Raw genomic sequence first — 115343 nt, 5'->3', positions numbered from 1 at the left:
CAACCATAACCCTGAGATTCTAACCGGTAACCGTTCCAATTGGTAGCTAGTAAGTTGAGTGAGTAATAAAAATGGTTTGAGCCCCCAGTTTTTCCTAGTCGACTTATACTGGCTGGAAAGATTGGGGGGTAATGGATTATGCGAAAAATTCATTTATGGGGAGCATTACTCGTAAGTCTTATCTGGGGCGTCTCAGCAACGGTGCCGGCCCACGCCATGACCACCGTGGATCAACGCGCGGCAGCGTTGGCGACACCGGCTAAGTTACGTCCACTCGATGACAGTCAGGTTCATTTTGTCCCGGTACCCAGCAGTTATGCGCAGGCCGCCAACCTTCACGGCACCAACACGATTGCCAGTGATCAGGGATCGGCAGTGACTTTTACCACGAAATACCTGCTACCCACGCCAGGCTACCAGGGGGAAGCCTGGGGTGATCCACAGAGTATGGCCGTGGTGGGGCATTATCTTTACGTTGTCTACTGTCCGACGGCTTGGCACAACCGTGGTCGTATCGTTCGGTTTAATATGAGTCGGTTGGCTAGCCTAAAGGCAACACCACAGCAGATTCAGCGGGTCTACACGATTGCGGCTAACCTGTCGGCGAAGGAAAAGCAAATACGTACGGCAATTAAGGTGGGGCCAGCCTTCGTGACCGGTCATGGCCAATCGTTGGCGTATGATTGGAAGACCCATCAGCTTTACATGTGGTGCGACCGTGAATCGGCGCCGCGGGTACCCGTTAGTCAATATGGCTACCTCCAGCAGTTGAGTGCCAGCACGTTGGCGCCAGTCCATCGGATTCGTTTCCGCTTGCGGGCGGGGGACTTCGCGGTTCCCGGCGGCCACGTGTTAGCGTTTGATCATCGAGGACGCGCCTACTTTTGGACTCGGCCAAATCCCACGGACGTCTACATTTACCAGGGGCGCGTCGGGCGGCATCACGTTGATTTCCGATTGACCAGTCAGGTCCTGAAGCATGGACCTGGGACCTGTGTCCAGAGCATGGCATTCAATCCCAACAATGATCGCCTGTATCTGGTGGCCGACGAGTCAATTGCCAGCCTGCCAGTGGCTAAGCTGGCTGGTCGTGGTCACTTGACCGATCAGGATGTGAAGTGGACACATTTTGCCTCTAAGCGCGAATTTGAGGGCTTGAGCTTTGGCGGAAATGGGCAAGCTTACCTGCTGAGCAACCACCAACCGGAAGTTTTGGCGGGGAATGCATTGGATTGGTAAATTTTGAAAAGCTAAAATGAATAGCTAGTAGTGTCCTCCATGAGATTCAGTCGGAAAGACTGGTCTCACGGAGGACGATTTTTTGTGGGCTATTTCTTTCTTCGGGTTAGGCGTAAAATATGACGTAATTAATAGTTAATGAGGCGGTACATATGCAATATTGGAAAATGATGTTGGCGGTAGTGGTGGGTTGCGGAGTATTTAGTGGGGTAGTGACGACTGCACAAGCGACGACGGCCGGTCACGAGCAGGTGGCGATTAAGAAGGTAATCAAACGTGACATGCGACCGGTTCATGGGCGGTGGTCCGTCAAGGTCACGCGGCTCGGACAACGGCCACTAGCGGTGACAACGGGAAATAAAAAGATTCAGGGGCAGCGGTCGGCCAGTACGATTAAAGTTTACGTCATGCTGACGGTGTTTCAGCGGGTGCAGGCCCACCATTTAAAGCTGACGAAGGCGGTCAAGGCGGATCTGGGACGGATGATTCACAACTCAGATAATGCCGCGACCAATCGCTTGATTCATCGACTGGGGGGCTTTAAGTGCGTCAATCAGACAATGAAGACCTATGGCTTTAAGCATTCCCATCTGCGTCGCTATATGATGGATACACGGGCCTTGCAGCGAGGGCATGACAATTACACGTCGGTCAATGATCTTACGCGCTTTTTAACGTTGGTCAGTCAGCATAAATTATTGGGGAAGACCTATGATAATAAGATGATGACCCTACTCCACCATTGCAAGAATCACTCGAAATTGCCAAAATTGGTGAAGCATGCGGCGGTCTACAACAAGACTGGTGAATTTCCGGCCAAAGGGGTGCAGAATGACGCGAGTCTCTTTAGGACGAAACACGGTACCTATACCATTGTTGTCATGGCTCAGCAGGGTAACCAGGCACAACAGTATCGCGCAATGAATCGGTTAGGTCGCGACACTGTGAAGTATCTAGAGAATCATCGTTAATAGCTGTATGAGGGTTCAGGGGCAGTCACCCTGGACCTTTTTGCGTCCAGTTATATATTAATTTATGCAATAGCTTTAATAATTAATTTTATAAAGCATATCAGTGGCTTTTGAGAAAATAATCCGGTAAGCTGGAAATAATCAAAATTCTGAAACGGGGGATGATGGTGACGGCTAGGATTGTTTTCGCGGAACGGCGGGCGCTGGATAAGCTCCCGCAGGAGAATCACTTTGTCTATATCGTCGATTATCCCATTTGTCAGGTCGATCAGTCTGGGCAGTTACTGGTGGCGAAGAATTACGCTAGCTGGGGAGAAATCACGCAGATTACAATCGACGAACACCAGCGGTTTGTGATTGCGTCGACTTCAGGGCATTCACTCACGCTGGGCGCTAAGAAGATTGTCAATTATGATACTGACGCAGAGACTTTGAGTGTGACGGCATTACTAAAGGCGAATGGCTACAGCCTGCCCGTGACGACTGCTCAGCCGATAACTGATGCATTTAAGGCGCAATTGGCGGCAGTCTTTCCGACGATTGAAACGCTCACCGAGATTCCAGAAAAATACGCGGTGATCGACTGTGAATTTGGTGTTCTTTTTGAGACTCAACGGCAGGGAGATAGTATCGTGCAACGTCGGACCACAGTTTATGGTGAAAAAGCGGGGATCTTTCAGTTGGCAGTACTGGGATATGCGGGGAATCAGGCATTAGATCTATTTTTCAATCACTACTTGGACAATCCTAATTTTTCAGCTGAGATTAAACTGCGAGGGCTCAAGGAGACAAAGTTAACCTTGGTTGCGTATGAGTTACAGACGGACCCGGTGACCGTGTTGAAGACCTTTATCCACGAAGTTCTAGCCCGGCGATTACCCCTAGTCTTTTGGGACAAGAGTAATGACCTTCGCTTGCTCCAGCACACACTGGCTGTTAACTTTGACGCGTTCTCCACATCGGAACAGGAACTACTAGGAGCGAAACTAGCGGTGTTTGACGGTAGTATTTACACGAATCAGGTCATTAATCGCAGTAACCATCGGAAGAAGGACACGCATCACTATTTGCCATTGAATGGCGTGGCAGGACTCCTGAATATCTTCAATCCGCACCAGCACAATGCACTCTGGGATGCGCAAACCACGCATTGCGTGGTCAATGCCTTGGCTAAGATTCAACAAACGGAGCCTCTAGTTTTGACACGTCCCCAGGCAGGTATCCGGGTAGAACCGGTAGAGAAGATCACGGGAGAGCAGCCTCAGCTAGACGGTCAGCAGCTGAAACCTTCGCAGCCGCAGATGTTGGTGCCTACGCCCGCAACGTTCTGCCAACTACGAACGAGTGGCAAGACCTATCGGGAGATTGCCCAGCGATTTGGTGTCAGCACCAGTACCGTCTGGCGGGCTGTAAAACGGCAGACAAAAAGCGCCATTACCAATTGAATTGGCAATGACGCTTCATAATTAAAGCTTAAAGTCGATGATTACAGGGTAATCGTTGCTTCGGTACCGTTTAAGGCAGCCTTAGTAACTTTCCCATTCTCGTGGACGTAGATGGTGGCAGAACCAGTCAAACCAGTAGTGGTGACGGTCAATTGGTTACCACTGCGGTCAACTGTGACTTTACCAGCATCCTGACCCTTTTGGTCGACGACGGCAACGGAGGTAGAGCCTTCGTGCATGTCGTACAAGTTGATGTCCAGGTCCTTGGTGAAGTCGTAGTCGGCGTGAACGGCCTTTGGATTCCGTAAGAGGATCGTGTTGTCACGAGCCAATACAGGCAAGTCCAATTCACCGTAATCCTTGCTGATCCACTTGCCATCAGTGATGTCGTACGTTTCGTCATCATTGATGATGCTGGTCCACTTGCCGGCTGGTAGGTAGAAGTTTACGTGACCTTCAGGATTGAAGACGGGGGCTACTAAGAGTTGGGTCCCAAACATGTATTGGTTATCCAGCGTATGTGCTGTCCGGTCTTCCATGAAGTTGAACCACATTGGCCGCATCAGAGGGTTACCGTAAGCCGTGTCATGAGCCGCTTGGGTGTACAAGTATGGCATCAGAGAAAGCTTCAAGTTAACGAACTTCCGTGTGTTGTCCACGGCTTCGTCATCGAAGTTCCATGGGACCCGGTAAACGTTGCTACCGTGGTAACGACTGTGAGAAGATAACAGACCAAATTGCGTCCAACGCTTGTACAGGTCTGGCGTAGGCGTATCGGGACCATCTTCGAACCCACCAATATCGTGACTCCAGAAAGCAAAGCCAGAACTCAAGAAGGACAGTCCACCATGTAAGGTGTCGGCCATGTTCTTGAAGTTAGACAAGGCGTCACCACCCCAGTGTAAGGGGTACTTTTGTGACCCAACGGTAGCGGAGCGGGCAAAGACAACCGCCTCGCCCTTACCCTTGTTTTCTTCGATCGTGTCGAAGACTGCCTTGTTGTATTGCAGGGTGTAGTAATTGTGTTCACGCTTAGGATCCGAACCGTCAAAGAAGACAGCATCTTCAACGGGAATCCGTTCACCGAAGTCGGTCTTGAAGCAGTCAACACCCATGTCGAGCAGGGCCTTTAACTTACTCTTGTACCACTTAACGGCGTCAGGGTTGGTAAAGTCAACGAAGGCGTTACCAGCTTGCCAGAGATCCCATTGCCAGAGGTTACCATTTTCACGCTTGATGAAGTAACCATTCTTCTTGCCTTCCTCAAACATCTTACCCTTTTGGGCGATGTAGGGGTTAATCCAGACACAGACCTTGATACCCCGGTCATGAATCTTCTTGATCAGGCCTTCTGGGTCTGGGAATTCGTCGCGGTCCCATTCCATGTTGGACCATTCGAAGCCTTTTTGCCAGAAGCAGTCAAAGTGGAAGACATCCAATGGAATGTTGTGTTCTTTCATGCCGTCGATAAACTTCAGCACCGTTTCTTCACTGTAATCAGTCGTGAAGGAGGTCGTCAGCCAGAGACCGAATGACCATGCAGGTGGTAATTGCATGCTACCCGTTAATTCGGTGTAACGGTGCAAGATCTCCTGGGGTGTTGGGCCGTAGATGACGTAGTATTGTAAGGATTCACCTTCAGAACTGAATTGAACGCGGTCAACGTTTTCAGAGGTAACTTCGAAATCAACCGTTTGGGGTTCATCAACGAAGACCCCGTAACCGGCATCCGTCAGGTAGAAGGGAATGTTCTTATAAGATTGTTCAGAAGCTGTCCCGCCATCTTGGTTGGTGATCTTGACTTCTTGACCGTTCTTGATGAAGTTCCCGAAGCGTTCACCTAAACCGTAAATCTTATCTTCAACGCCAACGGATAATTGTTCACGCATGTAGTGAACGTTGGTGTCGTGGTTTAAGATCTCACCTTGGGCCTTGTTGCGAGAAGCGGTAATGACTTTGCCATTAGCGGTGAATTCCATATCAAATTGTTGACGAAGTGGGAGAGAAACGGTCAGGTCACCACTAGTCAATGAAGCCTTCTTATCCGTCACGTCGATATTGACGTCAGGGTCTAAGTTGTTGAGCTCATATGAAGGGCCTTTGGTATCTTGATCAAAATGCGTCAGTTTTACACCGATAACATTTTCAACGGGGGAGGTGAGCTTAATCGTGCTCATTCCGAGGTTTAATTCGTCTCCCCGTGTGTTGATTCGCTTGTAAGGGGCATAGACGTTTAAGGCCTTGCCATCTTTTTCGGCTTCGAATGCTTCAGCCGGTGAGTTAACGTCGTACTCTTTACGAGTTAACCAATAACCATTAGTAAACTTCAAAGTAGCCACTTCCTATTCATAATTTTAGTAATCTATTTTCAAAATTGGCACCAAGCCCAAACAAGCCGGATACCAATTTTAAAGTCTAATTTTTAGTCTTCGACAGCCTTTTCAGCAGCGTGACGAGCAGCGATTTCTTCGTTCATCTTTTCAACCTTTTCGTCGGTCAAACGGTAGAAGGCGAAGACAATCATAGCTAAGACAGTCACGATAATTGGAATAATCGTCGTGGTCATCCGAATACCAGCTAAGCTCCGTGCGGTTTGTTGGTGGTTAGCCACGAAACCGTAAGCAGCTAAGACGTAGCCAGGCACAACCCCACCAAGGGCCATCCCAAACTTGAAGAAGAACCCGATAACGGCGTTGATAATCCCGTTTTCACGTTTACCTGACTTCCATTCCCCGTAAGTGATTGCTTGAGGAACTAAAGCCCATTGGAATCCGGTAGAGAGGATGATACCGGCAGCTTCAATCGTCCGGCCAATGAAGGTCCAAGTCAGGTCAGTAGCTGGAACCGCATACATAATCAAGAAACCAATAACAGCTAAACCAAGGCTACCTTGCATCAACCATTGGGTCCCAATCTTCCGGTTCAACCATGGCGTAATTGGTACCACGATGAAGGCTGGTAAGGTTCCCAGTAAGTTGTACCATTGCATCATGCCAGCATTACCGGCGTTGTAAGTCATGTAGTAGGCCCCAACGGAGTTTACAACGGACATCAAACCAAAAGTGATAATGAAGAAGATAGCTAACGTCCGCAGTGGGCCGTTGATTACTAATTGGTGGTACAAGTCAGAAACTTTAACGCTTGATTCTTGTTCTGGCGCCATCTTGATCCGTTCAACGGATTGGCTGAAACAGAAGATTAAGATTGCGGCACCGGCAATCCCGTAGATGACCATCGTCCAGAACCAACCAGATTGTGATTGAACACCGGAGTAGTGGCCACCAGAGATCATCTTAACGAAGATAGGCACACCGAAACTAACGGCCAATGACCCTAAGTTAGCCAAGAGCATCCGTACGGAACTCATGGAAACCAATTCCTTGTTGTTCCGAGTCATAGCAGCGTTTAAGGAACCATAAGGGATGTTGACGGTCGTGTAAATAACGGACAGCCCAACGTAAGTCACGTAGGCGTAAACTAACTTGCCCATAGCGCCAACATTTGGCACGTGGAAACAGAGCATCGCCAGTACGGCTAGTGGAATTGACATGTAGAGTAACCAGCCACGGTACTTCCCCCAACGGGAGGTGTGCTTATCAACAATCGTCCCAACAATTGGGTCGTTGATGGCATCGATCAGCCGAACAACCAGGAACATGGTTGCGGCGTCAGCAGCGGGCAGACCGTAAACGTTCGTGTAGAAAAATAGCAAATACGTAGAAATAGTGGTATAAATCAAGTTTTGCGCGAAATCCCCGGTTGCCCAACCGAATTTCTCACGCCATGGAAGCTTTACGTCGGTTTGTTCCAACGCTTTAGATGCAGAATCCATTTCTCTCACCTCATATGATAGTTTGCCAATCAACTTGAGTTGGTTGGTTGTTTACCACAACATACTAACACCTTTTGAAAACGCATACAAGAATTAATTCCGTTTTGACCAAATTTTTATCCAAATCGACACATGGTAAGCGGATTCATCGGCTGTGTGAAAATGATGTAAACCATTACATTACCATCGTAGCATGCCATGTAAGCATACACAATAGTGAGATAATAATGATTCTAAAATGAATCATTTTCTGAAAACAAATTGGCTTGTTAAATATAAATAAATTTGTAAGACGTTAAAAGGTCGCTTTCAAAGGAATTTCGTATAATGAAAGTAATGAGGTCATAAGTAGGGGGAGTTAGGATGGTTAGATTATTTCGGGGGCTGTGGCGCGTTAATCAACGCGTCGACCAATGGCGGGCGATGCGGGCGGTTCATGAAGCGCTACGAGTCGCCTATCCGTTTATTTTGGTGATGGCCTTAGTAGACGTTGTTGGGCAGGGATGTTTGTCCAAGAGCGGCTTCTTTTTTCAGGTTTATCATATTGGGAGTTGGCTACCCGGGTTGGACTTTTGGCGGGAAGTCTTACAGGGGGTCAGTGTGGTTGTCAACGGCTTGGTGGCCGTCATGATCGCCTTCACCACGGGACACTACATGGCACGTACCTATCACGCAGATGCGTTAGTTGTCGGGCTTATGAGTGCTCTGGCTTTTCTCACGCTGAATGTGAACTATGACGCCTTTGGTCAGACCAGTCATGGCGACGAGCTCGCACAATTTTGGATGCCCAACTTGGGACCACAAGGGATCTTCCTAGCAATTCTGGTGGGGTTAGGCGTGGGCTGGTTGGCCAGCCATCTGATGCGTGGCTTGGCAACGTGGTGGCGTCATCACCGACACACCTCGCTATCGTGGACGGGGCGGGTGGCGTGGTCACTCGTCGTTGTCTTAGGTGTAACGGCTGGCATTGGCTATGGGTTGAGCTGGCTAACCGACGGCGGTATCAACGATCTCGTGTACTACGCATTGGAGGCGTTGAATACGAACCCTGGCCACAATGGTCTGCGGATTCTGGCTGTTACGGCAGTCAGCAATGGCCTGTGGTGGCTAGGGTTGATTGGTCCCGTTGATGTGGCGGGCAATAGTTCGGTCTCCTCTTTGCAGAATCTGGCCTACGCGGTTCAACACGGTTCCGGCTGGGGCGCCCCACATGCGATTACATTACATACGCTGGGGGATGCCTACGCCAACTTTGGGGGTGCGGGGATGACACTGGCACTTCTGATTGCGATTTGGATTGGTTCTCGGCAGGCGAGTTACCGGCGGGTTGCCACACAAACAGTCTTGCCCAACCTCGTAAATTTAAATGAATCGACACTACTGGGACTGCCCGTGTTGTTCAATCCCATCCTATTGTTACCATTCGTCTTGGCACCGGCCGTGAACATGGTTCTGGCGTGGGTGGCGATCACTTTAAAATTAGTGCCGCCAATCGTGTATCCCGTGCCGCGCACTACGCCAGGGCCGCTTGTGTCCTATCTGGGAACGGGCGGTGATTGGCGAGCCCTGTTGCTGAGCGCGCTGTGTCTGACAGTGTCCGTCTTGATTTATTTGCCGTTTGTACGGTTGCTCAATGCGGAAGGAGGGGCGGACCATGCGGCGTAGTTGGTGGCGGTGGGCGTTGCTGATTGTGGTCATTCTGGCGGTGTTTTTACCCAGTCAGATATGGTTGAAGCAGCGGGTCACTAAATATAAATCAAGTTATAAGACGCCATTGGCTCCCACGATTATGGTGCCGGGGTCCAGTGCCAGTCAGAATCGCTTTGACACATTGATTACGCAGCTGCGCAAGGAAACGAAGAAGCCTCACAGTGTCCTGAAAATTAAGGTCGCAGAGAGTGGGGCAATCAGCTACACAGGTAATATTCGTCAGGGGGATAATCATCCGTTCATTGTGATTGCTTTTGAAAATAATCGTGACGGTTATGCCAACATCAATAAGCAGGCGAAGTGGCTGAATCTGGCCTTTAAAGACCTGGTCAAAACGTACCACTTTAATCACTTTTCCATGCTGGGACATTCGAATGGGGGCTTGATCTTGACCCTCTTTACGGAGAAATATCTAGCCCAGACCAAGCATGTGAAACCGGACCGGTTGATGACGATTGCCACGCCGTACAACATGGAGTCCGATAGCACGACCAAACAAACGGCCATTCTACGCGAGCTCATCAAGGGGCGGTCCAAGCTACCAAAGAAGCTGACGGTGTATTCTGTGGCCGGAACTGAGAATTATTCCAGTGATGGGACGGTGCCCGCCAACAGCGTGAACCAGGGGAAGTACGTCTTCCAGAATCAGGTGGCCCATTACACGCAAATTACGGTGACCGGGGATGACACGACACACTCGGACTTGCCGCAGAATAAGCAGATTGTCTTGCTGATTCGGCAATATCTCCTAAAAGAGGTCTTACCTAGCAAGGATCGCGTGCCAACAACTAAGCGGTCCTCAAGTAAAGCGGCGGATGAAGCGGGACTTCCCTAATCTCTGATATAATGAAAGAAACGCGTTGCGGGAGGCCCTAAACATGAATTTTCGCCAATTGGAATATTTCTTAGCAGTGGCCGATGCTGGGCAAATTACGGCAGCCGCCCATCATTTACACATGGCGCAACCGCCGCTAAGCTATCAGATCAAGCAACTAGAAAGTGACTTGGGGGTGCCTCTGCTCAACCGTTCGGCGAATGGGGTCACCCTCACACCGGCGGGCCGTCTACTCCAAGACTACGCCCGGCAATTGGTCGATCTACGCGAGCGAGCCGACAGCCAGGTGCGCTCATTGGGACAGGGACTTGCCGGTGTTCTGTCGGTTGGCGTGGTGTCCTCCTCGATTGGCGCCACGCCCAATGCCAAACTTCGGACATTGACGCGGCACTATCCCAAGGTACAAATTCGTTTGTTCGAGGATAATACCTATGGCTTGATTGATCGCCTAGAGAAGCATCTGATCGATGTGGCCATTGTGCGGACGCCATTCACGGCTCCGGGATTGGCCAGCAAGGAACTCGCCACGGAGAGTATGGTTGCGGTGGTGCCTCACAAGTATGACCATTTTACCGGGGCCACGTTGCGTGTCGAAGACCTAGCTGATGTGCCGTTGATTATTTACCGCCGGTTCGAGCAGATCTTTCAGACGACCTTTGACGAAAAGGGGATGCAGCCCTTCATCGCTTGTACCTGTGATGACGCCCGAACCGCCGTGCAGTGGGCTGATGCCCGGATGGGTGTGGCCGTGGTCCCACAAACGGTGGCGGAGGCAACGAGTGGCGTGGCGACCAATATCAGACCGATTCGTTACCAACCGTGGCGGACGACATTGAAGATGGTCTGGCCCGCGATGATTACACCCAGCCCACTTTTACAGCGATTCATCGATAGCTATTAAATATATGTGAAATACAAATTTGAGGGCTCTGCCATATTTTAAAAGTATGGTAGAGCCTTTTGATGTTGTAATCGGTTCCTAGGGCGATAGACTGGTCTTTTTCGGGGGGCCACGATGAAGTAATTGTCGGAGGCCGAAAATCAAGGCTTTGTGCAAGTGAACACGAATAATATGTAAACAGACGGCTTAAGGAATCCCAATCATTTGCTAAGACGCTTAATCACGCAGATAGTCGTGCATCAGCCTGACTTGTGAGTAAAAGAACGTTTTCAGATGGAGTTTCGTTCGATTCAGCTTGCCCTGCGTTAGCGAAAAGCTGATAATCAATGACGTAGATTGATTCGTGAGGAGGAAACATAAGATGATTCAAACAGCCTTAATCATGATTGGGGTGGGCATCTTCGCCGGAATTGCCGGAGCTATTCTGGGTATCGGTGGCGGGATGATCATTACGCCAATCTTGACCCTGGGAATGGGGTTAAATATCAAATACGCGATTGGTGCCAGTATCATTGCCGTGATCGCCACGAGTTCGGGATCGACCATCGCTTATTTGCGCGATAACGTCCTGAACTTACGGGTCGCCATGTTCCTGGAAATCGCAACTACCATCGGCGCGATTGTCGGGGCCCTGTTAACGGGCGTCCTCGATCCGAAGTACCTGTACTTGTTGTTCGGTTGCCTATTGGTGTTCTCCGGATGGAACATGTATCGCAAGCTGCGTCGGGGACAGGAAGTTCTGCAACGCGTCGAACCAGACAAGATTGCCAGCAAGCTCAAGCTCAACGGAAGCTACTACGACAAGGCCGAGATGAAGACCATCGACTACCAAGTCGAAAATGTCCCAGCTGGATTCTCCGTGATGTTTGGTGCCGGCGTGGCCAGTGGTCTGTTGGGTATCGGTTCCGGGGCCTTCAAAGTCATGGCGATGGATACCTTCATGAAGATGCCCCTCAAGCCGTCCAGCTCCACGTCAAATCTGATGATGGGGGTCACGGCGGCGGCTAGTGCCACGGTGTACTTCTTCAATGGGTCCATCCTCCCCGGTATCGCCGTGCCCATGGCGCTCGGTATCCTGGGCGGTGCCGTGATTGGATCACGGATCATGCAGGTTCTGCCTGCCCGGTGGATTCGGATTGTCTTCATCCCCATCATTTTGTACATTGGAATTCAGATGTTGGGTAAAGGATTGGGGGTTCATTTCTAATGCAAGAAAAACAGAGCGCAACCGCAACGGAAATGGCGCAGGTCGAGACGATTATTGGTCGGATTCTGCAAATTGGGGTCGTCTTCTCCGCCATCGTTATGGGGATTGGCTTAGTCATTCTCCTGGCGACCGGTGATTCCGGTTATGCGGGGCACGCGGTACCGTTAACGATGGCCGCTATTTTGGTCGGCAGTTGGCAGCTAAAGTCGTATGCCATCATGATGTTGGGAATGTACTGCCTGATTCTGACGCCGGTCTTACGGGTCGTGGTATCCATTTATGCCTTCTACAAGGAACGTGACCACCTCTACGTGGCAATTACGACGGCAGTTCTGATTATCCTGATGATTGCGTTGGCTATTGGGCTGACCGGAAAATAGGCCCTATACTTATTACTAATGTAAATTTCATGGAATTGGTCTCATCTTTTCGCAAAATGACAGAATCTTTCGTTTTAACCACGAATAAGTTGGAGGACGCAAGCACGAAAAAGGGACGGGGACGTAACTCGGACTCTATAGAAAAACAGGGAGGAAATTTTCGATTCTTGAGAATTTCCTCCCTGTTTTTGTCCATTCAAGCTCCTGGTTGTATCTAGCCTCAAATGATGTTGAAGCGGTATTTCCTCAAATCTCATGTACCAATGACTTGCAGAAAAATACAATTGAAGCCGCTAATACTGATTTAGGATATTACCATGATAACTTAGCACTTTTTGAAAGCGGTTTCAGAATTTCAAGTTTCAACAACTGCTACAACGTGTACCTTTGAATCACCTGCTGCTGATGTCACCTGGAAATTAGCAGTTGGTACCTCGATTTCTGTGTCTTCAAGTGATAGGATTAGGGTGTATACGGTTAAAGATGGTAAGATAAGCAATAATTCGGATGACATTAAAAAACTTTTGGCAAAAAATAAGGGTCTTCTCATTTAATGGATTAGACCAAATATTAGGTAGAATTGCTGTAAAGATTAAGAATAGGTCTATCTGGATTGATACTGTTGGTGGTTCTGGATTTACGTTGCATATTGAACGTGAGCACACTGAAGTCAATAAGTTTCAAGTAACTGAAAGCTTTGAGATTGTCACTACTATTTAAAATAGAGAGGTAAGTGTTTGTAATTGTACGATCTTAAATTTCGAATTCTAGCTAGTTGTATGGCGGTCGTGCCTACAGCAATCATCGGTGCAGAATGGTATATTAACTTATCAATGAATGAAACGCCCTTAGAGTTTGCAGTTGCAATCTTATTGCTAGCTTGGGTTTGGCTAGCATCATTGGTTAGTAGCATAGTCCTTTTAAGACTGATTTCGATTTGCTTATATCAAAAATCAGTTCAACAGATTTTGAAAACACCTCATGTTAATCACATGCTAGAATCCAAAGATTTGCAAGATCTGTATAAAATTTTTCAAACACTAGATTTCAGCTATTCTAGAAAACTCAGAAAAGTTGCAAAAAAAGAGAGTATGGATCAAAAGCGTAAACGCTTAATCGAAGCCATTATCCATCGCAAAAGTTTACTGGAAATGGATGAAAATAAGTTGTAAATGCTAGAATTTATTTTATCGTGAGCGGAATGTGGGAAAATGGCAGTCAGATAGAAACAACGAAAAAATTGATCCTAGAAATCACAAAACGATTTCTAGGATCAATTTTTAATTACTGGAATGCAGGGATTTTGACCCAATTTTTTCCATTTTTAATAAGATTAATCTTTATTGAGCGGTGTAACCACCATCAACAACGAATTCTGCACCAGTAGCGAACTTAGATTCGTTAGAAGCTAAGTAAACACAGATCCAGGCGATATCGTTAGGTTCACCGATGTGGCCCATTGGGGTCTTCGTACGTTCTGACATAGCTGCTTCAGCACCAGGAAGATCGTCAACTAATGGCGTCTTGATGTAACCTGGGTGAACAGTGTTAACACGAACGTCGTAGTCCTTCAAAGCACAGTCAACGGCAGCTGACTTGGACATGATCCGAACGGCACCCTTAGATGCGTTGTAGGCACCTAAGTTAGGGTCACCGACAAGGCCTTCGATAGAAGAAATGTTGATGATTGAAGCGCCGAGGTTCTTGTTCTTCATGCGTTGGATACCTAAACGAGTACCGTAGAAGACACCGTCCAAGTTAACGGCCAATTGCTTCTTCCATTCTTCAGTCGTCGTGTTTTCAACACTCTTGTTAACGGCCATACCGGCGTTGTTAACAATCGTCGTAACTGGGCCAAAGGCTTTTTCAGTAGCATCGAATAATGCTAACCAGCCGGCTTCGTCAGTAGCATCGTGTTGGAAGAATTGGATAACATCTGGGCCACCAATGCTCTTAGCAGCTTTTTCACCAACGTCACTGTGACGTCCAGTGATCATAACCTTACCGCCTTCTTCAACGAACTTGTCGGCAACAGCCAAACCAATTCCGAGAGTACCACCAGTAACGATTGCAACTTTTCCATCTAAACGATGAGCCATGTGTATTACCTCCAAATATTTGTGTGATCTGCGTCATGTATTTCTTGTTGATTCTCAACTGACTAAAATTAATGGCAAGTGAGGTTTGAAAGAACTATCAACAAAATTATAAGTGAACTACGTCACATGCTTGTCACCTATTATGAAACAAAACCATCAAAATTCCAACCTTTTTATTAAAAAAATTTACAAAAATTTTCGGAGGTCAATATAACGGCGGTATAACGGGTTTTATGCTACACTAATAGTTAATGCATTTTTAGATAAGTTAAGAGGCGATGACGTCGTGGACACACGAAAACCTGAACAATGGCGGCGAAACTTAGCCGTTTTATGGTTGGGGACTTTTATTGCGGGCATGGGATTTAGTGAAGTCATGCCATTTTTATCGTTGTATGTCGATGACCTGGGAACCTTTACCAAGGGTCAGTTAACGATGTACAGTGGGGTGACCTACGCCGTGACCTTCTTCGTGATCGCGCTGGTTTCGCCGTTGTGGGGTAAGCTGGCCGATACCAAAGGTCGCAAGATCATGTTGCTCCGTTCATCCTTTGGGATGGCCATTGTGATTGGCTTGATGGGGTTTGTTAGTAATGTGTGGCAACTCATCGGGTTAAGATTCTTGCAAGGCTTCTTTGCCGGATACATTCCCAACGCAACCGCACTGATTGCGGCGGAAACGCCCCGGGAAAAGAGTGGGAGTGCACTAGGCATTCTGACGACTGGATACGTCAGTGGCAACCTGATTGGTCCAGTGCTCGGTGGGATTCTGGCCCAGGTTTTCTCCATTCGCTGGACATTTATCCTGACCGGTATCTTTCTGATCATTGTCTTTATCCTGAGTGCCACGTTGGTTCACGAACACTTTACGCCGATCACCCGCGATCAACAGGAACAATCGGGCAGTTGGTTACATAGGGTCAAACGACCTAAGCTGATCCTCGTGTTATTGGTATCGACGATGATCATTCAAATGGGAAACAACTCAATCACGCCAATTATTAGTCTGTACGTCAAGCAGTTGATGAATAATACTGGGCCAATTACGTTGGTTGCCGGAATCATTGCCGCTTTGCCTGGGATTTCCACGCTACTAGCAGCACCCAAGCTGGGGGATTACGGTGATCGCCGAGGGACTAGCCGGGTGCTGATCTTTGGCTACGTGTTTGCAGTACTGATGTATTTCCCACAAGGATTCGTCACAAGTATCTGGCTTCTGGGAATCTTACGGTTTATGATTGGGGTATCTGACGGGGCATTGTTCCCGGCAGTCCAAACGATGTTGACGAAGAATTCGCCGCAAGAACTGACAGGGACCGTCTTCAGCTGGAATCAGTCTTTCCAGGCGGCGGGGAGTATGTTTGGCTCCCTGTTTGGTGGCCTCGTGGCGAATATCTTCAACTATAATGGCGTGTTTATTTTCACCGCCATCACCTTATTGCTGAATTTCCTACTGTTATGGTGGGTCGTTCCCGAAGTACGGCATTTTCGGCAAAAAAACGCGTAACTAGGAAGGATTAACATGGCTAACGAGAATTTACCTACGCAGTTTCCCAATGATCCGACGTCGCTGGCAGCGGTCGATAACTTTCGGCGGTTGATGCTGGATTACAATAGCGCCGTGAAAGTGGTACGAACAAAGATTGAGTATCTTGACCAGGAGTATCAGATTTTACACGGACACACACTGGTTGATAGCCTGCAGTCGCGAATCAAGTCGCCGGAAAGTATTTTGGAAAAGGTGCAGCGTAAGCATTTTGATTTTGACTTAGAGAAACTCCCAGGTGAGATGCACGATATCGCTGGTATCCGAATCATCGTCCGTTTCGAGGATGATATTCTCGCAATGGAAAGTCGGTTGGAGAAGCAGCCGGACATCCAGATCCTGCGGCGCAAGGATTATATCACGCATCCTAAGGCTAATGGTTATCGTAGCCTGCATTTAATCCTGTCGGTACCCGTATATTTGGATGCCGGGGTCGAACCGGTGAAAGTGGAAGTTCAGATCAGAACGATTGCCATGAACTTCTGGGCGTCCCTAGAACATGAATTGAGTTATAAGAAAAACGTCCAGCACCAGGCGGAGCTTCGTAAAGAGCTGATTGCCAAGGCCAAATTGGTGCATCAACTGGATCAAGATATGAATGAAATTAAGAATGAGATTCGGGCCGAGGACGGACAGTTGTAGGCAGTTCATGATTAGTAAGTAATTGGAAAGGACGCTACCTGGCGGAAAGTGATTTCTGTTAGGTAGCGTCCTGTTTTGTTTTATTTGAATATTGTTTTAAAGAAATAGGTGGTGAGTTGTTAGTGACTTAATTGGCTTAGAGCGTTAGACTTTCTCTCGCCGAAATACTTGGGAAATATGCGGCCTCTGAAACGAGTTCCGCAAGCCAGACTCCTCCGCTTAGCAAAATAAGGAACTCCTGCCCGGCATAGCCGAACAGAAGCTCCTTATTTCCCTAATGCTCAGAGTCTAAGCGGCTTGCTTCACTCTCTGCAAAAGGTTTCGGTCATGCTTATTGTGAACGCTTATTTACCTTCAGAAGACTTGACGTCGCTACGACCGAGTAACATGATCCCATTGACGGCGACGACAGCAACAACTGCCATAGTAATGCCAATAGTCATTGGGTCGTAAGTTACTTGTTTCAAGGCACCAACGATGTAGCCAATGACCTCACCAAAGATAACCGCCCAAAAAATCACGACTAAGTTAGATTCTAACCACTTCACACGCGTCACCTCACAATCGTTATTAGTTTAACACGATTCGGGGGTTGCGGGTAGCTATAAATTTTGTTGGTGTAGACGGAATTTGATGATTTTGGTGTAACGCGTTAGTTGTGGGGCTGAAGTATCCGGCCTGGTGCGGTTGGGTTGCGGTGGACCCCGTTCTTCTGTATAATATAAACTAATTAAATTAAAGATGGTTGAAGCGACTGCTTTCAAGAATAGTGTTCTCCTTGGGTTGGGAGGGCCGTTTTGAAGCGGTCGCTTTTTAGCTGCTTGGGGTAAAATGGTCAGCTATTGGGGGACCAGATCGACAGACAAAACCAACCATATAGGAATTTTAATAGATTTGTCAAACAAAGGAGGCTACTCGTGGAACTCTTAAGAAACTTAACGTTAATTTTATTAGCAACAACGATTGTCGGCCATTACAGTACGCGCATCGGAATCCCAGCCGTCATCGGGCAACTCTTGGTGGGGGTCATCATTGGCCCGGCCATGTTAGGTTGGATCAGTTTGACGCACGTTCTGGAGAGCTACGCCGAACTGGGTGTCATTATTCTGATGTTTATTGCGGGATTGGAGAGTGATCTAAAGCTCCTGAAACGTTACCTGAAGCCCAGTGTGCTCGTGGCGTTGATGGGGGTCCTGATTCCAGTAATTGGGACGTATCTAGTGGGGATACTGTACCACCTCGGTACCACGGAGAGCCTTTTCATCAGTGTGATCTTCGCGGCTACCTCCGTGTCAATTTCCGTAGAAGTTTTGAAGGAAATGAACGCGCTGAATAGCCGGGAAGGCACCACAATCCTGGGGGCCGCTGTCGTCGATGATGTGCTGGCCGTCATCATTTTGAGTGTGCTGGTCTCTACCACCGGGACTGCCGTGGGCGATACCGCTGCGGCTTCCGGGAGTTTACTGCTGACGACGATTGAGGAGGTCGTTTACTTTGCTGCCATCTACTTCGTAGTCCGTTGGGTCGCACCGTACATGGCAAAAATCGGTGACCGCCTGATGATTCCGATGGGGCAGACGCTGATGGCCATCATCCTGTGTTTCGGGATGGCTTACGTGGCTGAATTAGTTGGCCTGAGCGATGTGGTTGGGGCATTCTTTGCCGGGATCGCGATCTCACAAACCAGTGCGAAATCCACTGTCGATCGGCACATCGAGCCCATCGGTTATGCGTTATTTATCCCCGTATTCTTCGTCAGCATCGGTCTGAACATGGACTTCAACGGCCTGGGCAAGCAGATCGGATTCATCGCGGTGCTGACCGTGGTGGCCGTCCTGACCAAGTTGGTTGGTGCCGGAGCCGGTGCCAAGATGGCCGGCTTTTCGCTAGATAGTTCCACGGCGGTCGGTGCCGGGATGGTCTCGCGGGGTGAAATGGCCTTGATCATTGCTCAGATTGGGTTTACGGCAAAGCTGATGTCACCGGTACGGTACTCGGCTATTGTGGCAGCAATCATCATTGCGACGCTGGTTGCGCCGTTCTTGTTACGGGTCACGATGAACCGAGCCCATCGCGGTGAGGTTGATCGTTCTAAGGTACGACCGTCAGAATAGGGTAGAAAAGTTAGATAGATATCAGGGGCGACCGCATTGTGGTCGTCCTTTTTTTGATGGTTATAGTGAATAATAGATTCATGGTTAAAACGATTTTTTACAAAAAGATGAGACAAATTTCCCGAAAATTACATTAGTAATAATTAGTAATAAGTGGAGGGCAAAAAAGAAGGTCAACTCAATTTGAGCTGACCCTCTGGCAAAATCTAAAGTTAGATGCGGTCTGTTTCACGCTGTGCCCTGCGCCGTCGTAATGGTCGTAACCATTCCCCGGCAATCAGCAGGAAGACGAAGATGGCAGCTCCCAAGGCACTTAGCAGGGTGCCAGCCGTCAGCCCGGGCGTGGTGTACTTCAGAATCACGTGATTCTTACCCACGTGGATCGGAACACCAATCATACCGCGGTAGTTCTTAACCACGGGGATGATTGACTGGGCATGCATGGCTGAACGAATCTTGACCGGTTTGCCATTGACGGTGGCGTGCCACCCCGGCGTATCGGGAATCGACACGTAGAGCAAGCGCCGTTGCGTCGACCCCGTGACGTGTCCCGATAACCAGGTGACACCACTTTTGCGATCCAGCTTGAAGCGTTGTTGCTTCAGACTTTGCGCCAGCTTGACGTACTTAGCCTGGTCTAACGAAACGAATTCGTTATCGTAACCAGCCTGTGGACGCGACGTAATGTAGCTGACCGTCACGATTTCACCTTTCGTATGTTGTCCCAGCTTGAAGACGTAGCGCGTGCCATCGGCATTAATCAGCGGTTTAGCTTTCTTGCCGTTGACCAACAGGCTGGAGTAGATGACGTTGGCCGATGGCGAGTAAGCGTGCAAAAGTCCGGTCGCGTTAACTCGGAGCTTAAACGTCTGCACGTACCGTGGCCCCTGATGACGATTACGTTTTGCCGCGGCTCTGGCTACTTCCTTAGCCGTAGCCTTGTGGGTGGAAATATCCATGACCGTTGTACGAGCGAACGTGTTCGGCTGTGCACCCAAGGCATCGAGAATCATCTGCTGATTGAACAGCGCCGTCTGGTCGCGAAGCTGCACGTCGGCTAGTTTGCTTGGTACGGCAAATCCGAGACCGGCGTATGAATTCAAGCGGGTCACAGGATGCTTGTTATCGGCATTCAACCGGTACTTCACGCTAAACAACGTATCCGTCAGGTGCGTGTAACCCTGCGCACTGATCCGGCGCACATTAGGGCTGAAGTAGCCCAGATCGTGTTGGAAGACCCGCGACTGTTCATCCAGCGTAGACGAGTAGGAACTTAGCCCGGCGTAGTCGAACATCAGTGGATCGTTGTAGTGGTTATATTGTCCAGTGTAGGCATTGCCAATGGTCGAATGCAGGTAGTCGACCCGGTGTAGGTTGAATTTGGTCGAAGAGGCATCGATTTTATTGAGAATGGCAGAATCTTTTTTGAAATATTTCTCGAACTTGGTCTCGGACCCGAAGTCCATCCCGTGTGTGGCAATGAAGAAGTTTCCACCCAGCTCACAGGAGATGATCAGGCCCAGCAGGCCGATTCGAATCGGTCGCCACTCGGTCACAAATATCAGCATGGTGTTGAGTAACAACAGACCTAACGCCAACCACAGTAAGTGGAAATTGGGCTGACTGTTGAGGTAGAGATCGTTGTTGTAGCTTGGCGAAAGTTTCTCCCACAGTTTGGGGAGAAATTGTGCTGAGACGAAACCAATCGTCAACAGTCCGGCACCCCACAACAGGGCGAGAATCTTCTGCGGATCGTTCATGGTTTGGTCGGGATGCGTTTGCCAGGCCCGATATGCCGTGACGATGGCTAAGAAGGTGAAAAAGTAGACGTTTCGGAACGGAAAACCGGCTGGTTGTTGCATCATGTGCCAGATGGTGTTGAACACTGTCAGGAACAGGCTCAAGCCCATCGCAATCAGTAACCACATCGTCCGTGTCTTTTCGACCGCCTTGATCTTCGGTGACACGAAGTAGACAATCAGTAGGAGAAACATCAGTGTCCCCATAAATAGGCTCGGTGCGTGGTAGAGATGTGACGTGAAATCAGTCGTCCCCATCCCGAACTGGGCGAGCACTTCTGGTCCAAACAGCGGTGTAGGTAGGTAGTTATCCACGAAGAAATTGCTCTTCCCCGTTTGTAACATACCCAAGGCCGTTGGAATCAGGACAATCATTGACATCATGCCGGCCAGTAGCGAGCCAAAGATAAACTGTCGAATCGCCGGCCAGTGCATCCGCCACGTTTCCCTGAATGGGGTGGGCACCGGTTGGTGTTCCACCGTCAAGTAGATGAAGTACATCAGTGAAAACAGGCAGGTCATGTAGCCCAGGTAATAATTGGACAGAATGGTCAGCGTTAGGCTCGCAGTATAGAGGCCAAAATGGTGCGAACTGACAATTCGGTGGAGCCCTAAAGCCACAATTGGTAGCCAAATCAGGGCGTCTAACCACATGATGTCGTAGAAATACATGGCCACAAAGCCACACAGGCTAAAGGCGGTTGAGAACAGCAGGAGTGACCAACCACTACGCAGGAATGCGTGGCGCAGGAAAATCGCCATGGTCAAGCCAATCGTACCAATTTTTAAGATGACGATCCAAGCAATCGCAGTCGGTAACTGTGCCGCTGGAAAGAGAAGAATCAAAAGATTAAACGGGCTAATCACGTAGTAGGTCAGTAATGGTACCATGCTACTACCCGTCCCCAAAGCAAATGAAAATAGGTGGAACTGCCCGTGCGTCACGGTCGAGCGCAGATACTCCAGGATTGGAACGTACTGTGCGCCCGTGTCGCTAAACAACAGACTATGCTTGCCAAATGGCGTAATCTTCAGTTGCCAGAAGACCACACACGTGATGACCAGCGGAATTAAAAATGCCCCCAAATACACCCAACGGCTAGCTCTTAACTGCGCCAAGGTGTTGTGATGTTGCTCCATGAAAACCCCTCCGTTGATGACAATCAAAATGTCTGACCCTAATAGGATAACATTCTCTGTGCTTGGAGAAAAGTTTACCTTAAATCCCGGGTATTGCGGCAAAGAACGTGCTAAACTTCGGATAAACTTAGACTTTGGTAAGGAAAATAACTTAAGGTTGCGTTATCGTTAATCTAGTAGACTATGATTTTAGTTAATGTTGGGTGTTACCTGTGGATGTTCAAATAGTGATGTTTATGGTGATGGGACTGGTGTGACTTGCGCCTTGCCGGGCGAGGCAAATAAATCAACCGTGACGCTATGGGCGGACGCCCGGAGCCACAGAGCGGTCTCCAGGCTTGCTTTGAACCTCAAAGTTCGAGTTTCAAAGGCACCAATTCTCTAAGCGGTAAAGAACACCGTTAAGAGAATTCCCATGGCTTGGTTGATTTGCCTCACCCTCACGGCTTACACAGCGTTTCACCATGACTGTGAGTTTAGCAGCCATAGGCAGGTGTTCATTGGTATCTCTGACTAGATTTTTAAGGTTAGGCTAAATAATAGCAGGGTGTGTCTTGGTGACAATAAGTTCGTGGTACGCTTAGACTATGCTAGCGTTGATTGCTGGGATAAGACAGCTTGCTTGTTTCGGGCTGAGATCCACATCTGGCAAGATATTACTAAATTAATTATGTGATTTAATTTTTGAAAAAAACTAAAGGAGGAATGCCCGTTGAGTACTACCGCTAAAGTGTTAGTCGTGGAAGATGAACGTGAACTATCCGCGGACATTGTCGAATTAATTAAACCGATTTGTGAAACTACCACCGCATTTGATGGTGAACAGGGTGAGTTTTTGGCCAGCCAAGGGGTCTTTGATGCGATTATTTTGGACCTGATGCTACCTGGTGAGAGTGGGTTAGATCTTCTGCTGCATATCCGCAACAAGGATATCAAGACGCCGGTGCTTATTCTGACGGCGAAGGATACGATTGCCGATAAGTTGCGGGGCTTTAATGATGGGGCCGATGATTACGTGACCAAGCCGTTCCATCGGGAAGAACTATTGGCCCGGATGAAGGCGTTATTGAAGCGGACAGGCCATTTGAACAGTACCGATGTCATTAGCCTCGGTCAGCTAGAAATCAACACCAGTAAGCACTTAGCCACGTTTAAAGGGGAACCACTGACGCTGAAGGGTCGCGAGTTTGATTTGCTGGCTTATTTGGTAGCCAATCCTGGTACAATCATCACGAAGGAACAGATCTTTAACCGGTTGTGGGGCTTCGATTCCGAGACCAGTCTCTCCGTCGTTGAAGTCTACATGAGTAACCTGCGAAAGGAGCTCAAGAATGCCGGCAGTGACCTGTCGTTGCGGACCATCCGTAATGCGGGATACATTGTGGAGGCTCCAGATGAGCAATAAGGTTAATCGCGCCCAACAGTGGCGATTATTTGTTAATAATTTCATTGGATTCACCATCATCTTCGTTCTCTTGGGGGTCATCGTTTTCGTGTTATTCCGCAACGCGATGCTGACCAGCACCGACCAGGCTTTACGGGTCGAACGGTCTTCTCGGTTGAATGGCGGTATGTTGACGAAAAAACCGATGGTTCAGGGCAAACAGCCCGGCAAACAGGTGCAGGCTGGCAAGGCGATTCATCCGTTCATGACGACCACCCTAATCTTTAACGACGCGGGCAAAATTACCAATCACGCGCAATTGGGGTCACGCTACGATACTTTGAAGAATATCACGTTGGATAAGTCGCAGGTCGGCCAGCTGCACACGATTCAGGTGGGTGGCAAGTATAATTTCCGGACGTTATTGGTTAAAGTCCCCAAGAGCAATTCGGATAAGTTAGTGGCAGGCAAGTACCTGTTGATCATGGAGAACATCGATCCGCAGAAGGCCGCGATGAGTAATTTTACGCGGGTATTGTTGATTACGATGGGCGTCTTCTGGCTATTGTCGATTCTGATGAGTATCTGGATGTCACGCCTGACCATGCGGCCAATCTTGAAGTCGTGGGGCCGCCAGACAGAATTCGTAGGTAATGCGGCGCACGAACTGCGAACCCCGTTGACGATTATTCAGAACAAATTGGAACTCTTACTGACCAAGCCTAACGATAAAATTATCGATCAGGCGGAAAATATTGCAATAGCCAATAGTGAGAGTCAGCGGCTCCAGAAGCTGACACAGGATCTGTTGGCGCTGGCGCGGTCGGATTCCAATACGCTGCAGACGAACTTTGAGAATACACACGTGGCGTCATTCTTGCAACACACGGTGGAACCCTACACGGAAATTGCGGCTAGTCAGGGCAAGCAATTAGTACTAGCACCGGTCGTGGATTTTAGCGCGACGTTAGACCAGAACCTGATCCATCAACTGATGAATATTTTAATCGACAACGCCTTGAAATACTCGCCCAAGGGCAGTACGATCACGCTGTCGGCTAAGGTCGTTGGCCGCAAGTGGCAACTGATTGTTGCCGATCAGGGTATTGGTGTCAGCGAAGATGAACGGAAACGAATCTTCGACCGATTCTACCGCGTCGACAGCTCCCGGAGCCGTCAGACCGGTGGTAACGGGCTAGGCTTATCGATTGCCCACTGGATTGTGAACCTCCATCACGGCAACATTGCTGTGAAAGCTAATTATCCACATGGGAGTCAGTTTGTGACAACATTGCCAATGAACCCGCCAGTCGGGTTGGGTGGGCACCATGAGAAAAAAGCTTAACTGAGTGCGTTTGAATACTTGAAATAGACTATTAAAATACCGTTTACCGATAAGTAAGTGTGATCGTCGGTAAACGGCATTTTTTGAATCTAAGTAAAACGATGATGTACTTTCACTCACGGTTGACTCAATACAAAATATTTCAATCGCTAATATCTCGTTTTGAAATTTCAAAGTTAGTAATCGTCTCCAGGTTAATCTCAGTTATTGGGACAGGTAAGTTAGCCTGTATGAAAGTTAACATTTACTCTAGCCGGAGGCGACAGCAGGTAACCCTCAAACTGGTAAACATAGACCAATTTCAGATGATTGGCGGGTGAACTGTTTTAATCGGTCGGTATCTATGGTAAGATTTGGTTCATTAGGAACTATACAGTCAAGCGCATAAGGAGCTTTTGAAGAGATGTTAACAATCCGTGATATTGCCGCTAAGGCGGGCGTTTCGGTTTCCACAGCCTCCCGGGCATTGAATAATAATCCACGTATCAGCGCCGCTACCCGGAAACGGATTCAGGCGTTGGCCGCAGCCGAGGGCTACCGGCCAAATTATAATGCCAAGAACCTGACGTCTGGCGAGGCCAATGCGGTGGGGGTCGTGTTTCCCACTTCCGACCGTAACTCGACCGACAACCCGTTCTACATCGACATTCTACGGGGTATCAACACCGAACTAATGAAGCGCCAGTACGTGCTGTCCGTAGCCATTAGCAAGACGGCTGATGCGTTGCTAGAGAACGTGAAGTCCATGGTGGCTCAGGGGAAGATCAAACGCTTTGTATTGCTCTACGTAGATCAGAATGATCCTGTCGCAGCCTTCCTGCGCGACAAGCACCTGCACTTTGTGACGATTGGGGAACCGGTCGATGGGGCCCACGATTACTTCGTGGATAACGACAACCTGGAAGCCGGCATCGGTGGGGCAGCCTACCTCCTAGACCAATTGGCCGTAAAGCATCCCGTCTTCGTTGAATCTGGTCATGACTGGGGCTACGAACGGCAGCGGCGCCAAGGCTACGAGCGCGTGGCGGCTCAATTTAACGTGGAGCCACTCACCTGTAAGCTCAGCGACCTTGAGTACGCCCAGTCGTTTATCAAGCATCATCCTGAAATTGACGGGATCATGGCGACCGATGACTTCAACGCCATTGAGTTCTACCGGCTCGTGCGTGAACAGTATGCCGTCAGCCATTTTCCAGTGGTCAGTTACAACCACTCGTTGCCAACCGGCCTGACGGATGCAAATCTGCATTCCATCAATCTATTCCCCGAGAAGATGGGGTCGGCCACGGTTAGCCTGTTGTTTGGCGATCGGCAGACTGAGGATGCAAACGCACCCAAACAAATCAGAATTCCTTACGAAATTAAATAAAAAATCAGGGCCTGGTTTGCGGGAGAGAAATCCCACAACCGGGCCTTTTTAAACTGTCAGGTGTGAAAAGGTGCACGAAGAAACTTTTGCGCAAACGGTTGCATTTGGATGTAAGCGGTGCCATAATGAATTTACGCGATGAGTAATTACTTAGCAATTATTAAATTTGAAATTAACCTGAGGAGGTTTTTGGATCATGGCAGACGAATCATTATCGGCCGAAGAAGCCAAGAAACATAACGGTTTACCGACATTATCAGCCAGCACCATTTGGATGATCAACTTTGGTTACTTGGGGGTGCAAACCGCCTTCACTCTGCAAAGTTCTCAAATGAGTCGGATTTTCCAAACGATTGGGGCCGACCCAAACAGTTTGGGGTGGTTCTTCATTTTGCCACCATTAGCTGGGATGATTGTGCAACCGATTGTCGGGTATTATTCTGACAGAACCTGGGCTCCTAAATTAGGGGGTCGGCGATTACCTTATCTCTTGTTAGGGACTATCGTGGCCGTTATCGTCATGTGTTTGTTGCCGAACTCCGGGAGCATGGGCTTTGGTTATGCGTCACTTGCCGCCTTACTCTTCGGGGCCATCACCGTGGCCTTCCTGGACTTGTCTTCTAACGTTGCCATGCAACCGTTCAAGATGATGGTTGGGGACATGGTCAACGATGACCAGAAGAGTTACGCTTACGGGATTCAAAGTTTCTTATCCAACACAGGTGCCGTTTTAGCTGCCATCTTGCCCTTCCTGTTCGCTGCGATTGGCTTAGCCAACACCGCTGCTAAAGGGGTTGTACCTGCGACGGTTACGGTTGCCTTCTACGTTGGTGCCGTGCTGTTAGTTATCACGAGTTTATTTACGATTTTCCGGGTCAAGGAATACGATCCAGATACTTATGCCAAGTACCATGGGATTTCCAAAGAAGATAACAAAACTGGTGGGAACTGGTGGACGCTATTGAAGTCAGCACCTAAGATTTTCTGGACGGTTACCTTAGTTCAATTCTTCTGCTGGGTTGCCTTCCAATACCTCTGGACTTACTCCGCTGGGGCCATTGCTTCTAACGTTTGGCACACGACCAACGCTGCATCTGCTGGTTACCAAGCTGCCGGAAACTGGTACGGGGTCTTAGCCGCCGTGCAATCCATTGCTGCTGTTATCTGGTCATATGTCTTAGCTAAGTTACCAAACAGTGTCCACAAGTTAGGTTATGCCGGAAGCTTGGGCTTAGGGGCCATCGGATTTGTTTCCGTCTTCTTCGTCCACAGCCAATACGCATTGATCATTTCCTTTATCCTCGTTGGGATTGCTTGGGCTGCTATGAACACTTACCCACTGACGATGGTCACCAACGCCTTATCCGGTGCCCACATGGGGACTTACTTGGGCCTGTTCAACGGTTCAATCTGTTTGCCACAAATCGTAGCTTCCTTAGCCAGCTTCGCGTTGTTCCCATTATTTGGACACGCTCAAGCCAACATGTTCCTGTTAGCTGGGATCATCATGGCTATTGGTGCCTTGTCCGTCTTCACCATCAAGGAAACTTACCGTGCTTAGTTTCGCTAGAAAGTCAGCATCAATTTCTGTAAAACTAAAGCTTAATCTGTAAAATAGAACTTAAACAACCTAGAAATAATAAAAAGGAGAAATGACACCATGAAACGAATTTTTGAGGTACAACCGTGGAACGTTATCACCCATACCTTTGACCCCAAAGACAAACGCCTCCAGGAATCCATGACCAGTATCGGGAATGGCTACATGGGGATGCGTGGCGACTTTGAAGAAGGCTACAGTGGTGATTCCCTCCAAGGCATCTACTTGGGTGGCGTCTGGTATCCAGACAAGACGCGGGTCGGCTGGTGGAAGAACGGTTATCCCAAGTACTTTGGGAAAGTGGTCAATGCCGTTAACTTTATTAAGATTCCCGTTGAACTCAATGGAGACGCAGTCGATCTGGCCAAGGATACGATTTCTGATTTTACCCTTGACCTCGATCTGCACCGATCCGTGCTGACCCGTTCCTTTACGGTTGAACGCGGGGATGTCCGCGTCGCTTTGAAATTCGAACGGTTCCTGAGTGTTAGTCAGCAAGAACTTTCCGCCCAAAAGGTGACGGTGAAGAACCTGGGGTCCGCAGCCGTTGACATCACGTTAAAGCCAAGCATCGATGCCGATGTGATGAACGAAGAAGCCAACTATGATGAACGTTTCTGGGATGTTCTGGCTACCGACCAGCAGGCCGACCGGGGCAGCATCGTTGCGAAGACCACGCCGAACCCATTTGGCACGCCACGCTTCACCTCTGGCATGGAGATGCGTGTGGTAACGGCCCTTAACAATGTTGCCGTGACCCAACCGAACGATAAGGAAGTCATGACCGCCTACACGGGCAGCCTTGCTCCCAATGCATCAGCAGAATTAGAGAAGCGCGTGATCGTTGTTACCTCACGGGATTACGATTCGCAAGAAAAATTAACCCAGGCCATGCACGACCTGAGCGACAAGGTCGCCGGCGAAAGTTACGCGGACTTGTTAGCTGCCCACACCAAAATCTGGGCTGACCGTTGGGAAAAATCCGACGTTGAAATTGCTGGAGACGACGCCTCACAGCAGGGGATTCGTTTCAACCTGTTCCAGCTGTTCTCCACTTACTACGGCGAAGATTCCCGCTTGAACATTGGGCCTAAGGGCTTCACCGGTGAGAAATATGGTGGCGCGACTTACTGGGATACCGAAGCCTTCGCCGTTCCCGTCTACTTGGGGATCACGAATCCTGAAGTTACCCGGAACCTCCTGATGTACCGTTACAAGCAACTCGATGGTGCCTACATCAACGCCCAAGAACAGGGGCTCAAGGGTGCCTTGTTCCCAATGGTGACGTTCGACGGGATCGAATGCCATAACGAATGGGAAATCACCTTTGAAGAAATCCATCGGAACGGTGATATTGCCTTTGCCATCTACAACTACACCCGTTACACCGGCGATACCTCCTATGTCTTACACGAAGGGGCCAAGGTGCTTTCCGAAATGTCTCGCTTCTGGGCCGACCGGGTCCACTTCAGCAAGCGTAACGGCCAGTACATGATCCACGGGGTTACCGGTGCCGATGAATACGAGAACAACGTTGACAACAACTGGGATACCAACCTCCTGGCACAGTGGACGTTGAAGTACACCCTGGAAATTCTGGATCAAGTCGATGCCGAAACGGCCAAGAAGCTCAATGTTTCCGATGCCGAAAAGAAGCAGTGGCAAGATATTGTGGATCGGATGTACCTGCCTTACGATAAGGACTTGAACATCTTCGTCCAACACGATGGCTTCCTCGACAAGGATATCGAACCTGCCAGCTCGATTCCAGCCGACCAACGCCCAATCAACCAACACTGGTCTTGGGATAAGATCTTGCGGTCACCTTACATCAAGCAAGGGGATGTGCTGCAAGGGGTCTGGGACTTCATCGATGACTTTACGCCGGAACAGAAGAAGGCTAACTTTGACTTCTACGAACCATTGACGGTTCACGAATCCAGCCTGTCACCAGCCATTCACTCCGTATTAGCGTCCGACTTGGGTTATGAAGATAAAGCGGTTGAACTCTACGAACGGACAGCTCGGTTGGACTTAGACAACTACAACAATGACACCACGGATGGTCTGCACATCACGGCCATGACCGGTGGCTGGATTGCCGTTGTGCAAGGCTTCGCCGGCATGCGTGTTCGTGATGGTCAACTCCACTATGCACCATTCTTACCAAAGAACTGGACGAGCTATTCCTTCCGGCAAGTCTTCCGTGGTCGCTTGGTTGAGGTTACGGTCGATGGTCAAGGGTCTCACTTCAAGTTACTCAGCGGTGACCCGTTGACGATTGATGTGGCCGGCAAGCCAGTGGACGTGAAATAAGTTTGAAAATTAGTTACTGTCGCCGGTTAAAAGTCGGATTCGCTTACGATGTTACCTTTGCATGGCAAGCACGTCGGCAGACGATTTGGCTGACAGACTAATTTTAAAAAATAATTGTTGGTGGATGAAATCACACGAAAGCCGTCCAGCCCACGGATCATTGTGTGGTTCCGAAGCCAGTAGTTACGCGGCCAGATTGCAAGAGCCTCACCTCATGTTATTGAATTAAAATCTGAACCGCAATAAAAAATCACCATCTTTAGTGCTAGAGAGCATTAAGGATGGTAATTTTTTTTTGAGTACTTAGAAATCTTGTGGTAAGTTTTCTTGTTGCTGGGCCTTGGCCTTGACGAGTGGGGCATCATCCTGCCAGTAGGTCAGCCATTCACCGTTCATGGTCAGACTTTCTAGCGCCAACTGGTTGTCGCTGAGCAGGTCCTGTTCCAGACGGGATTTGAAAGTGGCAATCAGGTCCTGAATCGCTTGCAAATTTTGAGCAAGGTCGTTGCCATCCAAAGCAGCCATCTGGTCGTGAAAGTCGTGACGTAGACCGTCCTCAATGTCGCGGAGTTTGCGTTCGTTTGCGCGAGCCAGCTTGGGTTGGTTGTTAGCGTCAAACGCCATGGCTGGACTGACACCAACGAATTGGGCGTTGATTTTGGGTGTATCGATACCGTAGGGGGTCTGGCCGGCGTTGCCGAATACGTCGAATTCCCGGATGACCGTTAAGACTTCTGTCATGGTAAAAACTCCTTTGTTGTGTATGATGATTTTAGTTTAGAGCATACGAAAACCCACGTCAAACGAAGCCGCGGGCAGGGTTGACGTGGGTTGTATTTTTGGTTGGGTTTGGGGAGACTGCTACAGGGTGATTAGGCGTTAGAAAGTTAAATAACTCCTGCCCGGCGAGGCTGCTACTGACTATTTTGGCTTAGAGAGCTAAACTCATTTTCACCAATATATCCGGAAACATGCAGCCTCCGAAACGAGTTGCGCAAGCCAGATCCCTGCGCTTAACCCCATTAAGCACCGGCTCGGTTCCACCGAGCGGGCACTTAATGACGTTAATGCTCAGGATCTAACCGGCTTGCTTCACTCTCTTCTACCAGCTAGCCTTCCTAACGCCCGGAATCTTTCCCTCATGGGCGAGTTGGCGGAAGTTAAGCCGGGACATTCCGAATTTTCGCATGTAGGCGTGTGGCCGGCCATCTAAGTGGTCGCGATGGTGAATCCGGACGGGTGAAGCATTCCGGGGGAGTAAGGCCAGTGCTGCGTAGTCGCCCGCGGCCTTTAATTCTGCACGTTGATCAGCGTACTTTGCGACCGTTGCTTCAATCTTTTTTTCTTTTGCAATCTTTGATTTTTTAGCCATGAATTAAGGAATCTCCTTCTATCTAATTAGTAATGATTACGTTTTGCCAGCATAACATGGTGCCGCGGAGGCTGTCAACGATTTTGCTCATTAACCCATTGGGCGATAAAACGATTGTGCTTCTCGCGTTCGCGGCGGTATGGTACACTACGACTAGCGTAAAAACGCCTCACTACCGATGGGTAGCGGGGCGTTTCTAACACTTCTAGTACTTAACTTCGTATGAAATTTGGTAAGTCTTAGTCTCGCCAGCAGGTACGGACACGTCCCCAAAGTTTGGATGGTGTGGCGTATCAGACAGAGTCTGTGCTTCCAGAGCAACCCCCATGTAAGGTTGACCGGCACCAGTGGCTAGCTTCATGTCAGAGGTGAAAGAGTTGGCCGTGAAGACGACCAGCCCATTCCGGCTAGACTTGATGGTCACGGAACGGTTGGATTGTGGATCGCTCAATTCAGCAATCGTGTTGTCCTCACCGGGTTCAACGTGGAACAAGTCATCGAACCCTTTTTCGTTAGTCCCTTGCATACCGCGGATAGCTTCACCCAAGTTTTGACCATTACTGAAGTCAAATGGGGTACCAGCGTTTTGAATGAAGTTCCCCGTAGGAATCTTTTCGCTAGTAACTTCCAAGTGTTCCTTGGCGTTGATCTGTAACGTTTGACCAGAGATTAATTGGTCGTCACTCAAGTTGAAGTAAACGTGCAACGTTGGATTGAAGAGGGTCAGCGCCGTTGAGTTGGACTCGAACTTCAAGTTAACACGGTCGTTGTTGTCCAGAGAGTAGATCATCTTGGCAGTCATGTCGCCAGGGAAGGAATCGTCGCTGGATTTGAAAGTATGGCTCAAGATAATCTTGGCTTCGTTTTCGTCGGAGTCATCGATTTCGCCATCCCAGTTAACGGTGTTGAAGCCGTGAGGGCCACCGTGAAGGTTCGTGTCTTTACCTTCGTTGGTGTCGACTTTGTAAGTCTTGCCACCCATTTCGAAGGTACCGCCGCCTAAACGGCCACCGATCCGGCCAATTCCCATGCAGACGTAAAACGGATTGGACAGATAATCTTCCATTTTATGGTAAGATAACACCAAGTTCTTGTCACCCTTATCAGTTGGTACGGATAACGTATGTAGCGTTGCCCCCCAGCTTAAAATGCCAAGTTTGACGCCATTTTTATTTTCAATCGTATATTCGGTGACAGCCTGATTCTGGTAAGTATCCCATTTCGTCGTAGCAGTTTTCATGAGCAAGTCCTCGATTTCTATAGATTAAAGCGTTTTCATTTCTGGCTCTATTCTATATTTTTATCCGTACAATTGTCAAATATAGTTGGGACGAAAACCAATAAACGGGTGACCTTTTTAGATTATTATCGCAACGAAACCCTTAACTACAGTAATCTCAACCCAGATAACTTTATGCGGATAATTTTTTTAAATTGCAGTTTATCATAACAAATGTTAAGCAACTCAGATATAACTTGTACGCAATCAAAATAACTGGCATAATGGTTTAGTTTAGGGGGGAACGTATTGACTCTTAAATGGCATTGGTTGCCGACAATCGTTGTTGGCGGCTGGCTCAGTTACCGTTGGGTGAGTCAGTTAGCTATTGCGCCACAACCACTGGCACAACGACGAACTGATGTAACCTATTCAAGCGTCCCAACTCTCCTGATTCCTGGGTGGGGTGGTCACGCGTGGACTTATAACGGCTTGTTACGCTGGTTAGCACAACAGGGATACGGCCACAAGGTTCTAACGGTTCGCGTTGATTGGCGCGGGGACCTCCATTTTGCTGGCGATTGGTCGGTCACGGAGACGAATCCACTGATTCAAGTGTTGTTTGATCACAGTCTGACGCGCGACTATCAGCCACAAGTTAGATGGCTTACGGCGATTTTGGCGGCACTGAAAGCCCGTTATGGCGTGACGGCATACAACGCGGTGGCCCATTCCTGGGGGGGCAGTGCGGCGGTCCACACCTTCGTACTGAACGGGCACCGCTCGGAGTTGCCACAGTTGCGACGGCTGATTCTACTGGGAGCACCAGTTAATGAGGGGAAAGTTGGCGGCCCCGCTGATGCGGCTTATGAGCGGCTGAGAGCTGCGCGACATCATTTGCCAGTAAGTCATCACGGTGCCGTGATTAACGTCTATGGGACGCTCTCAGGTCGCTTAACGGATGGTTCAGTGCCTGTTCATCAGGTGACCGCGCTACGGCCGATCCTGGCAGGCAGCGCCATCACCTATCAGGAGATACACGTCCCGGGGACGAGTCATGGCCAATTGCACGCTTCACCAAAAATGTGGCAATTGATTGCAAATTTAATTTGGGACGAGTTACCAAAATAACCGCCGGCCTGATTTAGGTCAACGGCTAAATGTTTAGCTGACTTTAAACTTTACCTGCTAAAATAAAATCGATGATATCGAGAACGCCATTGTGATCATTGTCGGCAGGGGTGATGAGGTCGGCCACGGCTTTGACGGTGTCCCTTCCATTCTGCATAGCGATCCCCAAACCCACATGGGCCAGCATATCGCGGTCATTATCATTGTCACCAAATGCCGCAATCTCTGCCGGGACAATCCCCCAGGACTTCGCTAGTCGGGTCACCCCAATGGCCTTGTTCATGTGAGCTGCCACGATATCGATACTGCCAAAACCACTAGCCATGGCATTGATTTGACCGGGGAATCGGTGATTTAGCCGGTCCGCTAGGCGCTGAATTGTGTCGTTGGGCCACTCGCCGTTGATTTTATAAATAGTGTCCTCGACTTTGGTGAGGTCATCGACCAGCACAATGTTATTGAAGAAGTAGGCCTGAGACGTGGGATCACTCGGGTGGTCGCGTCGGTTGATGTAGGTTCCATGCGCACCGGACAGGCGTAATACCTGTGGCCGCAACGTATCGTCAGCGAGAATGTCGGCCACGATTTGGTGAACGGTCGGCGTGGGGATGACGTCCTCAAATAGTGTTTGACCGTGATCCACAATCAGACCGCCGTTTTCAGCCACAAAAGTCTGAACGGCAGGCGTTGGTGCGAAGACGCGGTGCAGGTGACCCAAGTGGTTGCCACTAGCCACGACGAAGCGAATACCAGCGGCCTCGAGTGCCATTAATTGATGTGCAAAACGCGTCTGGTTGTAGTGCCGTTTTTGAGTCAAAAAAGTGCCATCAACATTGGTCGCAATCATTTTAATTCTTGTCATACCAAGCTCCTTATTCGTTTAGTTTTTCTTAACTTTAATCATACGGGGTTCTGTTTCTGAATTCAATGTTCTAATCTGGAAGAAATATGACAAAATGATGGCGTATCACTAGTTTTTTCATTCGTAATGCTATAAACTATTAATGAATCGGTAACATAAAGGCTGAAAATGAGGGTTATAATAAATGGTTAGCGGGTAAGAATAGTAACATCTTTTTTATCCGCACACCTGGTAATCCCCAACTGGAAAGGAAGAAAGCAAAAAATGACGCAAACTAACGATTTAAACCAATCCTTGGAATGGTTTTCCCAACTCCAAAAGATTATGCGGCCAGTAACAACGATTAAAACGGAGGAAATCACGATTTCCTTGGAACAATTCAACCTGTTACATGCTATCACGACTCAACGCGAGGAGTTCACGCCAACTAAATTTGCTGGCCAGATCGGTGTTTCTAAGTCAATGATTTCCGGTCAAATCTCGCGGTTATTACGGGCTGGTTTAATTGAAAGTATCGCTTCAACGGTTGATCGTCGGCAACACAATCTGAAGTTAACGCCAGATGGTGTTAAGGTTTACACGTCTGTTCGTGGTCAAGTAGTTGAACGCCTGAACGGGTTGCATGACGATATTTCTAAATTAATGTAATAAATTAAACTTAATTTACAATTGAAAAGAAACCCCCTTTACGACTAGAATCTTTCAATCGTGTGACAATTAGGTTAAGATGACCCAACGCTTTAATGTCTTAGCTATAATGGAACTGTTGGAAGAATTTGGAACTGGAGGGGATTTTTTTGAAATTACGGGTAAAACTCGGGTTGCTGGCCACGGTTGCAATGGGGGCAACTGTTCTAGGACTGAGCGGTGTTCCAGGAACACCACAATTAGGGAACACGGTTGTTGCCCAGGCGGCGACAACGATCAATGCCAAGCATCAAGGGATGACCGGTGATGCCAAGACGGCGAACAACGAGGCATTACAAGATATGCTGGACAAGTGGGACAGCGATGATCTCACGGTTCATGTACCGAAGGGGACCTATGTGTTTGATGCGGGGAACATCAAACTACATTCAAACATTACATTCAAGTTTGATAAAGGTGCCGTTTTCCGGATTACTTCAGGCAACCGAGTGAACTTTGTTTATCCAAGTCCCGAAGCGGGTTACGACGGTGGAATCAGCAACGTCAAATGGGAAGGCGCCACGTTCCAAGGGGACAATACGAAGCTGGGTCAAAGTGTTTTCACCCAGAGTGTCCACCACGCGACGAACATTTCGTTTGACAACTGTGTCTTCGATAATGCAGAATCACCGACTGGCCACTACATTGACCTCGATGGGAGTCATGATATCGATATCACCAACTCCGTCTTCACTGGGTTCAATGGGTCACAAGATTTCAAGGAAGCTATCCAAGTCGACTACTCAAATGCCAAGGCGATGTCTTACAAGAACCCTGGCGATCAGTACGATAACCTCCCAACCTACAATGTCAGAGTCAATAAGAACCAATTCTTACCAGTCTCAAAGAAGTCCGGACAAGTGCAGTCCTATGCACCCAATCCAATTGGTGAACACGCTGTTTACGCCCATGGTAAGGGTGGAATTATCCACAACGTGTACTTTACCAACAACACGGTGGTTGATCCTAAACCACTGATGGATGATGGTGTTGCCACGATTCATTTCAAGGGTATTTCTGACCTTTGGATCACGGGCAATAAGTTTATTAACCAACACGTCTTGGGTTCCGGTAACTACATTTACTTGTACAACGCCGAATCGGATTACAAGATGTCGAATTTAAACATTGAAGATAATACGTTTACCAACGTTAATCCAACCAAGCAATACATCTTCTTGGATAGTGCGGACGCAGACAACCCAATGACGGGTGTCTCAATCACTGGTAACAAGGTCACCACGCAGAAGAAGGGTGCTTCCTTCGTGAAGAGTAACTTCGCACTGACTGGCGATACGATTGCTATCAGTAATAACACGATCAAAAAGGCCAAGAAGCAGACAGTGACAACGAAGCCGACGATTCCGACCACATCAGTTAGCAGCACGACTTCTCAGAAGCTGAAGAAGCGTAAGCAGACCAACAAGTCTGAAAAGTACTACAGTGGTCTGGACACGCAACATGCCCAGTTATCGACTAAGTACAAGACGTATGCTGTGTACAACCACATCAAGGGTCACAAAAACTGGAACATCTTGAAGTTCAACTGGAAGAGCATTAAGAATAAGCGGGTCTACCTTGATATGCGAGCTACTGCCGATACAGGTAAGTGGTACCGGATTCGTTTCAGTAAGAGTGACAATGCCAAAAAGTACTGGATTCGCAAGGGTGCTTTGACGTTTGACACGTTCAAGAGTGAGAGCTACGACCGGTCATTTAACCTAATGAAGGTTTATCCGGTCTACACGAAACCATTCAACGATTCTATGCTGGCCAAGCAAAAGGGTACGACCGCTGATATTTCAGAACGGCGCGTGACGATTACACACCGGGTCAAGCGGACTGATTCCAATGGTAAAGTGTCAACGTACTACCAGATGGACAATGGTTTATGGACGCGGGCATTAGCCTTTGATTTGGATTCATAATTTAATAGGATTATCGTTTTAGGAAGATACAATCTCACTGATTTTAGGGGATTGTGTCTTTTTTATTTTTTTGATTCAAATCAAGGACTTTTATCGATGAAAAATGGTACACTGTTTCCAACCTTTAAGAAATCTGGACCAAAAGGACGCGTGAGGCTTTCATGAGGACTCAAAAAATGTAAGCCCTAACAAATTCATAAAAATTTCATTTTTCTATCCTAGAAAGGTTGGATTATCTTGGTAAGGTTACTGTAAGCCCGTTGTATCGGGATTGCTGATAAATCACCGATTTGCAAGATTCTTGCGAAATTATTAAAAGGTGAGCTTAGCTGAGGGTAATGGGTTTCATCATTTCTCATTGTGGTGTACAATGAAAATATAAATTAGCACTCCAGCAAAAGAGTGCTAAATCTGGTACCTCATCGAAGAGAAGATAATTGGAGGGCGATTCTATGATTAAAATGTACTTTCATGCTAAGACTACTGCGGTAACGAAGGCCATGAAGTGGCTTGCTAACCACGACGCCATCTTTACTGCTCGTGACATTAAAAAACAACCCTTAACACGTGAAGAAATTCTATACATGTTGTCCCTGACTGAAGATGGGACTGACGACCTGATCTCTACCCGTTCTAAGGCCTACAAGGCTTTACCCGATTCTGTGCAAGACATGGGGATGAACGAGCTCGTGGATCTCTTACAAAAGAACCCAGGGATCTTAAAGAATCCGATCGTCGTTGACCGCAACAAGTTAGCGACCGGCTTCGACTTGGAGACCATCCGGGAATTCGTTCCCGCTGCATATCGGAAGAAGGAACTGGCTAGTTTCTTCAAGATTTTAAACGGTGGCAACAAGAACCTGGATGTATCACCAGCATAGTAATGAATATGTAAATAAAGGCTGCTACTCGATGGAGTGGCAGTTTTTTTGTACAGCTTTCAAAGCCCACATTCGGCAATTGATATACTTGTTACAACGTTCTGACAGGGTGATTAAGGCTTACACGTAGTTAGTAAAGAACATGCGTTTACTTTTTGAAAAGTCACATATAGTTGACATATGGATGATATGCTTCTATACTAAAAATGTCATATATATCTAACATTTCAAAAGAGGTGACCTGCGTGAACCGCGTCAAAGAATTTCGGAAAGTGGCAGGCTTAACTCAGTATCAACTTGCCAAACAGGTGGCTGTTGCCCGTCAGACCATTAATTTAGTCGAAAATGATAAATATAATCCGTCACTTGATCTATGTATACGGTTGGCAAAGGCCCTTAATACGGATTTGAACCATTTATTCTGGGAGGAGTAATTATTATGAAAAAAGGGGTAACATTACGTGATCAAGTTGTAAAACACTTTTTCAATATTTCAGGGGATTTTGACGAATATAAACGTCAGGAAGTTAATCGTATTGGGACTAACGCACTAATGATGTGCGTACCTGCACTGTTATTGCCGCCAATCATCGCTATTTTTTGGGCAACTAGTTCGCCTGAATACGCACTTCTCGGTATCGTCTTATTCAATTCGATTTTTTTCGGGGCAGTCATTTGTCCCTATCTCGCAATGGCTAGTCATCGTGCGCACCTTACTGACAATGAAGTTGACGCCAGTGATATGCCAATGGCGTGGGGGCACGTTCTGAAGTCAGCTCTGGGACAAGCTATTTACTTTGCAGTTTTCACGTACCTTTTAAAAGCTTTACTCAACTGGTTCTTCGATGGTGACAATTTTGTCCAGCAATTAGTTTCATTAGGTAACATTAAGGGCTCTGTTCTGGGTGGAATCTTTTTCGGAGTGATAATGGGTATCACAAATTGGGGACGTTTAAAAAAACAACTCTAATCTTTGAAAGACTAACAGAACTTGCGAATGAAGTAGGGATGTCTCCTGAAATCAAAAAAGCCGCGACTCACATCGCGACCTTCAAAATGCTGATTAACTTAAAGTTGCTGGGCGGGCATAACCAACCGTATGCCACCAGGAAACGTTAGTGGCTTCAGTCACAACGCCGCGAAGTTGAGCATCGATCATCTTGTTGTTGCCCAGGTAAATCCCACAGTGCGTGATGTTACCCGTACTGGTTCCAAAGAAGATCAGGTCGCCGGGTTGGGCGTTCTTGGCGCTCACGTGCGTGTAGGCATTGTATTGTTGCTGGGCCGTCCGGGGAAGCGTTTGACCAATGGCCTTGCTGTAGACGTACTTTGTGAAGCCAGAGCAGTCGAATGAGCTAGGACCATTACCACCGTAAACGTAAGGCTTACCCAGAAGTGCTTTAGCTTGGCTGTAAATGGAAGCATAGGTCCCGTTACCAGTCGTTGACGTGCTGGTTGTGGTGGTATGGGCGTAGTTCTTCTTTTGCAGGTAGCCATGCCAGATCCAGCCGGATGCCGTCTTACGGCCATTTGTGACGTAATAGTAGAGGTACTTCACGCCATTCTTCTTGATGATATAGCGTTTCTTGGTGGCGTGCCAAGTCGTGTTGGGGTAGTTCTTTAAGTAGTGGGTCTTCTTGCCAAAGGTCATGCTGCTAGCAGTGCCACCCAAGTTGTAGGTCCAACCGGTCGCGCTCTTACGAATGTAAGAGGTATCGGTCATATTGCTGGTGCTAACAATCGTGTTGGTGCTGTTGGCGTGCGCCGTGGTTGTGCCTAAACTGATTGCGGGAACCAGTGTAGCGGCAAAGGCGATTGCCAAACCAATCTTCTTCATATGCATGATTAATGTCCATCCCTTATGTAAAATTGTCATCGCTTTAGTACAACTTCTAAGATAACCTAGAAGTTTTACAGGATGGTTACGCCCCAATATTATTGGCATTACGCTTTTACCGACTAATGTAATATTACAAGGCTTGGATGATTCTATTGGAATATTAATACCGACTGATAGGCCGTAAAATCAAGCCCCCCTTTGTTTCTGAGTTATGGTAGACTATGAATAGTTTGAAAAATTATTGCGAAATTATAACAAGGTGGGTGTCATTTTATGAATGGATTTATAGGAGAGTTTTTTGGAACCTTGATTCTGATCCTGTTGGGGACTGGGACGGGTGCCGGAATCAACCTCAAAAAGTCTTATGCGACTGGCAGTGACTGGACGTTTGTCAGTATTGCGTGGGGGATGGCGGTGACTATGGGGGTCTATGTGGCTGGGATGCTCGGTTCTGATGGGCATTTGAACCCCGCAGTCACGATTGGTTTTGCGGCATTCGGCTTCTTCCCGTGGTCAGACGTATTGCCATACATAGCTGGGCAGTTCCTGGGTGCTTTTGTAGGCGCTGCCATTGCCATCCTTCAGTTCTATCCGCATTTCAAAGCAACACCGGATGAGGCGGCCGGAAACAGTGTTGGCATCTTCGCGACTCGGCCGGCCATCAAGAACCCCTTGTTTAATTTCATTTCCGAAGTTGTGGCAACGTGGGCGTTCATCTTTATTCTCTTGAATATGGGGGACTTCACGCAAGGGCTCAAGCCATTCATCGTTGGAATCCTGATCATGACCATTGGGATGGGCTTGGGGAGTACCACCGGGTTCGCTATCAATCCCGCACGTGACTGGAGCCCACGGCTGGCTTACACCATCTTACCCGTTCCCAACAAGAGTTCCGCTGAATGGAACTACGCTTGGGTGCCAATGTTTGGGCCACTCCTTGGTGGGCTGTTGGCCGCTGGGTTACAGGCTTGGATCAAGTAGCAGTTTATACAATTCGAATTCTAGGAAATACTACCATAAATGGGTAGTATTTTTTTGTAATTGTTTTCCATATCTCGAATTGTGTAACTTTGACAATATGAGCAGGAATAAAATGCGGTAATGCAGGCGTAAAGTGATTAAATGCTGGTATAAAAGCGGTTTACGTGAAATGGATAATTAACATTAGACAAGTCAAACGATACACATCCCCGTAAACTTTCACACGTATTCACTAGCTATTTCGGATAATTCTGGTTATAATGAGGGTACCAAAGGGGTCGTACTTCTGGGATGTGTAACTTTAAAAAATTGAATACAAATGCGGGATATTTTAGCTGAGCCATCATTAAGGAGGAGCAACAATGACGAACTCACGGCATACCCCCCAACACGGTAAACCTTGGCTATACACTGGCATACTTACGGCCGGTCTGGGACTGGGTTTACTGGGGACGCAATCAGTGTCTGCTCATGCAGATACAACTACCGATACGGACACAAATCGTGCAGCAACGACCGGTGCAACGCCCCAAACGCAAGAAGTAACATTAAGAACTACGGCCAACGACCAGCCGACGACAACCGAAGTAACCCCCGATGTACCAGTGGAGTCGGTCACGGACGTTATGCCTACAGATGCAGAAGATATCACAGTTGAAGTGCCTGAAAATGAAAGCGCTGACACAAATGAATCAATAGAACCGGAAACTGATGAAGCGTTAACGCCACCGACAGCACCAGCAGCAATCACGGAAACACCAGCAATCACGTCACCAACAATGGCTACCGGCCAAGTAGCCTCTAAGACGGCCCGGGCTGCGGCACCTGTGGCGTTGACGGTCAAAGCAACGCCACAGGTTAAGGCAGATATCGACCAGTGGATGCCTAACGAGACACTACAAAATTTAGTGTGGCAACAATTAAAGCGGGACAATAAGGATCGCACCTGGGCTAGTGCGAAGGACGTCACTCAAGAAGACATGTTGCTATTGAAAAAATTAAGTGCGCAGTCATTTGTTGTGTCACTCTACATTGACGGGAAGACCGAGTTCTCACTGGAAGGCTTGCAGTATGCGACGAATTTAGTTGAGTTAGATCTCTATAATAGTCTGAATATTCATAACAACGCTTTCCGTGGCGATATTGTGGATATTAGTCCATTGCGGCATTTGGAAAATCTGGTCTCTATCCAGATGGGGAACAACCGGATTTCGGATATTAGTCCGATTGCTGGGCTGTCTAAAGTTAACCAGTTGCAAATCAGTAATAACTGTATTGCTGATTTGTCTTCGCTGAAGGCGTCGCAGTACACAAAAAGCTTTAACTACGATGCCCAAGTCGTTGAACAATCAGTGGTCTACGTCAATAAGAAGACACGGACCTATACGATGACTAATCCGATGAAGGCACCACAAGGGGTGACCCTGACGGCGAGTGTGGCCGGTGATCGAACGGGGATTCCGATCTTTCCGATTGGCATTCACGACCACCCACAGGCAAAGGTCTACTACAATGGTGGGACTTCAAAATTGGTGGGTGATCAACTCGTTTACACCAATATTGTTGATCAGATAATGCCTGGACCAACGACCAGCCCATTTGCCGGCTACGATGCCTATCCGAATGCCTACACGTATTTCCTGACGTCGACCTATATTGATAGCAACTCGGGCCGAGTGATTAATCTATTTACGCCGTACGTGCTGGCCGATGAAGGCGAGCCGGTCACGGTGAATTACGTGGATGAGAAGGGAACGGCCTTGAAGGACCCCGTGACGTTGACGGGTATGATCGGTGAAAGTTATGCAGCTGAAGTGGAAAGTTTTGAAGGGTACACGCTGACCAAGATACCGGCAAACGCTAGTGGGACATTCGGCGACGCGGCCATTACGGTGAACTTCGTCTACAAGAAAGATGGTGGGACTGTCACGCCGCCAGTTGATCCACAACCGGATACTACGGTGACGATAACGGTTCAGTTCCAAACATCTGATGGTGTCAAAGTAGCTGCCGACCAGCTGCTAAAAGGAAAACCAGGTGAGACCTACACGACTTCACCAGCCACAGTAGATGGGACAAAGTATGTTCTCGTCTCGACACCAGGTAATGCTTCGGGAACGTTTGGGACAAGTGATGATACGGTAACGTATATCTATGCGAAAGTGGAAGATTCAGGTGATGGTGATGGAGTAACGACTGATCCTGACGTAGATGAACCAGATGGTAACGACTCTGATGAAGGCCAAGTAACGATTGATCAGCCAGATGCATCAACAGGTAGTCAAGGCGATCAAGTCACCGGTAATCCAACTGGGACAGCCAGCCAATCGCCACAACAGCTAGCAACGAAGCCAGATAGTCAGGCAGCGACAACTTTACCGCAGACCGACGAAAAGGCAACTTCTCCGGTCTGGGGCGTGGCATTACTGTTGAGCGTCCTTGGGTTCTTTGGTTTTAAGTCTCGACGAAAAGATCAGTAATGAAGGATGATTGAGAGGCCACCAAGAGGGGCCTCTTTTTTTTGGAAAAATTTCAAGCTGTAATTGAGATGAATAGCTGTAGTGGCGCTAAAGATGGCCAGTTTTATAATTAATAACATATATAATAATTAACGTTATAGTATCTTTCTGTGGATAACGTCGGTATAATCAAGAGGGTAACGTACCTGAGATTGTAATTGCTACGGATGAGAGGAAGCAACGTGCTGGAGGAGGATTATCTTTGCAAGAACTAAGTCTATCTAATAGAATGTATATTTCTGCTAAGCTGTGGCTATCAATTGTGGCCTTGATGATAGTTGCCGGCATGTTGGCCGTTGACGAGCATATTGCCTATGCCGACCAGACGCCACCGACAGATCATGCGGCCCTGTTAAAAGGTGGCCCGAAGCTGGTAGCGGGGAAGTTACCGGACAGCAAGCCAGGGAATATTGATCAGTGGATGCCCAATAAACGGTTGCAACAATCGCTGCTCTATCAGTTAAATGCGCAAGTTAAAGAGGATCAAGTGCCGCTACATTGGCAGGATGTCAGTGAAATCAGTCAGCTGGACATGCAATTTTTGGGACGAATCGATGTCGATGGCCGTGACGAATCAAACCATATTTCAACCTATATCGATGGTCAGCAAGAGTTCTCAATTGAGGGGTTGCAGTACGCACAGAATGCGACGTTTGTTAACTTTAGCGGTGGTGATTATAACTACGCGCCTTACGCACTATTCGGTGATCTGGTGGATATTTCGCCGTTAAGTAAGATGCCAGGAATCGAGCGTATGTATTTAGATTTTAATCGCATCGAGGATGTCTCTCCGTTGGCAGGACTAAAAAATCTCACGTACTTGTCGATCGTCAATAATCATGTCAAAGATTTTTCGAGTTTGAAGCCAATTCAATCGGCCGTTAAGGATTATAAGTATCAACACGTGACGTTAGATAAGATTGGCGTCGATCCGCATGATCGCTGGGCACATCTAGAAAATGACTTTCGATTGCCTAATGGCGAGCTTGTTGATATGGTGATCCGCCCCTACTCGAAGATTGCTTATTTTTATGATCTTCCGGGGAGTGGGCATGAGCGGGCCCGGAATCTTATTTACATGAATGTTGATACTGACTATATTTATTATGATGATGCCGGAACAGGTCTGGAGTATTGGTATATTCCAGACCAAGAGCCAGGGTTGACTGAGTTTGAAGGCTTTCATGTGATACCACAAGCAGACAAGAACTTTTTATTAGCTGAAGGTCAAGATGAGACCGGAGTGGATATTTTTGATATTGTTCAGCCCTATCAGATTGGGCAGTTAGTTGCGGGGCAGGTTACCGTGCACTATCGCGATGAGCAGGGAAAATCAATTGCCCCAGATCAAACGTTACCAGTAGGGAAAGTGGGCGAAGCGTACACCACACATCCGGTGGAGGTAGCCGGCTACAAGTTGCTGCATGAAACGGCGAATGCAAAGGGAGCGTACACAACACAGGACATTGACGTGACCTATACTTATGGGAAGCAGTCTGCGATTGTTACGCCGCCAACATTGCCCAAGCCTTCAACGCCACAGCCAGAATTGCCAGGTAAGCCGACGGTGCCGGGAATTGCACACACGGCGAAAGCGACTGTTACTGTCCGCTATGTGGATCAGCAGGGCAAGAAACTCCATGCGGATGTGAGTCTTCATGGGCGGGTCGGTGAACCGTACAAGACCGATGCGGTGGCGGTTAAGGGATATATGCTCTACGACGTTCCCAAGAATATCAAAGGGATGTTCTTGGAGCAGCCACAAACGGTGACGTACGTTTATCAAACGGAGACGGTGCCCAATAATGATGTGGGAACCGTTGTGACTTCAGGTGCAGCTGCAAGTATTAGCGGCCCTTCACCAGCGAAAAAACGGCCCGGGCGTCCTGTTCATGCGGCGTCACGGCACCCTGCCAGACGTGCGGTGGCGAGAAGGCCAGTGCAAGCTAACCGCGAGCGCTCAGTGGCTAGACCGGTCCGGCAAGCAGCATCGCAACAGCCAGATTCTAAACAGAAGCGGTCGGCTGCAGTCCAGCATCACGGTGAGGCAGCAGCTAAAGTAACCGCACCAAAACATACGGCATTTCACAAACATTATTTCTGGCAGTCCTTTTCATTTTGGTGGCTCATCATTGGTATGATTATCGGATTTTGGTTTTTCTTGGTATATCGACGGCGCCGAAAAGAAGAGGAAGACAAGGCATAATTGCATTATAGAGCGAGCCAGAGATGGCTTGCTTTTTTTTTGAATAGTTGTATTGCCCCCAACTGTAATGCACACTAATGAATTCTATAAGAGATGAGTTTGTGAAAATTCACAAGGAGAAGCATCGGGTTTCTTTTTTAAAAAAAGCACCTGTGTGTGGTGGGGATTTACTATACTGATTTGTGTTGGAAACGGTATTTTAAGTAAACAGTTCCATTTCCATAGCAAGTTTTTCAACGAATCGATACTTTACTTATTGGGGGAGAGATGAGTGATGAACCAACACATGCAAACGAAGATACATGATATAACGTATAAAAAAGGTAAGACTTGGATAGCTACCGGAATCGTGAGTGGGGCCATGCTGTTTACACTTGGTAGTGTAACGGCCCAAGCTGATGAACAGGTGATGTCAGAATCAATTGCCAAAATGACAGCGCATACAACGCCGAGTCGGGGAGCCGCTTCAACGACGGCCCCCAAGAATTCGGCGAATCAACAGCATGAACAAGTTCCAGCAGTAATAGAAGAATCGGGTCTACTAACATCGACCGTGAAGGAACCGCAGGCGGAGAGAACAACCAGTGACAACGTTAAGCCCAATAATGGGGAACTAGTGGCTGAGATGTCAGCTGAGAGAGTAGTGCACAAAGGGAAAACGACGAAGGCAGTCAGGACTAAAGTTAAAACCCCAAAAGCAGATAAAGATACGACAACCATCGATCAGTGGATGCCCAACAAGATACTACAGGAGCTAGTCTTGAAGCATTTGCATAAGTTGGATAATGCGGATAAATCCTGGAATAGTGTGGCCGATATTACGCAGGATGATATGCTACTTTTGAAAAGGTTTGAGGCCACCGGTGAAGATAAAATTGATACGTATATCGACGGTAAGACCGAGTTTTCTCTGGAAGGCTTGCAGTATGCAACTAATTTAGAAGTTCTTGAAATGGGAGCGACGCTTAATATGGAACCAGGCGCCTTTTTCGGTGATATCGTGGATATATCGGTATTGCGTAATTTGAAGAAATTAAAGGTTGTCAATCTTAGCCATAATCGAATCGAAGATATCACGCCACTTGCAGATTTGGAGAACGTGACGGATATGCAGTTAGTGTATAATCATATTCGAGATTTTTCACCGTTGAAAGGGAAAAACTATGAGTCATTTGGGAGCAAAGGCCAATTTGTGATGCTCGATCCAATCATGGTTAGCGATAAGGATAGAACTGGTCATCTGAAGGTTCAGTGTCTCGATAGAAATGGCCAAGTGGTTCCCTTAAAAGCGGGGAAACTTATTGCGGAACCCGTCTTCTTTAGTGAAGCAGGCCGATTTACGTATCGTGTTTATCATACCGGTGGGAATCCCGTGCCGGATGGTGAAGGGGGCATTAACTATTCCTACATTCAGGATCAGAAACCGGGGGCAGATTCCCTTCCAGAATTCGCTAATATGAACGTGACGATTGATGTTCAGAAAGATTACTATTATCTGACCGGGAAGTCAGAACCAACAGCAGATATTTCAGACTTTCACGTCGTTCAACCATACACTCTCGCTACGACCGCTGCTAAGGTCACGGTTCATTTCCAAGATGAATCCGGCAAAGCGATTGCTGAAGACGAGGTCTTACCAGAAAAATTGGTTGGAGAAGACTACACCACTACCGCAAAGGCGATTGACGGGTATACTTTACTGAAGACACCGGTGAATGCAACCGGTAAATACGGTGAGAAACCTACCGATGTGATTTACGTCTATGCCAAGAAGAGCGATCCCGTTAAGCCGCCACTGGTGACGCCGCCAACGGAACCTATAAAACAAACGACGGTCACAGTTCATCATCAGACCGCGGATGGGAAGTTAGTCGCGGTGAATCAAGTATTAGCCGGCAAGCCGGGTGAAGCCTATACGACGCAACCAGCTACCCCTGACGGTTATAAGTTGGTGGTAACGCCAGCTAATGCTAACGGTAAATTCGGAGATAGTGACACGACCGTCACCTATATTTATGAAGCCGTTTCATCTGAGTCTGATGGCGATGATGGGGAGGCTACGGGTAACCAGCCCAATCCAGTCACGCCTGGGGATGACGATACGGGAACTGATGAAACGGAAACTGATGATACTGTGACTTCGGATGATGGATCCAGTGATCTGCATCATACGGGAAATGAAGCGATTGGCCAAGGCAGTCTGGACCACTTGGTCGAGGATCAGGCTGATCCGGAAACAACACCGAATCCAATTACCGGTAGCATCAGTCCCTTGAGTTCACCAAGTACACCTAGTAGTGATCAGAGTGCTGCGGCTGAACTTCCGCAGACTGGTGAGCGACAGACTTCAGCTCTCTGGGGAATTGCCTTGCTGGTTACGCTGTATAGCTTACTGGGGATTAAGCGCAAGATGAAATAGCGACGTCAATTTATGGTGAGCCGATACACGACGAAAATATGTGTCGGCTTTTTGTGTACAATACTGACTGCTAAGTCGGGTAAACTTTAACGGTAAATGGGTCAGAAAGTGACCAATTAGGTGAGGGGGTTCGCTAAATCTATGAATAACGATAATAATAAAATGATTTATCCCCTAAAAGTTATTGACGTCAAAAGACTGTAACCGTAAACCTAAATGGCATGGGGGTCGCGAGTGTATCGCTTTACTGAATCTACTATTCGCAGATAGTTAGCACAACTAACATCTATGTGTGAAAAACGGTCAGGAAGCAACCTATTTTAGCTTCGTGAAATCGGTTACAATGTGAGTATAGAGAATTTATCCGTATTAGTTAATCTGTCACAAACACTTGACTGAAAATGAAGATGACGAACGTGCAAACGTTGAGGAGGAAGACCCATGAGTCAATTGCCCCTGAATGAATTCAGAGGCTTGTCGCTCACGTGTCTGATGACACAGTAGTCCAGCATACCCGTTAAGGCACTCCTACTCGTAGTGGCAACATCATCGGGTAATTGACGGTTACCCGTTTAACTGCCAGGTTTACCCAGCAGTTGTTAGCTTCTTAATCTTTGGTCGTTTGACACCGTTCAACCAATATTGGCCAAGCATCTCAATATTCATTGCTCCTAAACGGTCATCGTTACAACGATACTGACATTGTTTGCACCAATATTCATGCGTATCGTGATGCCGATTGATTTTCTCAATTAAGCCACACTTGGGACATCGCTGTGAGGTAAATGCCGGACTCACTTTCACAACAGTACTTTGAATAGCCTGAGCCTTATACATTAGAAAAGATTCTAACTGGAAGAAGGACCAGGAACGATGACTATTACGCAGGGACTTAGGTAGATCATCTGTATTAAATGTCACATTGGTTAAGTCTTCCAGAACGAAGAGTGTATGCGGGCCATACAGTGCAACGAGTGTCTTAGCTAGCCGATGATTCACATCGGTCATCCAGCGGTTCTCTCGTTGAGCTAGTTGCCTCAGCTTTTTCTTGGCAGACTTGGTGCCTTTACTTTGCAAGCGACAACGGATTTCTAAGAACTTCTTCCGTTTACGTAAAATTTTTTGACCATCAAAGAATAGCGTCTTTCCTTCACTATCGAAGGTAGTTGCCAGAAAACGTAATCCACGGTCAATACCCACGATTTTAGGATTGGCCTTAACATCGAAATCGCTAACTTCTTTCGTGATGCCAATGTGCAGAAACCGTTTGTCCCGGTTATGGACCAACTTAGCGGTACCTAGTTTCCAATCGTCAGTAAAGTATTTTTCGAATCCCTTGTTGGTGAAACCTAACTTAGTCCGCTTACCAAGAGTGGTTATTGAAATCTGTTGCATCTTGTCTACAAAAGAATAGTTACTCTGACGAACCAAGTCTGCTTGTGGCCGACGAAATTGGATAGGTTTCACCAACCAGGTCAAGTCTCTAGGAGCTCGAATCCACTTGTGCTCTTCGTTCTTGTAGCGATAAGAATGTTGCCTCATTTGTTCTCGAACGGTCTTATAGCGAGCTGAGACCGTCCGAAAGACAGACTGGATCATCTGGCTATTGAGTTCTGATTCTTGTCTAAATATTTTGTACAACTGGTGGTTAATTTTTAACCAACTTAGCTGAAACCCATTGTCAAAGATCCATTGACTGATAATATTAGCTAATCGTTGATACTCTTGACTCATCGCTAGAAATTGTTCTGCTTGATTAGTGTCTGGATAGAGTCTCAGTTTAATTGTTCGCCCTAATTTAACCAATGGATACCTCCCCTGTAAATTGGATTAAGTATACCATGTTTAGTCTCTTTTAGGGGGAACATATGTTTGGAAGGGATTATTAAATTCTGACATCCATCCCGCGATTAAAATCGCAGGTTTTCTGCTTAGTTTTTAATAAATTGGCTAGCGACACAAAAGTTCATTATAAGAGCTACAAGGCAGGTAAGCACTGGGTAGTCGCCAGTATCACCGCCGTGACGTTAGGATTGGGCCTGATGGGGGCCACCGAAACGGCGCAGGCAGATGATACAGTCGTACCAGATATCGCCGAAAAAACGACGAATGAGCAGACAGAACCCACTAAGGAAGTTACGTTGCAGACAACACCAGCGGTCACGGGTGATAAGCAGAAGACAAACGAGGACATTTCATCAGTAGATGGCCAGAATGTGCCAGAAACATCAGTACCATCAGTGGATGACTCCCAGGAGCCAGAAACACCTGAGGTGACGAGTCCGGAAGAAGTGAGCAATCCAGATGTCCTACCTGAGGCAGATGCTGATCCGCAACCAGATACGGTAGAACCAGATGCGGAGACGCCAGCAGTCGATTCAACGAATGAGAAAACTGACGTGACACCACTTGCGGCACCAGATGAGGTTGTCATTCCCAAGACGCCCGCGCCAAAGCCAGTACTCATGCGGGCACCAGCCGCTGCTGTGTCACCAATTTATGGGGTGAACGCGAGTGAGTGGATTCCGGACGCAACGTTGCGAGCCCTGATCATCAAAGTCATCAATAGGGGAGCGCCAGTTTCACAAATCACGGGAAAGCCCGCTTATGTGGCAACTGAAAGTAATCTGTATCAGTATGTTGCCAAGCTAAATCAGTTAACAGACTATGGAAGTTCTGGCATCATAACAAATTTTGCCGGCCTGGAATACTTCCCGGCGCTGCATACGATATCCTTAACCCATATTAAAAATCCAGTGGCCGCATTAATTGATTTTTCTAACGTGCCATTACTGGCTGGTATTGATTTGACATTAACTAACGATGGTGCGGACCATGATATGGCAACAATTATGAACACTTACTTCGACAATTGCCCTAATTTACGATTTCTGCGAATGGGTGATAGTCAACTGACTGGAAACATTCCGGATCTGAGTAAATACGCTAAGTTGGAAATGATCTATCTCGGAAATAATCAACTGACAGGCGAAATTCCAGATTTGAGTGCTATTCCTAATCTTTGGTCCTTAGATGTCAATCACAATCAGTTAAGCGGTGCATTTCCGGATGTTAAGGGTTGGCCATCACTCTACATGTTGGATGTTTCCTATAACCAGTTTTCTGGAGCGCTACCAGATCTGAGCCACTTTCGCGGACAGATATCCTACATGTTCAATCGACTTAGTAATGGTGTGATTCAAATGATTGGTCAAGACGGCCAGCCAGTTGTGAACTACGGGGTCTACCAACGTCTCATCGGTAATACGCACAAAATCAGTGCCGACAACCGGACGTTTGATCCAGTCACCGGTGTCGTTACCGGTTTTCAAGACATGAGTACGGGACAAATCGATGACAATGAAGGAACCTGGACGGCCGCATTAGCCGGTGGCGTGACTATCGCTTACGGTGACCTTGATCCTAACCTGCCGACCGAAGATATTGCCGCTTGGGCCGCTACCGCGGAGAATGCCACGGATTGGTTCAGCGTGCAACGTGTCTCGGGAAATAAGGTGGCCTTGAAGTTTACCGCGAAGGACGATGTGCCAGATGGCACCTACACCATTCAAGTCGTTAATCAGAGTTACGGCGCATTGTGGGGGTACAGCGCCTATATTACCTTCAAGATTGAAAATGAAAAGCCAGTCGATCCAGGTAATCCAGGCACACCAGATCCGGGCGTTACGACCGGGATTGTCACCATCGTTAACGTTGATCAGGATGGCAAGGTCATCAGTCAGACGCAACAATCTGGAAATGTTGGCGATGCCTTTACTATCAACGCCCAGACGCTACCGGGTTATCAATTAGTCGGCAATGGTGTCGCAAGTGGCACCTACACGGCGGCAGGCCAGACCGTCACCTTTACGTACCAAGCGATCGACACGGACGGCGATGGTGACCTCGTCGATCCTGAGGCACCGATAATTGATGATACAGGAGATGCTGTGAACGGCGGGGATGCCGACCGGGTTGCACCTGGTAAACAACCCCAGAAGTCAACAAACAAACGCACGCAAACTGTGAACCTGAACGCGAAGACTGCGACAGCAACTGCTAAGACACAGCAGGTACCTAAGCAACAGGCAACGAAGGATGCCACTTTGCCGCAGACCGACGAAACTACCATTTCACCGTGGGTCGGTTTGGCCTTACTGCTTGGCGGTGCTTTGACCGGATTTGGTCTAAAACGCAAACGGCAACACTAGTTTTTGAGGGAAACGTGCTGATGGTGCCTATATGGCATGGCTAACTAAACTATGGATAATTAACGGTTCCGACAGGCAACGGTCGGGGCCGTTTTATTTGTTCTGTTACTTAATACTAATGTAAAAAATCCAAATTTAGTCTCACAAGTTTTCAAAATAATCGCTAAATTTTGTGAAAGCACGTGTTTATGCTGGTTAAGCGAACTAACAATCCAACGACAATGTTCTTTGGATAAACTACATAAGAGTTAATTTGTTAAATTAAAAAATAATTTCAAAATAACGTTGAATGTTCATCCGGAGAGGACGAAAATAGGGATGGAGTCTTATAGTGAAAGGTAGGGATTTAGTCGATATGGAAATGAAACGAACGCATTTTAAGATGTATAAAGACGGTCGTAAGTGGGTTTTCGCCTGCGCAGTAATGCTTGCCATTGGGGGTGGCGGCATGGTGACGGCCAACGCTTCGACAACCGAGAGTAGCAATAGCAACACAGTCTCTTCTAGCGTTGTAGGGTCTGCTGAGAGTAGCAGTGGTGGTAGCAGTACTAACAGTAGCAGCACCAACAGCAGTACTAACAGCAGTACTAACAGTAGTACTAACAGTAGTGATAGCGATAATGGTGGGTCGAAGCAGAACCAGCCGGCAAACACGCTTGTCTCTTCGGCCAAGACGACTACTGAGACTGACGGTCAAAATCAGACGACTACTGATGGTTCCAAGATTTCGAAATCAAGCAATAAGGACACCAAAAAAGTAAAAACGTCAAAAAAGAATCTTTATAAGATGGCGCACAAAGCAACGGCCTCAGGTATTAACGCACGCCTGATGACGCCTAAGGAAGGCCTTACGACAGCTTTAGCCAATGTTAAGTTGCGTGAACAGGTCAATGCTTTAGTTGAAAAGGCGCAAGCAAAATATGTGCCAGCTAAAACCACGGCCCTTGAACCTTTATCAGAGGCCGAAATTCAATCTGGTGGGACCGTTTACGATGACTATCCAGATCTGGACAACCTACTAGGTGTCTCCTCAGTCTTCCATATTTTTGCCCGGGAAGCTGAACTGAATGCCCACACCAATGGGAACGTTGCCGTTCAGAATCTGATTGGGAACGTGAACTTTGGGACGAACATTATCGAAGAATTACTCGACAAGGATATCTCTTACATACAGAATCTGACCAACATTGCCGGGAGCTCCTTCGTTTCCGGGGGTGATACCCGTGAAAACAAGGTGGTCTTTGGGGAAGGTATCAACATTGATATCAGTAATCCCAACCGGCCTATGGTCAATGGCGTTTACATCGACCACTTACTGGCCAACGAAGTCTACCAAGACCAGAATGGCCAGACCTACATCGATTTTGATGCGGAGTTTGCCAAATTAAAGACTTTGAACGAATCCCTGGCCAACAAGGCTAGTGAAGCCAGCTATAGCAATAGTGACTTTACGGATGAAAACAACCGGGTTATTGATATCAGCGATATGACGCCTAATGCTAATGGGCAGATTGTAATCAACTTGTCGCCAGATGTTTTGCAAAAAGACCGGCCACTGACCATCAAGGGCTTGTCACCCGACGCTGATGGGGCAACTGTGATTATTAACGTGGATACCGGTGGTCAAGCGGACTACGACATCAACTCGCAAATCAAGATCGTCTACAGCGACGGCAGTGATCGTGATAATCATGAAACGGAAGACTTCGGGGACAACCATTTACTGTGGAACTTCTACGATAGTACCGCTAGTGATAAGCAGTATGGTGGCGAAATTAACGTCAATGCGCCATTCCAAGGCAGTATGCTGGCGCCTTCCGCAACGATTGTCGCGAACCAAAACATTGATGGGAACCTCATCGCTAACAAGGTCATCGTCAAGGCGGAGACCCACCGGTGGGATCTGCAAGGTAATGGCGACGACGAAGAGGAATTTGAAAAGCCCGTTCACCCTGGCATCGATGTTGAATTACCAAATATTGAAGAGCCAGGCGTCGAGGAACCGGGTACCGAGGAACCAGATACTGAAACACCAGGGACTGAGGAACCTAATATTGTGGATCCCGATACTGAGGAACCTGGTGAAGAGGGTGAAGGCGACCTGACCTACGAACACGAGCATCCCAACTATGCCGAGGATGAAGTGGTCGAGGACTACTGGGACGATTTGATTGCTGACGAGACAGAGACGCCGTCCGCAGCCCATGCGAGTGAAGAGACGCTATTGCAACGGGTCGACCAGGCTATTGCAGCGGCTAAAGCTCAGGGCAATGCACAACGGGTTGCCCAGCTTCAAGCACTGAAGAGTCGGATTTTAGCCGACTTGGGTGGTTTGCCACAAACGGGCGAAGCTCAGAATAATTGGGCACCGGCCGTTGGGACAGCCCTCTTGGCTAGTCTATTGGGAACATTAGGCGCTGTCATCATTAAGAAGCGTCGCGACTAAATTCAAGTTATTCAAAAACGTCAATCAGCGTTGAAAGCCGCTGGTTGGCGTTTTTAGTCGTGAATAAATGTCATTTTAGAAGACCATTTTCACTGCCATGAAGATGATCAACACGCCCATAAAGGGCTTGAGATAGGCGTTTAGCTTCTGTGGGTCTGCGTGCATCAGCAGGCGTGGTGCGCAGAAGGCCCCCAGCATCGCGCCAATCATCAGACTGACGCCGATGCTCCAGTTGACGTTGTTGGCCGACATGTGAAAAATTAAACCAACCAGGGTTGTCCCGACCAGTACGTAAGCGGAGGTGGCCGCAGCTGGAATCATGTCGAGGCCGAGAACCAGCAGTCCAGCAATAATCGGCCCACCACCGGACAAGCCAGCGACGCCGACCATCAGACCACTGAGTACACCGTAGCAGGCGGCTTGCAGGCCCTGATGTTGGACCGGCTTGCTCTGACGATGGCTGAAACGTTTGACCAGGATCTGAACACCTAGTAGGAACAAGATAATGGCGACCAGCCAGGTGTACAGCTTGATAGGGATATAAGGTGAAATCAGAGCGCCTATGATGGTTGCTGGAATGGCCGCAATTAGCATCTGATTGCCAACCTTAAAGTGAATCTGGCCGGTGCGGTAGTGGCCGTAAGCGCCGACTAGCAAGGAAGGAAAAGCCGTGAACAACGAGGTTGCCGCTGCCGAGCCGGGGGCCAAATGAAAGACAGTCGTGAGGAGGCCGAGATAGATGGCCGCGCCACCACCACCGGTCGAAATAACCAACAACCCAACTAAAAATCCTGTAACTAGTAAAATTAACCATGTCATTGCATGACACATCTCCTTACCCGCTAAAGCATCTGTTTTCCAGTGTACAAGTCGGGATGGGGGGCGTCAATTTTTTCCGTTATGGGCAAGAGCGTACGGTAGGGAGATAAAATGGACGGTATCTCATATGCGTTTGGTTAGCGAGTAGCTGGATTCAACTGAGGCTTAGATCAAAAGCTGGCGGCTTGGCACAACATTATCTGTTGCGTCACGCCGCCAGTTTGAGTTTAGTTAAGCATTAGAATTTTACCGGAACGATGACCCCATTGACATAGCTGGCGGCATCGGAGCACAGAAACAGTGCGGTTTGGGCAATCTTGTTACCGCTGGGCGTGGTGGGAACGGTGATGCCCAGTGGTGATTCGGCGTCCTTACTACCGGGGGCGATGGCGTTGGTCCGAATACCGGCGTTTTGGTACATAAAGGCCGTATTCTTTGTCAGGCCGACCACGGCGTGTTTGGAGGCAGCGTAGGCTGCACTGGCCCGGTCACTCGTATCGCCTTCGACCGCAGCAATGTTGAGAATAACGCCGGCGTCTTGGGCGGCGAACCGCTTGAGGGCTTCACGTGTGGCCAACATCACGCTGGTCGTGTTGACCGTCATGACTCTGTCCCACAGTTCGTTAGTCAGCGTATCAGCGGGGGCTAGCTTGTCGAGCATCCCGGCATTATTGACTAGGATATCGAGATGACCAAATTGATCAATGGCGCGTTGAACCATGGCGGTGACATCGGCATCTTTAGTGACGTCGGTGACCGCTGCGATGGCCGTTCCACCAGCGGAATTAATCCCGTCGACCACGGCGTTTAGCGCTTCGGCGTTACTGTCGGCTGCCACGACTTGGGCACCCTGATTGGCAAATAATTCGGCAATGGCTTGACCCTTACCAGACCCGGCACCAGTGACGATTGCAACTTTATTAGCTAATTGTTGAACCACGTTACTCACTCCTCATCAAAACTATTTTTGGGTTAATGTATCTTAACTTTATTATAGTCGTTCGCGACGAAGAAGCGGTGCAATTTGTCAAAATATGAGGTGAGTTGATTGACGATCAGTAGATTAGATGTTACCTTTAAAGTAACAACCAATCTAAAGGAGTCCTTCAGAATGAAATATGTCGTTACCGGTGCTGCCGGTCACTTGGGTACCCAAATTGTTAAAGCTCTATCCCAGTTAGTCGCGCCGCAGCAGATCACGCTCGGTGTTCATACGCCAGCAAAAGCCGCAGCGTTTGCGGCACAGGGGATGACGGTTCTGCCGTTGGATTATCGCGAGTCTGATACGGTGGCGACCGTCTTGGATGCTGCCGATGTGGCTATTTACGTTCCCAGCAAGAGTCACGATAGCTTTAGTCGCGTGACGGAATTTGAAAACGTAATTGCTGCGGCAGAAAAGGCGCAGGTGGGGCATTTGATTGTGATGGGTTTCATTGCCGATCAGACAGACAATCCGTTTGACCTTTCTGCATTCTATGGCTATGTTCCACGCAGATTGGCTGGCACGAACTTGAGTTACACTATCTTACGAAACGCGCTGTATGCCGATCCGCTGGTACCTTACTTGCCAGAATTGATCGAACGCCATAATGTCATTTATCCCATGGGGGATGCGTCACTGAGCTTCATCAGTCTGGCTGATAGTGCGGCAGCCTTTGCCAAGGTGGCTGTGACCCCAGCGCTGTGGCGGCAACCAAGCTACACGTTGACCCAGGAACGGTCGTACACGATGCCAGCGCTCGCCAAGGTCCTCAGTACCGTTTCGGGCGAGACGATTGGTTACGCACCGGTGACGCTCAGTGAATTTGCGGCGCTGTATAACGAAGATAACGAGGGCCATATGTTGGCCTCCATGTACGATGCCGGCGGTCGTGGCCTGTTGGCGACGGTGACCGATGACTACCGCAAAATTATGGGCCATCCCGCGCAGAGCCTACCAGATTTCTTAACGACGAGTTTAGCGGTAGCGAAGTAATTAAGGAGGCCGTGAAGGATGCGATATTCCCATAAGCTTAGCGATGCCGTGCATATTTTGGCGTACATTGAGATTTACCACGACGACGATCTGTCTAGTACGGCAATCGCTCGGAGCGTTGAATCCAATCCAGGACTAGTCCGGCGTTTGATGGCCGCATTACGGACGGCGGGCTTACTCGCGACGCAACGCGGGACGGCTACGCCAGAAGTTACGCGTGATCCAACGGATATTTCACTCCTGGATATTTATCGGGCCGTTGAAACGGATGATAATCTCTTACATGTCGATGATAAAACCAATCCACAGTGCATCGTGGGTGGCAATATTCAGGAGACCTTGCGCGAGGCCTATGCAACGGTGCAGGCAGCGGCGGAAGCTCAAATGGCCAGCATTACACTAGCCAGTTTAATTGCGGATATTTGGCAACGAGAACAGCAAAAGACACAAGCTTAGCTTACATTGACAGTAACAGTTTTGCTGGTGGTTAGCGAGACTAATCGTATCTAGCGGATAGGCTGTTTCAACGAGCAACAATTAATGAATTGAATAGATCACAAAAGCTCCCATGCTGGTAACGTCACCGGCATGGGAGCTTTTGAAAGTACTGAAAGTTTATTTTAAGTAGTCTTGATCGAAGAAGGCGTCAACCACACGCTGGGTGGCGTGACCATCTTCCCAGGCGTTGAATCGCTGACTGAAGGTCTTGTAAGCCGCCGCGTAGTCGCGGGTGACCTGCGGCAAATTATGAAGCGCCGCTAAGACGTCATCATTGGTCTTCAACAGAGGGCCCGGTAAATCCTTTTCCATATCGAGGTAGAAGCCACGCAAGACGCTCCCGTACTTTTCGTAATCGTAAACGAAGTAGAGAATTGGGCGCTTCAGAATGGCGTAGTCGAAGAATACACTAGAATAGTCGGTGATCAGAACGTCTGAAATCAGGTAGAGTTCAGCGATGTCATCGTAGCTGGATTCGTTGTACACGAAGTCACCAAAGCCAGTCGTATCCAAGTGTTCCGTAATGAAGTAGTGGGTTCGTAAGACCAACACATACTCATCGCCCAGTTCACGACGCAGACGGTTGATGTCGAGTTTCAAGGTGAACTTGTAATCACCGACACCGTAGTAATCACCGTCACGCCAAGTTGGTGCGTAGAGAATAATCTTCTTGTCTTGCGGAATGCCTAATTGTTCCTTGATCTGACGTGCCCGAGCATCACGGTCGGGTGCACTCAGAATATCGTTGCGTGGATAGCCAGACTTTAGCATCTTTTCAACGGGATACATGAAGGCGTGTTCGAAGACATCCACAGAGAATTGGTTGGCTGTGACCAAATAGTCCCATTGACGAGACTGTTGGAAGAAGATCTGCTTGTAGAGCGGATTGGCACTGGCCACATTATCCATATCGAAGACTAAGTGTTTCAGGGGTGTCCCGTGCCAAGTTGCTAAGAATTTGGTTCCCGGCCGTTTGACGAACCACTTGGGTTGACGCATGTTGATGACTTGGAACTTAGCAGTAGCTAAATAATACATATACCGCCAGCCAAATCGTTTTACCACGATTGTGTTGGGCCGGTTAGCTGGCATGCCAGTTACGCCGGGGTTGGAAATCCAGACGTGTTTGAACTGACCGGGATAGTTAGCCTGCAGGTAGTTGTAGACGGCCTTGGGGCTATCCGAGAAGTTACGACCCAGGAAGGATTCGTAGAGAATCGTCTTGGGCTTGATTCGGAGCTTGGTGAACCACCACATGTAGGAAAGGCGCGTGACACCGCGTCCACGATGCTTGATGACACGGCCAAGTTGACGTAGGCGCACGATTCGATTGATGGCGTGATGTGGATAGACCGGTTGCCGTCGAATCCGATTAAGGATGTGGCGGCTCAACATGGAAATTTCGCCGAGGGCTTCCTCATCGACTAATTGTAAGAAGTTGTGAAGTTGCGTCATTAGTTGGGGCACATTAGTGATTGTTGGGTCATCAGCGGTCGCATCGGTAGCTAAGGCCATGTATAAGAATCGGTGAATTCGATTCAAACAATAGCGACTGAAGGCCAGGTGGAGATCTGCGTTATTGATGGCAACCAAACTAGTGTGCCAAGCGGCAAGCCGTTGATGCCAGCGATCCGCCGCCTCAAGTTGGTGGACGGACGGCTGGTTGATCGGGTCGTTGTGTTTTACCCGGATGTAGGTCGGATCGGCCAAACGAAGGTAGCTGTTAGTCCGTGCCATGACTTGGGTCAAGAAAGTATAGTCCGGATAAAGTGCGTTGGTTGTATCGAATGTCAACTGGTTATCCTGAATCAAGTGCCGGTCGATGACCTTGCCCGTGATCTTTAGTTGCCGGTTGAATTGCGCCCACCGATCTTCTCCGGTGCAGCGAACGTACTTGTGTTGTAGCCAGTTGACGGCGGTCGGTGCTACCTGCATATCCGTCGAGAGCTGGCTGAGCATTGCTTCGCTCAAATTAACGGCGCGGTTCTTGAGTTGGCGCCGCTTCGGACCACCCCATTTAGGGAGGCTGTCCGCAAGGGGCGTCTGTTCTTGACTGGCCATAAAGGACGTATGGGGTTCGTACGTGGGATATTGATAGAGGTCAGCCAGCGTATCAGCTGGAAGTGGTTGGATAGCGGTAATTTCAGCTAAGGCGTTAGTCGTTAGGTAGTCATCACTATCGACAAAGACCAACCAGTCCCCGGTTGCGGTAGCCATGGCGGCATTACGCGCAGCACCGAGGGTCGTGCCTTCAAAGCTAACTTGATGTACGGTGAAAGGTAATTGCCAATCGGGTGCGGTTAAATCGAGCGGAGCGTTTAAGGCAATGACCCATTCAAAGTCATATGTGGTCTGATTGCTTAAATTATCGCGGAGTTCTAGCAGTTGGGATAATTCTGCCGGTTGGCAGGGGGTGATTATGCTAAATTTCATGAGGGCCTCCTAGTAGAACAACTGATGTGCCAGACGAGGCGACACCAATTGTAACAGTCCAAGGCGAGACCAACGATGGGTAGGCCCAGTGATCAGTTGTTTGATACGTATCATTAAGGTTGTGTGTGCCTGCTTGGATAGTTGTTTGCGACCGGCCACTGTCAATAAGAAATTGAGTTGACGTTGTACGTAGGCCATGTAAGCAGGTTGCCACATAACATCTAGTTGCGTGGCATCAATCTGTGTGAGTTCATCGAGCCAAGCGGTGGGTGTTACCTCTGCCCACATGGCTCGTTGAATCGTGGGTACGTGAAGACGAACGATGTCTGTGCCTTGGCGGAGGACAGCAAAGGCCTGTGCTGTCGATGTCAACGGTAAAGCTGGCGTTAACCGTTCAGTTGGCAATAAAATACCAGTTGGCCGGATACGTTGCGTCATCTGCCGGATATTTTGCAGATTTGTTTGGACGCTGTAGCTTTGTAGACTCCACAACGTGAGTAAGCGTTCGTCAGGATCATCAATTGTGGTCGTGGCGAGTTGACGATAGGTCTGTTGCAGACCGGACTCCTGATGATCGGCAACGTATGCCATGATTTGAGTGTCTAAGTCTTCTGACAAGTCAAAGGCCGCCAGACTAATTGGACTGCCGGTATGCTTAGCCATGACTTGCGCCCACTGATGAAGGGCCCCCGGAAGAACATGGTCGGTTTCTCTTAAATTAATGAGATAGTTGTGTGGTACTAATGCGGTCTGTGAGTTATTGACGGTTAGGCCCCAGACAGTAGTTTGGTGCTGTTGTTTGGGCGTGAGAGTCTGGTCCGCTGGTAATTGCAAATTAAAAGAAGCGTCCGCAAAATGTTGACTGGTCAACTCCCCGACGAGTGTGCTTAAGCACGCCCAGTCTAGCTGGTTTTGCGGCACGATATTAACGAATACGTGCATTGTTTTTCCCTTCTCCGATGAAGTATGTAGCTAATTATGAAAATGTGATAGTGCTATGACGTCACTATTATACAGAGTTTGTCAGGTCAAAGCACCAACTATTTTGAAACGGATTAAAATCTTAATAAAGCCATCGGTTTAGGGGGTAACTTTCAGAATTGGAAAATAAGAGAATTGTGACTTTAAGTGAGCTTTTCAGTGAGATAAGTGCGAAAACGGCCCACCGTAACAAGTGTTTTAAGTTATTACGGTAGGCCGCTGGTCTCATAGAAAGTGGCTGATTATTTTTTTGATAAGGGACGGTGGGTGATCAGGTCTGTAATCACACTCGTAAACCCGGGTTGTGACGCACTATCCGACCGTAAAGCCAGCGCCGTGACCGCCGAAATTGGTAAATTTACCATTATGTTCGTGGATGCCCCAGAGAATGTAAGTCCGGTTACCGACTTGTTTAACTTTTTCCTTCATGAATGAGACATAGCTACCGTCAACGTATGAATTGTAAACGATACTTGCAGATTGCTTTTGACCTTTCAGTTTTCTTAACTTAGTTGTGTATTTTTTATGTAGTTTGTTGATTTTACGGGTCAGCGCCTTAGCCTGTTTTGCGGAATAGACGGTGCCTTTTTCTTGAGCAATCGTTTTCTTCAAATGCTTGAGGAGCTTGATTTTATGCTGGAGTACATCCTTCCAGGCAATGGAAAGCCCCTTAGAATTTAGGGTTGCGGCTTTGAGCTCTTTCTGATTCTTCTTCATAAAGACTTTTCTTTCAGTGCGGAGTTCCTGCTTGCTGGGAGCTTTGGAGGCAAAGGTATTGGTCACCGGTAAAATCAATGTGGCGGCCAGGACGATAACCGTCAGGAATAAGCCAATGATGTGTCGGTTGTTGCCAATTCTTCGTTGTTTCATGAAATTCTCCTTTCACTTGTCTGGACGGGAAGGGTATCAGGTAAATAGCAGATTGGCGAAAACGATGATTTTACCCAATCTTTATCAGGATTATAATATGTAGATAAATATACTAATATAAACGGACTGCTAAACTGCACGGACTTTCACTAAGATATCTTGTTAAGGGTGTTGGACTAGCTAAACCATAGCATTCACTGGGCCCCCTGACAAGCATTATCTTCGTGTAAAAAAGTCCGAGACCACAGGATTGGCGAGTGGTCTAATTGGGCTTAGTAGACCCAATATAGGCAATGTGATGGCAATTAAAATTGGTCTGACTTTACATATAATTATCTTTGTTCGCTGACGAGGCTACTTACCATGATTGGCGGTTCACTTTTAGAAAATCTGATCTAAAAAAAGCCGGCACCCCTTGAATATAATTAGGGGGTACTGGCTATTGAGCGATTGCTGATCAAAGGCTAGACGCCATCACGACTGAGGAGGGTAATCTCCTCGCCATTATTTTGCCGGCGGTCGATATTATCCTCGCCCCAGACGCACAACTCGTGAAGAATTCCTGACAATGACTGACCGTAATCAGTTAGGCTGTAGTCGACGCGTGGCGGCACCTGCTGATAGACGTGGCGAGAAACGATATTGGCAGCTTCCAATTCGCGGAGTTGCTGGGTCAGCATCTTCTGAGAAATTTGCGGAATGGCGCGGGCAAGCTCACCGGTCCGCATGGTTTGATGACGGAGATGGCAGAGAATGATTGATTTCCATTTGCCACCGATGATCTCCATTGTGGCTTCGACGCCAATATGATACGTTTTTGTGGGCATGAAATGGCCTCCTGACTGATGGTTACTTTTTGGTGGGTAGGGCACTTTAAAGTGGGTTCTTGTACTTGAGTTCCTAGCCAGTATAATCAATATTTATCGAGTTCGCAATTCAAGGAGGTCATTATGACAAAAAAACTTTCACCAACTTTTACTTTACTCGCACTGGCCGTTAGTGCCTTTGCAATCGGGTCAACTGAATTCATTAGCGTGGGGCTGATTCCCCTTTTGATCCAAAGCTTCCATGTGAGCCTGGCCCAGGCCGGGTTGACGGTCTCGGTCTACGCCTTGGGTATCATGGTCGGTGCGCCCGTCATGACGTTATTGACCGGGCAGATCAACCGGCACACGCTGATGGTGGTCATCATGTTGCTATTTATTTCGGGCAACTTGGTCGCTACCTTCGCCCCGACCTTCGTCATTCTTTTGGCCGGGCGGGTCATTGCCGCTCTAGCCCATGGTATCTTCATGACGGTGGCGTCCGTGATCGCCGCTGATGTGGTGGCCCCTTCCAAACGGGCATCCGCAATTGCCGTTATGTTTACGGGACTGACGGTTGCCACGGTTACCGGAGTACCGCTGGGAACAATGATCGGTCAGTTAGGCGGTTGGCGCTGGTCGTTTATCTTCATTAGTGTCATTGGCGTCATCGGTCTGATTGCCGACTACGTTCTGGTTCCTCGGAATTTACCACTGCCGAGCAAAGCCACGGCTCGTGGAATCTTACGCGTCTTGAGAAATCCCCAACTCTTAGTGGCCTTGCTGGTTACAGCATTGGGTTATGGCGGCACCTTTGTGGCTTACACCTACCTGTCTCCATTATTAGAGCAACAGATGGGCTGGTCTAGTAGTGCTGTCGTGGTTATTCTGGTCGTTTACGGTTTGATGGTTGCCGTTGGGAATACGCTGGGTGGCCGCTGGGCCAACGCCAAGCCACTAGCAGCTTTGTTGAAAATGTTTATCGGTCTCTTTGCGACACTGTTGGTCTTGACGGTGACGGCAAATAGCCAGTGGTTAGGCCTACTGACGGTTTTAGTGATGGGCTTCTTCGCCTTCATGAACGTTCCTGGGCTACAGTTGTACATCGTGCAACTGGCAGAAAAGTATACGCCAGCTGACATTACGATGGCCTCAGCCTTAAATATCTCGGCCTTTAACGTTGGAATTGCGTTAGGTTCAGGCATCGGTGGTCAGGTAACGAGTCGCTTTGGTTTGGGCTGGACGCCGCTGTTTGGCGCGCTGATGGTTGCGCTGAGTATTGCGTTAACGATCGGCTTGATCCGGCTAGCACGGCCATCCAAGGTCCTGATCAATAAATTCAATCATAATTAGACAAATGACACGGCAGGGAAGTAGAACTCGCTGCCGTTTTATTTTGTCGTGTAGCGTAATCGCTAACACAAGGATTGTAATATCTAAATACTGATATCAAGGGATTTCAGCACCATTGACGGTGGATTTCCAGTATACTTTAGACTAATGGAAGAGAGTTGGCATGGTCACGGCGGCCCAAAGCTTAGGCTAGATTAACTGGTATTAGTGCGTATAATCATGCAATTTGACGTGTGGAGCTAGCATGTCGTTAGATTGGTACTGGTACAAGCCGCTAGTCACGCTAGTAAACCATTGTGGGAAAAATGAAAATAGTCAATTTTAACCGGCCATCCTTCGAAAAATAGGCCACCCCAAACAGCAGGGAAAGCCTATCAATTCAGCATTTTAAGTTGCGCACAATTATGTTTCACACAATTCTTTATGAAAACAACTTAATTTTGCGGCCAAATGGCCATTTCTCCTGTATACTCCCTAAGCGAGTGTTAATTCGATAGAGATTACAGGGAGGAATACACATGCGCCGATTATTAATCATTATTATAACATGCCTGGGAGTTGGCTTGCTAAGTGAACGGCAGGCCCAGGCTGCCGGAGTCGCCTTAGATGAGGATATGCAAGCCGCCATCAAGACGGCACCAAACGGCATGACATTGTCGTCACTATTTAGTACCAAGTCAAATGCCCAACTGGTAGATGGGACGTTTACCAAGGAATCAATCGCCCAAATTACCAACGATAATATTGACTCACGAACAAATGAGGTGGGTGCGTTCTGGTCACAGCAATTGGGTAAAACCAAGGCTAAGGTCAATTTGACGCACGATACGAGCTGGTCGTTTTGGCTCTACTTTGGGAATAAGCAGGCCAAGCAGAGTTCTGGGATGGCCTTTGTCTTACAAAACGATATGCATGCCACTGATGCGATTGCCACGGGTGGAAAAGGTCAATCTTTAGGGGTCTGGGCTAGTGATACGAATTCTGGGGCCTCAGCGTCAGGCTTATCCCAAATAGCTATTCAACATAGCTGGGCCCTGGAGTTTGATACCACGGTCAATAAGACACCTAGTCCGGGGGCTGGAAATTACTACGATGCGGATGGTATTCCGAGTCAGGGGCCACACATTGCCAGTGGTTATCCAGCAGATGCGTCCATGTATAAGCAATATGGTCAGCGAAACAAACATTATTTTTCTTTGAAACATCAACAGCCTAAGGTGATGACGAATCCTGCCGATGGTCAATGGCGCCACGTCACGCTTGATTGGAAAGTGCAGAGTAATCAGATGACCTATGCCTTCAATGATCAGGACCCCAAAACACGGCAACCAATGACGCCGGAAGTTCAGGATACCATCACGATTGATCGTAAAAAGCTTTCAGCCGATGGGCGAACACTGGCCAATGAAGTTTCCTGGGGAATTACCGGGTCCACTGGTAAGTTCAACAGTGCCAATCAGCTTGTCGTTCTGGATCAAACGCCCCGTCAGATAAAATTCTCAAAGTTGGCGGAAACAAATATCATGCAAAATATGGCAGTTAAACGCAAGATTAAAGAAGGGGACACGGTCTTCCCTGGTGAAACGTTGCGCTATGTCCTGCACGCAACGGCGGAACATCCGACACAATTAGGAACATTGACGACGGCCACGGCACTATTGCCAGCAATATCCACGGTTAAACGCATTCGAGGACACTTCACGAATGATGGGATGCATGCCCTCTATTCGCTAAATAGTCAAGAGCTAGTAGCCGATCGCGTAGATACGCGGTTTGCAAGTCGTGCATTTTCTGCAGCGACCCCTGCGCTAGCATTTTGGTTGAAGACGGAAATCCAACCGGTGGATCATGACGTTTATGTGCCACCACGTAAAGTTATTTTTTCCGGAGTGGATCATTATGTCGAGGTGGAATCGGCGGGATATACGGTTAAACGGAAGCTCAATTTGAAACTGGAGAGCTTAGATGACGGGGCGCTGAGCGTTGAAAAGGGGGAAGATGCGACAGTCCATGCTCGACTTTCCAACGATGGCAAAGATATCAATGACGACATCATAGCAGATACCAAGGTTCAAATCGACGTCGGTGGCCTGACTTTTAACCTGAATCAGCTCAAGGGATCTTGGGAAGGCACATCCGGAAAATTTCAGTTCAAGGTACCTAGTCGATTATTGAAACCGGGTAAGAACAATGTTTCGATCCAAGCATCGAACCGCAAGGATGAAGCTCAACCCTTAAAAATCGCGGTTAACCAACGTTCAGGGGACTTGGCGTTCGACACCATGCCCTGCAACTGCAATTTTAAGGGTGAGCTGAACGGGAAGCATCAGATGATTGGTCGAGACAAGGACTGGCAGTTACGCGTGCGTGATGGCCGAGGCGCTGGGAGTTCGTGGAAGCTTCAGCTGAATGTTAGTAAGAAGTTCACGACCACGGATGGTCGTGAATTGAGTGGAGACGTGGTCTATCGTAATGGGAAGGCCCGCCAAAAGCTGACTATTGGGGACAAGCCGACAGTGATTGAGGAACAAACGACTAAGGAAGACGATGAATGTACTGACGTCGCCCAAAAATGGAAAGATAACGATGGTGTTTTGATTGAAGTCAATGGAGACGCCGTTGCCGGTGATTACAGCGGTGAACTGCTGTGGCAATTGACGGATGCACCATAACAAAAACAAGTCTAGACAGTGCGTCTAGGCTTGTTCTGGTTGTAAGACCTTTTCGAGTTCGGCTACGAGATACTTGGCTTCGTCGTCGTCATTCCAGTCTCGGTTGGGAAATAACACATAACGATCGAGAATGTAGCCGGCAACGACGGATGCAATGTAGCGAAAAATCATGGTAAATGGCCAGTCGATAATCAAGTTGTGTTTTTGTAACTTGGTCACCGTACCCTCAAAGGACACGATGAATTGCTTACGCGCAACGTCGATGAATTCCTGACGAAGATCCTCGTTGTAGAGCAACTCACTGAAGAAGACCTTGATGGCATCCTGATTGGCCTCGGCGAATTCCATGCGATTCTGGACAAAGATAATCAGAAAGTCGTGAAGGTTCGTGAAGGGTTTGCTCAGTGTATCCTTCTTTAACTCAGCGGCAACGTCCGGAATAATTTGGAAGATGACGGGTTCCAAGGCGACCCGGAGAATGTTAGCCTTGGACTTGAAATGCTTGAACATGGTGCCCTCAGATTGGTGGGCGGCAACTGCAATTTGGTGGGTACTGGTATTGGCGTACCCCTGCTTGGCAAAGAGCTGGATGCTGGCAATCAGCACGTCTTTTTGCTTCTGCGTGAGTTCCTTCGTCGCTTGAATAGTGGCGGGAAACTGATCCAATATTTTATTAACAGACATGGCACGACCACCTTTTTATAGTTGAAATTTACTGATACGCCAGTGCGGCCATCAGTAGGGTTATTTAATTTTGGAAGGTTCTTCTTAATCTTACCAGCTTCCTTAGTAAATACCAATTAAGGTGCTAGAGCAGACTAGGTGGTTTCCACACCAGCCAGAATTTTCAGCAGCTGAAAGTGGAAAACGTTAAAACTTTGAGAGTCAGTAAAAATCGGAGATGCTCGCAGTCATCCCCGATTTTTAAGTAATAGGCTTTGTTTAAATTAATGTGCCTGAGCGGCAGTCTTCTTGTAAGCAAAGTAGAATTGTGTGATTGCCAGGATAACGTTAATCCAGTTAACCGCAGTGAACCAACCTGTCAGACCAGCAACGCCAGCAGCACCGTAGAATACCCAGAAGCCGGCAATAATAGCAACCACGTTGATCCAGCCAAACCACTTCATCAATTCCCGGTTTGTCGTCGCCGTGCAGGTCCAAATTCCGTTGATAACTAACCAAATAGCAAGAATCCAAAATGTTGTGGTAAACATGATAAAATCCCCTTTCTAGTTATCGAGCGAGTAATCACTCGCCCTTGATTACAACTACAGTTTAACACCGTTTAAAAAAAGTACAACCCCTTTAGTAAAAAAGTTTATGGTGAATTTGGAACCGTTTTCCAAACCGCTTGGTGGGCCAGTCTTTGCCGACTTGCGGGTAAATAAAAAAACGTTCAGAAAATTTCCTGAACGTTTCGTGAGCCATTAATTGTTGTGATTTTAAGGTAAATCGTTCCCGGCAGCCAGGTAGATATCGTACCATTCCTGCTTAGTCAGGGTAACGTCGGCACCTGCCGCACTATCCTTGATATGTGTTGGGTTCATCGTCCCTAACAGCACTTGAATGTTAGCCGGGTGACGAAGAATCCAAGCCACGGCAATCCCGTTCTTGGAGACGCCGTACTTGTCGGCCAACTTCTGCAGAACTTTGTTTAATTCAGCATATTTCGGATCGTCGATGAACATCCCCGCAAACAGGCCGTATTGGAATGGCGACCAAGCTTGAATGGTGATGTGATTCCGCCGGGCAAACTCAATCATCCCAAAGTCGTTGAGTGTTGGGACATCGCCCATGTTGACGTGCAGGCCTTCAGTAATCATCCCGGCATGTGCCGCGCTGAATTGAAGTTGGTTGAACATCAGCTTTTGGTCAACGGCGTCTTGAACCAACAAGTATTGTTGCACATTGAAGTTAGAAACGCCAAAGTGGCGAACTTTACCCTCACGTTGTAGCGTATTGAAGGCATCGGCAATTTCGTCCGGTTCCATCAGTGGGTCTGGCCGGTGAAGAAGAAAGGCATCCAAGTAGTCGACCCCCATGCGGGAAAGAATCCCATCAACGGAGTCAATCAGGTGTTGTTTGCCGTAATCGTAGCGTTGGCCAAAGACCAGATCGTCGTGACTCCGGTTAGGGTCGAGCACGATGCCCCCCTTAGATTGGATGTAGAAGTCATCTCGTGAAAGGCCGGAAGCTTTGAGGGCTTCGCCAAAGACTCTTTCGGAATTGCCGTTGACGTAAATATCAGCGGAATCGATGTAATTAATGCCGGCTTCGTGCGCTGCTTGCAGGGATTTGACGGCGTCATCCTTACTCAGAACGCCCATCCGCATAATTCCTAAAGCGACGGCGGAGGCTTGCCAGTTACTGCCACCTAGTTGCAGTTGTTTCATCAGAAAAACTCCTTTGTTTTCAGATTTGGAACTTACATGCTTAATTGTACAACGAAAGTGGGGAAAGGTCGCGTGAGAAGTTTGGTGCGTTAGGCATATTCAGAAAGGTATTACTGACAAAATTTTCTGGGCTTTTCTGTTGCTTGCAATGTCAGGTCTGTCCCAGTCCTACCGGTAAACTAGCGACGTTAACTCTGGGACCGCTCTTCAATCAAATAAAATTAAGGATTGACAATTTTTAACTAACCGTTATAGTTAATTACACAAGTAACTAACCAATAGACTAAAGAGTGGGGGATTTTTAAAATGACAACAAATACTGTGGTTAACGTCCACAATCTAGAAAAGACTTACGGCAAGGCTAACGAACGCCAATACAAGGCATTGAAGGGGCTCGACTTCACGGTGGCAGCCGGTGAATTTGTTGGGATCATGGGGGCTTCTGGTTCGGGGAAGACGACGTTGTTGAACATGCTGTCAACGCTTGACGTGCCAACTAAGGGGGATGTCGTGGTCAACGGCCACGATGTCACGAAGATGCGGGGCAACCAACTCGCTGATTTTCGAGCGCAGGAAGTTGGTTTCATTTTCCAAGACTTCAATCTGTTAGAAAGTCTGACGGCCGAAGAAAATATCGGTCTGCCACTGGCCTTGAAGGGCACGTCATCTCGGGTGATGGATCAAGCGATTCATGAAGTTGCCGAGACCTTGTCGATTGCCGACCTCTTACAAAAATATCCTTCAGAATTATCTGGGGGCCAAAAGCAACGGGTCGCTGCCGCACGGGCCATCGTGCACCATCCATCAATCCTGATGGGGGACGAACCCACTGGGGCGTTGGACTCCACGAGTGCTCGGGAGTTACTCGACTTGTTGACGACGATTAATCAGAAGCAGCACATGTCCGTGTTGCTGGTGACCCACGATCCGTTCTCCGCTAGTTTCTGCCAACGCATCCTATTTATCAAGGATGGGCAGATTGGGTCCGAAATCAAGCGCGGCGAACAAGACCGGAGTGCCTTTTACCAGCAGATCTTAAATGAGCTGGGGACGTTTAACGAGTAGGGGGAAGTCAATAATGTTAGGAAAATTAGCACTGGCCGGAATCAAGAACCGGCGGCGAGACTATCTCGTCTTACTAGCGGGACTGACCATGTCGGCCGCCATCTTCTACATGTTTGCCAACCTGGCGACTAATCGGGCTTTTCTGAAGACCAATGCAGTGGTCAGCCAGGCCAGTCTGATCTTTGGCTTTGGGGCAATCCTGTTGATTCTGATCACCATCGTCTACATCATGTATGCCAATAGTTTCCTATTGAGTATGCGGCAGCACGACTACGGACTCTTCATGATGCTTGGGGCCACGCGGAAGCGTATCGGGGAACTGGTCTTCCTGGAAACGCTGATTCTCGGGGCCATCGCGACCGCCATCGGCATTGTGTTAGGGTTACTGCTGAGCCAGTTTTTAGTTGGCTTCTTGCTGGATATGTTGGGTCTACACCTCGCACATCTATCCGCGTTCTACCTGCCAGCCATTATTGCGACGGCGGTGCTCTACGTGGGCCTCTTCATCCTGGCCTCACTGTTTAATATGGTACGGTTAACGCGGACCACCGTGTTGAAATTACTTCACACTGACGAACAAGCCAACCAACCTAGAGTTCATCTCTTCCGGCAGATGGTCGCTGCAGTCCTGGGCGTGGCCTTCCTGGGGATCGGGTACTGGGCCCTGGCCGCTATCAAAACGTTACAGATGGCGGCAATTCCACTTGCCCTGGTCACCATTACGATTGGGACTTATCTGTTGTTCCGAGCGACCTTACTGGTTATTATTCAGGGATTGCGTCACACCAAGTGGGCTAAGCGCCATTTAAATGGCTTTCTCTTAGGCCAACTGAATTTCCGGGTCTACAACTACACGCGGATGTTAACCATTGTTTCGTTGCTATTTGCGATGGCCTTGGGCGCTATCACGGTAGGGTCCGGCTATCACCGACAGTTGCCACTGATGGCTAATTCTATTGGGACGTATACTGTAGCCATTCACGACAAGAATGCGCAGGAACAAAAGCTGATCGACCAGTTGAACGTTAAGCACCAAGCAACGTATACGCAGAAGCGCCAAGGAAAAGTCGTTTACTACAACGCCGCGGAGTTGCAACAACAACCCTTCGAGCTCAGCAAGAGTGGCCAATTGACCAAGAGTTTGAAACATCCGAAGTTCTACACGGAGTCGCTGGCTAAGTTCAAGAAGAGTGGTGTTCAGGACTTTGATTTCCAAAGTTTAGCTGTCCGTAAAGATATGGGCTTCTATACACCAAAGATTCTCAACGCCAAGCAATTTGCAAAGCAACCCGGGACCACGATGACTGTGACAACGGTGCGGGTCAAGGACCTCGTACAGGATCAAAAGGTTCTGAAGCGACTGAATCGGATGGAAGTGAAACGGTTTGCGCTGCCTGAACAGATCACGGTCGGTAACTATCAGAGCTATGAGATGATGAGCGGTATCTTTGGCGGCCTGGAATTCATGGGTTACTTCCTGGGGATCGCCTTCCTGGCAATGTTGGCTTCCTGCCTGATGTTCAAGATCCTCTCCGGTGCTCCTGGCGATAAGCAACGTTACCGGATGCTGTATAAGGTTGGGGTCCGTCAGAGCCTGATGCGCCGCGGGATTGCGAAAGAAATTGGGATTTTATTCCTGATTCCTGGTATCATGGGAGTAATCGATGTTCTGTTTGGTCTGCAAATGTTTAAGCCAATCATGGCCAGTCCGATGAGTCCTTACCTGGGAATCGGCAGTATCTTTGCCATCTTCATCGGTCTGTACGCCATTTACTATGCGATTACGTTGACCCTTTATTGGCGAATCGTGTTACCGAAGGCACCAACGAACTAGTCGACAGAACGAGTTCACAAAGAATGTGGGAAATGACAATGAAATTTAATTTCGATAGTCCGGAACCAATCTATCTGCAGGTGGCCGAACAGGTTGAAGAAGCCATCTTCACCGGAATCTATCGGGCGGGCGAACAGGTCCCGTCCACGACGGAAATGTCCAAAGAATTTCATATTAATCCAGCAACGGTGCTGAAGGGCATCAATCGGCTAGTTGCCGCGGGAATCATCGAAAAACGCCGGGGCGTGGGGATGTTCGTGACAGCTACGGCCGAGACGACGATTCGGGAGAAACGCCGCGCGGAGTTCTATGACCGCTATGTCAGTCGCTTCACCAGCGAAGCCAAGAAGCTCAATCTGTCAGAGGATGAGCTAATTGCACTGATCAAACGCGGGTATGAGGCTGATCTGAACGACTAGTCTAATTTGCTGAAAGAGCCAGATGACAGGCACATCACGGGTGAGTGGTGGGCTTTTCATCTGGCTTTCGTGTGTCGCTAGACGCTTGAGGATGAATAGCGCCTTCGGCTGTCAGGGATTCCGCCTATTAATGAAACAGGGGGGGCTTAGGGACAGAATATGTGATTATCTGTCTAGGGTTTAGGTTGGTAGGTTCCAGTGGGAAACATTTAAATTGGAATGATCAAGTTTAGCCGAAGGAGGCCAGAGGTGGAGCCAGCCGTGGAGGTGGTGTTAACTGGTGCATTTGCCAGTTTACAGCACGGGCAATCTTGAAGACCCGTGGTTTTCGTGGCTTCAAGTTGAGTCGGAAGCCCGGTTCCCAGGCTGGAGCGTCCCCACAGCAGGCGGAACCTCTGGCAGCCGTAGTGCGGGAATTCTTGCTAGTCATATAACGACTCATGCAGTGGGGTCATCAAAGCCAACCTAAGTCGAATTGATTTACAAATTAACCAAATCAAGTTATAGTTAATTGTGCACAATTGATTGGATGATGGTTCGCAAGAAAGAGGGAAATAATCATGGAAATCACGATTAAAGACGCAGCGAAAGCATACCTAGCCGAGAACGTTCAACTGGGAAGCACCGTGCTGCTGACCACGGATGACGGCTCCAACCGATACTCAACGGTGGGAGGAACCTGTGCTATCGGCGATAAGTTTCAACTGGTTGCCCTGACGACTGACGATCCCGATTATCCCATTACGGTAGCCAACAACGCAGGTTGGACGTTGAAGACGAACGCCGATACCGAATTGTATTTGAGTAACGGCTTGATCTTAGACCGCGTCTTCAACCAACTTTCATTGCGTGACGACAGTGGCATCTTGGACAGCGCGGTTGGGTTAATTACCTACACGGCTGAAGAGAAATCAAAATTAGATTTAAAGAAAGAAATGCAAACGCTGGGCACGCGCATCTGCTAGGCGTTGGTAGGCTACGAGTCGATGAGACTGGTGGCCCTTTTTTATGGCATTTTGAGTTGGCGGTCACAGCAGAGAGGAAATAGAGAAGGCTCAGATGACCGGATTCGGCGGCACTATCATTGACGATTTTCCAAAGACCAGGAAGTTCTCCCCTCAATTTGGGTAACCTGTCCCGCAGCTATTGCCAAGCGGTTGCACGGGCGCGTATACTTTGGTTATCTAAAAGTTTCGGGAGGAGATATTTTTGAAGATAAATAGTAAATCTTGGCGATTGCTGATTGGATTCTTTAGTTTAGTGTTCTTATTAGTTGTCAGCCAAGTGGCGACACCGGCCAAAGCTGCAACCAACCATAATGGTGCAGACTTTACCACCTCAGCCAGTGTCACTAACGGACCGGATTTCAAGCATGCAGATACGATTGATGTGCAATACAATTTGGACTTTGGTGACATGCCGCTTAAGAGTGGCGATACCATCACGCTTGATTTTCCGGAGAACTTGAAGGGGAAGACTCCCGGTGATACTTTCAAAGTGTTCGATGACGATGGTACAGTGATCGGTGAGGCTGTCATATCCGACAAGGGCGTCGTCATCACTATGAACGATGCGTTGGAGGGTAAAACCAACAGCAAGTTGACCTTGAACATGATGACTAAGTACCGCTACGAAGATTCTGGCGAGAAGGATGTTGTTTTCCCACTCGAAAACAATGGCAGTAGCACTTCTCAAATCAACATTGTTGAAAACGACGCCAATCTTTCTAAGAAGGGGACGCTACAGGATGATGGCACAATCAAATGGACGATCTTAGTCGATCGGCGTGAAATTGAGCTGAAAAACTTGGACATTACCGATACAATCGGTGCTAATCAGGAATTGATTCATGGCATGACCGTAAGTAATGGGTACTGGGAAAACACCACGACCTATAAGCGTGAAAAGCCAGCAATGACTGAAGGAACCGACTACAACGTTACATACAACAAAGATGGATTTGACCTATCCTTTAACGACACCGTCAGCAATCTGGTGGTTATCGATTACTACACTAAGGTAACCGACCCATCGTTGATTGATTCTGGGTATAAATTTAGAAACAACGCTGTCATGACTTGGGGTGGGGGCACCTCAGGGGGTAAGAATTCCGAAGAAGCAAATGGGAAAGTTTCATCTTCTAATGGGAACAGTGGTTCCGGTGGTGGTGACACCCACGAGACTGAAGAACCTGGCGTCGATCCTGATGTCGACACCGGTACTGGGACGACCGATACCGATGGTGGCACGGAAACCGATGAAGAAGAAGCTGAACGCGAAGAGAAAGAAAACGAGCAAGCCGCTAAGAAGGAAGCTGCCAAAAAGGCTGCTAAGAAGCGAGCTGCCAAAGCCGCTGCCGCTAAAGCTGCGGCTGCGCGGGCTGCTGTTGCTAAAGCAACCGCAACCGAAAATCCTGGCACCACGAAGACCACAAACACGAAGTTACCTCAGACCGATGATCAAGGAAACTTATCCGGCGTGCTCGGTGGCGTTCTGGTACTGACTACGTTAGGTGCAGGCGTGATTGTTCGCCGTCACTTCTAATTACTCAGTGTAAAAAAATGTCGCCTGCGGTTGCCAGAAACTTCGCCTGCTATGGGGAACGCCTTCAGCCGAAGAACGGGCTTCCAGCTCGGTTTGAAACCTCACCACAAATCAGTGAGTTTCCAAACGCGTCCCACGGTGTAAGACCGGGGAGAACCAATCGCCCGGACTAACACCGTCGTCACAGCTGGCTACATTTCTGGCCTCCTCCGGCTGAACTATCTTTTACTTATGAGTATTTAGTGAGTTCCGTTTTTGCTTTGACCGATGTTAAGATTTATTTTTATAGCTGATTCATTAGAGAGTCCGGCCGTGGTCGGGCTCTCTTTGTTTGGTCAAATTTCAGTCCGTATGTGGTAAAAGTCACAAGCTTTGGTATACTCGAGGTAACAATTACGATTTAAGGGGAGGGACCATGATGCAACAATTACGGCAATATCGCCAATTCTGGTTCGTCATCATCTTAGGAGTCATCGCACTCTGGCTTCAATTTGTTAATCATCAGGCAATGTGGGCGCAGATTCTGGTTACCGGGCTGGGCCTCCTGCTTGCCATCATTATGTTCGTTGAAATGGTGCGGACATTGCGTTCGGGAAAGTTCGGCGTGGACCTGTTGGCTATTACGGCCGTGCTGGCCACGCTGGCAGTGGGTGAGTATTGGGCGGCATTGATCGTCTTGCTGATGCTGACCGGGGGCGATGCGCTGGAAGACTTTGCGGCCAGTCGCGCCAACAGTGAGCTACAAGAGCTGTTAAACAATTCACCACAGACCGCGCACCGAGCCAATGGTGAGCAGTTGACCGATATCGCCGTGAGTCTGGTTGAAGTTGGGGATAAGCTGCTGGTCAAGCCTGGTGAAGTCATGCCCGTCGATGGGACGTTAACGACCGGCCCTACCACGGTCAACGAAGCTTCATTGACTGGTGAAGCACGACCAATTGAAAAACAGGCCGGTGATACCGTCATGTCTGGAAGCATCAACGGTGAGGCGTCGGTCTATCTACAAGCCGACCAGACTGCTGACAACAGTCAGTACCAGAACATTGTTCGCCTGGTCCAACAGGCCGAGGCGCAACCCGCGAAGTTTGTCCGGATGGCCGACCGGTACGCGGTGCCATTTACCCTGTTGGCCTACGTCATCGCTGGGCTAGCTTGGTTCTTCTCCGGCGATCCCGTCAGGTTAGCGGAAGTGCTGGTCGTCGCGTCACCCTGTCCGTTGATCCTGGCGGCACCGATTGCCCTGATTTCGGGGATGAGCCGGGCCAGTCGAAATGGGATCATCGTCAAGACGGGGACGACGCTGGAGAAGCTGGCACAGGTCAAGACGTTTGCGTTTGATAAAACCGGCACGATTACCCAGGGCCGACTGGTCGTGGATCGAGTCGTTCCCGTTACGGCGCTGCCCGCGGAGAAACTGCTCCAGTTGGCAGCCAGTACCGAACAACACTCGGGCCACGTACTAGCCCAATCGCTGGTTGCAGCCACGACAGAAGAGTTGCTACCCGCGACCGAGGTTAACGAGACCACAGCCCAGGGGGTAGCAGCGATAGTGGACGGCCAGGAGGTTCGCGTCGGTAAGAGTCGTTTCGTGACGGACGATACCGTGGAAAGATCCGACCAAACGGCAGTTTACGTCTCAATCGCCGGCATCTACCAAGGGTACGTCAGCTTCAATGACCGCGTGCGGCCGGAAGCCAGTCAAACGATGGCGGCGCTACGGACGGCTGGGGCGGAACACCTCCTGATGATCTCGGGGGACCGCCGGCCAATCGCTGAAACGATTGCCGGCGAGGTCGGCATCGACCAGGTTCATGCGGACTGTTTGCCCGCTGATAAGATTAAAGTTCTGGCGGATCTACCTGCCGAACAGCGGCCAGTGGCCATGGTGGGGGATGGCATCAATGATGCACCCTCACTGGCGACCGCGGATGTCGGGATTGCCATGGGGGCGCACGGTGCCACGGCGGCTAGTGAATCGGCGGATGCAGTGGTCTTGAAGGATGATCTGACCCGGGTCAGCACGGCACGCCAGATTGCCCACGATACCATGCGCGTGGCCAAACAGGCCGTGCTGATCGGAATTTTCATCTGTACCGGCTTGATGTTGATTGCCAGCTTCGGGGTGATTCCAGCCATCATTGGGGCCGTCTTCCAGGAAGTTGTGGACACGGTCACTATCCTCTATGCGCTCCGGGCACGGACAGATCGTTAGCGTTACTGACTTTAAATTTAGTTTTTACAAAGGTTGCCTGCGGGTGGCCTTTTAATTTTGGGGAAGTTTCTATGCGTGTGCGGCAATGGGGCGTTCATTTCCCCAAAAGGGGTGAATGCGTTATCATAGATTTGTACAGTGTTGCCAAATCAAATCGAAGAGGAGCCTGAAAGATGACAAAATCAATCCACACCGATTATTTCTTTGATGAACCGGCTTTTAACACGCATGACGGGGGTTACGTCCCGTTGGAGGAACCCGATACGCCGCAACAACCGCTACGGATTCCCCCACTTTTAAAGCCTGACAAGGAGACCGCCACGGATACCTATTACACGGTCGAGGCTCAAGCCGGGGAGACACAACTGTTGCCCGGTAAGAAGACCAAGACCTGGGGGTACAACGGGAGTCTGCTCGGTCAGACCATCATCTTCGCTAAGGGCAAGACGATGCATGTTGATCTAAAAAATAATTTACCTGAATTAACTACTTTCCACTGGCACGGACTGAACGTTCCCGGGCCATACACGGACGGTGGGTGTCACGCGCCAGTCTATCCTGGCAAGACGCGGCACATTGATTTTAAAGTCGACCAACCAGCTGCAACGTTGTGGTTGCATGCCCATCCGTGCCCATCAACGGCCGAACAAGTCTGGAAGGGCTTGGCCGGTTTGGCACTGGTCACCGATGAGCAAGAAGCCAAGTTGCCATTTCCAAGAAACTACGGGGTCGATGACATTCCGTTAGTCTTGCAAGACCGGCGCTTCCACGAAGATAACCAGTGGGATTACGACGCCGATTACGATCCAGATGGCGTCCAAGGGCCTACGGCGATGATCAACGGGACTATCAATCCTTACTTCGATGTCACCACGCAACGGTTGCGGTTACGTATCTTGGACGGGGCAAACCGGCGCGAGTGGCGGCTGCACTTCAGTAATGACCTGCCATTCACGCAAGTGGCTTCGGACGGTGGTGTGATGCCAGAACCCGTTGCATTTACCCACCTGATGTTAACCTGTGCGGAACGGGCTGAAATCATTGTGGACTTCGGCAAGGTCAAGCCGGGCGAAACGGTCACGTTGTATTCTGACGATGTTCCGTTGGTTCGGTTCCGCATCCACGCGTTCAAGCCAGATACAGCCACGTTACCCGACCACCTCGTCGATATTCCTGACCCAGAAGTCACACCGGACACGCCGATTCGCAAGGTTGTGATGTCCGGGATGGACGAGCAGGTCATGATCGACGGCAAGAAATTCGAAATGCAACGGATCGATGCCAAGCAAAAGGTTGGCAACGTCGAGCTCTGGGACGTGACTAACACTAACGACATGGGCAGCGGCATGGTCCACCCATTCCACATGCACGGGACACAATTCCTAGTGATCTCGCGGAATGGTAAAGCACCATACCCCAACGAACACGGCTTCAAGGACACAGTTGGCGTCAACCCGGGCGAAACGGTCCGCATCAAGGTCTGGTTCGAACACACCGGGGTCTACATGTACCACTGCCACATCATCGAACACGAGGACGGCGGCATGATGGCGCAAATCGAAGTCTACGACCCAGACCATCCACAAACCTATAAGCTAATGGACATGGATACCTTAATGAACGCGGTAGCCAAGGAGCGGGGGATAGATGTTAAAGACCTCCACCTCGCCGGGATGAGTTCGTATGAGAAGATGGGGATGAAGATGTAAGAGCGTGAAGAAGGGCGGTAGGTCCTGAGCATTAACGTCAATAAGTGCCCACTCGGTGGAACCGAGTCGGTGCTTATTGGGGTTAAGCGGAGGGACCTGCCCGACTGAACGCGTTTCAGAAGCCGCAAGTTTCCGAACATCAAGGCGAGAGCCAGACTAGCTCTCTAAACCAGTCCTTAAACCCAATACTAAATACAAAAACCGCAGATACCGTCTGGATAAATCCAAATGGTATCTGCGGTTTTATTATTGAAGAAAATTCCAAAATACTTATCAAGCAAACCCAATCAACCGTCTTCAATCATTCAAGTCCGCCCAAAGCTTCTCAAGGGAATCAAATGTCTCAAGCTGGTCAGTTTCGACCTCTGTTTTAGCAGCTAAAGCTTCATGACTAGACAGAAAGTCATCTACCAAGTTATTTTCAGACTCAGTCAAAGAGAAATCTTCAACTTGTCTACCGCGTCCCTCAATGTCCATGCGTCTTCCCCCGCAACACATGGTCCACGTGAGCCAAGGTTTCATTAACGATATCGAGAATGTGCGGGTCATCCAGGCGATAGAAATTTTGTTTACCTACACGGCGAACGGCTACCAACTGTTCCTTCTTTAACAGTGCCAGCTGGTGGGAGATTACTGATTGTTCCACCGTCAATAGCTCGCTGAGTTGACTAACGTTGAGTTCCTGCTGTTCCAGGAGATAGAGCAGTTGTAAGCGCGTGGGGTTACTGAGTAATTTAAAGATTAATTGTGAGGCTTGGACCATTCGTGGTTCAATCAAAGTGACTTTTTCCTCGGAATCCGGCATAAAAGGGTTGCTCCTTTCATATGTAGATGGTAACATATGTTATAGATAACATGCATAGGGGATGACAACATGTTAAAAACGATTCTAACGGGAGTCACGGCGTATATTTCCACCGGACTCGACTACTTAATTATTCTAATGGTAATCTTCGGCCGCGTAAAGCACCAAGATCGCTGGTTAGTGCTGGCTGGGGACTTTTTGGGAACAATCGTATTGGTCGGAAGCTCACTGATTGTGGCCTTTTTTCTGGGATTCGTGCCAGCACCGTGGTTACTGGGCCTGCTTGGGTTGATTCCGATTTATTTGGGAATTAAGTTGTGGATTAAAGGGGATGACGACGATACCGGGGAGATTGCGGCCAAGGTAGCGAAGCCACAGAGCCTTATTTGGAACGTGGCCTTAATTACGATGGCGACCTGTGGAGCCGATAACATTGGGATTTACGTGCCAATTTTCACCACGGTGGCACCGTCCTCAATTCCGCTGATTCTCCTGACGTTTGCGGTGATGGTCGTCCTGTTTTGGGAGATTGGGTATCGACTGGCCTGCCTCCCAAAAGTGGCGGAAGTTTTGGAGAAACAGGGACGCTACATTACGGTTGCCGTGTACCTATTGATTGGACTGTATATCCTGTGGGATAGCGGAACGATTCAGCATTTGGTGAAAATGATTTAAAAAAATAGTGGATCGTCAATCGCTGACGGTTCACTATTTTTGCTTGAATAGTTTTAGAAGAATAACTTGCTGGCAATCGTCACACAGGTCATCAGGATGACCGATGAAATGGTGGCGGCCAGGAAGACGTTGCCCCCACGCTGGAAGATCACACGGAAGTTAACGCTCATTCCCAGGGCGGCCATAGCCATGCCGAGGAAGATGTAAGCCAATTTAACCAAACCAGCCAGGGCAACGTCACCCAGTGGCAGGAAGGTTCCGATGATGCTGGTCAGGATGAAACCGGCCATGAACCAGGGAATTGGCAGCTTAGCTGGGCCTTCATTGGCGGCCGCTTCAGGATTAGTCTTGCGGGATTGGCGTTGGTACCACCAACCGATGATCAGTGCTGCGGGGGCCAACAGAAGCACCCGGGAGAGCTTGGTAATGATGGCGGTGTCCAGACTGACGGGACCACCGGCACTACCGGCGGCGACGGCGTGGGCAATTTCGTGGAGCGAGCCCCCAGTCAGGACCCCAAATTGCACGGCGGTCAGGTGAAGCAGTGGTTTCAGACCGATTTCAATCAGCGTGAAGACCGTTCCCAGGATGGCAACGATAGCGACAGCTAGCACTTCATTTTCGCGTTGACGTTCGGCCTTGTCGGCGGGCACCTTGATCTGTGGCGACACGCCCATGACGGCGGCGGCTCCGCAGATGCTGGTCCCGGTAGCAGTCAGAATAGCCAATTCCTTTTCCACACCGAGCTTGCGGCTGAGGTTGTAGGTCAGGAGGACCATCCCCGTGACCACGAAGACGGCCAAGGTAATGGTTTTTACACCGGCTTGGGCGAGTTGAATCAAGTTTAATTTGAATCCTAAGAGAATAATACCAAGACGCAAGAATTTATTGCTGATGAAGCCGATACCAGCCCGGTTGGCGTTGATGACCTGGGGCTGAACCTGACAGGCCATGCCCAGTAGTAGCGCGATGACCAGGGCACCGACCAGGTTTAAGTAAGGCAGTTGTGCCAGAAAACTACCGGCAACGGCGCAAGCTAAAGTTAGGAGTGAGGCCAGCCAGAAGCCGCGGCTCACAACAGTTGTGCGAATATCCAAAAGAATTTCCTCCTCAAAAATGTCTAAACCTAGTTTACCGGAAGTTGGTTATAAGATAAAATTGGAATGGATAATAACGATATAAGTTTCACTTATGAAAGGGAGCGATGACTATGCTTGATAACCGGTATCAAACGTTTCTCGTACTGGCCACGACCAAGTCGTATACGCAGACGGCCCATCAGCTATATATCAGTCAGCCAGCCGTATCGCAACAAATCAAGAGTTTGGAGACGGAATTAGGTGTGGAACTCGTCCACTATGAACGACCGAAGCTGACGATCACGCCGGCCGGGGTGGAGCTTGCGGCGTTTGTCCAGCGGGTTCAGGTCCAGGCAGACGCGGTGGTGGCGACTCTCCAACATCCACAGAAGGCCCGGCAAGTTACCTTTAGCACGACACTATCGATCAGTGAATTTTTAGCGCCACGGTTGATTGGCTTGCTACAGGCGCAGCATTATCATGAAATTAATTGTCGGGTGACGAATACCCACGCGGCGTTGGCGGCAATTAAATCCGGTGACAGTGACTTTGCTCTGATTGAAGGGAATTTTGACAAACAGCGTTACGGTTACGAAGTGGTCCGGCAGGAACCCTTCGTTGGGGTCGTGGCTGCCGATCATCCGTTAGCCCAACAGGCGGCCGTGAGCTGGGCAGACCTGACCGCTTATCCCTTAATTGTCCGGGAGGAGGGGTCCGGTAGCCGAGAAATTTTAGAGAATTTGGCACACGCAGCCAACGTGACCTTTGCGGAATTCCCTCAGTTGGTGACGGTAAACAATCCGACTGCCATTCGAGAGATCTTACTGCGGGGGAGTGGCATCAGCTTTGTCTATCGTTCCGTGGTAGCTGAAGCTTTACAGGCGGGAAAGCTTGCCGTCCTACCACTTCAAGCGGGACAATTGCGGCACGATTTGGACCTCGTCTATCCGCGAGATAGCTATTTTGCGGATGATTATCGCCGGTGGGCGGCGGCCCTGAAAAAGGGATAGGTCGGTAAAAACTAAATTTTTCTGAGAAAATGAGCTTATGATTAGACAAACACCCCTAAATATTGATATATTTATCTCAATGCTGTAAAAATTAGCGAGAAGGGGTGAGCCATCGTGACGAAGAAAACGAGACGGGCCATTTTTATCTTAGTGTTTAGTGAATTTTTAGTATGTTTGGGAATTAGTTTAGTGATTCCGGTCATGCCGTTCTTAAAGAATCAATTGCATCTGACCGCAACGGACATGGGAATCATGAGTGCCCTGTTTGCCTTCGCTCAGTTTGTGGCGTCACCCCTGATTGGGCGGTTGTCGGATAAGATTGGTCGGAAGCCAGTTCTGACGGCGGGATTATTCCTGTTCATGGTTTCTGAAGTGCTGTTTGCCTTGACCAACCAGTTGATGGTCTTCAACATTTCGCGGGTTATTGGTGGGCTATCCGCCGCCATGGTCGTGCCAACGGCGATGGCCTTAGCTGCTGATATTACGACGAAACGCCAACGGGCGCGGGTCATTGGCTGGCTGTCGGCCGCCTTCAGTGGAGGCCTGATTCTGGGGCCTGGTATTGGGGGAATCTTAGCCGGAATCAGTTACAAGACGCCGTTCTGGGCCGCCGGTGCATTGGGCCTGATCAGTGCCATTGTCCTGATCAGCCTGTTGCCAAGTGATGCCGAGACCAGTAAGATTCGCGATGCGGAGGCGACAAGCTCTACGGCTGCCAAGCCTTCCGCTCATCCGATGACCAAGGAATTTTGGACGGTGCCGATCATCATCCTATTTACCATGATTCTGGTCTCTTCCTTTGGTCTGCAAGGATTTGAAAGTATCTACAGTATCTATGTCAACGAAGTCTTTCACTTTAGCCTGAGCAACATCGCATTAGTGTTGACGCTTAACGGATTAATCTCATTATTCTTGCAAGTGGCGATGTTTGATACCCTGGTTAGTAAGTGGGGCGAGCGGCGAGTCATCCGGGTCTGCTTCTTCCTGGCCGCAATCTGCGTGGTCTGGATTACCCAGGCTCACGGAAAGATTGCCGTGATGATTGCCACCCTGATCGTCTTCTCTGCCTTCGACCTGTTGCGGCCAGCTATCACGACGCTGCTGACCAAGGCTAGTGAATCTAACCAGGGGCTGATCAACGGGTTAAACATGTCCTTGACTAGCGTCGGGAACATTGTAGGACCAATTATGTCGGGGATGTTACTCGATATGAATCCGCATTACCCATACCTGGTGGTGTCGGTCTTCCTGATTGTTTCTTACCTGATGGCCTTCCTGTTGAAGCGGCCGGACCAATTGCAGTCGGCTACGGAGAAGTAGGGTGCCGGTGACTGCGTGAGTTTATAATTTTTGATATGAATATGAGGAACCTGAGATGGGAATTCTTGGGTTCCTTTTTTTTTGTTTGGGGATAGTTGTTGAGGAGCTTGGTAGGGGGGGATGGCTGGACTGGCTTGGTGCACTGGATTTTTCTCGCCACGCTATCCGGAAATATGTGGCTTTCGAAGCGAGTTTCACAACCCGGACTCCTGCCCGGCAAAGGTTGTTAGTAGCTTTACGTGTTTGGTTCGTTAGACTTTCTCTCGCCAAGATATCCGGAAGTATGCGGTCTCTGAAACGCGTTCAGTCGGGCAGGTCCCTGCGCTTAACCCCAATAAGCACCGACTCGGTTCCACCGAGTGGGCACTTATTGACGTTAATGCTCAGGACCTACCACCCTCCTTCACACTCTGGTCTGAAACGAGTTCCGCAAGCCAGATTCTTCCGCTTAGAAAAATAAGGAACTCCTGTCCGGCGTGAGTTGTTAGTGGTTTTACTGGCTTGGTTCGTTTGACTTTCTCTCGCCAATATATTCGGAAACTTGCAGCCTCTGAAACGAGTTCCACAAACCAGACTCCTGCGCTTAGAAAGCTAAGTGACTCCTGTCCGGCACAGGTTGTTAGTTGTTTTGCTAGTTTGGTTCGTTGGATTTTCTCTCGCCATGATATCCGGAAACTTGCGGCTTTCGAAACGGCTTGCTCCACTCTCTATACAAAAACAACCAGACCACAAATCCGGTCTAGCTGTCCCCCCTAAAGCCTCTAATGGCCATAGCCTATTTTGTTGCTTCACAGTACGGTGAGTGATCTCTTCCCCAAGAGAAACCACCGGTCGTTGGTTGATCGACCTCTCCCCCAAGTGGTCGATGCGATTATCCTGAAAGGTGATGGGCTAGGCGCTTTGTGCGACTAGCTGCTGATTTCGCTGGCACTCCCCAGTAGCGGCGAGAATCGGCGCTGACGGACAAACTTTCGCGAGGTTTTCAATGGCTGTCGTGATAGGAACCTGACTATCGTAAATTTTGTAGCCCCTATCGAATGGTACAACTACATTGTACCGGGGATTTAGTAATTCCATAATCCCATAATTTAATGATTGCGTTACTTATTTTAACCATCTATGTGGTTAACGTGGTATACTACAATATAAAATAACTTGCTGCAATTGGTCTACTTGGGGATAATGAAATTGGAGCCGCTTACTTTGTTGAATGATGTTTTGCAGAAATGGGGGAACAAACATGCCTCAGCCCTATCATGAACGCTTAAACTTTACAATGCAATTGCCGTTGCGTGTCATTAGTCATGGTACGGGTGGGCCAAAATTGGTATTGCCGCATTGGCACCAAGCGGTTGAATTGGCCTACCCGTATTGTGGCCATCCCGGGACCGTGCATATTGGGAGCTCAACCTTCGAAATGGCTGCCGGTCACGTCTACGTGATCAATTCCGAAGTGGTCCACAGTTACGAGACGATGTTGGACGAAGACAATCAAATTATGACGCTACTGATGCCGGCAGCTTGGTTGCGAAATGTGGTCGATAACGAGCAGCTGCCAATCTGGGGGCCAGTCGACTTAGACCTCCACGATGCGGCTTACCGCGGTATTGGTCAGGCAGTTGGGGTGCTGGTGGATAACGCCATTCACGAGCGCGACAGCCAGGCAGATTACCTGGCGAGTCTAGGTGCCGAGTATCAGTTGGTCGGGCAACTCTTAAAGCAATTGAAAATTAACGGACAGGTTGATAATGACCAGTTGCCGTTGCCAGAACCCTTGCGGCAGGCCGTAGGGGAGTTGCAACAGAACTACGGGCAGCCCGTTTCGATTGCCGAGTTGGCGACAAAGTTAAATTACTCCAGCGTTTATTTTTCCCGGTATTTCAAGGAATACATGGGAATCTCACCCAAGGCCTATCTGGGGCAGATTCGGCTGGAACGGGCCACGGAACTCCTGATGACCTCGGACGATTCCATCCAAACGATCGCCACCAAGACGGGCTTCCGGACAGAAAAGAATTTCTTCGTGACCTTTAAGCAACATTTCCTGATGACACCGAAGTCTTACCGCGAGCGGTACGCCGCGCAACGGTCCTGGTCGTAGCATAACCGTTGCTTGTGAACGATATTTATGGTAGACTAGGCCAACATAACACAACGAATATGAGTGGAAACCAACGTTGCCGTTAATTGACACGTTGGTTTTTTACGCAAAAATCTAGGAGGTATCGTTCATTCATGTTAACCGTCAATAATGTCAGTATGCAGTTCTCCGACCGGAAGCTCTACGACGAAGTCAATCTCAAGTTCACCCCGGGGAATTGCTACGGGGTCATTGGCGCTAACGGCGCCGGCAAGTCCACTTTCTTAAAGATTATTGAAAACAAATTAAAGCCGACGACTGGGACCGTCTCCATGGGCCCCAACGAACGGATGTCCAGCCTGAACCAAGATCACTTTGCCTTTGAAGATGAAATCGTCTTGAACACGGTGATCCAGGGTCACAAGAAGCTTTACGATATCATGACTGAAAAGAACGCCATCTACATGAAGGCCGACTTTAGCGATGCAGATGGGATTCGCGCCGCTGAACTCGAAGGTGAATTTGGCGAAATGGGCGGTTGGGAAGCCGAAGCCGAAGCGAGCCAAATGTTGCAGGCCTTGGGGATTGACGAATCGCTCCACCAAGTCCAAATGCGTGAATTAACGGAACCCCAAAAGGTGAAGGTCTTACTGGGCCAAGCCTTATTCGGTCATCCCGACGTATTACTCTTGGACGAACCGACCAACGGGCTGGACGTGCAATCCATCAGTTGGTTGGAAAACTTCCTGGCGGACTACGAAAACACCGTCATTGTTGTTTCCCATGACCGGCATTTCTTGAACCAGGTCTGCACGCACATGTGTGACGTGGACTTTGGGAAGATTACGCTGTTTGTTGGGAACTACGATTTCTGGATGGAATCTAGTGAATTGGCTGCACAGCTGAAAGCTAATGCCAACGCCAAGAAGGCCGACCAGATCAAGCAACTGCAAGAATTCGTGGCGCGGTTCAGTGCCAACGCCTCGAAGTCTAAGCAGGCCACGTCTCGAAAGAAGCAACTGGAAAAAATCACGCTGGATGACATCAAGCCATCCTCACGGAAGTATCCTTTCATCAAGTTCACGCCAGAACGGGAACTTGGAAACGACTTGGTTCGCGTAGAACACCTTTCCAAGGCCATCGACGGCGTGACGATTCTCGATGACGTCAGCTTCACGTTGCGTCCCGATGAGAAGACGGCTTTCATCAGTCGTAATGACTTGACGACCACCATCTTGATGCAGATCATTGCTGGTGAAATGGAACCAGATAGTGGAAACGTTGTCTGGGGTCAAACGACCAGCACAACCTACCTGCCAAAGAACGTCAATGATTACTTTGCCAACAACGAGTTGACGGTCATTGACTGGTTACGGCAGTTTGCATCCAAGGAAGAGAGCGACAACACCTTCTTGCGGGGCTTCCTCGGGAAGATGCTGTTCTCTGGCGACGATGTGAACCGGGAAGTCGATGTGATGTCTGGGGGCGAAAAGGTCCGGGCAATGCTGTCCAAGATGATGTTGAGCAAGGCTAACGTGCTGTTGCTCGATGATCCAACCAATCACTTGGATCTGGAATCTATCACGGCATTAAACGACAGCCTGGTTGGATTTACCGGTAGTATTCTCTTCACATCCCATGACCACGAGTTCATTCAAACAATCGCTAACCGGATCATTGAAGTTAGTCCTAACGGTATCGTGGATCGGGCAGACACGACTTACGACGAGTTCTTAGGTCACAAGCAGGTTCAGGATCAAGTCGCTGCGCTGTACGCTGACAAGTAATTAGAGGCGTTCTTCGGGGCAACAATATGAATTAATTGTAAACAGAGGGAGCCGCAGTAGGGGCTCCCTTTTTGTTGCTCAGATTTAGCAAAAGCAGATTTGGACGAAAACAAAAGCCCAGCAGATACAAGTGCTTAGCTTTTTGGGTAAGCACCTGTATCTGCTGGGTGATTTAGAGTTAGTAAAGAGTATTCGGTGTTAGTCGTCGGACTTTCTTTCCTCATCCAGGTGCCTCTTGTGTTGCCGGATAACGACGACTAACCGCTCGCGGATATCATTTGGGGATTTACGTAATTGTTTCCCAATGCCCAACTGCGTTCGCTGATGTATCAGGACTTGGCCAATGGCATAGAGTTGGGCTAGACTCATCGTTGATAATTGATCTTCCCAGTCGGCATTGGCAAAGAAGCGGTTAACTTTCTTTTGATTGCGCCAGGTAAGCCACTTGGCCCAGAATCGAGCGTTACCAATAAGTAGCGTGAGAAAAGTCCAGATAAGCAAAACAACGACTAGAAGTTGTTCCAGTGTTGTCTCGTTTATAGCCATATTATCATACCAGGTCATTGCAATGAGGCATATTGGGATAACAGTACCCAAATCAGCTAGCAAAAAGAATTTCCATTGTGCCAACAGGAACCGCCACTGGGTTAAAGTAAATCGTAGTAGTCTAAAAAATATTGTTAATTTGTTGATGAACAAAGAACCACTCCTATACCTATAGACTTACTTCTTGTTGTGTAGAGCCAGCTCCTTTTTTGTGACAGCAGTGGCCTGCTTTTTAATAGCTTCGATGCCAGTGAGACGCCGTTGTTCGTCATTCTCTTTATAGTAAATTTGAACATCTAGAATGTTTTCTTTTAAATGTAAAACGCGCGAGATACTGGTGAGCTTCTTCTTACTCATGTTGGGCAGTTGTTCGGCAAAATCAGGAGAATTCACCAGTCTATTAACCTTTTTTCGATTAATATAGTCTAGAAATATATCAAGATTGAGAATGGCGCCGCTGAACACCATTATAAAAATCCATAAAATAAATAATATTGATAGAATCCAACCAAGGATATTGCTATAAACGGCAAGATAGAGAAAAAACATTGCGCCAACGACAAAAGCAGATAATGTGGCGCTAAGCATTACAAATAATCTGTGGAAATAGCTGTCTCTATGCAATTTTAAAAGAACCCCCTTAGTTATTAGACAAGAGCAAATCCTTGGATACCCAAGGATCATGACTTTCTTTTAGAGAATTATTTTTGGGCCGTTTTGTTGTCGTCAAAGAATCTCTTTTGTTCCCTGATAAGGGACATGAGACGCTGGTGAGTTTCAGCAGATGTTTCGTGATGACGTTGACGGACGAATGCTGAAGTTTCTGCAGCACTAAGGCCTTGAGCAATGTTGGAAAGCTGTTGATTATCCATCATTGATAGTTGCTGTTCGAAATCTTCAGCGTGAATAAATGAAAGTGCAGGCTTTCTTTTAAAGCGAGTGATTGCTCTGTAAAAGATAAAGGTACATCCCTTGAAGCCAATCCAACCAATCCATAAGATTAACAAGAATACTAAGGCCCAATCTATTGGGGAGACAATTGCTGATAAATTTATGTACCAAATTAAGGCGACAATAGCAGTTGGAATAATCGATCCAATGCTGGCTATAATTGAAAGTGGTTTAATGACATGCAAATGATTACCTCCTAATCTTTAAACGAAAAAACATGTGGTGTCTTACGTGCTGTCAAGTTTTGTGCGCACAGTTATTTTTATAATCATTCAGAACATCTAAATAAAACTCTTTATTAGCAGAACGAAACGTTTATGATATTTTTTTGTGAGATTATGCGTTGTTTTTTTCATTGTGTTCAAGGTAACTTTTTTTCTTCCTAATTATGTTGGTTAATCGTTGATGGACCTCGTTAGGGGTCTCGTTCCGATACTGACGACTTAATATTTCTGTCTTCTGAATGGTTAGAACTTGAGCAATATTAGATAGTTGCTGATTATTTAAAGTCGATAGTTGTTGTTCAAAGTCACTAGTATGGATAAATGCTTGAGCTGACCGTCGTTTTAAATGAGCGGCAGTCACATAAAAGACAAGCATACATCCCGTAAAGTTTGTCAAACCAATCCATAAGATTAACAAGACTGCTAAAGCCCATTCAAGTGGGGAGGCCGTCGTTGCCAGAGTCACATACCAAATTAAGGCAACGGCCATAGTTGGGATAACGGTTCCAATACTGATTAAAAAGGCAAGCGGTATACTGATGCGCAAATGATTACCTCCTAAAGGTAAAAGTTGAGATTTAAAGAAAACGATGTTACTTTTCTTGGTCGTCTTTTTTTATTATAGTCCGAAATCATTAATAACTTAAATGTAATTTCTACAAAAATAATGTGACCTATTTGGGAGACGTGAATTTTAAAGGGGCCCTTGACTGAAACGTGCTCAATCAAGGACCTCTTTGAGAAGGTAAATTAGAACAGTCGAATCATGACAACCCCAGCAATCAGAGTCGCCAGGCCTAACAGTTGAACCGGAACGACTGGCTTACGGGTTGCGCCCAGCAGGCCAAATTGGTCGACGAGGAGTCCGCCGGCAATTTGACCCAGTAAGGCGAAGACCACCGTTTGGCCGGTGCCAAGAATTGGTGCCAGGTAGGCGTTTCCCAGTACGAAGATGGCGCCCAGAAACCCGCCAATCCACAGCCACCAAGGTCTGCCCGGACCGGTTGCCCGGCGAACTTCCTTTAGCCCGCGATTAGCGATGAGGACGATGACCAGCAGGCCCAGTGTTCCAATCAGAAACGAGATGAAGGCCGCGTGAACCGCCGAGTGCAGGACGAGTCCCAGTCGACCGTTAATCGTCGTTTGTGTCGCACCCAATGCCCCGATAAATATGCCCAGCAAGCGCCAGAGTAGCGGATTGCCAGTGGGTGTTGGCCACTGTAGCTGGTTGCGCCGCTGCAGGATTCCCGGCAGGGCTACTGTGATGATAATGCCAGCCAGTGCAAGTAGGAGGCCGATGACTTTAATGAGGGTCAGGGGTTGCTTGGTCGCGTTGAACCAGCCGAAGTTGTCGATGATTGACCCCATGATGACCTGCCCGAGAATTGGCATGATGGCCGTTTGGACGGCACCAATGTGGGGGAATAGGAGAATATTGGTGGTCAGAAAGATAACCCCAAGTAGTCCGCCAATCCAGATCCACCAGGGCTGAGTCGCCAGTAGGGTGCCAGAGACTAGTAGCGACTGGTGGCCCAGCAGAGTGATGACTGCCAGAAAAAGGGTCCCGATGGCAAATGAAACGAACGAGGCTTGATAGGGCGAGCCAATGAAGCTCCGCAAGCGCGAATTGACGGCGGTCTGGAAGGATACGATGATGCCGATAGCAATGCCGATGGTGATGGGAAGCATAGACGATATCTCCTTGTACAATGTATTTTAGATGCGTAAAGTCATTATTTTATGTAAAATGGGCCGTCTTGACGGCGTTAAAAAAGGAAGCGCCGTTGCAGCCGCTTCCTTTAGTATAGCTTATTTGTCGGCTAAGATGGCCAGTTCATCGATTCGCTGGAAGAAGCCATCGTGATCGACTTGGGTGACCAGGGTCACGGGCCGACCGTTCGGTGTTTCAAAGGTGCGGCCACGACCGGGGCCAGTCGTGAGGACATCGCTAGTCACAGTCTTGGTGGTGACGACAGCCGGGGCCTCAGTGGCTACCGTGGTCAGGACGTCCCAGAGAAAGTAAGTCGAGTTGGTCTCAAAGTGTTGTAGGGCGGGGACCAACGCGTATCCCTGGCCGATGAAGTCCAGCGCCGGGTGTTGACGTAAGGTGGCCCAGTGTTGCCGAATAGTCGGGGTTAGCGGCACCTGGTGCGTGCTTTCCAGACCGACCATTTGGATAGGAATCTGGCTATCCCAGACGGTCTTCACAGCATCCGGATCCCAGAAGGCATTCCATTCCGTCGTCCCATCCTGTTCGGGTTCGGCGACGTTCCCTCGACCGTCGAAGGTGCCGCCCATCCAGTAGAGGCGATCGATCTTGGTGACGATGCTGGGATCAACAGATAGGGCACGAGCGAGGTCGGTCAGGGGACCCGTCATGAGTAGCGTGGTCTGACCAACTGCGGCCTGAATCTTGTCAATCAGGTCGAGGTGGGCTGGCTTGGCGGCGACGGGAGTGGTCACCGTCCCGGCTTCGTTCAAGATGGGCAGGGCGTCGAGGCTAAAGGCATCGAGACGCCACTCCTTAGGAAAAGGGTTGACGCCTCGCGAGTCGGAGGCAGCTACATCGAGTTGGGTATCGTGGCCGAAACGATCGATAATCTTTCGGCTAGCGGCCAGTGCGGGTTCCAGGTAACAATCGGCACCAATGACACTGACCCCGGTCAGGTGCACATCTGGCATTTGTAGTAGGAGCAACAGGGAAACTAAGTCATCGACGCCACCATCGTGGTTAAAGTAGACATTACGCATCTGGTATTTTCTCCATTTCCGAACATTATTTGATTAAAATAAAATTATAGTTCATATACTACCGACTTTTAAAGTGAAAAGCAAGCCGTAGATTCCGAACGATTTAGCCAGGGTTAAGAAAACTCCCGTATACTGCTACTTATGCGATCGCAGATTATTTTTGGAAAGGATGGTTCCGAGATGCAACCAACGCGTAAAGGACCCAAACACTGGCTAGCTCTGGCCGTTGCCGGACTCATTTTATTTGGTGGAGGCGGCGGCACGGGCTACATGCTCGGCCAACAGCAGGCCAAGTCGGCACAAACGACGCAATTGAAGAACGCGCCGAAGGGCATGAAAGGTCGCCCGTCAGGCAAGCCTAGTGGGATGCCAACCCAAAGTAGCTCAAGTAGTAATTGACGAACATTTTAAGCATGTGAAGACGGAGAGGGCCCAGGAAAGTTTCTGGACTCTTTTTGTGCGATTGGCCAAAGCTGTAGAAATCCAGTATTGGTCTGTGCATAGACATCAACCATAGCGTCTAAGCCCCTGTGGCGTTTGTTCACCCGATTCAGCGTTGACAGTGGATGAGTGGAAGCGGATTATAAGATATTAGTTAATGTCATCAGGTGGTTAACCAAATAAGTGTTTTCGGGGAGTGTTTAGGTTGCGGTTAAGAGAGTGTTTGAAGTTGGGATTAACGGTGATGGCGTTTGGCTTGGTCAGTTTGGGTGCGGGGGTTACGGCCCAGGCGAAGACAAAGAACGTCATTGATCACAAGGATTGCGCGGCGACTAACAAAATTTTTAAGGCGCAGGGATTTAAGCTATCCCTGCTGCGGGTTCCCAAGAATGGTGAAATCTATATTGCAGCGTTTTCCAAGAAGCAGGCCGGAAGACGCTATGAATTTATCGCGGGCGAACAGCCGGCTGGCAACGCTGTTAAGGTGAATATGGTTGTCTACCAAGGCAAAAAAGTCGTATCTCAGAAGTCATCACTTTGGGGACATGTCGGCGGCAAGTACGACAAGGACCTGGTCAGCCCAAACAGCCAGAATGAGACCGAAATGATTGCGTCAAAGACGAAGACCTGGTCAATCAAGATTCTGCCGCCACATGACCAGGCGGTGACGTCGACTGCGCAACAGTTAATGGGGAGTGCCGCCATGCGGGCCGATATGGCCTTCAATCGTAATAGCTTGGAATACCACGCCGACCTTGCCGCTAATCAGGGAAAGAGTCTGCTGGTGTTGAATCAGCAAGACGACAAAGCCTATTGGCAAGGCAAAAAAATTCTGAAAAAATATAAGGCGTATGCTAATTATTCGAAGAACATGAAGAAAAAGTATCAGCGTCTCCAAAAGAATGTGGCCTATTTGGAAAATGTTTCTTAGGTGTTTCGAATCAGACAGCTAAATTAAACCGGACTTATTTCAAAAAATCACCCTTCCAATTTTTACTTTGGAAGGGTGATTTTGATGTGGATTCATAGGGATAGTTACGGACGAAGCAGAGTTATCTGTCGCCGTATAACTTATTTAGTCTGAATGTCCTGTAAACTCAGATTAGCCGATCCCGGGTACAGCGTCATCCGTTGGGCCCGGTAGCTCCAGTCCCCGTGACCAAAGCCGGTCCGGTCGACATCGAAGACAATCTGCTTGGTCTTGCGGTTGACTTCCACAAACTCACTGCGTTTGCCGTTGTTCGCGTAGCCGAAGCCAATCAGGGTGTTGCCCTTGCCAACGTCGTAGCTACTGCCGACGATGTTGGTGAAGTTCCGTTTGCCTAGCGTCCGACCGAAACTCCAAGACTTGGTGACGGTCTTCTTCAGCTGATCGATGCTGACGATTTCGCCGGCCGACCACTTCTTAGACTGCTTGGTCTTGCCCCGGGTGACGGGCACGTTGTTGTCGTAGAACTCCAAGTCGATCTTACTGCCGGTATTTTTAGCCGTGTTGATCAACATGACCGCGTGTTGGCCACCGTTGTAGCGGTAGTGCTTGGTCGTTGGTTTCAACAGGTACTTGTGATAACTCTTCGGCAGCTTTTCTGGTGCGGCCAGAATCCATTTGAGCTTGGTGGTCTTGTAGTTAATGGCCAACATCATGTCCTGATTGCGCCCGGAAATGATAAGCTCGCCGTTCTTGTGGTTGTAGTACATGGAATTTTGATGGAACCAGTCGATTTTGCCGTCGGAACGGTGGGTCCCGTTGTAGGCTTCGTAGGCCGACTTGGGCAGAATACGTTTGAGGTCAATGACCTTCTGGATCTTCCCAGTGTTGCGGTCGACTTCGATCATGGTATCCTCGACGAACTTCTTACTTCCATCATCCACCGTCAATAGGAAGTTGTGGTTTGGCAGCTCGATGGCGTCGTGGTGAATCACGGTATTATTGGCCAGCTTGGACGGATCATCCTTGGTCGGGAAGAGGCCGTTCATGTTGTACTGGTGGTAAACCCGCCCGTAGAAGTCGGTCTCCTGAAGCGCGTTCGACTTAGAGTCACTGGCCTTCACCTTGGTGTTGATTAGCAGGTGCTTGTCGGCAAGTTGTTTGAACACGTGGGAAATTGGCTTGGTTGAATACCAACGAATCTGGCCCTTGGCATCCAGCCCATAGGTGTAGCCAAGACTGCTGACGGCAAAAGTCAACTTGGTATTGCCTTGACCGAGCGCCATTTGCTGGGGCTTGCTAGTCTTCAGTGTGTTCTTCCCAATTTCTTTAGGCGCGGCCGCCGTCTTCATGGTGTAGGTCGTGCGCGTGGTGGTCCCGTTCTTGCGGGTGAAGGTCAACGTGACGCGATTGGTCCGGTCGGCATAGAGGCCGAGCACCCCGACCGCGTGTTGGGTCTTGTATCCCCTGAGGTGTTTGGTGATCGTCGTAGCGGGGGTGTCCCCGTGAACGGTCAGCGTGACCTTAGTGGCCGCCTCAGTCTTGACCAGGATCAGGCCGGCGAGTGGGGAGGTCTTGTAGGGGTTCATAATGACCTTGGCATTAGTCGACCCGGTCTTGACCTGTTTCAAATCCTGACGGTAGGTCTTACTGAGTTTATTGGTACTGGTCGTATTCGCTGTGGAGAGGGCTGGGCGAATGTTGAGCTTAATCTGGTTGGTCGTCAGAATATCCTTCTTGGCGTAGCGTTGATGGACTAACAGGTAGCGGCGGATATTGTGGCGTTCATGGTAGGCCGCAGCGCCACCGACCACGATCAGCGCCAGCAGCACACCAATCGTGATTTTCCAAAACTTCTTCATCGTATGTAACTCCTTTTCCTAAAAACTATCGAACGGATAGCAGTATTCCCAACCATTGTAGCAAGCCTTTCCGGTTGCGGGCAAGTTAATATTTAAGACTAGAACTAGTTTATACATCGTGTGAAGCCTGTATCCAAGCCAGTGACCGGTCTCCAAATGGTTCAGTGAACTAAGAAAAAATCGTGCAGATTTCATGACGGAGTCGGTTGGTCGTTAGATAGCTAAGTTGGGCGTCTGTCGGTCAAAGAGCTCAATGAAATAAGAATCACGAATAACTAACCCTAATCGATGGAACGAGTCGCAGAGGGCGAATGGATAGTGTCGACGGCTTGGCGGATAAGATAGTAAAGGGCTAAAGCATTGCGTAATCCCTTGGCTGATACCACAGATGTACAGCAGAAAAGGGGAACGACTGCCAGCAATGAGGCTGATGGTCGTTCCCCGTGAGTCTTGAATTAATGATTTGCCGACTTGAGTGTTCGGCTAATAGAGATGTTAGAAAGTTATTTTAGCCGGAGGAGGCCAGGGATGTAGTCGGCTGTGACGGCGCTGTTAGACTGGGTGGTTTTTCCCGGCCTTACAGCGTGGGACGTGTTTGGAAACTCGCCTGAACTTGGCGAGGTTTCAAACCGAGCCGGAAGCCCGCTCTTTGGCTGGAGGCGGTCCCCACAGCAGACGGAATCCCTGGCAGCCGCAGGCGACAACTTTCACCCTCTATTTAGCCGCTAGCACGAAATGTTAGGTAAATAACTTAATTAAGGTCGAACGTGTAATTGCTTGGGAACAGCGGTTGCCGGTATGCCCGGTAAACGTAGCCCTTGTCCGGAATGTTATCGACATGCAGGTTGAAGACCTGCTGATTTCCGGCGACCTCAATAACGTTACTCCCGGTCCCGTTCTTAGCGTTCAGGTACCCGAAGTCAATCAGGTGGTTACCATTGCTTAAGCGTTGGCTATTCCCGATACGGTCAGTAAAGTTGGCCTTGCCTAAGCTCTTGCCGTACGCCCAATTCTGCTTGATGGTCATGTGTTTTTCATTAATCGTGTACTGAACGGCCTGTGAGTACTTGCCGCTAGTCTTCTTATCTCCGTTGGTGACGGCGTAGTTGTTGTCGTACAGAAGGAGATCCTTGGTGTTGGCGTTACCGTCGTTATCACCCAGCAGGTAGGCGGCGTGTTGGCCTCCGGTAATGGTCGTGCCCTTGGCTGCCTTCAAGACGAATGGCTGATAAGCCTTAGGCCAGTCCGTGGTTTTCTTCCCGGAGAAGAGCCACTTGATATTGCCCGTCTTATAGTCCATCTTCATGACCAGATCCTGATGCCGGCTGGAAATAACCAGACTCTTGTCGGACTTGTCGTAGTACAGGGCGTTGTTGTGGAGCCAGTCGACCTTGCCATCGGTTCGAGTAGAGGAGTCGTACTTCTTCCACATGTTCTTTGGCAGGATGCGTTTCATATCGAGCACCTTCACGACTTTTCCCGTCTTGTGCGACAGCTCAACGATGGTGTCTTCGACATATTTACTCCCATCGGAAACGGTCGCGAGCAGGTTGTGGTTAGGCAGTTCGATAACGTCATGGTGAATCACGGTCGTTTCCTGTTTATTTTCGGATTTGGCCGTGGCCTTGACGTTTTCGGTGCTCTTGGTCTTATTACTAATGTGATATTGCTTGTAAACGCGTCCCAGATAATCGGTCTCAATCAGGTCGTTGTAGACCATGTGGGCGTTATCCTTCTTGTTCATCAGGATAATGTGGCCATTGCTGAGTTGCTTGTAAATGTGTTGTGCGTAGTTGTCGGAGTACCAACGAACGGCACCGTCGGCATCCACGGCAAATGGGCGTTGGGTGGAACGAATCATGAAAGTCATCTGGTTATTGCCGATCTTCATCTTGGCCTTATCATTCTTGGTGACGGTTAGCTTCAGATTGGCCAGGTTCTTTGCCAGGGCTTTAGTCTGAATGTAAATCGTCTTGGTCGTGACTTTCCCGGCCTTAGTCGTCAGGTGAATCTTGACCGTGTTATTGTCATCGGCATACAGGCCGACGATTGGCAAGGTGTGACGGGTTTTATAACCGGCCAACGTGTTGGTCACACTCGTCTTATCAGTCTTGCCGACCACCGTATAGCTCACCTTCACGGCATCGTCCGTCGTAAAGAGGGCAATGGCCGAGAGCGGTGAAGTCCCGTATGGATTGAGTTTCACGTACATGTGGTCTGCGGAATAACCCCCCGAATTCAGTTTATCCCGTAGATCCTGGGTCGTGCTGGCCTGTTGATCCTTTAACGTGGAGACCAGGTCGCTCCCAATATTACTCTTGATCTTGGCCGTGGAAAGCAACGTCGAATCCGTGACCCGTTTCGGTTGCTTGGGCGCATCAGCCTTTGAGGACTGTGCGCACCCGGTCAATGCTAGGACGACGAAGGCTGCCCCAATCAGCCAACCAAAGCGTCTGTGTTTTCTCAAAATGACACCACTTTCTTTATGTATTTGATACGACCTGGTAATATTGCTTCGATGTAACCGGTCGCACCTGTTTATCAATTATAGCGGGCGTTTTTAATGGAACTATAAGAAAGTTGTGAAAATTATGTGAAGTTCAGGCAATTTTTAGAATCGTCCGTTTCTCTAAAACTAATGTGACAATTATGTTACAATAAAACAATCACAGGCAGTGAAAACGAGGAGGAGTTTACATGGATTCACAAGATCGCATTAATTTTAAATTAGGGGCCAAGAGTCAAATCTTGGATCACATCGGTTTTTACATACTACTCTCAATTCTTTGGATTGCATTGAACTGGATCGGTGGCATGGTCTACGAACGGAGTGCCAACGTCTTTACGCAAACCTTATGGAGTAACGGGGGAACGACTGTCAGTGGTTTCTTTTCGTTCGGATGGCTACTGATTATTGCGGGATCAATGATGCGGGCGGGGACCCGTTTGACCATGATCGATATCGACCGGGGAACTGCCAAATTGGACAATCCCATTCAACGGAGTTTCAAACTGTTTGATAACGGCCGTTATTTCTTGGGCTGGATTTTCATCGGTATTCTGATCACCATTTTCACGTTGTTGTGGAGCTTGTTGTTGATTGTGCCGGGCTTTATCAAGTCTTATTCCTACTCACAGGCGTTCTTTTTGTACCGAGACGCGGTCGACAAGGGCGAAGAGCTCTCGCCGCTACAGGCAATTACCAAGTCGCGGCACATGATGGATGGTAACAAGGCATTCCTATTTATCATGGACCTGAGTTTTATTGGCTGGTTCCTGTTGGGAATGATCACGTTTGGTCTGGCGGGGCTGTTCGTCCAACCATACTATGACATGGCCCGGGCGAAGTTCTTCACGCAACTGGTCGTCCGCCACGACGAACCCCAAGCAACAGTTGGTGGGGATGACCACGATGACGACGGGATGGCGTAAACCAGCGCCTTACCGGGTACTGGCAATCGGCCGTGACGCTGTGGATTAGGTTCTTTCGCCTACATCAGTTGGGTACTACGCTGTGGGGCAACCTCTAGAGCCAAATGGCGGTCTCTAGAGGTGATTGGAAGCCTCAAAGGTCGAGTCTACCAATCGTCCCGGGGTCTAAGCTAGCTAGGTACGCTAGCAAAGACCCCCGTCACTGCGTAGAACCCAACTGCCTTCGGCTACAGAACGAGTCTAGACGGTACCTTCAGAATGAAAGCTATGTACAGAAGATCTATCGTTGTTGCCATGGTCAGGAGCACTGCTGTTGGCGTCATTGATTTATAGCAATATCATCACTAGTTACCTGTGAGGCTCGGTGGTGATATGGCCAACGGAATAGCGGGGACTATTGCGTTATTGATTTCGGGGACTTTAAACATAACTTGTATTGGGACCAGCGAGCGATGGCTTAGCTGGTCCTTTTGTGTTTCAGTGATGTGCTAGTGAGTTGATATGTAAGAATTCTCACAGTATCGGCCGGACGATATAGAGATTGCTGGTTTGACACGGTGTGATCCGGAGGGATGGTGAAAATAGACGCGGTTGGGTCGACGCCATGTTAGCCGTGAGGGTGGCGCAAATCGGCTCAGCCGTGGGAATTATCTTGGTAGCGAACTTTGCTGCCTAGATAATTGGTGACTTGGAAACTCGGTCCTTAGAGGTTCCGAGTCAAGCCGGGAGACCGTACTTTGGCTCCCGGCGTCCGCCCTAGCGTTCCAGCCTATTTGCGCCGCCCGGCAAGGCGATGACGTCCGCCCACCGCGTCCCAGTCCATTTTCACCATCCCGGGAGGCGTAATCAAGGTCAGTCAAATCAGCAATCACAATTAATTTTCAAACAAGGGGTTGCCATTTTAACTGTACTAGGTATAATAGTACACACAGAACACGTAGCCAAACCAAGGGGTGAAAAACATGCAAGTAAACGATCAATCCGGACTGCCGTACTACGAGCAGCTGGTGTTACGCGTTAAACAACAGATCGTCCAGGGCATCTTGCGGCCGGGTGACCGGTTGCCGTCCGTCAGAGAGATGGCGCGGCAGGAACAACTGAACCCGAACACGGTCAGCAAGGCCTACAAGCAGTTGGAAGGGCAACAAGTCATCACCACGGTCCACGGGAAGGGCACTTACGTCCGCGAGGCAGTCACACCGGCCGGCGATTCGGCTCAGGTGGTTGCCACGAAGAAACAACTCCTGACATTGTTGACGGAGATTCGGTACCTCGGTGTACCGTTGGACGAAGTTGTCGATTGGATCAAGGCGGCATATGAGGGGGTAGAGCAATGACGTTACAAGTTACGGGATTAAGCAAACAAATCAGCGGGCGGCCGATCATTCAGGACATTAACTTTGAATGGGCACCCGGAGAAATCATCGGTTTAGTCGGCCGAAATGGTGTGGGGAAGACCACCTTATTTCGGACGATGATGAATCAGTACGTGCCAGAGACTGGCCACGTGGCGATCGACGGCGAGGATATCCTCAATGTACCCAGTCGTCAGGAACAGCTCTTCTTTATTGACACGCAGTATAACTTTTTAAGTACTTATCGGTTGTGGGAACTTCCCCGATTCTTCGGGACGGTGTATCCCAACTTTGACGGTGACCGTTTTACAAAATTAATTACGCAATTCAAGTTAGACCCCAACAGCCAGTATCGGCGGCTCTCTAAGGGGATGCGGGCGTTAGTCAACCTGATTCTGGCGCTGACCTCGAATGCGACCTACATCATCTTGGATGAACCCTTTGACGGACTGGACGTTATCGTGCGGGAAAATATCGCAACGATGGTTATCGACGAGGTGGCCGATCAACAGAAGGGTTTCCTGATCTCTTCACATGATTTAAATGAATTGGATGGGTTGAGTGACCGGGTGCTCCTGTTGAAGGATAGTCGACTGATTCACGATTATAATCTGGAAGAAGTCCGTTCACGGGCCAAGAAGATTCAGTTGGTGCTCAATGACAAGGTGATTCCGGACGTGCTCAAGGCACACAGCCAGTTGATCCGGGTTTCCGGTCGGGTATTGGTCGTGGTCATTACCGACTACACACCGGCTATCGAGCAAGAGTTAAAGGCGTTAAAGCCAGTCTTATTTGAAGAATTACCATTGACCCTGGAAGACCTGTTCCGTGCTAACTTAGCGCATGACACGGGTTACCAGCTGTTGAAGTAGGGGAGGAGACGCAGACATGTTTAAAAATCGTTTGGACCAGTTGATTTGGCAACGCCATCGTAGAATGCTCTTTGCCATCGGGGCAATGGCCCTGTTAGGTATCGTGATGATCGCGTTGATTGCCCTCCATGATGTGACGAGTGATCATTACAGTCGTAGCCTGGTGAACGCCGTGACCATGCAGCAGTGGGCGCCGTACCGGGGCATCTACTTCTCTGGGTTTTCCGTTTGGCTGATGATTGCTGCCTGGTTGGCCGGCCTAGAAATGATGCACCTTGATCTACGGGATAACTTTAACCAGTTTCTGTTCAGCAGTGGCTTCAGTCGGCAACGGATCTACTGGTCAAAAATCAAGGTGGCCTTTCTGACGCTCCTATTTATCGATAGCGTCACGACGGCCGTGCAGTATCTGATCTACTGGGTCGGCACACCGAGTGGCTATACTTGGCACATTGGGTGGCCGGGTATCCTGTCATCCTGGTTGTTTGGGCTGATGATGTCATTTGGCCTGTTCGCCATTAGTTGGTTTGCTTCCTTGATCATCGGGCAAGAAGGGCCGCTCGTCGTGACCATTGCGGGCTTTACCTTTTCTTTAGGCGGATATAGCGCAATCAGTGGTAATATAGTGAGGAAGTTGACCTCGCTAACGGAAACACAGATTATGTGGTGCGTCTTGACGTTCGCTGTCATTCTCGCACTGGCACTGCTTATCTGGGGATCGGCTCTGTATCAACGGCTTTCACTGGAACATAATGGTGAGTACTTAATGTTCCCGCACTTGCGGGTTCCGGTATACATCGTCTTTGTCATTTACGTCACGTTCTTCTTCAGTTGGACGTCGGACGGGACCTCGTTCGTCCTGTCCCTGCTGTTTACATTGTTATTCGGTTACGCGTGGTTATGGCGTCCCCGATTGGGAGAACAGTGGCATCAATGGCGTGAACGTAAACGCGGCTAGAGAGTAGGCTTTAACGAAAGTAGTATCGGTACACCACGGCTTGGGGAGGTCGGTGCGTACCAAGGGGAGCGTCACAACGTTGGGGAACGCTGTGGCGAGACGAAACGGGCACCAACAACTGTTGAGGTTGTGGATGCCCGTTTTTTGTCAGCAAACATATCAAAAAGGCCATTCCCGGTTAAGTGGGGAATGGCCTTAATTGTGGTGCTGGGACAGTTTAAGAATTTCTATGGTTTAGCAAATTCGTGCGACTATTTCGGCGCTTTTGACATTAGTAATGAGTAAGAGCACTGGTTCCGGGGAACCCGGAACCGCTAATACAATGGGCAGCATGTCGAAAATGACTACCGCTATCATCAATCCCGCAAGATTTTGGCCATGGCCTTTCCTCGAGCCAACTCGTCGATCAGCTTGTCGAGATAGCGCAGGCGTTGCATGATGGGGTCCGCAATCTCTTCAACGCGAACACCGCAAACAACGCCGGTAATCTTGGCAGCATTAGGATTAAAGCGGGGGGCGTTGGCCATGAAGCTGGCGCAATCCACGTTGGCATCCAATTGGGTCTGCAAGGCGAGTGCGTCGTAGCCGGTCAGCCAGGTGATGATCTCATCGACTTCGGCGGCGGTGTGTCCCTTCTTTTCGGCTTTCTGGACGTACAGCGGGTAGACGCGTGCGAAGCTCATCTTGAAAATACGAGGGGTGGTCATGGGCGTGACTCCTTTCAGACGGTCTGTAGGTACCAGTCGTAGACACGTTGGGCTTGCTCAGCCTTCAGATACCGCAGTTCAATCGCTTGATTCTTATTACCGTGACGCACGTTGACGATGAGGTGCATGAGTCCGGTTCGTTTCATCCAGATAGACTGTCTTAGCCGAACTGATTGGATCATGTCGACGGGCAGGTAGTAAGTCTCCTTGGTCCACATGTGGCCGGTCTGTAGCGCCAGCATCCGCGGGGTGATCAGCCCCCCGCCCGTTTGGTGAGCGGCGAAGCGCCCCTGGAAGAAGGCGATGACCAGAATCAGGGCAAAGGCCCACATCCAGTGCGGTAGCAGGAAGCTGGCGAGGGCTACTGGCGCAATGACAATCAGTAGGGCATTACGGATGAGATACCACTGCCGCCGGTCGGCGACGTTGAGATCGCTGAGATCCGGTGTGTGGTCCGGTAGCCAGCCGACAAATGGTGGGGCCACATCGTAAAGTTGCGACTGTGGGACGGCCGGCAGAATCACCAGGTCATCATCGTCGTCCTTGGAAGCGGCCTTGGAGGCTAGCAGGACTTGAACGGTTTGGATGTGCAGCCACTGCCGGAAAACGTTTTGTTTGACCCGGATGGCCTGAATCCGTTTGAGCGGCGCGGTGATCGTATTACGCTGGAACAGACCTTTCGCCGTCTTCAGCTGGTCACCCTGTAAGGCCACGTCGAAGTGAAAGTAGCGGATGTAGGTCCACAGGAAGGCACCGACCCAGGCAATGGCGACCACGGCTACGGCCCCACCAATCAGAACGATGAGGGCCAAATGAGTGGCGTCGTCAATCAAGGCATCGGTCCAGCTGCGCGGAATCTTGTTATAGATGGCCAACAGAATCAAAAGCAGGGGGATGAACCCCGTCGAGGTAAACGCAAACTTGAGCAACGTGCGGTTATTGATGCGGTAATGGGCAGTTACTGGCGTGGCTGCGGGTATCGGAGCAGTGTCCGTGTCTACGCTATTTCCAGTTTCCGTAGTATCTGCTGAATCAGCTGCTGCTGTGGCGGTCGCGCCCAAACGGTAGCCGTCGATGGTATCGGCAAGAGTTGTGGGAACTGCGGCCAGTCGTGCTTCGGGTTTGTTATCATCATGGCTGGCCGTCTCAATATAGAGTTCTTCCAGCTTAAACGGGGCTAGGAAGAACCATTGTTTCCGTTGAACCGTTTGAATTCGTGAATAGGGAATATGCTCGTGGTGGCGAACGAAGACCCCGGAGTTGACTTCAATCGCTGTCGGGGTGACGCGGTAGCTTAACGTGGCCCAGCGCGTGGCGGGCCAGATGATCATGGCAAGAATGATCCCGGCCCAGCACAGTGCGAACCAGATGGGCTGGTTATACAACGTAAAGACCAGAATGAAGAGAAACCAGTATTCCTTGATGGAATTGGCAATGTGCAGGAACAGGCCCAGTGGATGGGTACGTTTAGGCTTGGTCATGGCGGGCCTCCCGCGCGAGCCGCATGATTTGATCGCGCAATGCTTCGGCTTCATCGAGCTCCAAGCCTTCGATACCGTGATTGGTGGAGGCCGTGGCAATCGACACCTTGGTCAATTTCTGCCATTGTAGTAAGGGGCCGGCGTTGAGCGTGACGTTTTGGACCCGGGCAATCGGAATGGCGACCCGTTTCTTAAAGATAAACCCGGATTGCATTTCAACGGCGACCGCAGAAATCTGGTAGCGCGTGAATCGGTAGCGGTAGGGGATGAGGCTACCTTCGATGATGGGCTCGATAATGGTGATCGCCGCAAAAGTGGAAAGTATCCATAAGGGCCAATCCCAGTAGCGGTAGGTGAGCCAGATGAGGCCGGTGAGGACCAGTAAAGCAATGAAACTGCCGACCGCGCTGATTCCCCAGATGAGCTTGATCCGGTCGGGTAAGTGATGATTTTCAGATGACATAGATGTTTGAAACTCCTCTCCTGATATAACCAGTGTAGCAAGTCCCCCATCCTCTGACAACCATGGGGGTTAACTAAATGTGCCTCCGGACTGGTGAAAATGGGCCGTGACGCTGAGGGCGGACGCCTAAAGCCAAAGGACGGTCTTTAGGCTGAACTTCAAGCCGTGAGGACCACGTCTTAAAGTTCCCAATACGCTAACCGGCAAAGGTCGCCGCTAAGCGTATTCCCACAGCTGAGCCAATTTTCACCAGTCCTACGGCTTATATGGTGTTAGCCCACAGTTGTTGGTGTTGGTGAAACTTACGACATGGAAATTCAAAGTGATTATTTTTGAGTTAATGTTGTGGTTGGAAGTTAGCCTAGCCGGAGGAGGCCAGAGATGGAGTCGGCCGTGACGATGATGTTAACCCGGGTGATTGATTCTTCCCGGGGTTACATCATGGGATGTGTTTGGAAACTCGCATGAACCTTGCGAGGTTTCAAACCAAGCCGGAAGCCCGTGCTTTGGTTGTAGGTGGTCCCCACAGCAGATGAAATCTCTGGCAGCCGCAGGCGACAATTTCCAACGTTCAGGAATTAATTGAAAAATTAGTTAGCACTGACACAGCGGGTGGTTTACCGATTAACCCCAATCATTTTCGACAATTCTGGGTTTGACGGATGAACAGTCGGCCCGTATAATACTTTACAACAACCAAATAAGTCCTTTTAATTTAGTCCCGTGAGGCTGATAAAGGTACGGTAGAAGTTATTCGTGCGCCTAAGTACGAGTGAAGCTAGCGGCTGGAATTCTTGCGGGATTCGGCCGCTTTTTTCATGCCGAGAGGGTTGAAATCAAATCGATGGAGGAATTTAGTTATGTCACAGATTTACGTTGCGAGTCCATTCTTTAGTCCAGAACAGGTCGACCGGGTGAAACGCCTAGAGGCTGCTCTGGAAGCCAATCCAACGGTTAAAGATTTCTATTCACCACGGCTCCACCAAGATGCGGCCAACGAACAATTTACCAAGCCATGGGCCACGGAGATCTTCCACCGCGACATGGATCAAATTGCGGCGGCCGATGTCATCGTCACGGTCATCGACTTTGAGGCCAAGAACCTGGATTCTGGGACCGCCTACGAATTGGGTGTGGCCACGATGAGTAACAAGCCGATCATTGCGCTTCAGGAAAAGGACGAGGCCGTGAACTTGATGGTCACCGAAAGCATGCACTGGTACAGCAAGAACGTCGATGACTTCAAGACTTACGACTTCAATACCCTCCCAGCCGGCGAGTTTGTCGGCCAAATCCTCTAGTCATTAGGTTGATGAGGGTTATCGCCTACGGCAACCTGGGATTCCGCCGCTGTGGGGACCGCCGCCAGCCAAAGAGCGGTCTGCCGACTCGGTTTGAAGCCACTGAGAGACGTGTCTTCAAACGCGTCCCATGGTGTAGGTTGACTGAAAAAACTTCAACCAACGCCATCGTCACGGCTGGCTCCATCCCAGGTTGCCTCCGGCTCAAATGTGATGGCGACCAGCCTAGTGGATTTAGCCAAGCAACTTGATGGACCGAAAGCATGCGGCTCAGACAGTGTTAACCCGTGAGAGACTGGTAATTTGATGCGCCATATTAAAGTTTAAACGTTGGCGGTGATGTATCGCCAACGTACATAGGTCGTCTGGATAGGTTAAGGCCAGCAGAGAGTGATGAAGAATCTGTCAACAGTTTTGACGGCACTCTCGCAACATAAGCCGGAGGAGGCCAAGGGTGTAGCTTGCTGTGACGACGGTGTTAGACCGGGTGAATTTCCCCGGACTTACAGCGTGGGACGTGTTTGGAAACTCGCATGGGCCTCGCGAGGTTTCAAACCGAGCCGGAAGCCAGAACTTTGGCTGCAGGCGGTCCCCACAGCAGGCGGAATCCTTGGCAGCCGCAGGCGACCAGTTACCACAATTTAATAGAGTCAAAACAGTTCGCAGCATTCGAGAAGAGAAAGGTGAGGACGCATGGCACAAGAGATTAAAGCAACCGCAACAAAAGCATCTAAGGAATTCGGGAGAGTTGAGTCGATTCCTCGTGAGCATCGGCGGATGTCCAATTGGGACTTGTTCGCCACATGGATCGGCGCTAACGCTAACAACGGGACTTGGTACATCGGTGGGGTCATTGCCGCCTGTGGGTTCCTGACGGCGTCGACCACGTTAGTCGTTGTGGGATTGATCTCTTACGCCTTACTGGCAGTGGCCAGTTACATGGGCTACCGCACAGGTTTACCAGCGATGGCACTGACCCGGGCCTCGTTCGGGTTACGCGGGAGCTTTATTCCGTCGGTCATCAACGTGATTCAGTTTATCGGATGGGCCGCAGTCAATACGTTCATCGCGGCCACTTCGATCAGTTACATCTTCGGAGAACTCTTCGGTTGGCCGCTGTATGGCAAACCGGGTGGCACCTTCGGCTTGATCGTTGGGATTATCATCATGAGTGTGTTGCATTTGTTGAGTATTTCGTTGGGGGAACGGTCGGTTCGACTGATCGAACGAATCGGCATCATTCTCGTTGTGGTCTTCGTGTTGTGGGAATCGGTGGTTGTATTCCGGACGGTTTCCTTTAGCGAAATCATCGGCTGGCAACCACCCCACAGTATGCGGATGAGCTCCGGGGTAGCGGCCGACACACTGGCAGCTTTCAACCTCGCATGGGTGACGGCAGCGTCCGACTTCAGTCGCTTCACTAACAAGAAGTCGGCGGCCACCAAGGCTAGTTTCCTAGGGGCCAACTTCGGGCTGTTCTGGTTTGCCTTCATCGGGCTATTTGCCACGATTGGGACGGCGGTTTCACTGAACCATTTCGATCCGAATAACTCCGACCCGAGTACGGTCGCTGCCAAATTGGGACTGGGCATCATCGCCTTACTGGTCATCGTGTTGACCAGTACCACGGCCAACGCGGTCAACCTGATGTCGGCTGGTTCTGCGCTGACGAACATGACGCACCGGCTATCGCTGAACGTGAGTCTGTGGATCGTGACGCTGGCAGCCACCGCGGTCACCTTTATCCCGGTCTACCTCGCGAGCTTCCTGGACGTCTTCGAAACATTCCTGGATGGGATCGGCATGTTCCTGGGACCGGAAATTGCCATCTTCCTGGTCGATTACTTTATCCTGAAGGGCAAGCAGTATAAACTGAGTGAATTCACCAAGGTTCACGGCGCTTACTGGTACGCCCATGGGGTCAACTGGGTTGCCGTAGCGAGCTGGGCTCTGGGCGTTGTGGCGTACTGGGGCTTGAAGCAGGTGCCGGTGATTGCCACGACAATCGGCGCAACCTTTATTGCGATGGCCATCACGGCCGTAATCTACTTCATCGGCATGCGGTTTACCCGAGTGCCAGCACCAGTTAAAGTGTCATAGGAAGCCTTGGAAAACGGATACAAATTGAAAACCTATTAATTATAGAAGAAACTAACATGGTAATTCATGACGGAAGTGATTGGATTACCGTGTTTTTGGCGTTTCGGGACCATTTTTGTGGGGCAACAGCGGTGAAAAAGTTGGTTGACGGTCGACACTTAACTTTGTGAGACGCTTGTCTTGGGAGAAGTGGCAGTCCTGGGTATCCTTGAGATAGGCTCAAAGTAGGCATTTGGCGTTGTCTCGGTGATAGCAAACTAGCTAAATTAGCGAGTAACGAAGCGAGGGGTCCGTGAGTGGACGTGTTAGAATGAAGATGGAAACTCAGTATAGGAGGGTGATCAGAATGATGCAAAAGATGCCGATTTTACCACTAGTTGACCGGTTGACGGACGGCAAGAGTGTGACCTTGACCACGAGCGATGGGCAAAACGTCCTCATTCAACCAGAGGTGGCAGCAGGCAGATTGACGGGAAACTATGTCAGCAGTGCGCTTCCTGGCATTCGCTACGACGATCCCCGGATTATTTTGAAGGAGACCCTGACGGAATTCGATGCGCGTAACGTAACTATTTCAAGTATCGATTAGGCGATTAAGGCCATAGAGACTAGAAAATAATAATGGCGCAGAAACTCCCTGACTTTTTAGTGGTTAGGGGGCTTTCGTTTATGCCAGGCGAATGAGAAGTGAGAGAATTGAAGATCGACTTTGCGATGTTGACGGCCAAGGAGACGTTGAAGATTCGGCTGTTGACCTTTATCAATGATGAGAAACGTCACTTTAGTTTGACGGAGTTTGCCGAAATGACCAAGGTGAGCTACTCGCGTGCCTACCACGTTCTGCTGAATCTCAGAACGGATCTGGAGGTGTTGGATCGGCAAACCCTGCTGACTAAGGATGACTTGGTGACGAGTGTCACGATGGATGACTACCGCCGCTGGCTCTACCGGCAGAGCATTCCGTATCAGGCGATGCTGGCGACGCTACGGGAGGATTATCAGCAGACCAGTACCTTCTGCGCCGACCTGGGCATCAGTACATCCACCTTCAACCGACGCATGAAGGAAATGAAGCAGCAGTTGGCCCAGTATGACTTGCAATTGACGGCCAATCCGCTGCGGGTCGTGGGCAACGAGGCATTGATTCAACTGCTTTACTTTATGCTGTTCAGTACGACGCTGACGCCGGTCACAGATCTGCCAAAGTTATCGGCACGGATACAGCCGATTCACGACCAGGTTATGACGACCTACGCCAATGGCGCCATTTATCAGGAGTCCATCAGTCTGACCCAGCGGAAAAATCTGCTAGTTACGCTGGCTCTATTGCGGTTGGATCAGGGACATCGCTATGCGCCGTTGCGGTTTCCACTGGGGCATCTGACCGACCTACGCGGCTTGGCGGGGGCCTTGCAGACGCGTCTTGGGGATACGCCGCAGGAGGCACTGACGGAATTAGCAACGCTGGACTACTTGCTGACGAGTTCGCCGTATTTCGTCCGGGCCTTACAACCTCAAGCGATGCAGCGCATCTATCTCGGTATCAAACAACGTCTGGGTAGCTATGAACTAGCACCCGGCGTCCGTGAGTTGTCGGACTACGCGACTGGGAGCGATTGGTTCGCCAACTGGTTATTCTCACTCTGTCAGTTCATGCTGCTCTTCCGGGTAGATCCCCTGTTGCGGCCAGAAATTACCGCTCTGTATAAGCCGACCGAGTCGTCGATGGCGGCGGCAGTGGCGTTGGCCAAGAGCATGGGCCAACTCTATCCCGGTGAGGTGGCGGCCGCGGATATTCGATTAGTGCAGAAACATCTGAGTAAATACACGAACGGTCTGACGCTGACGGAAGCTAAGGTTGAGATTCTGGTGACCTACGACATGATCGGGGTGACCACGGATATCTTCAACCGGTTACTGAGTGGGGTCGTCCACCTTAGCCTGCTGACGGATCAGACGGTGATTGATGCACGCAATCGGGATAATTATCTGATCATCTATGGCGTTGACCCGTTAGCGGCTGGATTTGCGGACCGTAATCGTTTGGAAGCTTTCCACTGGGTTAAGGAGTTGGCTTACGGGGAGAACCTGGATCGCTTGATTCGGGTGCTGCGCCATCACGAGCTATCCCTCTTTGCGTTGGATTTCAATAATCGGACGCACCCGTTGGACGAGGATTCTTAAGTCGTCAACCAGGATGCTGAGAGACCCTTTTTGAACTGGATATTTTGCTGAATATAGATGGTATCAGTGGGCTAGGAGATCTCTCCAGCCTGCTTTTTGTTTTGATAAAAGAAGACTAAATTTCTGAATCTAGATATGTGAAGTAAAAGGCAAGATTAGCCGGAGGAGGCCAGGAATGGAACTGGCCGTGGAGGTGGTGTTAACTGGTGGTTTTGAGCCAGTTTACAGCACGGGCAATCTTGAAGACGCGGGCTTTTCGTGGCTTCAAGTTGAGTCGGAAGCCCGTACCTCAGGCTGGAGCGTCCCCACAGCAGGTGGAATTCCTGGCAGCCGTAGTGCGGACAGCTTACGTTACTTTAGGGAAAATAGTTATCTTTTGGGGGTCAAATTAGGATATATGGCGGACTAATTATGCAGGCGGATTGTTTCATAGTAGACAGTTAATGATATAATGAAAGCGGATACAATTATGCGGCAATTGGAGTTGGGAGAATGGTAAAGCATGAGCAATTACAAAAGTTAACTGAGATCTACGGCTTAGTGACGCAGTGCTACAACCAACCGCTGACGGAGCTAAGCTTAAATTTACCGCAGTGCCAGTTGCTGACGTACGTGGCTAGTGAAGAGTTATCGGTGGCCCAAGTGGCGCAGAAACTAGGCTTTTCAGCAACCCGGACGTCGAACCTCGTGGTTGATCTGTGCAAACGTGGTTACCTGAGTCAACGGGTAGCGACGAAGGATCGGCGCCGTCGTTATCTCACGCTGACAGTATTGGGGCAGAAGAAGCTGGATTTGATCCAGGAGAAGCTGCCAGCAACGTTAGACTCGACGCTCCAGCAGTTGCAAAGCGGGATTAGTTAACATAACGCCACTGATAATCATGAAAGGTGGATGAAAAAACCGGTAGCCCTTGAAGGGTTACCGGTTTTTGGCTTGCGATTTAACGGCGGCAGTTGTGTGTCGACGGGTCCAGAGGTCAGCGACTAAGCCACTGACAACGACCGTAATCAGGCCAGCAGCACCAAGGGTTCCGAGACCCACGGCGGCTGGCGTGACTTGCCACTTCATTAATGCTGCAAGACCAGCAATTGTGAGGACGGCAATAAATAAGGGCGCCAATAATTCAATGAACATTTTTGTATGGGTCATCGGAATCACCACTTTCTGTAAAATGAAATATAAAAAATATTATGATGCAAATCCCTTGAAAACACAAGGGAAATTTGTATTTTTAGGGTTATTTATTTAATGGGTAATATAAAATTAAAGTTAGGGACAATTAAAAAAGACTTTACAATCTTTGACTCGTCAGTATAATGGGAGAATAGCAAAGAGATAAGGGAGTTGGAAAATATGACAGACAACGTTTCAACGAAGTCGACAAAGATGGCCGGCTACGCAAACGGACCGTCATTGGAAGAAGTAAATGGGACCGTAACGGTACCCAAGGAAAAAGGGTTTATCAGGAATTTAATGGCATTCTCCGGGCCGGGGGCACTGGTCGCGGTGGGATATATGGACCCGGGTAACTGGGTAACCTCGATCGGTGGGGGTGCCAAGTACGGCTACCTGCTGATGTCAGTGATCTTGATGTCGAGTTTAATCGCGATGTTGCTTCAATACATGGCGGCTAAACTGGGCATCGTGACGCAAATGGACCTCGCACAAGCAACTCGTGCGCATACCAGCAAACGGATTGGGGCCGTGCTGTGGGTCGTAACCGAGCTCGCCATCATGGCGACGGATATTGCCGAAGTTATTGGGGGCGCGATTGCCCTGCAACTGCTGTTCGGGGTACCGTTGATTCTCGGGGTATCGCTGACGGTATTCGACATCTTATTACTCTTATTGTTAACAAAGTTAGGCTTTAGAAAGATCGAAGCCATTGTGATCTGCCTGATCACCGTGATTCTGGTGGTCTTTGCCTATGAAGTGATTATTGCCCAACCGAACATGGGCGCCGCCGTGGCAAACTTTATTCCGCGGACGGAAATTGTGCACTCGGGACAACTGACGATGGCTTTGGGAATCGTGGGGGCAACGGTCATGCCACATAACCTCTACTTGCATTCGTCAATCTCGCAGACGCGGAAGTTCAACCGGGACGATCCGGCCGAAATGCGTCGCGCCGTGAAATTTACGACGTGGGATTCTAACATTCAGTTATTTGGCGCGTTCATTATCAACTGTTTGCTTCTCTTGTTGGGGGCAGCGATGTTCTTTGGTAAAGGCACGGATCAACTGGGTACGTTTGGGAACCTCTACGCCGCCCTACAGGATAACCAGTTAGCTGGGGCGGTCGCTTCACCACTGTTGTCCACGCTGTTCGCGGTTGCCTTGTTGGCCTCCGGGCAGAATTCGACGATTACAGGGACGCTGACGGGTCAGGTCATTATGGAAGGATTTATCAATTTAAAGATTCCATTGTGGGTTCGGCGTCTCGTGACGCGGCTGATCTCGGTGGTTCCCGTGATTATTTGTACGATTATCTATGGCGGAAACGAGGCCGCGCTGGACAGCCTGTTGGTCAACTCACAGGTCTTCCTGTCGATTGCACTGCCATTTTCCATGATTCCGCTGACCATCTTCACGTCCTCCAAGAAAATCATGGGGACGGAATACGTCAATAAGCGCTGGATCACGGTCCTGGCGTGGACGTGTACGATTGTGCTGACGTTACTGAACATTCAGATTGTTTGGGAAAGTCTCTCGAGCCTCTTTTAGAGCGACACCGTGTTGTTAAGCCACAGTAAAGGTAGCGTGGTGTATTGACATTTGCCCGCCGTCCCGGTATCATCGACATCATAAGCAATGAATCAGTCCAGTAGTGGGTGCGGCTCCGGTCAAGAAATCTGACGGTGCTGGGAGTCAGGACGTCCGTAACCACGAATTACGCTGAGGAGCGGCCGAGTAATCGGCGGGTCATTCCGTTAAAGATGACGAGCGGTTGTCAATTGACAACAACTTGGGTGGTAACGCGGATTTCAATTCGTCCCTGATGGCATAGCGCCATTGGGGACTTTTTTATTGAGAGATTTATTATAGGAGGAACGGAAATGTCAATTATTGATGAGTTAAAATGGCGTGGCGCAATTAACCAGCAGACTGATGAAGCTGGCCTAGGTGAATTGGTCAACGATAAGGCGGTCGGTCTGTACGTCGGGATCGATCCAACCGGGGATTCCATGCACATTGGGCACTTGATTCCCTTCATGATTCTGAAACGGTTCCAGTTAGCTGGTCATCGTCCTTACATCATTATTGGTGGGGCCACGGGTTCCATCGGTGATCCATCTGGGAAGAAATCAGAACGAGTCCTGCAGACGATGGACCAAGTTCGCCATAACCAAGACTGCTTGACCAAGCAAATGGAACACCTCTTCGGTCAAGATGGGACCTTTAAGATCGTGAACAACTATGACTGGTTGTCCAAAATCTCTCTATTAGACTTCTTGCGGGACTACGGGAAGCTCTTCAACGTGAATAACATGTTGAACAAGGAAGTTGTGGCTTCTCGGTTGGAAGTTGGGATTTCTTACACGGAATTCACTTACCAAATCTTGCAATCAATCGATTTCCTTCATTTATTCACGAAGGAAGACGTTCAGCTTCAAATCGGTGGTGCTGACCAGTGGGGGAACATCACGGCCGGCATCGACTTGATCCATAAGCTCAAGGGGTCAGATGCTAAGGCATATGGGCTGACTATCCCCTTACTCTTGAAGGAAGACGGAACCAAGTTTGGGAAGTCCGAAGGCGGTAACATCTGGCTTGACCCAGAAAAGACGTCACCATACGAGTTCTACCAATTCTGGTTCAACACGAATGACAAGGACGTTATCAAGTTACTGAAGTACTTTACCTTCCTGGACCAAGACCAGATCAAGAAATTGGAAACGTCAGTGGCTACGGAACCTAAGAAGCGCAAGGCGCAGATCCGTTTGGCCGAAGAAGTGACAGAATTTGTTCATGGCCATGACGCTGTGGTTGAAGCCCAACACATTACCAAGGCACTGTTCTCTGGGGATGTTGCGGATTTGACGGCTAGCGAAATCGAACAAGGCTTCAAGAAGATGCCTTCTGTGACGGTTAGTGGAGATAAGAAGAACTTAGTAGAGTGGTTAGTTGACGACACTAAGATCGAATCATCACGTCGACAAGCACGCGAAGACCTAACTAATGGCGCAATCCGGATCAACGGTGAGAAGATTACGGATACGGATGCTGAAGTTGACCCAAGTAGTGCCTTCGATGGCAAGTTCGTCATCGTTCGTCGTGGGAAAAAGCGGTACTTCTTAGTTCGAATCGCTAAATAATTACGGATTTTATGAAAGGCAGTCGCTATTTTTGGTGACTGCCTTTTTTGACGACAAAATAAAGACGAACATGGCAATCACTAAAAAGAAGAAACACACGGCCGTCAGTTAACAATTCAGATGCTTTCAACTATAAGCTTTGCCTTTGGAAAAAGATGAATTTATTTTCAATATTTAGTTGACGGTGGGGGCCTCACTTGGTATAGTTATATACGTTGTCAACGCGTGTTACCAACTAGACCAATTCGAAAGATTGAAATTAGTTCTTGACAGTGATGATGATAAAATGTTATATTAATTGAGCTGTTGCATTCGTAACAGCAAATCAACGAGAAACGTTGTTAAATCAAACTTCTTGTTGACATCAAATCAGCTAAATGATATGATGGTTAAGTTGATTGCTTCGGCAATTGGCAATGTAGACCTTTGAAAACTGAACATTGTTTCGACAAACCAAATATGTGTAGGGCGGTTTGATACTAGGTATCAAACCCAAACAATATTTGCGAAGTCAATTCGCTTTTATGAAAATAAAGTAACAACAATCGATGAGCTATTC

Annotated in this window: 96 protein-coding genes and 1 other annotated feature (1 of these 97 running past the window's edge); of the genes, 61 read left to right on the top strand and 35 right to left on the bottom strand. The window is 48.9% G+C overall.

The annotated features are described in order from the left end of the window. The 4 genes from EKM73_RS05155 to EKM73_RS05140 all read left to right on the top strand — a co-directional run. Positions 1 to 46 carry the 3' portion of a hypothetical protein gene (locus tag EKM73_RS05155; RefSeq protein WP_125700915.1) on the top strand. 1055 nt of this gene lie to the left of the window's left edge, so the window shows 46 of its 1101 coding nt (coding positions 1056-1101); its start codon lies beyond the left edge, outside the window; its stop codon occupies positions 44 to 46. 92 nt (positions 47 to 138) lie between these two features. After that, the gene (locus EKM73_RS05150; RefSeq protein ID WP_125700914.1) at positions 139 to 1239 is read left to right on the top strand and encodes a hypothetical protein; all 1101 of its coding nucleotides are present in this window, start codon (positions 139 to 141) and stop codon (positions 1237 to 1239) included. Positions 1240 to 1391: 152 nt separating this feature from the next. Beyond that, a complete protein-coding gene (locus EKM73_RS05145; protein ID WP_225421296.1) occupies positions 1392 to 2210 on the top strand; it encodes a serine hydrolase in 819 nt (272 codons plus the stop codon). A 167-nt stretch (positions 2211 to 2377) separates the two neighbouring features. Continuing rightward, positions 2378 to 3655, top strand: coding sequence for a helix-turn-helix domain-containing protein (locus EKM73_RS05140; protein ID WP_164508867.1), 1278 nt, complete (start codon positions 2378 to 2380; stop codon positions 3653 to 3655). A 41-nt stretch (positions 3656 to 3696) separates the two neighbouring features. Here EKM73_RS05140 and yicI read toward each other — a convergent pair whose 3' ends face one another. Then, on the bottom strand, positions 3697 to 5985 hold the full coding sequence (gene yicI / locus EKM73_RS05135) for an alpha-xylosidase (protein ID WP_125700912.1): 2289 nt from the start codon (positions 5983 to 5985) through the stop codon (positions 3697 to 3699). A 92-nt stretch (positions 5986 to 6077) separates the two neighbouring features. Further along, positions 6078 to 7487: an MFS transporter gene (locus EKM73_RS05130; RefSeq protein WP_125700911.1), complete on the bottom strand. Its 1410-nt coding sequence runs from the start codon at positions 7485 to 7487 to the stop codon at positions 6078 to 6080. Between the two features lie 363 nt (positions 7488 to 7850). On the opposite strand from EKM73_RS05130, the gene EKM73_RS05125 reads away from it, so the two are divergent. The 7 genes from EKM73_RS05125 to EKM73_RS05100 all read left to right on the top strand — a co-directional run bounded on the left by EKM73_RS05125 (position 7851) and on the right by EKM73_RS05100 (position 13692). Beyond that, on the top strand, positions 7851 to 9152 hold the full coding sequence (locus tag EKM73_RS05125; protein WP_125700910.1) for a PTS transporter subunit EIIC: 1302 nt from the start codon (positions 7851 to 7853) through the stop codon (positions 9150 to 9152). Beyond that, positions 9142 to 10032: an alpha/beta hydrolase gene (locus tag EKM73_RS05120; protein ID WP_125700909.1), complete on the top strand. Its 891-nt coding sequence runs from the start codon at positions 9142 to 9144 to the stop codon at positions 10030 to 10032. The genes EKM73_RS05125 and EKM73_RS05120 overlap by 11 nt, the downstream gene beginning before the upstream one ends. Positions 10033 to 10075: 43 nt before the next feature. Beyond that, positions 10076 to 10933 carry a LysR family transcriptional regulator gene (locus EKM73_RS05115; RefSeq protein ID WP_125700908.1) on the top strand — a complete coding sequence of 286 codons (858 nt, stop codon included), beginning with the start codon at positions 10076 to 10078 and terminating at the stop codon, positions 10931 to 10933. 361 nt (positions 10934 to 11294) lie between these two features. Next, positions 11295 to 12140 (top strand): sulfite exporter TauE/SafE family protein, encoded by an 846-nt coding sequence (locus tag EKM73_RS05110; protein ID WP_020088897.1) that lies wholly within the window; start codon positions 11295 to 11297, stop codon positions 12138 to 12140. After that, entirely contained in the window at positions 12140 to 12520 is a 381-nt protein-coding gene (locus EKM73_RS05105) for a DUF1634 domain-containing protein (protein WP_125700907.1), read from the top strand. Before EKM73_RS05110 ends, EKM73_RS05105 begins: the two co-directional genes overlap by 1 nt. Positions 12521 to 13027: 507 nt before the next feature. Then, the gene (locus tag EKM73_RS12880) at positions 13028 to 13240 is read left to right on the top strand and encodes a hypothetical protein (RefSeq protein ID WP_225421294.1); all 213 of its coding nucleotides are present in this window, start codon (positions 13028 to 13030) and stop codon (positions 13238 to 13240) included. 68 nt (positions 13241 to 13308) lie between these two features. Then, a complete protein-coding gene (locus tag EKM73_RS05100) occupies positions 13309 to 13692 on the top strand; it encodes a hypothetical protein (RefSeq protein WP_125700906.1) in 384 nt (127 codons plus the stop codon). Between the two features lie 168 nt (positions 13693 to 13860). Here EKM73_RS05100 and EKM73_RS05095 read toward each other — a convergent pair whose 3' ends face one another. Beyond that, a complete protein-coding gene (locus tag EKM73_RS05095; protein ID WP_125700905.1) occupies positions 13861 to 14619 on the bottom strand; it encodes an SDR family oxidoreductase in 759 nt (252 codons plus the stop codon). A gap of 286 nt (positions 14620 to 14905) precedes the next feature. On the opposite strand from EKM73_RS05095, the gene EKM73_RS05090 reads away from it, so the two are divergent. Further along, a complete protein-coding gene (locus EKM73_RS05090) occupies positions 14906 to 16126 on the top strand; it encodes a multidrug efflux MFS transporter (RefSeq protein WP_125700904.1) in 1221 nt (406 codons plus the stop codon). A gap of 15 nt (positions 16127 to 16141) precedes the next feature. Then, positions 16142 to 16807, top strand: coding sequence for a GTP pyrophosphokinase (locus tag EKM73_RS05085; protein WP_125700903.1), 666 nt, complete (start codon positions 16142 to 16144; stop codon positions 16805 to 16807). Between the two features lie 344 nt (positions 16808 to 17151). Here the strand turns inward: EKM73_RS05085 and EKM73_RS05080 are convergent, their stop codons facing one another. Next, the gene (locus EKM73_RS05080; protein ID WP_125700902.1) at positions 17152 to 17355 is read right to left on the bottom strand and encodes a YjzD family protein; all 204 of its coding nucleotides are present in this window, start codon (positions 17353 to 17355) and stop codon (positions 17152 to 17154) included. Positions 17356 to 17724: 369 nt separating this feature from the next. On the opposite strand from EKM73_RS05080, the gene EKM73_RS05075 reads away from it, so the two are divergent. Beyond that, a complete protein-coding gene (locus EKM73_RS05075) occupies positions 17725 to 18921 on the top strand; it encodes a cation:proton antiporter (protein WP_125700901.1) in 1197 nt (398 codons plus the stop codon). Positions 18922 to 19133: 212 nt separating this feature from the next. Here EKM73_RS05075 and EKM73_RS05070 read toward each other — a convergent pair whose 3' ends face one another. After that, positions 19134 to 21860: a YfhO family protein gene (locus EKM73_RS05070; protein WP_125700900.1), complete on the bottom strand. Its 2727-nt coding sequence runs from the start codon at positions 21858 to 21860 to the stop codon at positions 19134 to 19136. Positions 21861 to 22572: 712 nt separating this feature from the next. Here EKM73_RS05070 and EKM73_RS05065 point away from each other — a divergent pair. The 5 genes from EKM73_RS05065 to EKM73_RS05045 all read left to right on the top strand — a co-directional run bounded on the left by EKM73_RS05065 (position 22573) and on the right by EKM73_RS05045 (position 29874). Continuing rightward, complete coding sequence (locus EKM73_RS05065) at positions 22573 to 23265, top strand: response regulator transcription factor (protein WP_125700899.1); 693 nt, start codon at positions 22573 to 22575, stop codon at positions 23263 to 23265. After that, a complete protein-coding gene (locus EKM73_RS05060) occupies positions 23255 to 24589 on the top strand; it encodes a sensor histidine kinase (protein WP_125700898.1) in 1335 nt (444 codons plus the stop codon). Before EKM73_RS05065 ends, EKM73_RS05060 begins: the two co-directional genes overlap by 11 nt. Positions 24590 to 24992: 403 nt before the next feature. Then, the gene (locus EKM73_RS05055; RefSeq protein ID WP_125700897.1) at positions 24993 to 25958 is read left to right on the top strand and encodes a LacI family DNA-binding transcriptional regulator; all 966 of its coding nucleotides are present in this window, start codon (positions 24993 to 24995) and stop codon (positions 25956 to 25958) included. 196 nt (positions 25959 to 26154) lie between these two features. Continuing rightward, complete coding sequence (locus tag EKM73_RS05050; RefSeq protein WP_125700896.1) at positions 26155 to 27519, top strand: SLC45 family MFS transporter; 1365 nt, start codon at positions 26155 to 26157, stop codon at positions 27517 to 27519. 99 nt (positions 27520 to 27618) lie between these two features. After that, complete coding sequence (locus tag EKM73_RS05045) at positions 27619 to 29874, top strand: glycoside hydrolase family 65 protein (protein ID WP_125700895.1); 2256 nt, start codon at positions 27619 to 27621, stop codon at positions 29872 to 29874. Positions 29875 to 30177: 303 nt separating this feature from the next. Here EKM73_RS05045 and EKM73_RS05040 read toward each other — a convergent pair whose 3' ends face one another. From EKM73_RS05040 to EKM73_RS05030, 3 genes are all read right to left on the bottom strand, one after another. Then, positions 30178 to 30615 (bottom strand): hypothetical protein, encoded by a 438-nt coding sequence (locus EKM73_RS05040; protein WP_125700894.1) that lies wholly within the window; start codon positions 30613 to 30615, stop codon positions 30178 to 30180. A 361-nt stretch (positions 30616 to 30976) separates the two neighbouring features. Continuing rightward, on the bottom strand, positions 30977 to 31246 hold the full coding sequence (gene rpsN / locus EKM73_RS05035; protein ID WP_020088692.1) for a 30S ribosomal protein S14: 270 nt from the start codon (positions 31244 to 31246) through the stop codon (positions 30977 to 30979). A gap of 205 nt (positions 31247 to 31451) precedes the next feature. Then, on the bottom strand, positions 31452 to 32486 hold the full coding sequence (locus EKM73_RS05030; protein WP_125700893.1) for an aldose epimerase family protein: 1035 nt from the start codon (positions 32484 to 32486) through the stop codon (positions 31452 to 31454). 288 nt (positions 32487 to 32774) lie between these two features. Here EKM73_RS05030 and EKM73_RS05025 point away from each other — a divergent pair, with 288 nt between their 5' ends. Next, positions 32775 to 33596: an alpha/beta fold hydrolase gene (locus EKM73_RS05025; RefSeq protein WP_125700892.1), complete on the top strand. Its 822-nt coding sequence runs from the start codon at positions 32775 to 32777 to the stop codon at positions 33594 to 33596. Positions 33597 to 33639: 43 nt separating this feature from the next. Here the strand turns inward: EKM73_RS05025 and EKM73_RS05020 are convergent, their stop codons facing one another. Next, a complete protein-coding gene (locus EKM73_RS05020) occupies positions 33640 to 34458 on the bottom strand; it encodes an HAD family hydrolase (protein WP_125700891.1) in 819 nt (272 codons plus the stop codon). A 264-nt stretch (positions 34459 to 34722) separates the two neighbouring features. Between EKM73_RS05020 and EKM73_RS05015 the strand changes: the two genes are divergently transcribed. From EKM73_RS05015 to EKM73_RS04995, 5 genes are all read left to right on the top strand, one after another. Continuing rightward, positions 34723 to 35106, top strand: a complete 384-nt coding sequence (locus EKM73_RS05015) for a MarR family winged helix-turn-helix transcriptional regulator (RefSeq protein WP_125700890.1) — start codon at positions 34723 to 34725, stop codon at positions 35104 to 35106. Between the two features lie 149 nt (positions 35107 to 35255). After that, positions 35256 to 37073: a glycoside hydrolase family protein gene (locus tag EKM73_RS05010; RefSeq protein ID WP_125700889.1), complete on the top strand. Its 1818-nt coding sequence runs from the start codon at positions 35256 to 35258 to the stop codon at positions 37071 to 37073. Positions 37074 to 37525: 452 nt separating this feature from the next. Continuing rightward, positions 37526 to 37954: a Spx/MgsR family RNA polymerase-binding regulatory protein gene (locus EKM73_RS05005; RefSeq protein ID WP_125700888.1), complete on the top strand. Its 429-nt coding sequence runs from the start codon at positions 37526 to 37528 to the stop codon at positions 37952 to 37954. A 245-nt stretch (positions 37955 to 38199) separates the two neighbouring features. After that, on the top strand, positions 38200 to 38388 hold the full coding sequence (locus EKM73_RS05000) for a helix-turn-helix transcriptional regulator (protein WP_125700887.1): 189 nt from the start codon (positions 38200 to 38202) through the stop codon (positions 38386 to 38388). 5 nt (positions 38389 to 38393) lie between these two features. Next, positions 38394 to 38924, top strand: coding sequence for a DUF3278 domain-containing protein (locus EKM73_RS04995; RefSeq protein WP_125700886.1), 531 nt, complete (start codon positions 38394 to 38396; stop codon positions 38922 to 38924). Positions 38925 to 39017: 93 nt separating this feature from the next. Here EKM73_RS04995 and EKM73_RS04990 read toward each other — a convergent pair whose 3' ends face one another. After that, positions 39018 to 39830: a C40 family peptidase gene (locus tag EKM73_RS04990; RefSeq protein ID WP_225421292.1), complete on the bottom strand. Its 813-nt coding sequence runs from the start codon at positions 39828 to 39830 to the stop codon at positions 39018 to 39020. 237 nt (positions 39831 to 40067) lie between these two features. Between EKM73_RS04990 and EKM73_RS04985 the strand changes: the two genes are divergently transcribed. The 4 genes from EKM73_RS04985 to EKM73_RS04970 all read left to right on the top strand — a co-directional run bounded on the left by EKM73_RS04985 (position 40068) and on the right by EKM73_RS04970 (position 47919). After that, positions 40068 to 40775 carry an MIP/aquaporin family protein gene (locus tag EKM73_RS04985; protein ID WP_125700885.1) on the top strand — a complete coding sequence of 236 codons (708 nt, stop codon included), beginning with the start codon at positions 40068 to 40070 and terminating at the stop codon, positions 40773 to 40775. A gap of 362 nt (positions 40776 to 41137) precedes the next feature. Then, the gene (locus EKM73_RS04980) at positions 41138 to 43255 is read left to right on the top strand and encodes a MucBP domain-containing protein (RefSeq protein ID WP_125700884.1); all 2118 of its coding nucleotides are present in this window, start codon (positions 41138 to 41140) and stop codon (positions 43253 to 43255) included. Positions 43256 to 43496: 241 nt separating this feature from the next. Beyond that, the gene (locus EKM73_RS04975; protein WP_125700883.1) at positions 43497 to 45500 is read left to right on the top strand and encodes a MucBP domain-containing protein; all 2004 of its coding nucleotides are present in this window, start codon (positions 43497 to 43499) and stop codon (positions 45498 to 45500) included. A gap of 286 nt (positions 45501 to 45786) precedes the next feature. Next, a complete protein-coding gene (locus EKM73_RS04970; protein ID WP_225421290.1) occupies positions 45787 to 47919 on the top strand; it encodes a MucBP domain-containing protein in 2133 nt (710 codons plus the stop codon). Between the two features lie 585 nt (positions 47920 to 48504). Here the strand turns inward: EKM73_RS04970 and EKM73_RS04965 are convergent. After that, positions 48505 to 49725 (bottom strand): RNA-guided endonuclease TnpB family protein, encoded by a 1221-nt coding sequence (locus EKM73_RS04965; protein ID WP_125700881.1) that lies wholly within the window; start codon positions 49723 to 49725, stop codon positions 48505 to 48507. 140 nt (positions 49726 to 49865) lie between these two features. Between EKM73_RS04965 and EKM73_RS04960 the strand changes: the two genes are divergently transcribed. Next, positions 49866 to 52130 (top strand): MucBP domain-containing protein, encoded by a 2265-nt coding sequence (locus EKM73_RS04960; protein ID WP_125700880.1) that lies wholly within the window; start codon positions 49866 to 49868, stop codon positions 52128 to 52130. 355 nt (positions 52131 to 52485) lie between these two features. Continuing rightward, a complete protein-coding gene (locus EKM73_RS04955) occupies positions 52486 to 54576 on the top strand; it encodes a collagen-binding domain-containing protein (RefSeq protein WP_125700879.1) in 2091 nt (696 codons plus the stop codon). Between the two features lie 75 nt (positions 54577 to 54651). Here the strand turns inward: EKM73_RS04955 and EKM73_RS04950 are convergent, their stop codons facing one another. Together EKM73_RS04950 and EKM73_RS04945 are read right to left on the bottom strand one after the other, a co-directional pair. Further along, positions 54652 to 55395, bottom strand: coding sequence for a sulfite exporter TauE/SafE family protein (locus tag EKM73_RS04950; RefSeq protein WP_125700878.1), 744 nt, complete (start codon positions 55393 to 55395; stop codon positions 54652 to 54654). 238 nt (positions 55396 to 55633) lie between these two features. Beyond that, positions 55634 to 56335, bottom strand: coding sequence for an SDR family NAD(P)-dependent oxidoreductase (locus EKM73_RS04945; RefSeq protein WP_125700877.1), 702 nt, complete (start codon positions 56333 to 56335; stop codon positions 55634 to 55636). A 171-nt stretch (positions 56336 to 56506) separates the two neighbouring features. Here EKM73_RS04945 and EKM73_RS04940 point away from each other — a divergent pair, with 171 nt between their 5' ends. After that, positions 56507 to 57370, top strand: coding sequence for an NAD(P)H-binding protein (locus tag EKM73_RS04940; protein ID WP_125700876.1), 864 nt, complete (start codon positions 56507 to 56509; stop codon positions 57368 to 57370). A gap of 18 nt (positions 57371 to 57388) precedes the next feature. Next, a complete protein-coding gene (locus tag EKM73_RS04935) occupies positions 57389 to 57826 on the top strand; it encodes an Rrf2 family transcriptional regulator (RefSeq protein WP_125700875.1) in 438 nt (145 codons plus the stop codon). Positions 57827 to 57985: 159 nt separating this feature from the next. Here EKM73_RS04935 and EKM73_RS04930 read toward each other — a convergent pair whose 3' ends face one another. From EKM73_RS04930 to EKM73_RS04915, 4 genes are all read right to left on the bottom strand, one after another. Beyond that, complete coding sequence (locus EKM73_RS04930; RefSeq protein WP_125700874.1) at positions 57986 to 60301, bottom strand: bifunctional glycosyltransferase family 2 protein/CDP-glycerol:glycerophosphate glycerophosphotransferase; 2316 nt, start codon at positions 60299 to 60301, stop codon at positions 57986 to 57988. A gap of 9 nt (positions 60302 to 60310) precedes the next feature. Beyond that, on the bottom strand, positions 60311 to 61243 hold the full coding sequence (locus EKM73_RS04925) for a hypothetical protein (protein WP_125700873.1): 933 nt from the start codon (positions 61241 to 61243) through the stop codon (positions 60311 to 60313). A 351-nt stretch (positions 61244 to 61594) separates the two neighbouring features. Continuing rightward, positions 61595 to 62152, bottom strand: a complete 558-nt coding sequence (locus EKM73_RS04920; protein WP_125700872.1) for a hypothetical protein — start codon at positions 62150 to 62152, stop codon at positions 61595 to 61597. A 464-nt stretch (positions 62153 to 62616) separates the two neighbouring features. Continuing rightward, complete coding sequence (locus tag EKM73_RS04915) at positions 62617 to 62979, bottom strand: winged helix-turn-helix transcriptional regulator (protein WP_125700871.1); 363 nt, start codon at positions 62977 to 62979, stop codon at positions 62617 to 62619. Between the two features lie 123 nt (positions 62980 to 63102). On the opposite strand from EKM73_RS04915, the gene EKM73_RS04910 reads away from it, so the two are divergent. After that, positions 63103 to 64308 (top strand): MFS transporter, encoded by a 1206-nt coding sequence (locus tag EKM73_RS04910; RefSeq protein WP_125700870.1) that lies wholly within the window; start codon positions 63103 to 63105, stop codon positions 64306 to 64308. A gap of 518 nt (positions 64309 to 64826) precedes the next feature. Beyond that, entirely contained in the window at positions 64827 to 66980 is a 2154-nt protein-coding gene (locus tag EKM73_RS04905; RefSeq protein WP_125700869.1) for an L-type lectin family protein, read from the top strand. 24 nt (positions 66981 to 67004) lie between these two features. Here EKM73_RS04905 and EKM73_RS04900 read toward each other — a convergent pair whose 3' ends face one another. The 3 genes from EKM73_RS04900 to EKM73_RS04890 all read right to left on the bottom strand — a co-directional run bounded on the left by EKM73_RS04900 (position 67005) and on the right by EKM73_RS04890 (position 69373). Continuing rightward, positions 67005 to 67664, bottom strand: a complete 660-nt coding sequence (locus tag EKM73_RS04900; RefSeq protein ID WP_125700868.1) for a TetR/AcrR family transcriptional regulator — start codon at positions 67662 to 67664, stop codon at positions 67005 to 67007. Positions 67665 to 67927: 263 nt separating this feature from the next. After that, positions 67928 to 68194 carry a hypothetical protein gene (locus EKM73_RS04895; RefSeq protein ID WP_125700867.1) on the bottom strand — a complete coding sequence of 89 codons (267 nt, stop codon included), beginning with the start codon at positions 68192 to 68194 and terminating at the stop codon, positions 67928 to 67930. A 228-nt stretch (positions 68195 to 68422) separates the two neighbouring features. Then, complete coding sequence (locus EKM73_RS04890) at positions 68423 to 69373, bottom strand: aldo/keto reductase (RefSeq protein WP_125700866.1); 951 nt, start codon at positions 69371 to 69373, stop codon at positions 68423 to 68425. Between the two features lie 306 nt (positions 69374 to 69679). On the opposite strand from EKM73_RS04890, the gene EKM73_RS04885 reads away from it, so the two are divergent. From EKM73_RS04885 to EKM73_RS04850, 7 genes are all read left to right on the top strand, one after another. Beyond that, on the top strand, positions 69680 to 70438 hold the full coding sequence (locus EKM73_RS04885; RefSeq protein ID WP_125700865.1) for an ABC transporter ATP-binding protein: 759 nt from the start codon (positions 69680 to 69682) through the stop codon (positions 70436 to 70438). A gap of 13 nt (positions 70439 to 70451) precedes the next feature. Beyond that, positions 70452 to 72272: an FtsX-like permease family protein gene (locus EKM73_RS04880; RefSeq protein WP_125700864.1), complete on the top strand. Its 1821-nt coding sequence runs from the start codon at positions 70452 to 70454 to the stop codon at positions 72270 to 72272. A gap of 38 nt (positions 72273 to 72310) precedes the next feature. After that, positions 72311 to 72691 carry a GntR family transcriptional regulator gene (locus EKM73_RS04875; protein ID WP_125700863.1) on the top strand — a complete coding sequence of 127 codons (381 nt, stop codon included), beginning with the start codon at positions 72311 to 72313 and terminating at the stop codon, positions 72689 to 72691. Positions 72692 to 73251: 560 nt separating this feature from the next. Next, positions 73252 to 73656, top strand: coding sequence for an iron-sulfur cluster biosynthesis family protein (locus EKM73_RS04870; RefSeq protein ID WP_125700862.1), 405 nt, complete (start codon positions 73252 to 73254; stop codon positions 73654 to 73656). A 244-nt stretch (positions 73657 to 73900) separates the two neighbouring features. Next, positions 73901 to 75235, top strand: coding sequence for an Ig-like domain-containing protein (locus EKM73_RS04865; protein WP_125700861.1), 1335 nt, complete (start codon positions 73901 to 73903; stop codon positions 75233 to 75235). 418 nt (positions 75236 to 75653) lie between these two features. Continuing rightward, entirely contained in the window at positions 75654 to 77447 is a 1794-nt protein-coding gene (locus EKM73_RS04855) for a heavy metal translocating P-type ATPase (protein WP_125700860.1), read from the top strand. A gap of 173 nt (positions 77448 to 77620) precedes the next feature. Then, positions 77621 to 79156 carry a multicopper oxidase family protein gene (locus tag EKM73_RS04850; protein WP_125700859.1) on the top strand — a complete coding sequence of 512 codons (1536 nt, stop codon included), beginning with the start codon at positions 77621 to 77623 and terminating at the stop codon, positions 79154 to 79156. A 297-nt stretch (positions 79157 to 79453) separates the two neighbouring features. Here the strand turns inward: EKM73_RS04850 and EKM73_RS04845 are convergent, their stop codons facing one another. Both EKM73_RS04845 and EKM73_RS04840 read right to left on the bottom strand, forming a co-directional pair. Beyond that, positions 79454 to 79633, bottom strand: coding sequence for a hypothetical protein (locus EKM73_RS04845; RefSeq protein WP_125700858.1), 180 nt, complete (start codon positions 79631 to 79633; stop codon positions 79454 to 79456). Further along, the gene (locus tag EKM73_RS04840) at positions 79623 to 79961 is read right to left on the bottom strand and encodes an ArsR/SmtB family transcription factor (protein ID WP_125700857.1); all 339 of its coding nucleotides are present in this window, start codon (positions 79959 to 79961) and stop codon (positions 79623 to 79625) included. The genes EKM73_RS04845 and EKM73_RS04840 overlap by 11 nt, the downstream gene beginning before the upstream one ends. A gap of 69 nt (positions 79962 to 80030) precedes the next feature. Here EKM73_RS04840 and EKM73_RS04835 point away from each other — a divergent pair, with 69 nt between their 5' ends. Further along, on the top strand, positions 80031 to 80636 hold the full coding sequence (locus EKM73_RS04835) for a cadmium resistance transporter (RefSeq protein ID WP_125700856.1): 606 nt from the start codon (positions 80031 to 80033) through the stop codon (positions 80634 to 80636). Positions 80637 to 80689: 53 nt separating this feature from the next. Here EKM73_RS04835 and EKM73_RS04830 read toward each other — a convergent pair whose 3' ends face one another. Continuing rightward, positions 80690 to 81733: a YeiH family protein gene (locus tag EKM73_RS04830; RefSeq protein WP_125700855.1), complete on the bottom strand. Its 1044-nt coding sequence runs from the start codon at positions 81731 to 81733 to the stop codon at positions 80690 to 80692. Between the two features lie 113 nt (positions 81734 to 81846). Here EKM73_RS04830 and EKM73_RS04825 point away from each other — a divergent pair, with 113 nt between their 5' ends. The 4 genes from EKM73_RS04825 (at position 81847) to EKM73_RS04810 (ending at position 87912) form a co-directional block, all read left to right on the top strand. After that, positions 81847 to 82725: a LysR family transcriptional regulator gene (locus EKM73_RS04825; RefSeq protein WP_125700854.1), complete on the top strand. Its 879-nt coding sequence runs from the start codon at positions 81847 to 81849 to the stop codon at positions 82723 to 82725. A gap of 114 nt (positions 82726 to 82839) precedes the next feature. Continuing rightward, on the top strand, positions 82840 to 84045 hold the full coding sequence (locus EKM73_RS04820; protein WP_125700853.1) for an MFS transporter: 1206 nt from the start codon (positions 82840 to 82842) through the stop codon (positions 84043 to 84045). A gap of 1240 nt (positions 84046 to 85285) precedes the next feature. Next, positions 85286 to 86146, top strand: coding sequence for an AraC family transcriptional regulator (locus EKM73_RS04815; protein ID WP_125700852.1), 861 nt, complete (start codon positions 85286 to 85288; stop codon positions 86144 to 86146). Between the two features lie 134 nt (positions 86147 to 86280). Beyond that, positions 86281 to 87912, top strand: a complete 1632-nt coding sequence (locus EKM73_RS04810) for an ABC-F family ATP-binding cassette domain-containing protein (RefSeq protein ID WP_125700851.1) — start codon at positions 86281 to 86283, stop codon at positions 87910 to 87912. Between the two features lie 198 nt (positions 87913 to 88110). Here EKM73_RS04810 and EKM73_RS04805 read toward each other — a convergent pair whose 3' ends face one another. The 6 genes from EKM73_RS04805 to EKM73_RS04780 all read right to left on the bottom strand — a co-directional run bounded on the left by EKM73_RS04805 (position 88111) and on the right by EKM73_RS04780 (position 92384). Then, positions 88111 to 88458 carry a hypothetical protein gene (locus EKM73_RS04805; protein ID WP_125700850.1) on the bottom strand — a complete coding sequence of 116 codons (348 nt, stop codon included), beginning with the start codon at positions 88456 to 88458 and terminating at the stop codon, positions 88111 to 88113. 177 nt (positions 88459 to 88635) lie between these two features. Continuing rightward, complete coding sequence (locus EKM73_RS04800; RefSeq protein ID WP_164508865.1) at positions 88636 to 89082, bottom strand: DUF2721 domain-containing protein; 447 nt, start codon at positions 89080 to 89082, stop codon at positions 88636 to 88638. A gap of 77 nt (positions 89083 to 89159) precedes the next feature. Continuing rightward, entirely contained in the window at positions 89160 to 89594 is a 435-nt protein-coding gene (locus EKM73_RS04795; protein WP_125700848.1) for a hypothetical protein, read from the bottom strand. Positions 89595 to 89745: 151 nt separating this feature from the next. Next, positions 89746 to 90180: a hypothetical protein gene (locus EKM73_RS04790; protein ID WP_125700847.1), complete on the bottom strand. Its 435-nt coding sequence runs from the start codon at positions 90178 to 90180 to the stop codon at positions 89746 to 89748. Between the two features lie 203 nt (positions 90181 to 90383). After that, positions 90384 to 91322 (bottom strand): DMT family transporter, encoded by a 939-nt coding sequence (locus EKM73_RS04785; RefSeq protein ID WP_125700846.1) that lies wholly within the window; start codon positions 91320 to 91322, stop codon positions 90384 to 90386. 120 nt (positions 91323 to 91442) lie between these two features. Beyond that, entirely contained in the window at positions 91443 to 92384 is a 942-nt protein-coding gene (locus EKM73_RS04780) for a nucleoside hydrolase (RefSeq protein ID WP_125700845.1), read from the bottom strand. A 180-nt stretch (positions 92385 to 92564) separates the two neighbouring features. Between EKM73_RS04780 and EKM73_RS04775 the strand changes: the two genes are divergently transcribed. Then, complete coding sequence (locus EKM73_RS04775) at positions 92565 to 92783, top strand: hypothetical protein (RefSeq protein ID WP_125700844.1); 219 nt, start codon at positions 92565 to 92567, stop codon at positions 92781 to 92783. 247 nt (positions 92784 to 93030) lie between these two features. Then, positions 93031 to 93756: a hypothetical protein gene (locus EKM73_RS04770; RefSeq protein WP_125700843.1), complete on the top strand. Its 726-nt coding sequence runs from the start codon at positions 93031 to 93033 to the stop codon at positions 93754 to 93756. Positions 93757 to 93896: 140 nt separating this feature from the next. Here EKM73_RS04770 and EKM73_RS04765 read toward each other — a convergent pair whose 3' ends face one another. Both EKM73_RS04765 and EKM73_RS04760 read right to left on the bottom strand, forming a co-directional pair. Next, on the bottom strand, positions 93897 to 95615 hold the full coding sequence (locus EKM73_RS04765) for an aryl-sulfate sulfotransferase (protein WP_125700842.1): 1719 nt from the start codon (positions 95613 to 95615) through the stop codon (positions 93897 to 93899). Positions 95616 to 96366: 751 nt separating this feature from the next. Then, positions 96367 to 98082 (bottom strand): aryl-sulfate sulfotransferase, encoded by a 1716-nt coding sequence (locus EKM73_RS04760; RefSeq protein ID WP_125700841.1) that lies wholly within the window; start codon positions 98080 to 98082, stop codon positions 96367 to 96369. 230 nt (positions 98083 to 98312) lie between these two features. On the opposite strand from EKM73_RS04760, the gene EKM73_RS04755 reads away from it, so the two are divergent. The 4 genes from EKM73_RS04755 (at position 98313) to EKM73_RS04740 (ending at position 102232) form a co-directional block, all read left to right on the top strand. Then, complete coding sequence (locus EKM73_RS04755) at positions 98313 to 99047, top strand: DUF975 family protein (RefSeq protein WP_125700840.1); 735 nt, start codon at positions 98313 to 98315, stop codon at positions 99045 to 99047. Between the two features lie 962 nt (positions 99048 to 100009). Further along, positions 100010 to 100384, top strand: a complete 375-nt coding sequence (locus EKM73_RS04750) for a GntR family transcriptional regulator (RefSeq protein WP_125700839.1) — start codon at positions 100010 to 100012, stop codon at positions 100382 to 100384. Beyond that, positions 100381 to 101274 (top strand): ATP-binding cassette domain-containing protein, encoded by an 894-nt coding sequence (locus EKM73_RS04745; RefSeq protein WP_125700838.1) that lies wholly within the window; start codon positions 100381 to 100383, stop codon positions 101272 to 101274. Before EKM73_RS04750 ends, EKM73_RS04745 begins: the two co-directional genes overlap by 4 nt. A gap of 16 nt (positions 101275 to 101290) precedes the next feature. Beyond that, a complete protein-coding gene (locus EKM73_RS04740; protein WP_125700837.1) occupies positions 101291 to 102232 on the top strand; it encodes an ABC transporter permease in 942 nt (313 codons plus the stop codon). Positions 102233 to 102588: 356 nt separating this feature from the next. On the opposite strand, the gene EKM73_RS04735 is transcribed toward EKM73_RS04740, so the two are convergent. Genes EKM73_RS04735 through EKM73_RS04725 form a run of 3 tightly spaced genes read right to left on the bottom strand, consistent with a single transcriptional unit; the run spans position 102589 to position 104883 of the window. Further along, on the bottom strand, positions 102589 to 102939 hold the full coding sequence (locus EKM73_RS04735; RefSeq protein ID WP_125700836.1) for a DUF2200 domain-containing protein: 351 nt from the start codon (positions 102937 to 102939) through the stop codon (positions 102589 to 102591). A gap of 14 nt (positions 102940 to 102953) precedes the next feature. Next, positions 102954 to 104420 carry a PH domain-containing protein gene (locus EKM73_RS04730; protein WP_125700835.1) on the bottom strand — a complete coding sequence of 489 codons (1467 nt, stop codon included), beginning with the start codon at positions 104418 to 104420 and terminating at the stop codon, positions 102954 to 102956. After that, a complete protein-coding gene (locus EKM73_RS04725; protein WP_125700834.1) occupies positions 104407 to 104883 on the bottom strand; it encodes a PH domain-containing protein in 477 nt (158 codons plus the stop codon). Before EKM73_RS04725 ends, EKM73_RS04730 begins: the two co-directional genes overlap by 14 nt. An 860-nt stretch (positions 104884 to 105743) precedes the next feature. Between EKM73_RS04725 and EKM73_RS04720 the strand changes: the two genes are divergently transcribed. The 6 genes from EKM73_RS04720 to EKM73_RS04695 all read left to right on the top strand — a co-directional run bounded on the left by EKM73_RS04720 (position 105744) and on the right by EKM73_RS04695 (position 111329). Then, complete coding sequence (locus EKM73_RS04720) at positions 105744 to 106184, top strand: nucleoside 2-deoxyribosyltransferase (RefSeq protein ID WP_020088750.1); 441 nt, start codon at positions 105744 to 105746, stop codon at positions 106182 to 106184. 693 nt (positions 106185 to 106877) lie between these two features. Beyond that, a complete protein-coding gene (locus EKM73_RS04715; protein WP_125700833.1) occupies positions 106878 to 108284 on the top strand; it encodes a cytosine permease in 1407 nt (468 codons plus the stop codon). 346 nt (positions 108285 to 108630) lie between these two features. Next, positions 108631 to 108873: a hypothetical protein gene (locus tag EKM73_RS04710; protein WP_125700832.1), complete on the top strand. Its 243-nt coding sequence runs from the start codon at positions 108631 to 108633 to the stop codon at positions 108871 to 108873. 98 nt (positions 108874 to 108971) lie between these two features. After that, positions 108972 to 110468 carry a helix-turn-helix domain-containing protein gene (locus EKM73_RS04705; protein WP_225421288.1) on the top strand — a complete coding sequence of 499 codons (1497 nt, stop codon included), beginning with the start codon at positions 108972 to 108974 and terminating at the stop codon, positions 110466 to 110468. Between the two features lie 175 nt (positions 110469 to 110643). Next, positions 110644 to 110877, top strand: coding sequence for a hypothetical protein (locus EKM73_RS04700; RefSeq protein WP_125700831.1), 234 nt, complete (start codon positions 110644 to 110646; stop codon positions 110875 to 110877). An 83-nt stretch (positions 110878 to 110960) separates the two neighbouring features. Continuing rightward, positions 110961 to 111329 carry a MarR family winged helix-turn-helix transcriptional regulator gene (locus EKM73_RS04695; protein WP_125700830.1) on the top strand — a complete coding sequence of 123 codons (369 nt, stop codon included), beginning with the start codon at positions 110961 to 110963 and terminating at the stop codon, positions 111327 to 111329. A gap of 57 nt (positions 111330 to 111386) precedes the next feature. Here EKM73_RS04695 and EKM73_RS04690 read toward each other — a convergent pair whose 3' ends face one another. Next, positions 111387 to 111617: a hypothetical protein gene (locus EKM73_RS04690; protein ID WP_125700829.1), complete on the bottom strand. Its 231-nt coding sequence runs from the start codon at positions 111615 to 111617 to the stop codon at positions 111387 to 111389. Positions 111618 to 111821: 204 nt separating this feature from the next. Between EKM73_RS04690 and EKM73_RS04685 the strand changes: the two genes are divergently transcribed. Together EKM73_RS04685 and tyrS are read left to right on the top strand one after the other, a co-directional pair. Continuing rightward, on the top strand, positions 111822 to 113192 hold the full coding sequence (locus EKM73_RS04685; protein ID WP_125700828.1) for an Nramp family divalent metal transporter: 1371 nt from the start codon (positions 111822 to 111824) through the stop codon (positions 113190 to 113192). A gap of 78 nt (positions 113193 to 113270) precedes the next feature. Next, positions 113271 to 113468: a binding site (T-box leader), on the top strand. A gap of 56 nt (positions 113469 to 113524) precedes the next feature. After that, positions 113525 to 114784 carry a tyrosine--tRNA ligase gene (gene tyrS, locus EKM73_RS04680; RefSeq protein WP_125700827.1) on the top strand — a complete coding sequence of 420 codons (1260 nt, stop codon included), beginning with the start codon at positions 113525 to 113527 and terminating at the stop codon, positions 114782 to 114784. The last annotated feature ends 559 nt before the right edge of the window (positions 114785 to 115343 follow it).

Origin of the sequence: Levilactobacillus fuyuanensis, assembly GCF_003946395.1 — a bacterium.
Lineage (GTDB): Bacteria > Bacillota > Bacilli > Lactobacillales > Lactobacillaceae > Levilactobacillus > Levilactobacillus fuyuanensis.
This window is presented reverse-complemented; position numbering and strand designations above follow the sequence as displayed.

Coding starts and splice junctions, on each gene's coding strand:
- EKM73_RS05150 (WP_125700914.1), top strand. CDS start 139: ATGCGAAAAATTCATTTATGGGGAGCATTACTCGTAAGTCTTATCTGG.
- EKM73_RS05145 (WP_225421296.1), top strand. CDS start 1,392: ATGCAATATTGGAAAATGATGTTGGCGGTAGTGGTGGGTTGCGGAGTA.
- EKM73_RS05130 (WP_125700911.1), bottom strand. CDS start 7,487: ATGGATTCTGCATCTAAAGCGTTGGAACAAACCGACGTAAAGCTTCCA.
- EKM73_RS05125 (WP_125700910.1), top strand. CDS start 7,851: ATGGTTAGATTATTTCGGGGGCTGTGGCGCGTTAATCAACGCGTCGAC.
- EKM73_RS05120 (WP_125700909.1), top strand. CDS start 9,142: ATGCGGCGTAGTTGGTGGCGGTGGGCGTTGCTGATTGTGGTCATTCTG.
- EKM73_RS05115 (WP_125700908.1), top strand. CDS start 10,076: ATGAATTTTCGCCAATTGGAATATTTCTTAGCAGTGGCCGATGCTGGG.
- EKM73_RS05110 (WP_020088897.1), top strand. CDS start 11,295: ATGATTCAAACAGCCTTAATCATGATTGGGGTGGGCATCTTCGCCGGA.
- EKM73_RS05105 (WP_125700907.1), top strand. CDS start 12,140: ATGCAAGAAAAACAGAGCGCAACCGCAACGGAAATGGCGCAGGTCGAG.
- EKM73_RS12880 (WP_225421294.1), top strand. CDS start 13,028: ATGACATTAAAAAACTTTTGGCAAAAAATAAGGGTCTTCTCATTTAAT.
- EKM73_RS05095 (WP_125700905.1), bottom strand. CDS start 14,619: ATGGCTCATCGTTTAGATGGAAAAGTTGCAATCGTTACTGGTGGTACT.
- EKM73_RS05085 (WP_125700903.1), top strand. CDS start 16,142: ATGGCTAACGAGAATTTACCTACGCAGTTTCCCAATGATCCGACGTCG.
- EKM73_RS05070 (WP_125700900.1), bottom strand. CDS start 21,860: ATGGAGCAACATCACAACACCTTGGCGCAGTTAAGAGCTAGCCGTTGG.
- EKM73_RS05060 (WP_125700898.1), top strand. CDS start 23,255: ATGAGCAATAAGGTTAATCGCGCCCAACAGTGGCGATTATTTGTTAAT.
- EKM73_RS05055 (WP_125700897.1), top strand. CDS start 24,993: ATGTTAACAATCCGTGATATTGCCGCTAAGGCGGGCGTTTCGGTTTCC.
- EKM73_RS05050 (WP_125700896.1), top strand. CDS start 26,155: ATGGCAGACGAATCATTATCGGCCGAAGAAGCCAAGAAACATAACGGT.
- EKM73_RS05045 (WP_125700895.1), top strand. CDS start 27,619: ATGAAACGAATTTTTGAGGTACAACCGTGGAACGTTATCACCCATACC.
- EKM73_RS05040 (WP_125700894.1), bottom strand. CDS start 30,615: ATGACAGAAGTCTTAACGGTCATCCGGGAATTCGACGTATTCGGCAAC.
- rpsN (WP_020088692.1), bottom strand. CDS start 31,246: ATGGCTAAAAAATCAAAGATTGCAAAAGAAAAAAAGATTGAAGCAACG.
- EKM73_RS05030 (WP_125700893.1), bottom strand. CDS start 32,486: ATGAAAACTGCTACGACGAAATGGGATACTTACCAGAATCAGGCTGTC.
- EKM73_RS05020 (WP_125700891.1), bottom strand. CDS start 34,458: ATGACAAGAATTAAAATGATTGCGACCAATGTTGATGGCACTTTTTTG.
- EKM73_RS05015 (WP_125700890.1), top strand. CDS start 34,723: ATGACGCAAACTAACGATTTAAACCAATCCTTGGAATGGTTTTCCCAA.
- EKM73_RS05005 (WP_125700888.1), top strand. CDS start 37,526: ATGATTAAAATGTACTTTCATGCTAAGACTACTGCGGTAACGAAGGCC.
- EKM73_RS04995 (WP_125700886.1), top strand. CDS start 38,394: ATGAAAAAAGGGGTAACATTACGTGATCAAGTTGTAAAACACTTTTTC.
- EKM73_RS04990 (WP_225421292.1), bottom strand. CDS start 39,830: ATGACAATTTTACATAAGGGATGGACATTAATCATGCATATGAAGAAG.
- EKM73_RS04985 (WP_125700885.1), top strand. CDS start 40,068: ATGAATGGATTTATAGGAGAGTTTTTTGGAACCTTGATTCTGATCCTG.
- EKM73_RS04980 (WP_125700884.1), top strand. CDS start 41,138: ATGACGAACTCACGGCATACCCCCCAACACGGTAAACCTTGGCTATAC.
- EKM73_RS04970 (WP_225421290.1), top strand. CDS start 45,787: ATGCAAACGAAGATACATGATATAACGTATAAAAAAGGTAAGACTTGG.
- EKM73_RS04955 (WP_125700879.1), top strand. CDS start 52,486: ATGGAAATGAAACGAACGCATTTTAAGATGTATAAAGACGGTCGTAAG.
- EKM73_RS04950 (WP_125700878.1), bottom strand. CDS start 55,395: ATGACATGGTTAATTTTACTAGTTACAGGATTTTTAGTTGGGTTGTTG.
- EKM73_RS04940 (WP_125700876.1), top strand. CDS start 56,507: ATGAAATATGTCGTTACCGGTGCTGCCGGTCACTTGGGTACCCAAATT.
- EKM73_RS04935 (WP_125700875.1), top strand. CDS start 57,389: ATGCGATATTCCCATAAGCTTAGCGATGCCGTGCATATTTTGGCGTAC.
- EKM73_RS04930 (WP_125700874.1), bottom strand. CDS start 60,301: ATGAAATTTAGCATAATCACCCCCTGCCAACCGGCAGAATTATCCCAA.
- EKM73_RS04925 (WP_125700873.1), bottom strand. CDS start 61,243: ATGCACGTATTCGTTAATATCGTGCCGCAAAACCAGCTAGACTGGGCG.
- EKM73_RS04920 (WP_125700872.1), bottom strand. CDS start 62,152: ATGAAACAACGAAGAATTGGCAACAACCGACACATCATTGGCTTATTC.
- EKM73_RS04915 (WP_125700871.1), bottom strand. CDS start 62,979: ATGCCCACAAAAACGTATCATATTGGCGTCGAAGCCACAATGGAGATC.
- EKM73_RS04910 (WP_125700870.1), top strand. CDS start 63,103: ATGACAAAAAAACTTTCACCAACTTTTACTTTACTCGCACTGGCCGTT.
- EKM73_RS04905 (WP_125700869.1), top strand. CDS start 64,827: ATGCGCCGATTATTAATCATTATTATAACATGCCTGGGAGTTGGCTTG.
- EKM73_RS04900 (WP_125700868.1), bottom strand. CDS start 67,664: ATGTCTGTTAATAAAATATTGGATCAGTTTCCCGCCACTATTCAAGCG.
- EKM73_RS04895 (WP_125700867.1), bottom strand. CDS start 68,194: ATGTTTACCACAACATTTTGGATTCTTGCTATTTGGTTAGTTATCAAC.
- EKM73_RS04890 (WP_125700866.1), bottom strand. CDS start 69,373: ATGAAACAACTGCAACTAGGTGGCAGTAACTGGCAAGCCTCCGCCGTC.
- EKM73_RS04885 (WP_125700865.1), top strand. CDS start 69,680: ATGACAACAAATACTGTGGTTAACGTCCACAATCTAGAAAAGACTTAC.
- EKM73_RS04880 (WP_125700864.1), top strand. CDS start 70,452: ATGTTAGGAAAATTAGCACTGGCCGGAATCAAGAACCGGCGGCGAGAC.
- EKM73_RS04875 (WP_125700863.1), top strand. CDS start 72,311: ATGAAATTTAATTTCGATAGTCCGGAACCAATCTATCTGCAGGTGGCC.
- EKM73_RS04870 (WP_125700862.1), top strand. CDS start 73,252: ATGGAAATCACGATTAAAGACGCAGCGAAAGCATACCTAGCCGAGAAC.
- EKM73_RS04855 (WP_125700860.1), top strand. CDS start 75,654: ATGCAACAATTACGGCAATATCGCCAATTCTGGTTCGTCATCATCTTA.
- EKM73_RS04850 (WP_125700859.1), top strand. CDS start 77,621: ATGACAAAATCAATCCACACCGATTATTTCTTTGATGAACCGGCTTTT.
- EKM73_RS04845 (WP_125700858.1), bottom strand. CDS start 79,633: ATGGACATTGAGGGACGCGGTAGACAAGTTGAAGATTTCTCTTTGACT.
- EKM73_RS04840 (WP_125700857.1), bottom strand. CDS start 79,961: ATGCCGGATTCCGAGGAAAAAGTCACTTTGATTGAACCACGAATGGTC.
- EKM73_RS04835 (WP_125700856.1), top strand. CDS start 80,031: ATGTTAAAAACGATTCTAACGGGAGTCACGGCGTATATTTCCACCGGA.
- EKM73_RS04825 (WP_125700854.1), top strand. CDS start 81,847: ATGCTTGATAACCGGTATCAAACGTTTCTCGTACTGGCCACGACCAAG.
- EKM73_RS04815 (WP_125700852.1), top strand. CDS start 85,286: ATGCCTCAGCCCTATCATGAACGCTTAAACTTTACAATGCAATTGCCG.
- EKM73_RS04810 (WP_125700851.1), top strand. CDS start 86,281: ATGTTAACCGTCAATAATGTCAGTATGCAGTTCTCCGACCGGAAGCTC.
- EKM73_RS04805 (WP_125700850.1), bottom strand. CDS start 88,458: ATGGCTATAAACGAGACAACACTGGAACAACTTCTAGTCGTTGTTTTG.
- EKM73_RS04785 (WP_125700846.1), bottom strand. CDS start 91,322: ATGCTTCCCATCACCATCGGCATTGCTATCGGCATCATCGTATCCTTC.
- EKM73_RS04780 (WP_125700845.1), bottom strand. CDS start 92,384: ATGCGTAATGTCTACTTTAACCACGATGGTGGCGTCGATGACTTAGTT.
- EKM73_RS04775 (WP_125700844.1), top strand. CDS start 92,565: ATGCAACCAACGCGTAAAGGACCCAAACACTGGCTAGCTCTGGCCGTT.
- EKM73_RS04765 (WP_125700842.1), bottom strand. CDS start 95,615: ATGAAGAAGTTTTGGAAAATCACGATTGGTGTGCTGCTGGCGCTGATC.
- EKM73_RS04755 (WP_125700840.1), top strand. CDS start 98,313: ATGGATTCACAAGATCGCATTAATTTTAAATTAGGGGCCAAGAGTCAA.
- EKM73_RS04750 (WP_125700839.1), top strand. CDS start 100,010: ATGCAAGTAAACGATCAATCCGGACTGCCGTACTACGAGCAGCTGGTG.
- EKM73_RS04745 (WP_125700838.1), top strand. CDS start 100,381: ATGACGTTACAAGTTACGGGATTAAGCAAACAAATCAGCGGGCGGCCG.
- EKM73_RS04740 (WP_125700837.1), top strand. CDS start 101,291: ATGTTTAAAAATCGTTTGGACCAGTTGATTTGGCAACGCCATCGTAGA.
- EKM73_RS04735 (WP_125700836.1), bottom strand. CDS start 102,939: ATGACCACCCCTCGTATTTTCAAGATGAGCTTCGCACGCGTCTACCCG.
- EKM73_RS04730 (WP_125700835.1), bottom strand. CDS start 104,420: ATGACCAAGCCTAAACGTACCCATCCACTGGGCCTGTTCCTGCACATT.
- EKM73_RS04725 (WP_125700834.1), bottom strand. CDS start 104,883: ATGTCATCTGAAAATCATCACTTACCCGACCGGATCAAGCTCATCTGG.
- EKM73_RS04720 (WP_020088750.1), top strand. CDS start 105,744: ATGTCACAGATTTACGTTGCGAGTCCATTCTTTAGTCCAGAACAGGTC.
- EKM73_RS04715 (WP_125700833.1), top strand. CDS start 106,878: ATGGCACAAGAGATTAAAGCAACCGCAACAAAAGCATCTAAGGAATTC.
- EKM73_RS04710 (WP_125700832.1), top strand. CDS start 108,631: ATGATGCAAAAGATGCCGATTTTACCACTAGTTGACCGGTTGACGGAC.
- EKM73_RS04700 (WP_125700831.1), top strand. CDS start 110,644: ATGGAACTGGCCGTGGAGGTGGTGTTAACTGGTGGTTTTGAGCCAGTT.
- EKM73_RS04695 (WP_125700830.1), top strand. CDS start 110,961: ATGGTAAAGCATGAGCAATTACAAAAGTTAACTGAGATCTACGGCTTA.
- EKM73_RS04690 (WP_125700829.1), bottom strand. CDS start 111,617: ATGACCCATACAAAAATGTTCATTGAATTATTGGCGCCCTTATTTATT.
- EKM73_RS04685 (WP_125700828.1), top strand. CDS start 111,822: ATGACAGACAACGTTTCAACGAAGTCGACAAAGATGGCCGGCTACGCA.
- tyrS (WP_125700827.1), top strand. CDS start 113,525: ATGTCAATTATTGATGAGTTAAAATGGCGTGGCGCAATTAACCAGCAG.